96 protein-coding genes, 1 other RNA gene and 1 pseudogene (2 of these 98 only partly in view) are annotated in these 115,343 nt (G+C 45.4%); 88 read left to right on the top strand and 10 right to left on the bottom strand.

From position 1 onward, the window contains the following. From MHH52_RS22655 to dnaJ, 8 genes are all read left to right on the top strand, one after another. On the top strand, positions 1-25 hold the 3' end of the coding sequence (locus MHH52_RS22655; RefSeq protein ID WP_340004541.1) for a hypothetical protein. It extends 461 nt beyond the left edge of the window; 25 of the gene's 486 nt are visible here — the last part of the coding sequence; its start codon lies beyond the left edge, outside the window; the stop codon is at positions 23-25. A 134-nt stretch (positions 26-159) separates the two neighbouring features. Next, positions 160-1,974 carry a translation elongation factor 4 gene (gene lepA / locus MHH52_RS22650; RefSeq protein WP_060621949.1) on the top strand — a complete coding sequence of 605 codons (1,815 nt, stop codon included), beginning with the start codon at positions 160-162 and terminating at the stop codon, positions 1,972-1,974. Positions 1,975-2,103: 129 nt separating this feature from the next. Next, positions 2,104-3,276 (top strand): radical SAM family heme chaperone HemW, encoded by a 1,173-nt coding sequence (gene hemW / locus MHH52_RS22645; RefSeq protein WP_340004540.1) that lies wholly within the window; start codon positions 2,104-2,106, stop codon positions 3,274-3,276. Positions 3,277-3,369: 93 nt separating this feature from the next. Then, positions 3,370-3,861: an N-acetyltransferase gene (locus MHH52_RS22640; protein ID WP_340009777.1), complete on the top strand. Its 492-nt coding sequence runs from the start codon at positions 3,370-3,372 to the stop codon at positions 3,859-3,861. A gap of 104 nt (positions 3,862-3,965) precedes the next feature. Further along, complete coding sequence (gene hrcA, locus MHH52_RS22635) at positions 3,966-4,997, top strand: heat-inducible transcriptional repressor HrcA (protein ID WP_042130390.1); 1,032 nt, start codon at positions 3,966-3,968, stop codon at positions 4,995-4,997. 49 nt (positions 4,998-5,046) lie between these two features. Next, entirely contained in the window at positions 5,047-5,628 is a 582-nt protein-coding gene (gene grpE / locus MHH52_RS22630; RefSeq protein WP_313637959.1) for a nucleotide exchange factor GrpE, read from the top strand. Positions 5,629-5,843: 215 nt separating this feature from the next. Beyond that, complete coding sequence (dnaK, locus tag MHH52_RS22625; protein ID WP_340004539.1) at positions 5,844-7,691, top strand: molecular chaperone DnaK; 1,848 nt, start codon at positions 5,844-5,846, stop codon at positions 7,689-7,691. A gap of 357 nt (positions 7,692-8,048) precedes the next feature. Continuing rightward, entirely contained in the window at positions 8,049-9,173 is a 1,125-nt protein-coding gene (gene dnaJ, locus MHH52_RS22620; protein WP_313637957.1) for a molecular chaperone DnaJ, read from the top strand. A gap of 99 nt (positions 9,174-9,272) precedes the next feature. Here the strand turns inward: dnaJ and MHH52_RS22615 are convergent, their stop codons facing one another. After that, complete coding sequence (locus MHH52_RS22615; protein WP_340004538.1) at positions 9,273-13,760, bottom strand: S8 family serine peptidase; 4,488 nt, start codon at positions 13,758-13,760, stop codon at positions 9,273-9,275. A 285-nt stretch (positions 13,761-14,045) separates the two neighbouring features. Here MHH52_RS22615 and MHH52_RS22610 point away from each other — a divergent pair, with 285 nt between their 5' ends. From MHH52_RS22610 to mtaB, 12 genes are all read left to right on the top strand, one after another. Next, positions 14,046-14,405 (top strand): hypothetical protein, encoded by a 360-nt coding sequence (locus MHH52_RS22610; RefSeq protein ID WP_340004537.1) that lies wholly within the window; start codon positions 14,046-14,048, stop codon positions 14,403-14,405. A gap of 42 nt (positions 14,406-14,447) precedes the next feature. Beyond that, positions 14,448-14,627: a YfhD family protein gene (locus MHH52_RS22605; RefSeq protein ID WP_340004536.1), complete on the top strand. Its 180-nt coding sequence runs from the start codon at positions 14,448-14,450 to the stop codon at positions 14,625-14,627. Positions 14,628-14,720: 93 nt separating this feature from the next. Beyond that, complete coding sequence (locus tag MHH52_RS22600; protein WP_340004535.1) at positions 14,721-15,095, top strand: hypothetical protein; 375 nt, start codon at positions 14,721-14,723, stop codon at positions 15,093-15,095. A gap of 71 nt (positions 15,096-15,166) precedes the next feature. After that, entirely contained in the window at positions 15,167-16,156 is a 990-nt protein-coding gene (locus MHH52_RS22595; protein ID WP_340004534.1) for a sn-glycerol-1-phosphate dehydrogenase, read from the top strand. A gap of 213 nt (positions 16,157-16,369) precedes the next feature. Next, positions 16,370-17,281, top strand: a complete 912-nt coding sequence (locus MHH52_RS22590) for a methyl-accepting chemotaxis protein (RefSeq protein WP_340004533.1) — start codon at positions 16,370-16,372, stop codon at positions 17,279-17,281. A 216-nt stretch (positions 17,282-17,497) separates the two neighbouring features. Further along, positions 17,498-18,058, top strand: coding sequence for an RNA polymerase sigma factor (locus tag MHH52_RS22585; protein WP_340004532.1), 561 nt, complete (start codon positions 17,498-17,500; stop codon positions 18,056-18,058). Beyond that, complete coding sequence (locus MHH52_RS22580) at positions 18,018-19,697, top strand: DUF4179 domain-containing protein (RefSeq protein WP_340004531.1); 1,680 nt, start codon at positions 18,018-18,020, stop codon at positions 19,695-19,697. The genes MHH52_RS22585 and MHH52_RS22580 overlap by 41 nt, the downstream gene beginning before the upstream one ends. Before the next feature lie 136 nt (positions 19,698-19,833). After that, a complete protein-coding gene (locus tag MHH52_RS22575) occupies positions 19,834-20,412 on the top strand; it encodes a DNA-3-methyladenine glycosylase I (protein WP_060621966.1) in 579 nt (192 codons plus the stop codon). A 192-nt stretch (positions 20,413-20,604) separates the two neighbouring features. Beyond that, complete coding sequence (gene prmA / locus MHH52_RS22570) at positions 20,605-21,660, top strand: 50S ribosomal protein L11 methyltransferase (protein WP_340004530.1); 1,056 nt, start codon at positions 20,605-20,607, stop codon at positions 21,658-21,660. A 2-nt stretch (positions 21,661-21,662) separates the two neighbouring features. Continuing rightward, complete coding sequence (locus tag MHH52_RS22565; RefSeq protein WP_340004529.1) at positions 21,663-22,346, top strand: site-2 protease family protein; 684 nt, start codon at positions 21,663-21,665, stop codon at positions 22,344-22,346. A 278-nt stretch (positions 22,347-22,624) separates the two neighbouring features. After that, entirely contained in the window at positions 22,625-23,389 is a 765-nt protein-coding gene (locus tag MHH52_RS22560; protein ID WP_340004528.1) for an RsmE family RNA methyltransferase, read from the top strand. Positions 23,390-23,392: 3 nt separating this feature from the next. After that, positions 23,393-24,736: a tRNA (N(6)-L-threonylcarbamoyladenosine(37)-C(2))-methylthiotransferase MtaB gene (gene mtaB, locus MHH52_RS22555; RefSeq protein ID WP_340004527.1), complete on the top strand. Its 1,344-nt coding sequence runs from the start codon at positions 23,393-23,395 to the stop codon at positions 24,734-24,736. 54 nt (positions 24,737-24,790) lie between these two features. Here the strand turns inward: mtaB and MHH52_RS22550 are convergent, their stop codons facing one another. Together MHH52_RS22550 and MHH52_RS22545 are read right to left on the bottom strand one after the other, a co-directional pair. Next, complete coding sequence (locus MHH52_RS22550) at positions 24,791-25,141, bottom strand: AzlD domain-containing protein (RefSeq protein ID WP_340004526.1); 351 nt, start codon at positions 25,139-25,141, stop codon at positions 24,791-24,793. Beyond that, positions 25,138-25,501, bottom strand: a pseudogene (locus MHH52_RS22545) (AzlC family ABC transporter permease); the annotation flags it as partial. The pseudogene MHH52_RS22545 and the gene MHH52_RS22550, both read right to left, overlap by 4 nt. Before the next feature lie 210 nt (positions 25,502-25,711). On the opposite strand from MHH52_RS22545, the gene MHH52_RS22540 reads away from it, so the two are divergent. The 4 genes from MHH52_RS22540 to MHH52_RS22525 all read left to right on the top strand — a co-directional run bounded on the left by MHH52_RS22540 (position 25,712) and on the right by MHH52_RS22525 (position 31,296). After that, a complete protein-coding gene (locus MHH52_RS22540) occupies positions 25,712-27,940 on the top strand; it encodes an Ig-like domain-containing protein (RefSeq protein ID WP_340004525.1) in 2,229 nt (742 codons plus the stop codon). 152 nt (positions 27,941-28,092) lie between these two features. After that, the gene (locus MHH52_RS22535) at positions 28,093-28,653 is read left to right on the top strand and encodes an ECF-type riboflavin transporter substrate-binding protein (RefSeq protein WP_340004524.1); all 561 of its coding nucleotides are present in this window, start codon (positions 28,093-28,095) and stop codon (positions 28,651-28,653) included. Positions 28,654-28,762: 109 nt separating this feature from the next. Continuing rightward, positions 28,763-30,469 carry an ABC transporter ATP-binding protein gene (locus MHH52_RS22530; protein WP_340004523.1) on the top strand — a complete coding sequence of 569 codons (1,707 nt, stop codon included), beginning with the start codon at positions 28,763-28,765 and terminating at the stop codon, positions 30,467-30,469. Then, positions 30,466-31,296 (top strand): energy-coupling factor transporter transmembrane component T, encoded by an 831-nt coding sequence (locus tag MHH52_RS22525; protein ID WP_340004522.1) that lies wholly within the window; start codon positions 30,466-30,468, stop codon positions 31,294-31,296. The genes MHH52_RS22530 and MHH52_RS22525 overlap by 4 nt, the downstream gene beginning before the upstream one ends. Before the next feature lie 52 nt (positions 31,297-31,348). Here MHH52_RS22525 and MHH52_RS22520 read toward each other — a convergent pair whose 3' ends face one another. Then, entirely contained in the window at positions 31,349-32,335 is a 987-nt protein-coding gene (locus MHH52_RS22520; RefSeq protein ID WP_340004521.1) for a Na/Pi symporter, read from the bottom strand. Between the two features lie 99 nt (positions 32,336-32,434). Between MHH52_RS22520 and MHH52_RS22515 the strand changes: the two genes are divergently transcribed. The 30 genes from MHH52_RS22515 to rnpB all read left to right on the top strand — a co-directional run bounded on the left by MHH52_RS22515 (position 32,435) and on the right by rnpB (position 70,696). Continuing rightward, positions 32,435-33,859: a class I SAM-dependent rRNA methyltransferase gene (locus MHH52_RS22515; RefSeq protein WP_340004520.1), complete on the top strand. Its 1,425-nt coding sequence runs from the start codon at positions 32,435-32,437 to the stop codon at positions 33,857-33,859. A gap of 328 nt (positions 33,860-34,187) precedes the next feature. After that, positions 34,188-37,700, top strand: a complete 3,513-nt coding sequence (addB, locus tag MHH52_RS22510) for a helicase-exonuclease AddAB subunit AddB (protein ID WP_340004519.1) — start codon at positions 34,188-34,190, stop codon at positions 37,698-37,700. Continuing rightward, positions 37,697-41,779 (top strand): helicase-exonuclease AddAB subunit AddA, encoded by a 4,083-nt coding sequence (gene addA / locus MHH52_RS22505; protein WP_340004518.1) that lies wholly within the window; start codon positions 37,697-37,699, stop codon positions 41,777-41,779. The genes addB and addA overlap by 4 nt, the downstream gene beginning before the upstream one ends. Positions 41,780-41,820: 41 nt before the next feature. Beyond that, positions 41,821-43,002: an exonuclease SbcCD subunit D gene (locus MHH52_RS22500; RefSeq protein WP_340004517.1), complete on the top strand. Its 1,182-nt coding sequence runs from the start codon at positions 41,821-41,823 to the stop codon at positions 43,000-43,002. Between the two features lies 1 nt (position 43,003). Then, a complete protein-coding gene (locus MHH52_RS22495; protein WP_340004516.1) occupies positions 43,004-46,420 on the top strand; it encodes an SMC family ATPase in 3,417 nt (1,138 codons plus the stop codon). A gap of 369 nt (positions 46,421-46,789) precedes the next feature. Next, positions 46,790-47,149 (top strand): histidine triad nucleotide-binding protein, encoded by a 360-nt coding sequence (locus MHH52_RS22490; protein ID WP_042130338.1) that lies wholly within the window; start codon positions 46,790-46,792, stop codon positions 47,147-47,149. A 139-nt stretch (positions 47,150-47,288) separates the two neighbouring features. Further along, positions 47,289-47,462 carry a 30S ribosomal protein S21 gene (gene rpsU, locus MHH52_RS22485; protein WP_036657994.1) on the top strand — a complete coding sequence of 58 codons (174 nt, stop codon included), beginning with the start codon at positions 47,289-47,291 and terminating at the stop codon, positions 47,460-47,462. Between the two features lie 15 nt (positions 47,463-47,477). Continuing rightward, on the top strand, positions 47,478-47,921 hold the full coding sequence (locus MHH52_RS22480) for a GatB/YqeY domain-containing protein (RefSeq protein WP_036683862.1): 444 nt from the start codon (positions 47,478-47,480) through the stop codon (positions 47,919-47,921). A gap of 119 nt (positions 47,922-48,040) precedes the next feature. Further along, positions 48,041-49,426 carry an NfeD family protein gene (locus MHH52_RS22475; protein ID WP_340004515.1) on the top strand — a complete coding sequence of 462 codons (1,386 nt, stop codon included), beginning with the start codon at positions 48,041-48,043 and terminating at the stop codon, positions 49,424-49,426. A gap of 55 nt (positions 49,427-49,481) precedes the next feature. After that, complete coding sequence (gene floA / locus MHH52_RS22470) at positions 49,482-50,483, top strand: flotillin-like protein FloA (protein WP_340004514.1); 1,002 nt, start codon at positions 49,482-49,484, stop codon at positions 50,481-50,483. A 16-nt stretch (positions 50,484-50,499) separates the two neighbouring features. Next, positions 50,500-51,048 (top strand): hypothetical protein, encoded by a 549-nt coding sequence (locus MHH52_RS22465; protein WP_340004513.1) that lies wholly within the window; start codon positions 50,500-50,502, stop codon positions 51,046-51,048. Between the two features lie 176 nt (positions 51,049-51,224). Further along, positions 51,225-51,518, top strand: a complete 294-nt coding sequence (gene yqfC, locus MHH52_RS22460) for a sporulation protein YqfC (protein WP_060621997.1) — start codon at positions 51,225-51,227, stop codon at positions 51,516-51,518. Beyond that, the gene (gene yqfD, locus MHH52_RS22455) at positions 51,515-52,696 is read left to right on the top strand and encodes a sporulation protein YqfD (protein WP_313639525.1); all 1,182 of its coding nucleotides are present in this window, start codon (positions 51,515-51,517) and stop codon (positions 52,694-52,696) included. Before yqfC ends, yqfD begins: the two co-directional genes overlap by 4 nt. Positions 52,697-52,711: 15 nt before the next feature. Then, positions 52,712-53,683 carry a PhoH family protein gene (locus MHH52_RS22450; protein WP_340004512.1) on the top strand — a complete coding sequence of 324 codons (972 nt, stop codon included), beginning with the start codon at positions 52,712-52,714 and terminating at the stop codon, positions 53,681-53,683. Positions 53,684-53,697: 14 nt separating this feature from the next. Beyond that, positions 53,698-55,953 (top strand): HDIG domain-containing metalloprotein, encoded by a 2,256-nt coding sequence (locus tag MHH52_RS22445; RefSeq protein WP_340004511.1) that lies wholly within the window; start codon positions 53,698-53,700, stop codon positions 55,951-55,953. Beyond that, the gene (gene ybeY / locus MHH52_RS22440; protein ID WP_313639528.1) at positions 55,950-56,447 is read left to right on the top strand and encodes an rRNA maturation RNase YbeY; all 498 of its coding nucleotides are present in this window, start codon (positions 55,950-55,952) and stop codon (positions 56,445-56,447) included. The genes MHH52_RS22445 and ybeY overlap by 4 nt, the downstream gene beginning before the upstream one ends. Then, positions 56,447-56,842: a diacylglycerol kinase family protein gene (locus MHH52_RS22435; protein WP_042130323.1), complete on the top strand. Its 396-nt coding sequence runs from the start codon at positions 56,447-56,449 to the stop codon at positions 56,840-56,842. The genes ybeY and MHH52_RS22435 overlap by 1 nt, the downstream gene beginning before the upstream one ends. Positions 56,843-57,172: 330 nt before the next feature. Next, positions 57,173-57,592 carry a cytidine deaminase gene (locus MHH52_RS22430; protein ID WP_340004510.1) on the top strand — a complete coding sequence of 140 codons (420 nt, stop codon included), beginning with the start codon at positions 57,173-57,175 and terminating at the stop codon, positions 57,590-57,592. Between the two features lie 711 nt (positions 57,593-58,303). Continuing rightward, a complete protein-coding gene (gene era, locus MHH52_RS22425) occupies positions 58,304-59,197 on the top strand; it encodes a GTPase Era (protein ID WP_234533274.1) in 894 nt (297 codons plus the stop codon). Between the two features lie 112 nt (positions 59,198-59,309). Next, positions 59,310-59,453, top strand: a complete 144-nt coding sequence (locus tag MHH52_RS22420; RefSeq protein WP_340004509.1) for a YqzL family protein — start codon at positions 59,310-59,312, stop codon at positions 59,451-59,453. A 36-nt stretch (positions 59,454-59,489) separates the two neighbouring features. Next, entirely contained in the window at positions 59,490-60,245 is a 756-nt protein-coding gene (recO, locus tag MHH52_RS22415) for a DNA repair protein RecO (protein ID WP_313639532.1), read from the top strand. Positions 60,246-60,781: 536 nt separating this feature from the next. Beyond that, on the top strand, positions 60,782-61,669 hold the full coding sequence (gene glyQ / locus MHH52_RS22410; RefSeq protein WP_036683820.1) for a glycine--tRNA ligase subunit alpha: 888 nt from the start codon (positions 60,782-60,784) through the stop codon (positions 61,667-61,669). Then, positions 61,662-63,737 carry a glycine--tRNA ligase subunit beta gene (gene glyS / locus MHH52_RS22405; RefSeq protein ID WP_340004508.1) on the top strand — a complete coding sequence of 692 codons (2,076 nt, stop codon included), beginning with the start codon at positions 61,662-61,664 and terminating at the stop codon, positions 63,735-63,737. The genes glyQ and glyS overlap by 8 nt, the downstream gene beginning before the upstream one ends. 169 nt (positions 63,738-63,906) lie before the next feature. Continuing rightward, positions 63,907-64,383: a DUF188 domain-containing protein gene (locus MHH52_RS22400; protein WP_340004507.1), complete on the top strand. Its 477-nt coding sequence runs from the start codon at positions 63,907-63,909 to the stop codon at positions 64,381-64,383. A gap of 39 nt (positions 64,384-64,422) precedes the next feature. Then, positions 64,423-66,243, top strand: a complete 1,821-nt coding sequence (gene dnaG / locus MHH52_RS22395; RefSeq protein ID WP_313639536.1) for a DNA primase — start codon at positions 64,423-64,425, stop codon at positions 66,241-66,243. A 40-nt stretch (positions 66,244-66,283) separates the two neighbouring features. Then, positions 66,284-67,417, top strand: coding sequence for an RNA polymerase sigma factor RpoD (rpoD, locus tag MHH52_RS22390; RefSeq protein ID WP_340004506.1), 1,134 nt, complete (start codon positions 66,284-66,286; stop codon positions 67,415-67,417). 107 nt (positions 67,418-67,524) lie between these two features. Continuing rightward, a complete protein-coding gene (locus tag MHH52_RS22385; protein ID WP_340004505.1) occupies positions 67,525-68,349 on the top strand; it encodes a hypothetical protein in 825 nt (274 codons plus the stop codon). A 5-nt stretch (positions 68,350-68,354) separates the two neighbouring features. After that, positions 68,355-69,125 carry a class I SAM-dependent methyltransferase gene (locus MHH52_RS22380; protein WP_340009775.1) on the top strand — a complete coding sequence of 257 codons (771 nt, stop codon included), beginning with the start codon at positions 68,355-68,357 and terminating at the stop codon, positions 69,123-69,125. Further along, complete coding sequence (locus tag MHH52_RS22375) at positions 69,101-70,216, top strand: Nif3-like dinuclear metal center hexameric protein (RefSeq protein WP_340004504.1); 1,116 nt, start codon at positions 69,101-69,103, stop codon at positions 70,214-70,216. The genes MHH52_RS22380 and MHH52_RS22375 overlap by 25 nt, the downstream gene beginning before the upstream one ends. 64 nt (positions 70,217-70,280) lie before the next feature. Beyond that, positions 70,281-70,696: RNase P RNA component class A (gene rnpB, locus MHH52_RS22370), an RNA gene on the top strand. 248 nt (positions 70,697-70,944) lie between these two features. Here rnpB and MHH52_RS22365 read toward each other — a convergent pair. Next, positions 70,945-72,138: a PLP-dependent aminotransferase family protein gene (locus MHH52_RS22365; RefSeq protein WP_340004503.1), complete on the bottom strand. Its 1,194-nt coding sequence runs from the start codon at positions 72,136-72,138 to the stop codon at positions 70,945-70,947. A 93-nt stretch (positions 72,139-72,231) separates the two neighbouring features. Here MHH52_RS22365 and MHH52_RS22360 point away from each other — a divergent pair, with 93 nt between their 5' ends. Continuing rightward, positions 72,232-73,671 (top strand): PLP-dependent aminotransferase family protein, encoded by a 1,440-nt coding sequence (locus MHH52_RS22360; RefSeq protein ID WP_340004502.1) that lies wholly within the window; start codon positions 72,232-72,234, stop codon positions 73,669-73,671. On the opposite strand, the gene MHH52_RS22355 is transcribed toward MHH52_RS22360, so the two are convergent. Then, complete coding sequence (locus MHH52_RS22355) at positions 73,668-75,605, bottom strand: S8 family peptidase (protein WP_340004501.1); 1,938 nt, start codon at positions 75,603-75,605, stop codon at positions 73,668-73,670. The two genes, MHH52_RS22360 and MHH52_RS22355, sit on opposite strands and share 4 nt — an antisense overlap. A gap of 309 nt (positions 75,606-75,914) precedes the next feature. Between MHH52_RS22355 and MHH52_RS22350 the strand changes: the two genes are divergently transcribed. From MHH52_RS22350 to thiI, 6 genes are all read left to right on the top strand, one after another. After that, positions 75,915-76,412 carry a YpuI family protein gene (locus MHH52_RS22350; RefSeq protein ID WP_340004500.1) on the top strand — a complete coding sequence of 166 codons (498 nt, stop codon included), beginning with the start codon at positions 75,915-75,917 and terminating at the stop codon, positions 76,410-76,412. Positions 76,413-76,457: 45 nt separating this feature from the next. Further along, positions 76,458-76,802 (top strand): DUF1540 domain-containing protein, encoded by a 345-nt coding sequence (locus tag MHH52_RS22345; protein ID WP_340004499.1) that lies wholly within the window; start codon positions 76,458-76,460, stop codon positions 76,800-76,802. A gap of 12 nt (positions 76,803-76,814) precedes the next feature. After that, positions 76,815-77,228 (top strand): hypothetical protein, encoded by a 414-nt coding sequence (locus MHH52_RS22340; RefSeq protein WP_340004498.1) that lies wholly within the window; start codon positions 76,815-76,817, stop codon positions 77,226-77,228. Positions 77,229-77,410: 182 nt separating this feature from the next. Continuing rightward, positions 77,411-78,127, top strand: coding sequence for a lytic transglycosylase domain-containing protein (locus tag MHH52_RS22335; RefSeq protein ID WP_340004497.1), 717 nt, complete (start codon positions 77,411-77,413; stop codon positions 78,125-78,127). A gap of 130 nt (positions 78,128-78,257) precedes the next feature. Beyond that, a complete protein-coding gene (locus MHH52_RS22330; RefSeq protein WP_313639546.1) occupies positions 78,258-79,409 on the top strand; it encodes a cysteine desulfurase family protein in 1,152 nt (383 codons plus the stop codon). A gap of 3 nt (positions 79,410-79,412) precedes the next feature. Beyond that, positions 79,413-80,699: a tRNA uracil 4-sulfurtransferase ThiI gene (gene thiI, locus MHH52_RS22325; protein ID WP_340004496.1), complete on the top strand. Its 1,287-nt coding sequence runs from the start codon at positions 79,413-79,415 to the stop codon at positions 80,697-80,699. A 37-nt stretch (positions 80,700-80,736) separates the two neighbouring features. Here thiI and MHH52_RS22320 read toward each other — a convergent pair whose 3' ends face one another. Next, the gene (locus MHH52_RS22320) at positions 80,737-81,429 is read right to left on the bottom strand and encodes a TerC family protein (RefSeq protein ID WP_340004495.1); all 693 of its coding nucleotides are present in this window, start codon (positions 81,427-81,429) and stop codon (positions 80,737-80,739) included. A 174-nt stretch (positions 81,430-81,603) separates the two neighbouring features. Here MHH52_RS22320 and MHH52_RS22315 point away from each other — a divergent pair, with 174 nt between their 5' ends. From MHH52_RS22315 to MHH52_RS22290, 6 genes are all read left to right on the top strand, one after another. Beyond that, positions 81,604-82,263, top strand: coding sequence for a TerC family protein (locus MHH52_RS22315; protein ID WP_340004494.1), 660 nt, complete (start codon positions 81,604-81,606; stop codon positions 82,261-82,263). 185 nt (positions 82,264-82,448) lie between these two features. Next, positions 82,449-82,958, top strand: a complete 510-nt coding sequence (locus MHH52_RS22310) for a hypothetical protein (protein ID WP_340004493.1) — start codon at positions 82,449-82,451, stop codon at positions 82,956-82,958. Positions 82,959-83,160: 202 nt separating this feature from the next. After that, complete coding sequence (gene typA, locus MHH52_RS22305) at positions 83,161-85,002, top strand: translational GTPase TypA (RefSeq protein WP_340004492.1); 1,842 nt, start codon at positions 83,161-83,163, stop codon at positions 85,000-85,002. A gap of 129 nt (positions 85,003-85,131) precedes the next feature. Further along, positions 85,132-85,428 (top strand): YlaH-like family protein, encoded by a 297-nt coding sequence (locus tag MHH52_RS22300; RefSeq protein WP_042190898.1) that lies wholly within the window; start codon positions 85,132-85,134, stop codon positions 85,426-85,428. An 83-nt stretch (positions 85,429-85,511) separates the two neighbouring features. Next, entirely contained in the window at positions 85,512-86,609 is a 1,098-nt protein-coding gene (locus MHH52_RS22295) for an LCP family protein (RefSeq protein WP_340004491.1), read from the top strand. 101 nt (positions 86,610-86,710) lie between these two features. Continuing rightward, entirely contained in the window at positions 86,711-87,163 is a 453-nt protein-coding gene (locus MHH52_RS22290) for a pyridoxamine 5'-phosphate oxidase family protein (protein WP_340004490.1), read from the top strand. Between the two features lie 127 nt (positions 87,164-87,290). Here MHH52_RS22290 and MHH52_RS22285 read toward each other — a convergent pair whose 3' ends face one another. Continuing rightward, positions 87,291-87,866 (bottom strand): YhcN/YlaJ family sporulation lipoprotein, encoded by a 576-nt coding sequence (locus MHH52_RS22285; RefSeq protein ID WP_340004489.1) that lies wholly within the window; start codon positions 87,864-87,866, stop codon positions 87,291-87,293. A 108-nt stretch (positions 87,867-87,974) separates the two neighbouring features. Between MHH52_RS22285 and MHH52_RS22280 the strand changes: the two genes are divergently transcribed. Next, positions 87,975-89,306 carry a PhoH family protein gene (locus MHH52_RS22280; RefSeq protein ID WP_340004488.1) on the top strand — a complete coding sequence of 444 codons (1,332 nt, stop codon included), beginning with the start codon at positions 87,975-87,977 and terminating at the stop codon, positions 89,304-89,306. A 381-nt stretch (positions 89,307-89,687) separates the two neighbouring features. Then, positions 89,688-90,914 (top strand): extracellular solute-binding protein, encoded by a 1,227-nt coding sequence (locus MHH52_RS22275; protein ID WP_340004487.1) that lies wholly within the window; start codon positions 89,688-89,690, stop codon positions 90,912-90,914. Here the strand turns inward: MHH52_RS22275 and MHH52_RS22270 are convergent. Both MHH52_RS22270 and MHH52_RS22265 read right to left on the bottom strand, forming a co-directional pair. Beyond that, positions 90,906-92,069, bottom strand: coding sequence for a hypothetical protein (locus tag MHH52_RS22270; protein WP_340004486.1), 1,164 nt, complete (start codon positions 92,067-92,069; stop codon positions 90,906-90,908). The genes MHH52_RS22275 and MHH52_RS22270 overlap by 9 nt on opposite strands. A 287-nt stretch (positions 92,070-92,356) precedes the next feature. Then, a complete protein-coding gene (locus MHH52_RS22265; protein ID WP_042130273.1) occupies positions 92,357-92,593 on the bottom strand; it encodes a DUF2626 family protein in 237 nt (78 codons plus the stop codon). A gap of 346 nt (positions 92,594-92,939) precedes the next feature. On the opposite strand from MHH52_RS22265, the gene MHH52_RS22260 reads away from it, so the two are divergent. The 19 genes from MHH52_RS22260 to murD all read left to right on the top strand — a co-directional run. Then, entirely contained in the window at positions 92,940-93,590 is a 651-nt protein-coding gene (locus MHH52_RS22260) for an RsfA family transcriptional regulator (RefSeq protein WP_340004485.1), read from the top strand. A 164-nt stretch (positions 93,591-93,754) separates the two neighbouring features. Next, positions 93,755-94,717: a 2-dehydropantoate 2-reductase gene (locus MHH52_RS22255; RefSeq protein WP_340004484.1), complete on the top strand. Its 963-nt coding sequence runs from the start codon at positions 93,755-93,757 to the stop codon at positions 94,715-94,717. A gap of 21 nt (positions 94,718-94,738) precedes the next feature. After that, positions 94,739-95,125, top strand: coding sequence for a DUF3397 domain-containing protein (locus MHH52_RS22250; RefSeq protein WP_313641935.1), 387 nt, complete (start codon positions 94,739-94,741; stop codon positions 95,123-95,125). 150 nt (positions 95,126-95,275) lie between these two features. Beyond that, entirely contained in the window at positions 95,276-96,976 is a 1,701-nt protein-coding gene (locus MHH52_RS22245) for a peptide ABC transporter substrate-binding protein (RefSeq protein WP_340004483.1), read from the top strand. A gap of 222 nt (positions 96,977-97,198) precedes the next feature. Continuing rightward, positions 97,199-98,131, top strand: a complete 933-nt coding sequence (locus MHH52_RS22240) for an ABC transporter permease (protein ID WP_340004482.1) — start codon at positions 97,199-97,201, stop codon at positions 98,129-98,131. Positions 98,132-98,167: 36 nt separating this feature from the next. After that, positions 98,168-99,082 (top strand): ABC transporter permease, encoded by a 915-nt coding sequence (locus tag MHH52_RS22235; RefSeq protein ID WP_340009773.1) that lies wholly within the window; start codon positions 98,168-98,170, stop codon positions 99,080-99,082. Positions 99,083-99,094: 12 nt separating this feature from the next. Then, a complete protein-coding gene (locus MHH52_RS22230) occupies positions 99,095-100,090 on the top strand; it encodes an ABC transporter ATP-binding protein (RefSeq protein WP_340004481.1) in 996 nt (331 codons plus the stop codon). Further along, entirely contained in the window at positions 100,087-101,007 is a 921-nt protein-coding gene (locus tag MHH52_RS22225; protein ID WP_179281599.1) for an ATP-binding cassette domain-containing protein, read from the top strand. The genes MHH52_RS22230 and MHH52_RS22225 overlap by 4 nt, the downstream gene beginning before the upstream one ends. Positions 101,008-101,238: 231 nt before the next feature. Further along, a complete protein-coding gene (bshC, locus tag MHH52_RS22220; protein ID WP_340004480.1) occupies positions 101,239-102,870 on the top strand; it encodes a bacillithiol biosynthesis cysteine-adding enzyme BshC in 1,632 nt (543 codons plus the stop codon). Positions 102,871-102,942: 72 nt separating this feature from the next. Beyond that, positions 102,943-104,214, top strand: a complete 1,272-nt coding sequence (locus tag MHH52_RS22215; protein WP_313639323.1) for an adenosylhomocysteinase — start codon at positions 102,943-102,945, stop codon at positions 104,212-104,214. Between the two features lie 364 nt (positions 104,215-104,578). Continuing rightward, positions 104,579-105,016 carry a division/cell wall cluster transcriptional repressor MraZ gene (mraZ, locus tag MHH52_RS22210; protein ID WP_036683674.1) on the top strand — a complete coding sequence of 146 codons (438 nt, stop codon included), beginning with the start codon at positions 104,579-104,581 and terminating at the stop codon, positions 105,014-105,016. Positions 105,017-105,052: 36 nt separating this feature from the next. After that, positions 105,053-106,006 (top strand): 16S rRNA (cytosine(1402)-N(4))-methyltransferase RsmH, encoded by a 954-nt coding sequence (rsmH, locus tag MHH52_RS22205; RefSeq protein WP_042190866.1) that lies wholly within the window; start codon positions 105,053-105,055, stop codon positions 106,004-106,006. A 23-nt stretch (positions 106,007-106,029) separates the two neighbouring features. Continuing rightward, entirely contained in the window at positions 106,030-106,422 is a 393-nt protein-coding gene (locus MHH52_RS22200) for a septum formation initiator family protein (protein ID WP_313639316.1), read from the top strand. 111 nt (positions 106,423-106,533) lie between these two features. Then, positions 106,534-108,699, top strand: coding sequence for a penicillin-binding transpeptidase domain-containing protein (locus tag MHH52_RS22195; protein ID WP_340004479.1), 2,166 nt, complete (start codon positions 106,534-106,536; stop codon positions 108,697-108,699). Between the two features lie 80 nt (positions 108,700-108,779). Further along, positions 108,780-110,705: a stage V sporulation protein D gene (locus MHH52_RS22190; RefSeq protein ID WP_340004478.1), complete on the top strand. Its 1,926-nt coding sequence runs from the start codon at positions 108,780-108,782 to the stop codon at positions 110,703-110,705. Between the two features lie 55 nt (positions 110,706-110,760). After that, positions 110,761-112,248, top strand: coding sequence for a UDP-N-acetylmuramoyl-L-alanyl-D-glutamate--2,6-diaminopimelate ligase (locus MHH52_RS22185; RefSeq protein WP_340004477.1), 1,488 nt, complete (start codon positions 110,761-110,763; stop codon positions 112,246-112,248). Next, positions 112,245-113,651 carry a UDP-N-acetylmuramoyl-tripeptide--D-alanyl-D-alanine ligase gene (murF, locus tag MHH52_RS22180; protein WP_340004476.1) on the top strand — a complete coding sequence of 469 codons (1,407 nt, stop codon included), beginning with the start codon at positions 112,245-112,247 and terminating at the stop codon, positions 113,649-113,651. The genes MHH52_RS22185 and murF overlap by 4 nt, the downstream gene beginning before the upstream one ends. 21 nt (positions 113,652-113,672) lie before the next feature. Next, a complete protein-coding gene (gene mraY, locus MHH52_RS22175; RefSeq protein ID WP_340004475.1) occupies positions 113,673-114,638 on the top strand; it encodes a phospho-N-acetylmuramoyl-pentapeptide-transferase in 966 nt (321 codons plus the stop codon). A 3-nt stretch (positions 114,639-114,641) separates the two neighbouring features. Next, on the top strand, positions 114,642-115,343 hold the beginning of the coding sequence (gene murD, locus MHH52_RS22170) for a UDP-N-acetylmuramoyl-L-alanine--D-glutamate ligase (protein ID WP_340004474.1). The gene runs 720 nt beyond the window's last position; the window shows 702 of its 1,422 coding nt (coding positions 1-702); its start codon is at positions 114,642-114,644; its stop codon lies off the right edge, out of view.

Raw genomic sequence — 115,343 nt, 5'->3', positions numbered from 1 at the left:
CGATTCGGCTGAAGAATCACAGTAATTTCAGAAGAAACAGTTATTTCACGGGAACGTGTATAGCTGTTTCTTCTGTTTTACATCAGGGCGGGATTGATGGAGCAAGCTTGTACTGTTATAATAAGTGGATTAATATCAGGCTGTCTGTGGGGGTAAGGAATGACTGACGTTCAGAAAAGACAACAACAAATTCGCAATTTCTCGATTATTGCACATATAGACCATGGAAAATCGACATTGGCTGACCGCATTTTGGAATACACGGGGGCACTAACCACGCGTGAAATGCAGGAGCAGGTACTCGATCAGATGGATCTGGAGCGCGAACGCGGTATCACAATCAAGCTGCAAGCCGTGCGTTTAACCTATCGTGCAGACGATGGAGTAGACTACTATCTCAACCTGATTGATACACCGGGGCACGTCGATTTCACTTATGAGGTCTCCCGCAGTCTTGCAGCATGCGAAGGCGCGCTGCTCGTAGTAGATGCGGCACAAGGGATTGAAGCGCAGACTCTTGCCAATGTGTATCTTGCGCTGGATAACAATCTGGAAATTCTGCCTGTTCTCAACAAAATTGATTTGCCAAACGCTGACCCTGACCGGGTAAAGCAGGAGATTGAGGATGTTATCGGGCTGGATACAAGTGAAGCGGTTATGGCATCTGCCAAAGCCGGTATCGGGATCAAGGAAATTCTGGAGCAAGTGGTGAAGCAGGTTCCTGCACCATCCGGTAATTCAGAAGAGCCGCTTAAAGCGTTGATCTTTGACTCTCACTACGATCCTTATAAAGGCGTTATCGTCTATGTGCGCGTAATGGACGGGAAGATCCGTGCGGGTTCGAAGATTAAGATGATGGCAACTGAGAAGACCTTCGAAGTAATTGAAGTTGGCGCATTTATGCCGCGTATGACGATTGTTGATGAATTGAACATCGGTGATGTTGGATTTATCGTAGCTGGGATCAAGCATGTTGGAGATACCCGTGTCGGTGATACTGTCACTGACGCAAAGAACCCTACTGCTGAGCCGCTTCCAGGTTATCGAAAGATCAACCCGATGGTATATTGCGGGTTGTATCCGATTGAAACCTCCGATTATAACGATCTTCGTGAGGCCCTTGAGAAGCTTCAGCTTAACGATGCTTCCCTAAGCTTTGAGCCGGAAAGCTCAAGCGCACTTGGTTTTGGCTTCCGTTGCGGATTCCTTGGTCTCCTGCATATGGAAATTATCCAGGAACGGATTGAACGTGAGTTCAATTTGCCACTGATTACAACTGCACCGAGTGTTATTTACCGAATTATGCTGACCAATGGCGAAATGATTCAAATCGACAACCCGTCACATTATCCGGAAATCGGAACGATTGACTACATTGAAGAGCCATATGTTAAAGCAGCAATCATCGTGCCTAACGACTTTGTAGGTACCGTAATGGAGCTGTGCCAGAACAAACGTGGCGAGTTCGTAAATATGGAGTATCTTGATACTAATCGTGTAACGATTACTTACGAGATTCCGCTGTCTGAAATCGTTTATGATTTCTTTGATCAGTTGAAATCAGGTACAAAAGGTTACGCATCCTACGACTATGAAATCTGCGGGTATCGTCGTTCGAATCTGGTCAAGATGGATATCTTGCTTAACAACGAGCAGGTTGATGCCTTGTCCTTTATCGTTCACCGTGATCGTGCGTACAACCGCGGACGTATCATTTGTGAGAAACTGCGTGGCATTATCCCTCGTCAAATGTTTGAAGTGCCGATTCAAGCCTCTGTGGGTACGAAGGTGGTTGCGCGTGAGACCGTTAAAGCAATGCGCAAGAACGTACTTGCCAAATGTTACGGCGGCGATATTTCGCGTAAGCGGAAGCTGCTTGAGAAACAAAAAGAAGGTAAGAAACGCATGAAGCAAGTCGGTAGTGTGGAGGTACCGCAAGAAGCATTTATGGCAGTACTTAAGATTGACGAGTAGGCCAGTTCACACTGAATTAGAGTTCATTTATAAATGATCGCCCTGTAAGGGAAGCCATCAGGCTTCCCTTTTCTGGCTTTTTATAGATTACACTAGTCAAACGATATTTTTATATAAAGGAGACAGCTAATGACCAAGAATACTAATGGCCGTCCCCCTGAGGCCGTATACATTCATATTCCTTTTTGTACCAATAAGTGCTTTTATTGTGATTTCAATTCCTACGTTCTCAAGGATCAGCCGGTTATGGATTATCTCCAAGCCCTGGATCGAGAAATGGAGCAGACCGTCAAGAACACCCCACCGGGTGTCATCAAAACGATCTTTGTCGGCGGTGGTACCCCAACAGTACTGAAACCTGATGAAATGGCTTATTTTCTAAAATCAGTTCGGACACATTTCCCAAACTGGGATAAAGATATCGAGTTCTCTATGGAAGCAAATCCGGGAACTACGGATATAGATAAGTTGACGGTTATGAAAGAAGGCGGCGTGAATCGGGTGAGCTTTGGTGTTCAGGCGTTTCAGAATGAACTCCTTACGGGCATTGGCCGGATTCATAATGTTGACGATGTATACCGCAGCTTGGAGAATGCTCGTGCAGTCGGCCTTAACAACCTGTCGGTTGACCTTATGTTTGGTTTGCCGAACCAAACTGTAGAGATGCTGGGCGAAAGTATTCGTAAGGCGTTGGAGCTTGATTTACCCCATTATTCTATTTATAGCTTGAAGGTGGAGGAGAACACTCTTTTTCACACCCTATTTAATAAGAACAAACTTCCTCTTCCTAATGAAGAAGATGAACTGCAAATGTACCTCTTGTTGATGTCATCTATGAAGGAAGCGGGCTATAACCAATACGAAATCAGTAACTTCGCAAAACCAGGCATGGAGAGTCGTCACAATATCACTTACTGGCGTAATGAAGATTATTATGGTCTCGGAGCAGGTGCACATGGATATGTGGGTCGTCAGCGGCATATTAATGTTAAGGGCGTAAATCCTTATGTTGAAGCTACACGTAAAGGCCTGCCTCGATTGGACGCATACCCAATCACTGAAGCAGAAGCGATGGAGGACTTTATGATGGTTGGCTTGCGTATGCATGAAGGCGTCTCTAATGAGGCTTTTCAGGCGCAATTTGGTCGTTCGATAGAGGATGTATTTGCGAAATCATTGCATAAGATGCTGCATGCGGGTCTGCTTGAGCACGAAGAAGGGACTTACCGACTCAGCAAGCAAGGGATCCTTTTTGGAAACGATGTTTTCGCAGAATTTGTAGGTGCACTGACAGAAGTTTAATTTTAAAATACCCCTTGAATTGTAATTCACTATGTTGTATATTTATTCATATTATCAACAGAGGGGTGAATTAAAGTGCTTGCCAAGATGGAAATGATCCGCCATTCGTCTCCAGCAGGAGACGCACAGGTGATTTGCAGAAATGCTGTGGTAGAAGATGTTGAGCCGTTGTATCTGATGATAGAAGAATATGCACAGCGCGGTATCATGTTGCCCCGTTCCAGGCAGGCGCTGACTCGCCAGATCGATCAATTCGTGATTGCGGAAATCGAGGGTAGATTCGTAGGCTGTGGTTCGCTCTTCAGGCTCGGGAATGATCTCGTAGAGATTCGCTCGATCGGTTTGAATGACGAGGGTAGGGGTAAAGGTGTAGGATCCATGATTTTAGAGAAGTTGGTTGAGGAAGCCAGAAACCAGAAAATCCCCAAGGTCATGGCACTAACCTACGCCGTAGATTTCTTTCTTAGAAACGGATTCGAAGTCGTAGAGAAAGATATTTTTCCCGAAAAAGTATGGACAGATTGCGTGAATTGTAAAAAGCAGCATGCCTGCGATGAAATAGCAGTGCTTAAGATACTGAACTGACTTGACAATGTCAATGTCAGTTTGGTATTTTTGTATTAGTGGTTAGCACTCATCTGAGTCGAGTGCTAACGAATCGGAGCCAACAGCCGATAGGAGGGGATAACATGTTAACTGATCGCCAGAGAATGATACTAAATGCAATTGTTGATGATTATATTTCATCCGCAGAACCAGTAGGATCTCGCAGCATTTCTAAACGGGGTGATGTAGGGTACAGCCCTGCGACCATCCGAAATGAAATGGCTGACCTAGAGGATTTGGGTTATCTCGAGCAGCCTCATACATCGGCAGGGAGAATACCTTCCCATAAAGGATACCGATATTATGTGGATCATCTGGTACCGTGGAATTCCGCCGAAACGGCAGAGATGGGCACGATCCGCGCTTTTTTTGCCGAGAAGTTGAATGCGATGGAGCAGGTAATCCAACATGCGGCGATGATTCTTTCCAATATGACGAATTACACTTCCATCCTTCTAGGACCGGAGGTTTTTCATACATCATTGCGTCATTTTCAGTTGTTACCACTAGATGATACAACCGCAGTGGCGATTATCGTCACAAGTACGGGTCAAGTTGAGAATCGTACGGTGAACATTCCACCGGAGATTTCCGTTTCCGAGATGGAGAAAGTGGTTAACCTACTGAATAGTAAGCTAGTCAATGTACCACTCTATAAGCTGAAGACTCGGCTCTATTCTGAGCTTGGCGAGGAAATGCAGCGTCACATCTCTCATTATGAAGAATTAATGCAAGTGCTAGACATTGCGCTGGAAAGTGATCAAGAGCAGCGTATCTATCTCAGCGGAGCGACGAATATGCTTACACAGCCTGAGTTCAAAGATGTTGACAAGGTGAAGAGTATTCTTGATCTGCTGGAAGAGACGCCTACATTGCTCAAAATGCTGGCCCCTACAACAGGCGGCACAGGTATTCAGGTGCGAATAGGAACGGAGAACAATCATGAAGCGTTCGCTAATTGCAGTCTGATCACAGCCACTTATTCTCTTGATGGGCAGGCATTAGGAAGCATTGGCATCCTTGGTCCGACCCGAATGGAATATGCAAGAGTGATGGGGATCTTGGGCATTTTATCCCGAGATTTGACAGCGATGCTGGCACACTGGTATAAGTGAACAGAGTCAACATTGATTACGTGAATGATTTTAAGGAGGTGAAGACAACTTGAAAAAGGAACAAGTTCAAGATGCTAATGAATTCAAAGATGATTTGATAAATGAGGAACCTGAGGCTGATGTAGTTTCGGAGGCTGACTCATTTAAGGCAGAAGAAGTTAGTGAAGGTGCTTCAGGCACAGGTGCGGAGGTAAAACGCCTGCAGGATCTCGCTGATGAATATCAAGGACGTGCGCTGCGTGCGCAGGCTGATTTCGATAACTTCCGTCGTCGTACTCAGAAGGAGAAAGAAGAGTTGGCTCAATATGCCACCTCCAAGCTCGTGACTGAATTGCTTTCAGTACTGGACAATTTCGAGCGTGCGTTAGTCACTACTCCAACCAATCCTGAATCCGAAGCTTTCGCTAAGGGCGTAAATATGATTTTCCGTCAGCTAGATGGGGTATTGAAGTCTGAGGGACTGACGGCTATGGAAACGGTAGGACAGCCTTTTAATCCTGAATACCATCAGGCTATTATGCAGGTGGAGAGCGAGGAGTACGAAGAAGGTATCGTAACGGAAGAGGTCCAAAAGGGATATCTCCTGAAAGATAAAGTCCTTCGTCCTGCTATGGTCAAAGTCAGCATGTAGTCTGTCAATATAGGACGGGCAGTTTCTGTCCATCATCGATACCAATCGGTTTTTTTTAAAATATAAGAAAGTATAAGTTTCACGCTATACATTATCCTTATATTTCTCGCTTATACGCTTATCGTCCTAATAAGGACGCCAAAGGCGTTTATGCTTGTATTTTTATAATTTAAATGAGCGTATGCTCCATATACCTTTAGAGGAGGCAAATTATTGTGAGTAAAGTTATCGGTATTGACTTAGGAACCACGAACTCTTGCGTTGCCGTAATGGAAGGCGGCGAAGCCGTTGTAATTCCAAACCCAGAGGGCGCGCGTACAACCCCTTCGGTTGTAGGTTTTAAGAAAGACGGCGAGCGTATCGTCGGTGAAACAGCTAAACGCCAAGCAATTACTAACCCTGATCGTACGATCAGCTCTGTTAAGCGTCATATGGGTACGAACCACAAAGAAAGCATTGATGGTAAAGACTACTCTCCACAAGAAATTTCAGCGATGATTCTTCAAAAGCTGAAATCCGATGCAGAAGCATATCTTGGCCAAACGGTTACTCAAGCAGTTATCACAGTTCCTGCTTATTTCAATGACAGCCAGCGTCAAGCTACTAAAGATGCAGGTAAAATTGCAGGTCTGGAAGTTCTACGTATTGTGAACGAGCCAACAGCTGCAGCTTTGGCATACGGTCTGGAGAAATCCGAAGATCAAACCATCCTTGTATATGACCTTGGTGGCGGTACGTTCGACGTATCCATCTTGGAATTGGGCGATGGCTTCTTTGAAGTAAAAGCTACAAGCGGCGACAACAAACTTGGTGGCGATGACTTTGACCAAGTTGTTATGGATCATCTGGTATCCGAATTTAAGAAAGAGCAAGGCATTGATCTGAGCAAAGATAAATCTGCTGTACAACGTTTGAAAGATGCAGCTGAAAAAGCGAAGAAAGAATTGTCGGGCGTACTGACAACTACTATTTCTCTTCCGTTCATCACTGTAGTTGATGGAGTACCTCAGCACTTGGAGATCAACTTGACTCGTGCGAAGTTTGATGAGCTCACTGCTGGTCTGGTAGAACGTACTTTGGGACCAACTCGTCAAGCTTTGTCTGATGCTGGCATGACGCCTGCTGACCTTACCAGAATCGTTCTGGTTGGTGGTTCTACACGTATCCCTGCTGTACAAGATGCAATTAAGAAGCTTACAGGTAAAGATCCACACAAAGGTGTGAATCCGGATGAAGTCGTAGCTCTTGGTGCTGCTGTTCAAGCTGGTGTATTGACTGGTGATGTTAAGGACGTTGTATTGCTCGACGTAACTCCGCTTTCCCTCGGTATCGAAACTGCAGGTGGCGTGTTTACGAAGATGATCGAGCGTAACACTACGATTCCTACAAGTAAATCTCAAGTATTCTCGACCTTTGCTGACAACCAACCTAGCGTAGAGATTCACGTACTACAAGGTGAGCGTCAAATGGCGAATGGCAACAAAACATTGGGACGCTTCATGCTGAACGAGATTCCACCAGCACCACGTGGCGTACCACAAATCGAAGTTTCTTTCGATATTGATGCCAACGGTATCGTGAATGTGTCTGCAACTGATAAAGGCACTAACAAGAGCCAAAAGATCACTATCACTTCTTCCAGCGGTCTGAGCGACGCAGAAGTAGAACAAATGATGAAGGATGCCGAGCTTCACGCTGAGGAAGACCGTAAGCGTAAAGAACTGGTAGAAGCGAAGAACAGCGCTGACCAACTCGTGTATTCTACTGAGAAAGTAATCAAAGACCTTGGTGATAAAGCTGATGCTTCTGATGTTGAAAAGGCAAACGAAGCTAAAGATAAAGTGAAAGCAGCACTGGAAACTGACAACCTGGAAGAAATCACTGCGGCTACAGAAGCATTGACTGAAATCGTACAACAGTTGTCCATGAAGCTGTATGAGCAAGCTGCTCAAGCTGAGCAAGGTGCTGAAGGTGGTGCTGGAGCTGCTGAAGGCGCTGCTAAGAAAGACAATGTAGTTGACGCAGACTATGAGGTTGTTGACGAAGAAAAGAATCAAGGGTAACCTTAGACGATAAGTGTAATAGGGCGAAACTGATAAATTCTTATATATTGTAAGAAGGGAAGGTCAAAACCGGGTCATCCCGTGTTTTGACTTTCCTTTTGTAAAAATATAAGAATTTATATGCTGCGCAGCTATAACATCCTTATATTTCTACGAGAAACGGTTGTCATCCGTAAAGGAGAACAACGTCGTTTCTTCTTGTATCAGTGTGCACACTCTTCGCGAATGCGCCTTCTGATATTGGTAAGAATAAACATCTGTTAAATTCGGATGGTCAGACCCTTAGATTTACGTGGTAGACAGTTTGGTTTATAAGGTATAAGGAAATTGAGTATGTAACGTACGGAGGTGAAAGCAGTGGCAGATAAACGCGATTATTATGAAGTGCTTGGCCTCAGTAGAGATGCTTCAGACGATGAGGTGAAGAAAGCGTACCGGAAATTGGCGCGCCAGTATCATCCAGACGTGAACAAAGCTAGTGACGCCGAGGCTAAATTTAAAGAAGTGAAAGAAGCTTATGATGTTCTGAGCGATGGGCAACAGCGGGCTAGATATGACCAGTATGGTCATATTGATCCTAATCAGGGTATGGGCGGCTTTGGAGGCGGCGGTGGCGGCGACTTCGGAGGACTGGGCGATATCTTTGATATGTTCTTTGGCGGCGGCGGACGTCGTGATCCTAACGCACCGCAGCGCGGTGGAGATTTGCAATATACGATGACCATTGAGTTCAAGGAAGCGGTATTCGGTAAAGAAACCGATATTACTATTCCTCGTACGGAAACTTGCGATACCTGCTACGGCTCCGGGGCTAAACCGGGTACTAAACCAGAGACTTGTTCCACTTGTCATGGTAGTGGACAACAGGAATTCGTACAGAACACACCGCTTGGACAGATGCGTAATCGCCGTCCTTGTTCGCATTGCAGTGGTACAGGTAAGATTATTAAGGAAAAATGTACGACTTGTAGCGGACAGGGTAAAGTTAAGAAACAGCGCAAGATCCATGTACGCATTCCTGCCGGCGTCGATGACGGTGCACAGCTGCGCATGACTGGCGAAGGAGAGGGCGGCTTACGCGGCGGTCCTGCTGGAGACTTGTATATTGTTATCCGTGTTAAATCGCATGATTTCTTCGTGCGTGAGAACGATGATATTATGTGCGAAGTTCCACTTACGTTTGCACAAGCAGCACTGGGCGATGAAATTGAGATTCCAACTTTAACAGAAAAAGTGAAGCTGAAGATTCCTGCGGGAACGCAGACCGGCACTTTCTTCCGTCTCAAAGGCAAAGGTGTTCCGCGCCTACGCGGATCTGGCCAAGGTGACCAGCATGTAAGAGTTATTGTTGTGACACCTAGCAAGCTGAATGATGAGCAAAAAGATTTGTTACGACAGTTCGCCTCTCTGAATGGAGAGAACACACATGAGCATGAGCAATCCTTCTTTGATCGTGTGAAGCGTGCGTTCCGCGGGGACTGATAATCTAACTTAATTAATACAGTAAATGAAAAAAAGCTGTTCCGATGCATGATGATATGCATTGGAACAGCTTTTTTAAAATATAAACAAGTAGTTCAACTAGATGTTGTTCGAAGAACGTAGGTCCTCAAGCACACGGCTCAAAATCGTTGCTGCCTGTGCACGAGTCAGAGTACCTTGTGGATTGAAGCTGTCCGCAGTAACACCTTTGAGATAACCTTTGCTTACAGCATAGGCTACAGCGTTGCGTGCTTCCGCAGCGATGCTGTCGGCATCCTTAAAGCTTAAAGGCATCTTGGCTACTGTAAGATCAGCACCAAGAGCCTTAACGATGATAAGGGCTGCTTCCTCGCGAGTCAGCACATCACGAGATCCACTTTCTTTGATGCGAGTACTCCAAGTGTCACCTTTTCCAAGTAGACGGTCGAAGAGCGTTAGAAGTTCTGCCTGATTTAAAGTGTCGGCAAGCTTAAAGCTGCCATCGGCTCCTTTGCCGGCAATGATACCATGGGCAGCAAGGACCTCGATATCGGTTTGAGCCCAGTGTGTGCCAATATCCTTAAAGCTTATATTTCGGGATGCTGCGCTGTAAGAGCCGTCACCAGTAACGTTAAACTGTAGAATACCTTCTTTAGAGATAGAACCAGGTTGCAGGTAGGACCATTTATGATCTTTTGATTCTACATAAGCGGCAGTCTTTCGAGTATCATGTAGACTGGCGGCTTTTAGATTAAGTTGAAGGATGATCGGCTTTCCGGTTGTCCAACCATTTTTGATGGTTAGAATGGAAGAACCGATATTTATTGCTGCTGAGCTACCTGCTAAAACAGCTGTGTTGCCCGCATCAGTCAGGCTAATCGTAAGGGTCAAACCATTGCTGTTGTTGAAATCCGGAAGTGTTGCCGCTGGAATAAGTACATTGAATCCACTGCCGTTTAGGCGGAGTGCATTCTCCGATTTCTTTAACTGTTCGGCTTGGGCCGGGGTAAGAGTAACAACAACTTGGCTATATTTATTGAAGCTTACATCGCTAAGATCAAGTACAGATGTTTTATCTTTTGCATTCTGGATCGAATTGGCTAATGCAGTGTCTAAGATGTTAAACACCGCTGAAGGCTTACCACCTGCTGGATCTGCTGTCTCTACTAGCTTCCCAGATTTCGAAGAAGGTCCTGGAGTGGGAGTGCTGGTTACTGTAGGTACATACGAATCAGATGTTGGAGTTGGTGTAGGTGTTGGCGTCGGTGTTTCAGGCGTCTTAACAGCTACGCTTACCGTTCTCAAACCAGATGGGATTGTTGATGTTGTAGCATCATTCCAGATCTGCACATCATACAGCTCGAGGGAATAGGCTCCTGCTGCTGTAGGTTTGAAGGTTATTTTGCCTAGTGAGCCTGAGCCGTGATAAGCACCACCTGACAGATTAACATTATACTGTGTCAGTTTGCGACCGTCTCCTAGATCATATGTTTGTGAGTATTCTGTAAGTGGAACACTAGAGAATTGCTCCTCTTGATAAGTAGCCAGTTGTACGCTTGGCTGGATTACCGGTGTTTCAAGGGAATCGTCGTAAATGACAGCGAATGAAGCCCCATAGACGCCATAAACCTCGTCTGTCACTGAATAACCTAAATCAACAGTCACAGATTGTCCTAATTCAATGGTGGCTGCAGAAATAGATGGAGTTAGAGTGAAAGTACCATCCCCTGTGCTATAAAGCAGTCTCTGAGCATAATCATCGTCGTCTGCGCCATTGCCTACTTTATCGACCACATAGATTTTGTACTCATTAAGCCCTTCATTAACAGGAACGTCAATGGCAAAAGCACCATTACTAGCAATTACTCCACCGAATTTATAAGTATTCCCATCATAATGTTTACCTTCGGCGTACACGGTAAACCAGTTTTCAATAGGGTTTGTGGTGGAAATATAATGGGCCATTAGGTCATCATCAATGAAACCACTAATTTGTGCCGCACCAGGATCGGTTGGCGCCTCACGTTCATACTCCTCAAGTGTGATGCCGGAAACTAATGGCTTCTCTGTATCAATTGTGAACTCGATCTTTTGTTTCTCGAGCAGTTGCCCATTGGGAAGCACAGGAGTAATGTAGTAGTGACCATCTGCTAAAGTAGACTTGGCGGAGGTCTTCAGGTCTGTTAACGTTCCATCCCAATTTGGAATCTCGTACATGCCACGATAGACCTTTTCATCGATAGAATAAACTTCACCTAAAACTGTCGCAGGAGCATCTATTGAAGAGGTTACAAAACTTATGCCATCCAGCTCTTCATTGACAGAAAAGGTAAAGGTAGTGTCGTCTGATCTTCCATCCCCATTAGGAGAAATCTGTGGACTTTCAAAAGAAAGTTGATTAACAGGCTCTAAATTGAATTTATCGCCGACAAGTGCATTAAAGGGAAGACGAAGAGTTTCTGTACCAGAGGTTAGTAACAGGATACCCTCATATGCACCCTCTTTTGCTGAGTCAGATACCTTCAGTGTAAATTGTGCATATTGATCTACACCTGAGGTAACGATGTTTGGTGCAATATCAATACTAATATCACTAGGTGCTTCCGTCAGCCATTTGGTGGACAGAGTGTATTTTGATCCAGACTGTTTAAAGTCTTCTACATAGACTGATTTCGTTACGCTAGCTCCTTTTGGGAGCAGGCCAAAGGACAAGGAACCTGTGTAATAAGGGATTTCTACAGTACCTGGAAGGCCACTAATTAAGCTCTCCCCGACTTTAGCAATGGATTTAGCTTTTGCTGATTTCTCCAAATTAATTAATCCAGCACCTTGTTGATATAAAGAATAAGAATTTCCATCACGCTTAAAAATAGGATCAGCATTGTTCATCAGCAGCGCTTTAATTTCATTTGGTTTAAGATCAGAGTTTTTACTCAGTAACAAAGCCACAGCTCCTACAACATGTGGGGTTGCCATACTAGTGCCACTTTTTAAGCCAAAAGGTTGGTCATATTTTCCATCCCAGCTAGGAATCGTCGAGTTGATATTGACCCCTGGCGCTACAACATCAGGTTTTATTAGATAATCCGGCATCCCCGGACCCATAGAGCTGAAGTTTGCTAACTGATTTACTTCAAGCCCTATATAGTAACTGATGATATCTTTAGCAGCATCCAATTGAGCTTTTATCTTTTTGCCATCTGCTTGAGTAATTCCGTAGGTAGGAACGTAATTCCCGGGCGCACCGAGGGTGGGAGTGATTTCACCAGCAGCATTATTAGCAATTAGGACAAGCTTGGCTCCAGCTGCTTTGGCATTTAGAGATTTTTCTCCGAAACTCAGCACACCTCGATCGACGAGGACTACCTTATCTTTGACATCCAAATTTGTGTAATCGGAAGGACTCCCAAGACCAGCGTAAACGATCTTACTACCAGCAGTATTATCAACTAAATCTGGGGAGTAAGTTGCTAATGTCCCTGGAATTTTTTTGACATCGCCAATATCAAAGAATGGGGTATTCACTGGGGTAGTAGAAGCGCCTACACTAAGGGCGAGTTGGGATCCAGCGGGTTCGCCCAATGTTCCTACAACCGGTCCAGCGTTACCGGCGGCAACAACAACATTCACGCCCGATTTTATGGCGTTGTCTATCGCGATTGAACTTGCGGAATAGCTTTGGTTGACATCAGAGCCCAATGAGAGGTTAATTATATCTGCTCCATCAGCGACCGCTTTCTCAATACCCGCGATTACAACCGCTGTGGGCCCGGAACCATAGGGGCCAAGTACGCGATACGCGTACAAATCTACCTCAGGCGCAACATCTAAAATTGTACCGGCTACGTGAGTGCCATGCGAGGTTTCGTAAGGGTTACCTGCTTTTGGAGGGTAATTAGCATCAGGAGGTGTTTCTGACGGATCATCATCCTGATCATAGACATCGTAACCGCCCTTATAATTACCCTTTAATAAAGGGTGCTTTTTATCGATGCCGGTATCGACAACCGCTACCTGTACCCCTTCTCCTGTGTAACCTAAATCATGTAGTTTATCCGCACCTATAAGTTTGTCACTGTCTGAATAGGAACGTGTAACAGGCAAAGTTGCTACCTCAACACTGTCTGCTAACGCATGTACTTCATCATTTGGATAAACAGCCGCAACACCCGGAAGCTCTAACAGCTTGTTAACTTGATTGGCTGGCAGTGTAATGGAATATCCGTTAAAAATCTCACTGTATTCAAAACCGATGTCGGCATCAATTTTCTGCGCTGAGGAAATAAAGCTTTTATGCTCTGAGATAATTTTACTACGTTGTATGGAGACTGAGGATCGTAAAGAAGAAGTTTTAGCCTCATTTTCATACACACTGACTGGTTTATTAGTTAATTCCACGATTACGGATACTGGTGCTGAACCTTTGAGCACACCCGCGTAGTTATACGGGGACACACTTTGAGACTGTACATTATTAACTAGGTTAGTTGATGATTCAAGGGATGAGTTCGCAAATGCAGCGGATGGAAAAAGGACAGAAACAGCCAGTCCGAAGCTCGCCGCCCCAATACCAAATCTTTGAATAGAGTGTTTAAAGGTACGTTTCAAATAAGTTCATCCTCCCAAATGAATTTTTATATTGTCAATGTGTATCTGTAGTTCTCCTCCTCAACGTAAAATGTAAAAAATTATGAAAATTAAATTTATTCTACAGCTATAACTTCAAATCGAATATACAACTTTAGCACTATATTGCAGGGAAGCGTTGAGGAAAATGTCGAATTCCCAGTAGATAAGTTGAATATGAGAAAAAAAGGGCATAAAAAAACCGAAATGAAGACAATATAAAGGAATGCAACAGATATCTGAATTTCAAGCGAGAGCGGGGATAAGATGTCGGAAAGATCTATTTTGGCTTATTTTAAAAGTCCTGAAGAAGCGGAGGGTGTTGCTCGTAAGCTCCATGCACTTCGGGCCATTGAAATCTCCATTGATCGCTTCAGTAGATATGGAGGCACGAGTTTTAGCTCAGGGGTAAACCCAGTGACAGGCAATGTTGCCAGAATGGACTCCATGACTGCAGAGCGTGCACACACAGGCATACTTGCTGCTGCTGATACCAGCGCGAGTGGGATGAGTCATGGCGGAGTTGGAGGACCGACGGGTAGAGATATTTTACTTACGGTGATCTTGAATTCGGAGTCCTATGATCAGGCATTACGATTAATTGAAGAAGCAGGCGGGATGATTTGAATAATTACTTAATTATTAAATAGAAGGGAGATGATCGATACTATGGATAGAGAGAACTCGCAAATATTCTCAAAGACCGAGAAGATGAAAATGCTGTACGAGGCGAAATCAGAGGATGTGGAGTTTTCGGCAGCAGAGGCAGATCTGGAGGATATCGAAGCACAGGCTCGAGCTCTAGAAGCAGACAAACGTCAACTGCATGAAATTATGAAAAAAGTATAGATACAAAAGATAGGGCAGATACCTCACATTGTGGGGTATTTTTGCGTTCTGGTGTGTATAATTAGGAGGGATAGCCCAAGTAGGGGGGAGAATATGGATAACGTTATTTTATGGATAGGTTTAGCGCTGCTTATCGCATTCTTAACTTTTATGAATCAGAAACAACTGTACTCTTCAAAAGTAAAACAGGCCTACCGTGAGCTGCGGGAGCTGACTGAAAAAGTTCGGTTGGAACGATCTGAGGCAAGCGATTTATACCGTTGGGAAGTAGAATTAGCCGAGATGGAGAAACACCCGAACGAACTTAATAAACTGGATGCTGAGATTGGGCTTCGCAAGGCCTTTGTGATGTATTTGGAACGGCATTGTCCTCAGGATGTAAGACTTCCAAGTTTAAAGGAGGCTGCTGCCCATCAGAAGGATTCGGTATGGGGAATCAAGATGGGAGATTACGGATCCAAGAAATAAGGAAATGTACATATAAGAGGCTATGATCGCTGGACCGTTTGGTATGAGCAGACAGACCGTTCGTCAGGCTCTTGGCCAATTGGAAACTTAAGACGGATGAACAAAAGGGATTGCTTCTAAGCCATGGATATGGTTTGGGACAGTCTCTTTTTATGTTGTTCTATGTACGTACAAGTATTCAACGTGTGAAAGCTGATGCTGTTATCGTTGTTGGATCAGGCACTTTGCATGATGTGGGCCGTTATGCGGCTTATACTGCGGGGATTCCGTTTTTGTCTGTGCCTACTGCACCTTCCGTGGATGGATTCACCTCGAACGGATCACCAATGATCATTCGCGGCAATAAGATCACGATTTCTGCTGTAGGTCCGGTTGCTATTTTTGCGGATACGGATATTCTGCGGAAAGCACCTACGGCTATGATCGCTGCAGGATTTGGGGACATGCTGGGCAAATACACTTCTTTGTTCGACTGGAAACATGGACGTTTGATGGGGGGTGAACCGTATTCATCTGTTGTCGCGGGCATTACAGAGAAGGCTCTGATGGCATGTGTGAATCATGTTAAGGAGATCGGCAATCATTCGGAGTTAGGAATTCGGGTGCTGACAGAAGCTTTGATCGAATCAGGCCTAGCTATTCTTTTGTTCGGTCAATCGCATTCAGCTTCCGGTGCAGAGCATCATTTGTCCCATTACTGGGAGATGGAATACATTCGCACTGGACGCAGACAATTGCTGCATGGCGCTAAAGTAGGTGTAGCTTGTGCACAAATATCAGCGCTTTATCACGAACTGGCGAATACGTTGGTTATTAAAGACAAACCAGTGTGGGGGCAGGTATGCAAAAAAATTGCACAACTATCTACACCTGAGCGGTTACGTGAACTGCTTCATACTGTACATGGGCCAACTTCAGTGGAAGAACTAGGTTTGAATGAGGACCTGCTGCAACGGGGCCTTGCTGAAGCGCATTTGATCCGAATGAATCGTTATACTCTGCTTCGTGTTCGTAATGAGGGGACGATAGGCAGGATAGCAGAACATGGAACGTTTCTGTAGAAACATTACTCGACCCCTCGTCAGAGATCCGCGCATAAACATCCGGGATGAAAGCTGGGCTCTGCCGAACGTTGGTGGGGTTATTTTTATTACGAATTAAAGTCATTTTAATAAAAATCATGTATTTCTCTATGCGTAATAAGAGCGTATAATTGTTCAAATATACTTCAAGATGAGACGAATAATTTATACATATCCAGGAGGAATTATATTATGGGAATGGTACACTCTCAAGGGGTTACCGATGAGCTTGTTGTTCGATCATTAGAAAGAAATTTAGCTATTATAAGGTTTGATCTTAATCGACGAGTGGCTTATGTGAATGAAGTTTTTGCTAGTTCGATGGGATATAACAAAGAAGATATGATTGGTATGCACCATAGAGAGTTTTGCTTTTCTCATTTTGTAAATAGCCCGGGGTATGAGCTGTTCTGGCAGGATCTTTTTTCAGGGAAAAGTTTTCAGGATAAAATCGAACGAATGGACGCAAAAGGAAATGTGGTTTGGCTGGAAGCTACCTATATGCCTGTATTTGATGAAAATAATGAACAAGTCATTGGCGTTTCCAAAATAGCGACCAATATTACGGATCGACAAAATAACATTAGTGTCGTGGTACAGCGGATGCAAGAGATGTCCGACAGCTTAAATCAAAGAGCCGAGAAAGGCATTGAACGTAGTCAAGAACTATTACTGAGCGTCGATAAAATTGCCGAAGTATCAATCGAAAATACACAGACTCTAGCTAATCTGGAGACACAAGCGGTATCGATTCAGGGGATTGTACAAACTATTCGTAATATTGCTTCGCAAACGCATCTATTAGCGCTTAATGCAGCTATTGAAGCAGCGCATGCGGGGGAGTTTGGACGAGGTTTTGACGTGGTTGCAAAAGAAGTAAGTAAGCTTTCTTCCATGGTGCAAGATTCGATCATTCAAGTGAAAGATAGTGTGGATGCCATCACGCTGGAAATCGAGAAGATCTCCAAAGGAACAAACCAAGTGCAAGAAAATATAGAAGATAGTCAACAGCAGATTCAAATAGCATTAGATGATTTTAAGAATATTTCTTCCTCAGCTCAGGACTTAGATACACAGGCACGAGAGGTTATGAATATTATTTAATTTTCGTATGCTGTTAGCGTGAATATAAAGGAAAGCCGGTTCTCAGATTTATTTATGGGGGCTGGCTTTTTGTGTAAATATAAGAATTTATAAGCTGCACAACTATAATATCCATCTGTTATTACTAGCATCTATAGTTTATGCTCAGAAAAACGAACCTTTTCCAAAGACTGGTTGTCATATAGATATCACAGAAAAGAAAGGAGGGTGCAAGATTTGGAGACTAACCGGGAGTTATTCGAAGCCTACAACAAGGATGTATACCGGACTTGCTACTATATGGTTCATGACGCGGCGGATGCGGAAGACTTGACGCAGGATGTGTTCATTACCGTATTTCGCACGAATCGTGAGAACGTAGAGCATATGAAGGCTTGGATTATGAAAATAACGGTCAACCATTGCCTGAATCATTTGAAACGGAAGCGTACTTTACAGCAGAAAGTTTCAGACAATCTTTATTTATTTAAGAAATCTCCTGAAACCCCTGTAGATCGATTGATTGAACAGCGGGAGACGACAATGGAATGGGCGAAATATTTGAGCCAGCTCCCTGTCAAACTTCGGATGGTGATTACGCTTAGGTACATGCATGATTTCAGCTTGGCTGAAGTATCGGACCTGCTATCCATCCCGCTCGGAACGACCAAATCAAGGCTGCATAAAGGGCTAAAGGTATTGCGGAGAATTTTGCTGGAGGCTGGGGTTCAAATTGAACGGAAAGAGGGCGAATCTTATGAAAAAGTTGGAGAATATGCTGGAGCATCAGTTAAATGAGGGTCAAAGTGTGACATATCCTGATTTTGAAAGCATGTGGGAGAGAATTGAACATAAAAATACAACATCTTTTCACGCTCGGATGAGCAGTGGCAGCCAGAACCGGGGGAGAAACTGGAGCAAAATAGCTGCTGTCGCTTCAGTATCAGTGCTTTTAGCGGCGGCGCCGGTTTATGCGGCAGTTCATTATAATTGGGATACAATGCTCCGTGGAAAAGGTGGCGTTCAAGCCGCACTGGTGCAAAACCTCGGACAAAAACTAGATCAATCGGTGACGAAGGATGGAGTAACGCTAAAGCTACATACAGCCATCGTGGATGAGAATCGAACGGTCATTTTATTCACATTGGATGTTGGAAAGCGCAAGGACACCGAATATTGGCGTTTAAATGAGATGACTCTGAAGGGTACTAAGGGGGAGAACAGTTCTGGAGAGTACAATTATCTGAACTGGGACGAGAAAAATCAAATTTATAACGGATATTTCGAAAGTGACTGGACACCAAAGCAAGACACAGTGGATGTTCAGCTAGTTACGAATGGTATCCAGGCTTATAGTGTACAATCGTTAGATTTGCCGCTGGATATCCACTCGACGAAGCCACAGAGCTTTCCTGTTGGACAGGAAGGAATGCGCAGCATAGAGGTGAAGCCGTTTACCCAAGGTCAGGAAAAGCTGTTGTTCTCTTCAGGAATTATTTTTGACCAGCCGGAAGCGAAAAAGTGGGCTTACCCGGAGATCGTTGCTTATAACAATGGAACGCTAATAAATTCACTAGCTGGCTCTACATTTGGTCAACCAGGCGCGAAGGGAGAGTATACCACACAGCAATATTTTAAGGCGGAGGATGTTTCCAGCGGAGAGCTGACCTACAAGCTGCAATATATGAAGAAAGAACAAGACGTAGAGGGACCACTGGCATTCGATCTTCAATTAAGCAAACAGCAGATGGAGAGCGGGACGATAAAAACCAGTCTGAATCTGCCGCTCGAAGTTGATGGAACTTATCACACGCTGGAAAATATGGTTGTGTCACCTACTCAAATTCGGGTCACAGTTAGAAGTAAGGATATAGACTATATCTTACCGTACAAAAAGTTTGCTCTTGAAGTAGCAGGCAAGACGCTTGAGGCTCAACCTTGGAACTTTTCTGGAAATAAACAGGGAGGAATGACAGAGCTTCGGTTCGAACGGCCAGTAGATCTTGAAATTACGAAAGAGACTCCAATTACCTTTGTAGCTAAATATAAGGTGACTCAGCATGGTAGCTATAAAATCACCAATAATAATGACGATAAAATACCGCTTCTTTTAACGAACATCTCTGAAAAGAAACAGACGATTATCCAGCAACTTAGCGGGTATCCGGTGAAGTGGACGTACTATATGCAGGGATCTGATCTTTACGTAGAAACTGGAAGTGAAGATGCTCGCTTCGGTGGAATTAATCAGACACATATCGGGCTGGGCAAAGAGAGCCTTCTAGGAAAACCAGTAACCGTCAATTTCGCGGGGGATGGAAACAACAAGGCGATTGATGTGTATAAGGATTTTAAAGGTACAGAAGCTACGATTTATAACTACTACTACACCACTGATGATCCGGATAAAGAAACGAGAGTGCAGATCCAGCCATAAGAGCTAGCAGAATCATAATCGAGGGAAATAGAATAACTTTTTAAGGGATGAACCTTGTGTTCTTCCCTTTTTTTCGTTTACAGTGAGTAGATGCTGAGTAAACTCAGCTAAGATTAGCTTAAAGGAGAGAAGAAGGATGGAAGTCACTCGCTGTGCTTGGGTCAATGATGATCCTCTATATATTGCCTATCATGATGAGGAGTGGGGCAAGCCTCTGTATGATGACCAAAAGCTGTTTGAATTGCTTATGCTCGAAGGGATGCAGGCAGGGCTGAGCTGGTACACGGTACTAAAAAAACGGGCGCGTTTCAGAGAGGTATTTGACGGATTTGATCCGAATAAGATTGTCCATTATGATGAAGCCAAAATTGCGAAGCTAATGAGTGATCCCGGGATTATTAGAAATCGATTGAAAATTGATGCTATCATCCGTAATGCGGGTGTATATTTGCAAATTTGCGAGGAACATGGCAGCTTTGCAGAGTATCTCTGGAGCTTTGCCTTTGGTGTGCCTACTATTAACCATTGGAAGACTCGTGCAGATGTACCTGCTTCGACGGCTCAGTCTGATGAGATGAGTAAGGCATTAAAGAAGAAAGGCATGAAGTTTGTGGGTACTACAATCTGTTATGCTTTTATGCAGGCATCGGGGATGGTGGATGATCATTCGCTCAACTGCTTTTGTAGGCGTAAAGAGGACGTCGCAGGTCGTTGAGCTGTAGTTTGGCGTTACACCAATAAGAAATGTTATACTATGAAGCGAATGCTTACGAAGCGAGTTTTGCACGAAGTAAATTCAAGTGTAGCAAATGCTCACAAAACTAAGCCTATGCTTTCGAAGCGAGTTTTGCATGAAGTAAATCAATGAAGCAAATGCTCACAAAACTTTTAGGAGGATTACATAAAGATGTTATGGCATGAAGTGACGATACATACAACAGAAGAAGCACAGGAAATGATTTCGAACTTTTTATATGAAGCTGGTGCGGGTGGGGTTTCTATCGAGGAATCCGGCACACTGAACAAAGAACGGGATACACGTTACGGTGAATTGTACGACCAACCTTTGAATGATATTCCTGAAGGGGAAGCGGTCATAAAGGGTTATTATGCCGATTCCACAGATATGGATGCTGTTATAGAAGAATTGATTCCACGGGTAGCCGAATTGCATGAGTACGGGATTGATCCAGGCAAAGCGTTGATTTCTTGGAAGACTGTGGATGAAGACGAATGGGCTCATGCTTGGAAGCAATATTTCAAACCGCTACGCGTATCCAAACGTCTCACCATTAAACCAACCTGGGAGGAATATACGCCTGAGAGTCCGGATGAAGCGATCATTGAGATCGACCCTGGCATGGCATTTGGTACGGGTACTCACCCAACAACAGCTCTGTGCCTCCGTGCGCTTGAAAAGAACATTAGCGGTGGTGAAGAAGTTATCGATGTTGGCACCGGTTCAGGAATTTTGGCTGTAGGTGCGATGCTGCTAGGTGCAAAATCCGTATTGGCCTTGGACTTAGATCCAGTGGCTGTGGAAAGTGCGCGGGAGAATGTAGCCCTTAACAAGCTTGAATCGTCCATAACGGTAAAAGAGAGTGATCTTCTATCGCTGCTGGGCGGGGAAGGCGTAGCGGATACAGCGGCTGGAGAGATGTGGCCATCCGCTAGACCTGGTCACTCACTAGAAGGAGCCGTTCCTGCTAAGCAAGAGCAAGAGGGCAGCCTTGGCGTGACATTGCCTGTACAAATTGTAGTTGCGAATATTTTGGCGGAAATCATCGTATTGTTTACGGATGATGTATACCGCGCGCTTCAACCTGGAGGCCTCTACATTACCTCAGGTATCTATAAAGATAAAGAAGGACTTGTGGCGAACGCGCTGAAAGCTTCTGGTTTTGAGATTATTGAAATATCCCGTGAGGAAGATTGGGTGGCGTTTACAGCCGGAAAGAGGTAAAGATGGATATATTACAAAATATAATTCGAGTGGATTTAGATCAGCTTCCATTCCTGCTCATTACAATTTTAATTGCTTTTACAGTACATGAATTCAGTCATGCTTATTTCGCGAATAAGTTCGGTGACCCAACCGCAAGATTACTTGGCCGCATGACGCTTAATCCTGCTGTTCATTTCGATTTCTTTGGTATTTTGCTGCTGCTTGTTGCTGGCTTCGGTTGGGCACGTCCAGTTCCGGTAAACCGTGATAACTTTAGTCGTCCTCGTCTCATGGGAGTCATCGTGTCAGCTGCGGGACCAATCAGTAACCTGCTCTTAGGAATTATTGGTGCTATAATATATGGTGCACTTGCGGCAACTGGAGTTCTAGATAATATCTCGAATGATCGCGTGCTTGAGGCTGTAAATCGGTTCTTTGGCGCTTTCATTCAATGGAATTTCTTCTTATTTCTATTCAACCTTATTCCGCTGCCGCCACTGGATGGTTATCGGATTGTGGAAGATATCGCCCCACGTTCGATCCGCGGCAAATTACAGCAATTTGAACAATGGGCTGTATTTCTCTTTTTATTGATATTGTTTATTCCAGGTCTGCGGACGTATACGATTGACCCACTTGCCACGTGGGCTAGTGAAATGTCGATAACCTTTGTACAGCTGTCTCTAAGAATTTTTGGCAGCTAAGGCAAGGGATGAAGTCTGTTCAACCTTTGTCAAACATTGTATTATGTAATTTGATCAAAATTTGATAGTTGCTTTTCGACTGATCGAACCTTATATTTCTTGAAGAAACGGGTGACGCCCTTATAAGGGAGACTAAGCCGTTTCTTCAAATATAAGAAAGTATAAGTTTCACTCTATACTTTATGACTTATATTTCTCGATTAAACGCTTACCGTCCTTATAAGGACGCCGAAGGCGTTTATACTTGTTACTGAATTTATGAACAGGATGATGATGAGATGCAGCGATATTTCGTTACACCGGAGCAGTTTGGTACGGATACCGTGAGAATTGATGGGGAAGATGCCCGTCATATTGCTAAAGTGATGCGTGGTAAGGCAGGGGACAAGCTTATTGTCAGCGATGGTGTTTCCCGTGAGGCATTAGTAGAGATTGCGCAAATTGAAATTGGTGAAGTAACGGTGAACATCCTGGAGTCCCTAGAGATGACGCATGAACCTCGAATTAAAATTACAGTGGCTCAGAGCTTACCTAAGGCCGATAAGATGGAAACTGTCATTCAGAAGTGCACAGAGATTGGTGCTGTAAGCTTTGTTCCTTTTCTGTCAGAACGCACAATAGTGCAATACGACGAGCGTAAGGAAAGCAAACGACTGGATCGCTGGCGTAAAATTTGTAAGGAAGCTGCCGAACAGGCTCATCGGAACATCGTTCCGTCTGTAGGATCACCGTTGTCCTGGAAGCAGCTTTTGCAGACTTTTAATGAGTATGATGCTGTTTATTTCTGTTATGAAAAAGAGGAAGGCTTACAGCTTCGAAGCAGCGTCGCTCCATGGTTAGCATCGCTTTCGCCGCAGTCTGGTGGAAAGGTTATGGTTGTGGTAGGCCCTGAAGGGGGCTTTACTCCCGAGGAATGCCTCAAGGCAGAAGAAGCAGGGGCTGTTTCTGTAGGACTAGGACGGCGTATTCTGCGCTGTGAGACAGCGGGCATGGTTGCCGCTGCTTGTATATTATATGAATCTGGAGAAATGGGAGGAGCTTAAGAGATGCCATCCGTAGCATTTTATACTTTAGGTTGTAAAGTGAATTTCTATGACACCGAAGCCATTTGGCAGCTATTTAAAAATGAAGGTTACGAGCAGGTTGATTTCGAGGGTCCCGCCGATGTATATCTGATTAATACTTGTACAGTAACTAACACAGGTGACAAAAAAAGCCGTCAAATGATCCGCCGTGCCGTGCGGCGTAATCCGGAGGCTATCGTAGCCGTAACGGGCTGTTACGCGCAAACCTCTCCTGGAGAGATTCTGGATATTCCCGGAGTTGATCTTGTCATTGGTAACCAGGACCGCGACCAGATTATGACCCATGTGAAGAATATAGAAGCCTCACGTCAGCCAGTCAACGCTGTGCGTAATATTATGAAGACACGTGAGTTCGAAGAAATGGATGTGCCGGGCTTTGCGGATCGGACACGTGCTTTTATGAAGATTCAGGATGGTTGTAACAACTTCTGCACCTTCTGCATCATTCCATGGTCTCGCGGGCTGTCCCGCAGTCGTGATCCTAAGAGCATCGTCGCTCAAGCGCATCAATTGGTAGAAGCAGGATATAAGGAGTTTGTACTTACGGGTATTCATACCGGAGGTTACGGCGATGATCTTGATAATTACCGTCTTTCCGATTTGCTGTGGGATCTAGATAAGGTGGATGGACTGGAACGGGTTCGTATCAGTTCTATAGAAGCTAGTCAAATTGATGAGAAGCTGCTTGAAGTGTTGAACCGTTCTTCGAAAATGTGCCGTCATCTGCATATCCCGCTACAAGCCGGACATAATGATGTGCTGAAAGCGATGCGCCGTAAATATACGACAGAAGAGTATTACGCCAAAATGCAATTGATCCGTCAGGCGATGCCAGATGTTGGAATCACCACTGACGTTATCGTAGGATTCCCGGGTGAGACCGATGAGATGTTCCGTGCCGGATACGATTTCATGAAGGCTGTAAATTATTCGGAGATGCATGTATTCCCGTATTCCAAGCGGACAGGTACCCCTGCAGCGCGGATGGAGAATCAGATCGACGAGGAGATCAAAAATGTACGTGTTCAGGAACTGATTGATCTATCTGAAGAGATGCAAATAGCTTATGCCCGTAAGTTTGTAGGACAGACGCTTAGCGTAATTCCAGAAAGGTCGGCCAAAGGTGCGCCGGGCCGCAGTACTCAACATGGTTTCAGTGATAACTACTTGCAGGTATTCTTTGAGGGTGAAGATTCACTTCAAGGTGAGTTATGTCAGGTGAAGATCACTGAAGCTGGTGTGAACGAATGCCGAGGCGAACTGGTCGGGGTAAGTCAGAGTGGTCTTAAGCAAGCTGTTCGTTAAGACAAGAATATATCTTTTATTTAAGGGGTTGTCCCAAAAAGCCAGTTCATGGCTTTAGGACAACCCCATTTTATTTTTTAAAATAAACATATGTAATATCATGATCGAAACAATCCCCGCCAGTACAGTGCCTAGCAACCCCCGGGTCTTTATCGCGATCCAAAAAGTAGGAATTGCCGCAAAAAGCTCAACGTTATTAGCTATAGGCGAGAATTTTCCATCATTTAAGAGGATCTCCTGACCTATTAGTGCCGCCATAACAGAGATAGGGACATAATTTAACCAGCGCATTCCCCATTCAGGCAATTCAAATCGGCTTAAAACCATTAGTGGAACCACCCTTGGAATGAAGGTTACCAAAGCTGCCCCTAGAATAATCAAAAATACATCCCATCTTACTTCCATTTTTCGCTGATTTGCTGCTTATTCACCGTTTGATTAATAGCAACCCCAAAGGTCTCATCGGTCAGTAAAGATCCAACCAGCATGTTTCTCAGAGGTGAAAGATGTCGGAAGTAAGGCGAAAGAGCTGCTAACGGCAATCATTCCAGCAGCTATAAACTGAGCTGAACCGGCATAAAGCATCAGACTGATCAGGGCAATCTCAGCAATGCTCAGCCCGGCTGTCTTTTGAACAACACCTGCTGCAAGTCCAATGCTTAAATAACCGAGTAGCGTGGGAATACAATCTTTTACCCCTTTAAGGAAGCTATCTTCCTGTTTTGGAGAAGGGATTGCCTCTAGTTGAACGTTCTCTGTACTCATCGTAGCCCCCTTGGTTCAAGAAAGAATGTAGTGGGTAGCATATTACTTCCTAAAATATTGATCAACCCTTTACCTGATTATCTAGTCTAAAAGTCCTGAATTTGGCTTTGTGGAGTTATAGGGTAAACACTTGGTGTACAATTGTCGATATAAGTAAAAGAGTGTGGGGATAAACCACCAAACGACATTATAGCCCAAGGGAGAGAACAAATGACTGTGTACAGGAAAATGACGAAAATGCTCCTCATTATGATATTGTTAGCTACTGCGGTTTTTCCGGTAAGTGTCTTTGCAGCTACCGGCGATATCAACTCGATCGAGTTCGAAAGCTCAGCCAAAGTGCAGCTTACAGTTGGACAAACGCCTAAGCAACTGAAGGTATATGCGAATGTGGAAGGATCCTCCTCCAAAAGAGATGTGACGGGTGCAGTGGTATGGAATTCTTCTAACACTAACGCTGTACAGGTAGTAAATGGACGTGTGACTCCGATAGATAGCGGAAAAGCTATTATAACAGCTACATATAATCAAGCGCTCACTACCATTGAAGTAGAGGTAACACATCCCATCAAAGAATTAAAGCTCGAATATAGCTCCGAAGGGAACTATAAATTGGGTGACGAAGAGGATAAACTGTTGGTCAAAGCCAATGCGATTGGTGGCGAAACAGCGACTTCTGCCAAGAATGTAACGGCGGATACCACTTGGAGCAGCTCCAATACAAGCGTATTAACGATTGCAGAAGGTAAGATTACCCTGGCCGGTGAAGGTACTTCAACCATTACTGCCAAATACAAAGACTTAACAGCAACCTTTAAAGCTGTAGTGAAATTGCCTTATTCTGAAATTGAGCTTAAAAATGATAAGGGTATCGTTATTAAGGAAATTGAAATGCTCGTTGGTGATAATCCGGTGAAATTAGCTGCTTTTACCAAAGAGACTACAAAAACGACCGCCAATGATATTTCAGCAAAAGCGGAATGGTCTTCTTCTAATACGAGTATTGCTACTGTAGACAAGGGAGAAATCAAAGTATTATCCGCAGGAAAAGCTGTAATTACAGTAACTTATCTGGGGATTACACAAACTGTGGATGTATATGTACGTGCTCCTTTTGAGGCGTTATTGCTTACCCCATCAGGCGATCAATTCTTGTTTATGGGTGAGAGTTTGAACGTTAAAGCAGAGGTTCGAGATGCTGCGAATTCCACTCCAAATGTATCGGATAAAGCAGTATGGAGTTCGGACAATCAGCTCGCGGTAACGGTTACTGCAAGTAAAGAGTCTGCAGCAATCACTGCAAAAGCAGTGGGAACTTCGGTTGTTAAAGCAGAACATATGGGCGTTAGTAAGAGCTTTAAGGTAACAGTATATCCTACGATTACAGAACTGGAAGCTGATAAAACGGAACTGGATATTTACACAGAGGATTCCGTAAGTTTGCCAAAGGTAAACGGAACCAAGCTAGATGGAACGAAGCTGGATCTCAGTCAAGAAATCGAGTGGACTTCTGCCAATGATGAGATCGCCACCATCAAAGATGGCAAGCTCGTTGCTGAAACGGCTGGTACTGTTAATATTGTGGGCAAAATAAAATCGGAGAACCCTACTTCCTCCAAGACTGCTGTACGAGGAAAAAGTGTTGTAGTGAAAGTTACAGTTAAGGATAAGGTTCATATCCTGCTTGGACCAGAGGACAACTTTGTGGTTGTTACTGGCGAAGAGAAGGCTGTTCCTGAAGTAAAAGCTGTGATGGAAAATGGGAATGAACTTGATGCTACTGGAACTATGGAATGGGAGATTACCGGTACGAATGCGATTATCAAAACAACATCTTCCGGCAAAGTAATCAAAGGATTGGTAAAAGGCACCGCGACTTTAAAGGGGACATACGCTAATAAGTCCATCAGTATTCCAGTTACCATTGAACAAAAGGTTAATAAGATCGTTGTAGAACCGAATGCTGTTGAATTGAACATTAAAGGTTCCAAATCGATAAAGGTTACGGCTTACTACTCTAATGGTAAGACTGGGAATATCTCCAGCAGCATGAATTGGGGGTCTTCTAATGAGGCAGTTGCCACCGTTAAAGGTACATCTGTTAAAGCAGTAACAGAAGGAACAGCAACGTTATCAGGCTCTTACCAAGGGATCGCTGCTAGTGTCAAAATTAATGTAGTTCCTAAACTAATGAAGTTGACTGTTAACGAGAATAGACTGAAGATGGCTCCGGGAGCTGTTCAGAATGCAATTGTGGTTGCGCAGTATGATACGGGGAAGACAGCTGTTGTTACTGGAAGTGCGGCGTGGACCAGCTCTAAGCCTTCTGTAGCTAGAGTATCTGCTAGTGGTCAGATTGTAGCAGTGAGCAAAGGAACGGCATCCATTAAAGGAAAGATCGGCACCAAGACAGTGACGGTAACAGTTACTGTGAAATAGGTAGATCAAATCTTTTGCATAATGAACTTATGGGTCTGCAAAGCCAACGTTTTGTTGCTTTGCAGATTTTTTATTTTTGTATATAGTAATTCCAACTATTCCGATGTATAATCACTTAAAATAAAGAAGATACGTTGGGGGAGATGAAAAACATGGCAAAACAAAAGGTGCTATCGATCAAGACGATTGTAGCCATTGGTATCGGTTCTGCTTTATTCGTTATACTGGGCAGGTTCGGTTCGATTCCATCCGGAATTCCAAACACTAACATTGAGACTACATATGCTTTACTGGCATTGTTCGCACTTTTGTACGGTCCGTTTGCTGGATTATTAATCGGTCTGATTGGACATATACTGAAGGATGCGATTTTTTATGGTTCCCCTTGGTTCAGTTGGGTGATCGCATCTGGAATTGTTGGGCTCGTTGTTGGTCTGCTAGTGGCTAGAATTGGGATTCATGATGGGGAGTTCGGACGAAAGGAACTGATTCGTTTTAATCTGGCCCAGATTGTAGCGAACGCAATCGCCTGGTTCTTAGTAGCACCTGTACTGGATATTCTAATCTATGCGGAACCAGCGAATAAAGTATTCACACAAGGACTTATCGCCGGAGCATCCAACATAGTCACTGTGGCAGTGATTGGGTCCCTTCTAGCCATTGCGTATGCTAAGACAAGAACGAAGCAAGGAAGCTTGACCAGAGAAGCTTGAATAGCATATAATCCAAACCAAAAGCCGGTGGAGATCACCGGCTTTTTCATGGCTATAAAACATATAGTTAATGTTAATATCTTCAAAGAAGCCAAGAGGAAGGTTAAGTATGAAAAAAGCAGTCATCGAATTTAAGGATTTTAGTTTTCAATACCGGGCGCAGCAGGAACCTACACTCACAGGCATTAACTTATCGATTGCCGAAGGGGAGAAGGTACTTATAGTAGGGCCATCAGGTTCTGGGAAAAGTACACTGGCTCATTGTATAAACGGACTCATACCTTTTGCATATAAAGGTGAGATGTCTGGGTCACTGCGAATTATGGGTCTAGAACAAAAAGAACTTAGTATTGCGGAGTTATCGGATCAGGTAGGGACTGTACTGCAAGACCCAGACGGACAGTTTGTCGGATTAACGGTTGGAGAGGACATCGCCTTCAGTCTGGAGAATCACGCGGTACAGCAGGCTGAGATGATTGAAAGGGTAGTGGCTGCGGCAACTGCAGTGGATATCCACGAATATTTAGGATCTTCACCTCAGGAATTATCAGGCGGACAGAAGCAGAAAACGACCTTAGCTGGTGTTCTGGTTGGTGATGTGGACATCCTGCTGTTTGATGAGCCTTTGGCAAACTTAGATCCATATACCGGCACAAAAGCGATTGAGCTCATTGACCGAGTGCAACAAGAGACCGGTAAAACGGTTGTTATTATCGAGCACCGACTAGAAGAAGTACTGCACCGTGCTGTGGACCGCATTATTGTGATCAATGATGGACGCATCGCGGCGGATATGCCAGCCGCTGAGCTGTTAAGCACTGGCTTGCTTTCAGAAGTAGGCATTCGGGAGCCTCTATATTTATCAGCTTTAAAATATGCAGGATGTACGATTACATCAGATATAAATCCACAGCATATGGATGAAATCCGGCTGGATTCTTGCTCTAGCAAGCTTATGTACTGGTATGATAACAATAATGCGCGGCAGGATAAGCTCGGGAGTCTACCAATCCTTGAGTTACGAGATGTTTCATTCGGTTACGAGAAGAACCGACCAGTGCTTCATAAACTTAACCTTCTTATTAATAAAGGAGAAATGGTCTGTGTAGCCGGGAGAAACGGGGCCGGCAAATCCACGGTATCTAAGCTCATCTGTGGATTTTATAAGCCCACTTCCGGATCGATACTATTGAATGGAAGGGATATTGCCAAGGATACGATTAAGGAGCGGGCAGAGCGGATCGGTTTCGTGATGCAGAATCCTAACCATATGATTTCTAAGACTCTCTTATATGATGAGGTTGCTTTAGGCCTTAAATTACGAGGGGTGTCAGAGGAGCTTATCCGAGAGCGAGTTCATCATGTTTTGAAGGTATGCGGTCTATATGCTTTTCGGAGCTGGCCCATCTCGGCGCTCAGCTACGGCCAGAAGAAGCGTGTGACTATAGCTTCAATTATAATCCTGGAGCCGGAAGTGATCATATTGGATGAGCCAACTGCAGCTCAGGATTACAGGCACTATAACGAAATGATGGAATTCCTTCTGACGCTGCGGGAGCAGGGGATGACGGTCATTATGATCACGCATGATATGCATCTAATGCTGGAGTATGCCGATAGAGCTGTAGTGTTATCTGATGGAGTGAAGCTTGCGGATGACAGCCCCGAGCGAGTATTAACCAATACAGAAGTAGTGAGAAATGCTAATTTGAAGGAAACCTCACTTTTTCCATTGGCCATGAAGGTTGGCTTAGATCAGCCTGAGGAGTTCGTAAGAAGATTTATCGCATACGATAGGAGGAGCCGGGGCGGATGAAAGCCACAATGTTAACTTTTACGAAGCAAGATTCACCTATTCACCGTCTTACTGGCGCCACTAAGCTGATTTTATTTATCGTGTGGTCTGTGACGGGGATGATTACATATGATACAAGATGTCTAACAGTGATGCTGCTATTTAGTTTGATTGCCTTTAGAATTTCTAAAGTCCAATTTCAGGATTATGCCTTCGTACTATATTTCATCTTAATCTTCTTCGTGCTTAATCATATAGCCATCTTTATCTTTTCTCCATTGGAAGGTGTGAAGGTCTACGGTTCACGTCACGATGTTGTTCATCTTGTAGGTCGGTATACAGTTACATGGGAGCAGCTATTCTATCAATTAAATATTGCACTTAAATATGCAGTGGTCATTCCTATGGCACTATTGTTCCTTCTAACGACAAATCCCAGTGAATTCGCAGCGTCCTTAAACCGGATTGGCGTGAATTATAAAATTGCATATTCTGTATCGCTTGCTCTGCGGTACATTCCGGATATTGGGCGAGATTATGAGAACATTTCGTTCTCTGCTCAGGCACGAGGAATAGACATCTCTCGAAAAGAAAGGCTGCCTAAGCGGCTTAAAAATATTATTTCAATTCTAATGCCCTTGATTCTGACTAGCATTGAGCGAATTGAGAATATTAGTACGGCTATGGAGTTACGCGGCTTTGGAACTAAGACCAAACGGACTTGGTACAGCAGTCGTCCGTTCGCAAGAAACGATTATATTGCGTTGGCCTTATTCGCCCTAATCGCGATATCTTCGACGGTCATAACGTTTTACGATGGATCGCGGTTTTATAATATTTTCGATTGAAGTATAATAATACAGTTGTGGAAAGTTTGGATACAGGCGTTAGCGTATATCGTTACGATTGAAGACGTTTCTCCAGTCTTGACCATACAGGCAGGTAACATAATGGCAGTGCGATTAGCGAGCAGATCACATTGAAAATAGTCTGGGCATGGGCGATTTGTGAGGCGGGTCCTCCGCCAATCCATGCAGCAGTTGCTTGTAGGGGACCGATAAGAGGTAGGAACAGTAGTGCACCGCCTACATTGAGCGCAACATGCGACCAAGCGACGAAGACGCCAGAAGACGAGCCGCCGATGGAAGCGATGACTGCCGTGACGCAGGTGCCGACGTTGGCACCGAGCACGATAGCTATACCGAGCTCTGGCGGCATGGCACCCGAGGCAGCAATGCTCATAGCCATGGCAATGACCGCAGCGCTGCTATGTAGCAGGGCTGTTAGGCAGGCGCCAGCGGCGAGCCCCCATAGGACACTTGTAGTGGCATGATTCAGGAACCAGAGGAATAGGCCGCTCTCCTGAAGTGTCCCGCCGATAGATTGCATGACTGCGATTCCCCATAAGACTAGGGCGAATCCTGCTACAGCCAGACTGATGAATTGCAGCGGCTCTGATATTTTCCGGCACAGTGCTGCCGCCCGTGACGTATGCGGTAACTCGCCTGCTATAACCGCTGCTGCCCACAGACTCAGCGAGGCAGCCAGCAGTGGGGAGGCCATGGAATTGATCTGAAGTCCGATCAGTTCTGTGGTCAATGTGGTACCGATGTTGCTACCTAAGATAATGCCTAGTGTACGAGCATAGGTGAGCAGGCCGGCATTCACCATACCGATCGTCAACACAGTTACTGCCGTGCTGCTCTGAAGCAGGGCTGACAGTAGGCTACTGGCAATCATTCCTTTGATTGGCGTAGAGGTAGCCTTATTCAGGCTCCTAGTCATCAGAGGGCCCGCGAGCTTGGACAAAGCTGTTTCCATTAGCTTCATGCCAGCCAGAAAGATAATAAGACCATATATGATAGGGAACAGCAAATCACGGAACATAGGGCATACTCCTTTGGACGAGGGTTGTACACCAATATATGAAAGTATCGTGTAGGACATGTATAAAATCATTTTTAGAAGAACAGGGAGTTGAAGTCATTGGCATCGGTTATTTTAGAACGCAATCGCAAAAAAAGACTGGAACAGGGCCATCCATGGGTCTACGCAGGTGAAGTTGCATCAGTAGAAGGTAACCCAGAAGCAGGGGGATTAGTTGATGTCCTTAATCATCAAGGTCGGTTTCTGGCCGTGGGATATTACAATCCAGCATCACAAATCCGGGTAAGAATTGTATCGCAGGGACCACTGGCGATCATGGATACAGCTTTTTTCGCAGAACGGTTTGCGAATTGTCTGCAACATAGAGATCGATTCCTTCCTGGTGCCGATGCTTATCGTTTGGTTTATGGTGAAGCTGACTTTTTGCCAGGCCTTATTGTGGATCGGTTCGGAGATATTCTGGTTGTGCAGCTACTTACACTCGGAATGGACAAGCGGCGTGCGGAGATCGTTGAAGCGCTTGTACAGGTTATGGCACCGCGTGGAATTTATGAGCGCAGTGATGTTAGCGTGCGCGAGCTTGAGGGTCTAGAACAGACGACTGGCGTGTTGTACGGGGAATGCCCACGGCATGTTACTGTAAGTGAGAATGGCCTGAAGCTGGTGGTAGATATCGAAGAGGGCCAGAAGACAGGATACTTCTTTGACCAACGTGAGAATAGAGCTTCTATTGCTCCACTCATGAAGGGCTGGGGTGGACGAAGCGGCATTACGCTACAAGAAATCGAAGCAGAAGATGGTTCGTTACAGACTTTGCCGGTAAATAAGAGTGGTAAACACGTAACTTTCCCTTATTGGGATGGTGCAACAGTGCTGGAATGCTTCTCGCACACAGGCAGCTTCACTCTGCATGCTTGCAAGTATGGCGCGAAAAAAGTAACCTGCCTTGACGTTTCCGCTCATGCTATAGAGAGTGCAAAAGTTAATGTGGAGCTAAACGGCTTTAGTGATCGCGTTGAATTCGTAGTGGATGATGCTTTTGCTTATCTGCGCAATCAGGTCAAAGGGGTAGAGGAACGTTCCGAGCGGGCGACGGTTGCTGGTGGCATAGATTCGGCAGCGGCGGCTACAAATCCTAAATCCGGAAGCAAAGCTGCCAAAACCGACACCTCCAAGCCGATGACAGCAGGTGGAGGTAGAACTTGGGATGTCGTTATCCTAGACCCTCCAGCGTTTGCAAAAACCAAAAGTGCAGTAGCAGGAGCTTGCCGTGGTTATAAAGACATCAATCTACACGGCATGAAGCTGGTGAACGAAGGCGGATATTTAGTTACCGCAAGTTGTTCGTACCACATGCAGCCTGACCTGTTCCTCGAAACTATTGCCGATGCAGCTAAAGATGCAGGCAAGGTGTTGAGACTTATCGAATGGCGGGCCGCAGGCAAAGATCATCCGCAGATTCTCGGCGTTAACGAAGGACACTACCTGAAGTTCGCGATTTTTGAAGTGCGGAGTAAGAAGTAAGATTGAAAGTTCAACAGTTATAACGAGCAAATGAACATATGAATCATGAGATCCGTAAGAAGGAGCCTGTGCTAGGGGCGCTTTTTTACGGATTTTTTGCATGTTCTTTACTAAGGTAAATTAGCTATCGGACTCAAGAGATGCTTTCGTTGTTTCTTCATTGTAAATCATTAGAAAATAATAGCAAACGCATGTTCTGATTTGAGCGGTTATGATATACTGAGGGGACGAGGAATAACTAAACTTTTTCGTTTGAAGTTAATCAATGGGTGGATGTTTCACCTTGTATCATATACATTTTCACCGCTACGGAAGGAGTCTATCATTTATGTCAGTAACCTTTTTACTAGGCCGCTCGGGCAGTGGCAAGACAACAAAAATATGGGAGTCTATCTCTTCTTCATTAGAGAAGGAACCTCTTGGCACGCCGATCATTATTCTTGTACCGGAGCAAGGTTCTTTTGGCGCGGAACGGGGGCTTCTGACCGTAGGGAATGTGAAGGGAAGTATACGAGCTCAGACCCTGAGCTTTTCGCGACTTGCCTATCGAGTGAAGCAGGAAACTGGGGGCAGCGCTAGTCTGCCTATCAGTGAAGAAGGTAAGAAGATGTTAATTTACAAAATCATCAGTCGTCGTAAAGAGGAACTGAAATTGTTCGGTGCCTCTGCAGACAGACCGGGTTTTGTGGATCGGCTGAATCAACTGCACACGGAGATGAAGCGCTGCTGCTTGGAATCCGCTGATTTAGAGGAGCAGTTGTCTGCGATGCGGGGGGCGATTGCGAGAAGTCCTATTCTTGAGTGCAAGCTGGATGATTTGCAGCTTGTATTCAGTGATTTGGAGCAGGAAATGTCACGCCTGTATATCGATGAAGAGGATCGTTTAGCGGAACTGGCTGAGCATATCCCTGAATCCTCCTACATTCGTGGAGCAGAGATATGGGTGGATGGTTTCCATGGATTCACTCCGCAGGAGTTCATAGTTATTCGAGAATTGATGCAACAAGCTTCGAAGCTGACCGTTTCACTTACGCTTGATCGACCCTACCCTTATGGAGATCAGTTGAATGAGCTGGAATTGTTTCACCCAACAGCGGTCACTTACATTAAGCTGCGAGGAATAGCTGAAGAACTGGGCATTGACGTGTGGGATGAGGTTCTGGAGCCTGCTGTTCTTCCGCGTTTTGAAGAAAGTCCTGTTCTTGCTCACCTCGAACGGGGATATGACCGCCGAATTCGCTGGAAAGGTGTAGACGAACAAGTAAAAGAGTCTATATCTATAGGCGCCGCAGTTTCGCACAGAGCAGAAGTGGAGGGAGCGCTGCGCGAAATGACCCGATTGGCACGAGAAGAAGGAGCGAAATATGGCGAAATGGCCGTATTTATGCGCAATATCGGGGATTATGAGCAGCTTGTAAAACCTTTGTTCCAAGATTATGGAGTGCCGTTTTTTCTGGACCAGAAGGTAAATGAGCTGCATCATCCTCTTGTGGAGTTTATTCGCTCTGCACTGGACGTGGTGCGTCGACGCTGGCGCTATGAGGATGTGTTTCGCTGCGTAAAAACGGAGCTTTTACTACCACTGGACCGCAGTATTACTCGCGAGGATATGGATGTCTTGGAGAATTATGTGCTCGCTTGTGGTATTCAAGGATATCGCTGGACGGATGGCCGCTCATGGAAAGGGATTCCTAGCCTTTCGATGGAAGGCGGCAGAACCATGGACGATGAATTGCTTGCTACAATGGAGCTATGCCGGGCGAATATAACGGGTCCGCTTTTTGCATTTGAAAAACGTATCCAGAAGAGTCGCAGTGGTCTGGAACTCTGTACCGCAGTGTATAAGCTGCTTGAAGAGACGGATGTTGCTCGAAAGCTGGAGAATCTCAGCGTTAAGGCTATGGAGAAGGGACAACCTGAGAAGGCCAGGGAACATAGCCAATTGTGGGGCGCGGTACTTGATCTATTGGATCAGATCGTTGAAATGATGGGTAACGAAAGACTTGAATTTGATGTGTTCACCGGAGTTCTAGAGACAGGACTTGCTGAGCTTAAGATGGGACTAGTTCCTCCCGCGTTAGATCAAGTGCTAGTCGGTAACATGGATCGGACTCGTCCAACGGGAGTTAAATACGCTTTTTTACTTGGATTCAATGAGGGTGTTGTTCCCGCGCAGTTTAAGGAAGATGGAATTCTCTCGGAAGGCGAACGCTCCGTGCTTGAGAACGCTGGTATGGAGCTTGCTCCTGGTGCTTCTCGTAAACTGCTGGACGAACGATTTCTGATCTATAATGCGCTAACGACTGGAAGCAGAAAGCTCTGGATTAGCTACGCTACAGCGGATGATGAGGGTAAGGCTCTCCTCCCCTCTGAGGTTATCCGTCATTTGCATAAAATGTTTCCGAAGGTTCATGAGCAAATCTTGTCAGCACTTCCTCCTGCGGGACTACCAGAAGAAGTAAGAGATTCCATTCACTTAGGTTTCATTGGTCATCCAGAACAGAGTCTTCGTGCTTTGATTATGCAGCTACGGCAGTGGCGTCAAGGGACAGAAATACCGGAGCTATGGTGGGATGTGTATAACTGGTTCGCTGCTGATGATATTCGTAGTCTCGAACTGAAACGTCTGCTCAGTTCGTTGTTCTATCGTAACGTGGGAACGAAGCTAAAACGTGGAACAAGCCTCAGATTGTACGGTGGATCGACACTACGCGGTAGTGTGTCCCGGATGGAGAAGTTTGTTGCTTGCTCCTTCTCCCATTTCGCTTCCTACGGACTAAGACTGAAAGAGCGCCAGCTGTATAAGCTGCAAGCACCTGATATTGGACAATTGTTCCATGCCGCATTAAGTGACATGGCTTTAAGATTGAAACAAGAGGGTCGAGGTTGGGGGAGTTTATCACCGGAGGAATGTCGGCGCGAGGCTAGTGAGACGGTAGAACGTCTATCACCGATGCTGCAGGGCGAAATTCTGATGAGCTCCAAACGTTACGGGTACATTTCCCGCAAGCTGAAGAACATCGTCGGACGCGCTTCTGTTATTTTAGGTGAGCATGCCCGCCGCGGCAGCTTTGAGCCAGTAGGGTTAGAACTGGATTTTGGACCAGATAAGGATTTGCCTCCTTTAAGAATCACGCTGCCAAATGGTTGTGTGATGGAGGTCGTTGGCCGGATTGACCGTGTAGACATGGCCCAAGGAGAGAACGGCATTCTTCTGCGAGTGATTGATTATAAATCGAGCCAAAAGGACCTCAAACTGCATGAGGTGTACTATGGATTATCGCTACAAATGCTGACCTATTTGGATGTGTTGCTTACGTACTCCGAGCAATGGCTCGGGCAGCCAGCACTTCCGGCAGGGACGCTTTATTTCCACGTGCATGATCCGTTGTTAACCTCATCCAATGGGATGAACAAGGAGCAGGCAGAGCAAGAATTGCTGAAACGCTTCAAAATGAAGGGATTGCTTACGGCAGATCGTGAGGTTGTCTCCCTGATGGATACCACTTTAGACAAAGGGTATTCTTCTATCGTGCCTGTAGCAGTAAAAGCTGATGGCAGCTTTTATAGTAGTGCTTCTGTAGCTACACCAGAGCAGTGGGGCCATCTACTGTCTTCCGTTCGGGGGACGATCTCGGATATCGGGACACGCATTACAGAAGGTGATGTGGCGATTGAGCCGTACCGGATTGGGCAAGAGACAGCATGCACGTTCTGTTCCTTTAGACCCGTCTGCCAGTTCGATGAAGCTGTGGAAGGCAACGGCTACAACAATCTGGGTAAGCCAGGGAAGGACGTCATTTGGGACCTGCTATCCCGTAAAGGAGGAACTACACCGTGAGTATAAAGGCTGAAATAGAAGCGAAACCGGAAGGAAGCATATGGAGTGATGATCAGTGGCGCGCCATTGCTGAGAGCGGTGATGACATCCTCGTAGCCGCGGCAGCAGGTTCCGGTAAGACGGCAGTGCTGGTAGAACGGATTATTCGAAAGATTAGTAAGGAAGAGAATGGCTTTAGCGTAGACAGATTACTGGTAGCTACGTTCACCAAAGCTGCTGCTGCGGAGATGCGCCAGCGGATCAGGGAAGCACTCGATCGGGAGCTGGAGGAGAATGGGGAGAATGATCATTTGCGCCGTCAGCTGTCGCTGCTTGGCAAAGCTTCGATTACAACACTACACTCCTTCTGTCTGGAAGTGATCCGGCGTTATTATCAGATTATCCCTATTGATCCCGGTTTCCGCATATTAAATGAGCATGAAGCAGAGATGATGCGGCAGGAGCTGCTAGAAGAACTGCTGGAGGAAAAATACGGTGAAGTGGGTGAAGATGACGCGGATAGCGTATTTGTACAGCTTGCTGATTGGTTCAGTGGTGAACGCAGTGATGATGCGGTACATGCGCTCATACAGCGACTGCATGATTATGCACGTAGCCATCCTTGGCCAGAGCAGTGGCTTCGTGATACCGCAGCTGATTTCTCATTACCAGACACTGACAGCTTGGGCCGAACACCATGGGTGCTAAGTATTCTTGAAGAAGCGAAGCTGACACTTGCGGGTGCAGCTAGCCAGCTTATTCAAGGTAGGGAGATAGCGCTACAGCCGGGTGGTCCGGCACCTTATGCCGAGAATTTGACGGCTGATCTTGAGATGGTAAATGCATTGCAGGATGCCGTAAACGAACCGCCTTGGGCAGAACTATATGATATTTTCATGGAAGTATACTTTGGAAAACTAAAGGCTTGTAAGAAGGATTCGACAGATCCTGGATTGCAGGAGATGGTTAAAGATCTGCGCGACAGTGTAAAGAAGAGTATTTTGGATCTTCAGAAGGCATTGTTTGGCCGTCCAGCTGAGGTCTTTTTGAAAGAGCTGAACGAAGCTGCACCACTGATGGTAGAGCTTGCTGAGACAGTAATAGCGTTCGGTGAACGTTATCGAATCGAAAAAGCAGGCCGGGGTTTAGTCGACTTCAGTGATTTGGAGCATTATTGTCTGAAGATTTTACGTCATCCGGATTCTGCACCGGGTCATTCCCTACCTTCTGATGCAGCCATGGAATACCGTGCTCAATTTGATGAGGTTCTGCTAGATGAGTATCAGGATACGAATAGTGTGCAGGAAGAGATTGTGCGGCTAATATCCCGTGAAACACCGGGCAACCGATTTATGGTCGGGGATATGAAGCAGAGTATTTATCGGTTCCGTTTGGCGGAGCCGGGGCTATTCCTAGATAAATATCGTAGCTTTGGCTCGAAGAATGTAGATGGTAGTGAGGCTTCTGAACAAGGCGATTTGGCTGATCCATCTGAGATTCCTAATGAGATCTCTGGTGGTTCGGTCATCGATTTGGCCCGTAATTTCCGCAGCCGCATGGAAGTTGTGAATGCAGTGAATATGATCTTCCGGCAGATCATGAATGAGACGGTAGCGGAGATTAATTATGACGAACGTGCTGAGCTTGTTTATGGTGCGAATTTCCCGGGTGCAGCAGAGAAGGGGCCAGATACTTTTTTTGCACCAGAGCTATTATTGATCGATCGTGGTACGGTAGCAGGCAAGTCAGAAGAAACTTCCGAAGACGGTGATACGCCCCTTCAGGAAATTGAAGCTATCGAGAGTGAGACAGCGCAGCTAGAAGCACGGGCCATTGCCCGGCGCATTTCGCAAATGACCGGCATGAATGGCGGATCGCCGCTGCTTATTTATGATAAAGGGCTCAAGATTATGCGTCCGGTTATTTACGGTGATATCGTGATTCTGCTTCGCTCGGCCAGAATATGGACACCATTAATCATCGAAGAGCTTCGGATGGAGGGAATCCCTGCTTACGGAGATCTGAATAAAGGATATTTTGAAGCTACAGAAGTAGAAATTGCACTCTCACTCTTAAAAATAGTCGATAATCCTCAGCAGGATATTCCGCTGGCTGGGGTACTTCGTTCACCTGTGGTCGGATTAACTGCAGAAGAATTGGCTACGGTTCGGATGTGCAGCCATGGTTCTTTCTATAGTGCCGTACAGATGGCAGCAGACATGCAAGATGTAAAAGAGGCTGAGGAAGAGTATGACCTCTTCTCCGAGCATGTGATTGAATCAGCAAGCACTGCTGAAAAGAATGATTCTTCTGATAAAGACACACCACAAATCAGCCCAGGGCTGAAGCATAAGCTTAAGCTTTTCCTAGAACAGCTGGAGAGCTGGAGAAATGCGGCTAGACAAGGTAGTCTCAGTGACCTTATCTGGCGTATTTATGGAGAAAGTGGTTATTTGGAATGGGTTGGAGGACTGCCTGGAGGCTCGCAGCGCCAGAACAATCTTAAAGCCTTGTACGACAGGGCTGTTCAGTTTGAGAATGATACTTCGGCACGCGGATTATTCCGTTTTCTAGTGTTCGTTTCAAGGCTTCGTGAGAATGGTGGGGATCTTGGCGTAGCTGGTGGTGGCGGTGAAGAAGGTAATGGGGTCAGAATCATGACCATCCATAAATCCAAAGGCTTGGAGTTCCCTGTTGTTTTTGTAGCTGGGATGGCAAAGCAGTTCAATAGACAAGATTTACATTCTCCTTTCCTTATGCATAAAGAGCTGGGCTTTGGGCCACGTTTTGTGGAACGGGAGACACGGGTTAGCTACCCAACTCTTCCTTATCTGGCTATTAATCGTCGTACACGACTTGAATTATTGGCTGAGGAAATGCGTGTATTATATGTAGCTTTAACTCGTCCGAGAGATAAGATGATTCTAGTAGGTACCGTAAGAGATTTGCCACGCAAAATCGCTAGCTGGAGCAGTGTGCAGAATCGGGACGAGCTGCTGCTTGCTGACCATCTGCTAGCCCGAGGACGTAGCTATCTGGACTGGGTTGGACCAGCATTGATCCGGCATCCCGCTGCGGCTATTCTTCGTAAGCTGGGAGGATCAGAAGGTACCGTCTCGACAGTTCTGCACAGCGATGTCTCGAACTGGAGCATTAGTGTGCAGAATGCCTCAGAACTTAATTCCGGGGCGTTCCTTCCATCGGATAACATAGAAGACAAGGCAGAAGAGCGGCAGGCTGTACTCGAAGCGCTGCAAAAAGGTGAAGCCGTAACTGTCTATGGAACAGAGACTAGCGAAGAAATCTCTAGAATACTGGAATGGAATTATCGGTATGCAGCTGCCTCTGGTATTCCGGCTAAAACATCGGTTACGGAGTTAAAAGCTTTGCTGTCGTTGCAGGAGCAGCCTTCTTTTGATCTGCTAGAGGAAGCCAATCCTATCACCTCAACAGAAAACAATAAACGTCCAAATGTGGCGGGAGCGGAAAGTCTTCATTTGCGGCGTCCGAAATTTATGGAGAAACGGAGTCTAACCCCAGCGGAGCGCGGGACAGCTTACCATACGGTCATGCAGCATATTCCGCTTGAGGGTTCAGTTGATCCTAAGGTTGTGGAAGAAACATTAGCTCGCTTGCAGAGAGTGGCTATTCTAACTGCTGAGCAGGTGGAGGCGGTGGTTCCCGATCAGATAGAGGCTTTTTATACGAATGAACTTGGACGTAGATTAATAAATTCTACTTGGAAGCTTAGAGAAATGCCGTTCAGTTATATGGTTCCCGCTGGTGAGGCTTATCGGGGGCTTGAGTATATGAATGAAGCCGTCTCGGAGCTAGCCCCTGAGAATAATAATGAAGGATTTAGTGAGGCTGTGCTGATCCAAGGGGTAATTGACTGTCTTTTTCGTGAAGAGGGTCGAATTATTCTGCTAGATTATAAGACGGACTCAGTATTAGAACATCAGGGCGGGTTAGAAGCACTTAAGGAAAAATATCGTTTTCAGCTAGAGCTATACAGCAAGGCATTACATGATATTTTGGGAGAACCGATCAGCGAGATTTGGCTGTACTTTTTTGACGGCGGACATGCTGTGAAATTATAAATTTATTCATTGCCGCATAGGAGCGGGGAAAGAGGACTAAGATGCGGATATTGCATACGGGGGATTGGCACTTGGGCCGTACGCTGGAAGGAAGAAGCCGGCAGAAGGAGCAAGAGCAGTTCATAGATGAATTGGTGGAGATCGCCGATTTTCATAAAGTGGATTTGATTATGATGGGGGGAGATGTGTACGATTCCGTTAATCCACCAGCGGCTTCGGAACAACTATTCTATGAGGCAGCTGCCAGGCTGACTTCAGGTGGTAGACCGCTTGTTGTGATCGCTGGAAATCATGACCAACCGGAGCGTGTATCTTCAGTTTCCCCGCTAGTATTAAGACAGGGGATTACATTGGTAGGACTTCCTACCTCAGAGCCAGTGACTGTTCATGCTGCTCGCACGGGTGAAATTGCTAAAATTGCAGCCCTCCCCTATCCCTCGGAGGCACGTCTCGGTGAACTACTTGCTGGGGATAGTGGGGAAGAGGAACTTCGATTGGCTTACAGTGCGCGCGTAGGCAAACTCATGCAGCTATTGGGTCGGGAATTCACACCGCAGACCGTTAATTTGGCGATGAGCCATATTTATGTGCTTGGTGGTGTAGAAAGTGATTCGGAACGCCCGATTCAAGTGGGAGGGGCTTATACTGTAGATCCTTCTGCTCTATCTTGTGGAGCGCAATATACTGCACTGGGTCATCTTCATCGTGCTCAGCGTGTTAAAGGAGAAGGAATGATTCGTTACAGCGGATCACCGCTGGCATACAGTTTTTCTGAAGCAGGACAAGCCAAGTCAGTGACACTGATTGATCTTGCTCCGGGTGGGGAGCCGACATTCGAAGAAATCTATCTTCGCTGTGGGCGTCCACTTGTTAGATGGAGCTCCACTGGCGGATTGCAGGAGGTATATAACTGGCTGGATGAAGGAAGAGACGCATCTGCTTTTATAGATTTGGAGATTCGCCTCAGTGAAGCCATGTCGATGAATGATATACAGCGCCTGCGCAAATCACGGGAAGGGATCATTCATATTCGTCCGATCTACCCGCAAATGGAGATGGAGCTTGAACAGATCTCTCGCTCGCGTATGCCTGTGCAAGAATTGTTCCGTAAATTCTATCAGCGTCAGACGGGTGGAGCAGAGCCAGAAGATAGCTTAATAGAGCTGTTCTTACAGCTTACGGAAGAAGAACGGCGTCAGCCAGAGGAAGGAGAGGAGAACTAAGGTGAAGCCTATTCTATTAAAAGTAGCAGGATTACAGAGTTATAGAGAAATGCAGGAAATAGATTTTGAAAGTTTGTGTGAGACCGGTCTGTTCGGGATCTTTGGACCTACGGGCAGTGGCAAATCTAGTTTGCTGGATGCTATTACTTTGGCGATGTATGGGAAAGTAGAGCGTGCCATTAACGGAACACAAGGGATTATGAATCATTCGGAGGATTCACTTAGCGTGGCGTTTACCTTTGAGCTCACTTCTTCCGCTGGGGCACGTCGTTATCGTGTGGAACGTAAGTTCAAACGGACAGGTGAGCAAACCGTCAGTAACACGATTAGTCGTTTCATCGAAATCACACCTGACGGTGACAACGTTATGGCAGACAAGCTTGCGGATGTTACGCGCTGCGTGGAGGAGCATATTGGTCTCAAAATGGATGACTTCACGCGAGCAGTTGTATTGCCGCAGGGGAAATTTGCCGAATTCTTATCGCTTCGTGGCGTAGATCGCCGGCAAATGCTGCAGCGTCTGTTCCATTTGGAACAGTATGGCGATCAACTTGCGATTAAACTTAGCCGCCGGGTCAAGGAGAATGAGGCTGCACTCCGTGCGCTGGAAGCGGAGCAGCAGGGTCTTGGCAGCGCAGGCAAAGGGGATGTAGAGGCAGCGGCGGAGCGCCTCGAACAGGCAGTTGCCTATGCTGCGGAGTGCCGCCGAAAGCTGGAGGCGGCGCTGCAGGTCTCGGAGCGTTTCGCGCGTATTCGCGAGTTCCAAGAGGAACGGACCCGCCGCGAGCTGCAGCGGCAGGGGCTGCTCTCCAAGGAGGAGGAGATTCTCCTCCTTGAACAGAAGCTCGGCCAAGCTGACGAGGCCGAGGCTAGGCTTCCCGCGCTGAAAGCATGGCGCAGCGCGGAAGAAGCCTTTAAGAGCCGATTGGCCCGCGCGGAGGGCCAAGAGGTGCTGGCCGCCGCCGCCGAGCAGGAGGCGGCGCGTGCCGCTGCGGCCGCGGCTGCTGCGCAGGCCGCGCTTGCGGCGGAAGAGCCGGCCCTCCGGGAGGGGGCCGGCACCTACCGCCGCGCGCTCGAGCTCGAGTCCGAGCTCGGCGCGCTACGGCGCGAACTCGCGGCTTTGCGCGAGCGCCGCGAAGAGGCCTCCCGCAAGCTAGCGGAGCTGCGGGAGGGCATGGCTCGGGAGCGTGAGCTTTTGGCCAAGGGCCAAAAGCGCCAGCAAGAGCTGCAGCAGAGCCTGCAGCCGCTCGGTGTCCGCTCCCAGGAGCGGCAGTCTCTGCAAGAAGCGATGCAGAGACTGCAAGGGCTGCACTCCGCCGAATCCCAGTGGGATAAGGCGGAGAAAGAGCGCCGCGAGCGTGCCGCTGCGCTCGCGGCAGCACAAATGCGCCTCGCGGAGGCCGAGGGCCGTCGCGAGGCGCAGGAAGCTTCTCGCGGGCAACTGATCCGCGAGGCGGCGTTGCATCAAGAGAAGCTGCTGGCAGCAGAAGAAGATGCACGTACCGCAGCGGAGAGACTTGAGCAACATATCAGTTCTTTGGAAGCGTCTTTGAAGGATCAAGAGCTTCATCGGCTATCACTTGCGCTTGCTAAGGAACTGGAAGAAGGACAACCCTGCCCTGTATGCGGCAGCGAGCATCATCCAGCACCTGCTTTATTGCATGAAAGCTTGGAACAACAGGAACTGGAGATAAAGCTTCAGCAAGTCCGGGCATTGTCCAGACGGGCCTTGGAAGCTCGTCATTTGTTTCGTGGTCTACGTGAACAGGAACAGGTATGGCTGGAGCAGGTATTTGGAGATGAAGCTATCGAAGCAGTGAATCACCCTGCAGCAGCAAGTACAGAAGTAAATAGCACTATCTCCCCTTCTAGCGATTTGATCATTCCGGATGAAGAAGCCTTGTCAGAACTTGAGGCTGCCCTTTTGGCATTAAAAGGCCAGTCAGGAGAACTGCGTCGTACGGCGGTACAGTGGCAGCAATCCATGCAGGAAGTTCAGCAGCTATGCCTCAAAGAAGCAGCTGGTGTTGAAGGTGAACGGAGCTGGGTAGAAGGAATTACTGCCAAAGCTGAGGAACTCAACAGCCAGCTAATAGCTCTGCGGCAAAACTGGGCACAGCAGTTCCCTGATCTGGCACCAGGAGAGGTAGAAAAAGCTTACCGCGAAATGCTAGACAAGGATGCTCAAGCCGAGGAAATTAGATCGCGTCTAGAAATCAGTGTCAAGTTTCTGGATGAGAAGAGTGCTTCTGTGCAGAACCTTCAGGAGACAATCACGGCTCTAGATAAAGAGCTCGCTCAGTGGAACACACAGATGGAAGGCAAAGAGGAATTGCAGCGTGAAAAAGATCAGCGTCTACTTGAGTGGACTAATGGTCGTGCTGCTGCCACTCTTCTAGCGGAGTGTGAAGGGCGTTTGCAGGAATTGTTAACTGCTGTGGAGACAAGCAAGCAATTACATCTTAAGGTGGCGGAAAAGGCTCAATATGAGATTAAAGAGGCAGCGATTGCTCGCCAATCCGCAGAATCTGCGCGTGAACATTACGTAACCGCAGCTAGCCAGTGGGAGCAAAGCCTAGAATCTTCACCGTTTCGTTCGGCTTCAGCGGTTGAGGGGGCGGCCCTCACACCCGAAGAACGGGAAATGGCTTCTTCCCGGGTACGCGCTCATCGTGCCGAAGAAGCTGAGGTCTCATTGCAGCTGCGTAACATTGAAGAGAAGCTTGACGGAGCCAGCTTAAGTGAAGAGGAATGGCAAGTAAGCCAGGGGACCTTAAGAGAAAGCAAGGCTGAGGACGAAATGGCCCTTCAGGCAAGAGCACGTGCAGAGCGTGATCTAGAGGATCTGCGGCATCGGCATATTCGCTGGATGGAGCTCGAAGCCCAGCGGCTTGAACATGCTTCTCTACAAGATCAACTATCCAAGCTGCAGACGGTCTTACGTGGGAATGCCTTTGTTGAGTACATTGCTGAGGAACAATTGATGCAGGTGTGTCAGTCCGCTTCCCAGAGGCTTCGTTTCCTGAGCAAGCAGCGTTATGCGCTGGAGGTTGATTCGGGTGGCGGATTTGTGATCCGTGATGATGGGAACGGCGGGGTGAGAAGACCTGTTTCAACACTGTCTGGTGGAGAGACCTTCCTCACATCCCTTTCACTGGCGCTTGCTCTTTCAGCTCAGATCCAACTTCGGGGACAATATCCGTTGCAATTTTTCTTCCTGGATGAAGGCTTTGGGACGCTCGACCCTGATCTGCTGGATACAGTAATCACTTCACTCGAAAGATTGCATAATGACCAGCTGTCTGTCGGCATTATCAGCCACGTCCCAGAGCTACGTGCTCGGTTGCCGCGCAAGCTGGTAGTTGTTCCTGCTGAACAAGGTGGAGGGGGATCTCGCATCATTTTGGAAAAAATGTGAAGAGGTTCGAAGTGTGTGATTGATATCACAGATACAGCATCAACACGCTGTTATAATACAGCTAAGCCGACATTACTTTTGAAACACCTCGGCGGACGTATGACCGGGAATGTACTCCTTTTCATACGTCCGCCGCCGAATCAGCTTTATGAGCTGTGAAGGGTGTTTCTTTTTTTTTTGCCTTTTAATCAGTCCCGACGGGTCTTCATTATAACGTAGCAATTTTCTTATAACGGGCTCATTCTGTAACAGATACAGTTTTAGGGTGAAATGTTGAGTTTCTAAGCGTCTTTCGTAATTGGTGATTATCCTGTATGATTATCCTATGATGAAGCGAAATTTCACCAATTTTTAGGAGGCAAGCACTCTATGGAGACCGTGTTTAGCAAAATTATTGAGGGTACTATTCCTTCCAAAAAAGTATTTGAGAACGAGCGTATTCTTGCATTCTACGACATCGAGCCGGCTGCACCGGTACATGTGTTAATCATTCCAAAGAAGTTCATTGCTTCCATGAATGATGTCACACCTGAGGACCTTCCGCTAATTGCTGAAATTCACAGTGTAGCGCAACAGATCGCTATCGACCTTGGGATTGCTGAGTCTGGTTATCGTTTGATCAATAATTGTGGTCCTGATAGTGGACAAGCTGTGCCTCATCTTCATTATCACTTGCTTGGTGGGGCCAAGCTGGGAGCCCTTACAGGAAACTCAGCTTCTCACGCATAGTACAATCATTAAATGTTGAAGAACTTGCCAGAAAAAAAGAATAACACGAAGGTTGACACCTTATTTCCGTTTGACCTATAATGGAATTTGATAAACCGTGTTATGCTCTTGGACGGTATGGTCGGAGGGAGGGGAAACTGTGTCTGAAACGAAAGTTCGCAAAAACGAGACAATTGATGCTGCACTTCGTCGCTTTAAACGTTCCATCGCAAAAGATGGTGTCTTGGCTGAGGTGAAGAAACGCAAACATTACGAAAAGCCAAGCGTTAAGAAAAAGCTGAAGTCTGAGGCTGCTCGTAAGAGAAAGTTTTAGGAGGATTACCCACGCATGAATCTTAGCGAGAGATTGAACGAAGATATGAAGCAAGCGATGAAGAGTAAGGACAAGTTCACGCTCTCCACGATTCGAATGGTTCGTTCTACAATAAAGTATCTTGAAATAGATTTGAAGAGAACATTGGACGACAACGAAGTGCTTGATATCCTTAGTCGTGAAATCAAACAGCGCAAAGATGCCCTCCAAGAATTTGAATCAGCGGGTCGCGACGAGCTTGCCGCGAGTACGAAGGCAGAAATCGAGATTATTATTAAGTATCTTCCCGAGCAACTTTCCGAAGAAGAAATTAAAGTAATTGTACAGCAGACCATCCAGGAAACCGGTGCTTCTTCGAAAAGTGAAATGGGTAAGGTCATGAGCGCACTGATGCCTAAGGTCAAAGGTCGCGCCGATGGTAAACTCGTGAACCAAGCGGTTCTGCAATTTCTGCAATAATATAGCGCTAGCACCCCTTGCAAAAGGGGTGCTTTTCTATGTTTTGAAACGTAATTCCAATTGCAGCGTAATAACGTTTATGTGTCCCCGGGTCAAGTTGAAGAAGGGAGGTAAAAACATTGAAAAAATTACGGAAAATAATGTTGGCCAGCATTCCCGTTGTTTTACTGCTCCTGCTCTTAACGCCGTTTATACCAAATGTAAGCGCTGATGTAACAGCACCAAAAGCACCGGGAGTTGCGAGTGGTGATTTGAAGAAAGGCCCTGTGTTTATTATTCCGGTAGATCAGAAAATTGAAAGAGGTTTGCAAAGCTTCTTGGAAAGAGGGTTTGCAGAAGCTGCTAATTATGGAGCGGTTCTAATTGTGCTAGAGGTGGATACACCAGGAGGACTGGTGAATTCAGCAGAACAGATTGGGACTATGGTAAGAGATAGTGACATACCTACAGCTGCATATATTAAAGGTGATGCCGCCTCCGCAGGCAGTTACATAGCACTTAACGCAGGTGCAATCATCATGAAGCCGGGCAGCATGATCGGTTCTGCATCCCTCGTGGATGGGAGCGGTCGAAAAGTAGATGACGCTAAGATGGTGTCCTACTGGAAATCAAAAATGATTGGAGCCGCTGCTCTGAATGAGCGTGATCCAGATATTGCTGCGGGAATGGTCGATAGTAATTTGGTTGTGGATAAGCCAGATCTAGGTGTATCTAAAGCGCAGGGCGAAATTATTGCCTTGTCTAGTGACGAAGCGTTAAAAGCTGGTTACGCTGATCAAATTACAGCTACTACTGAGGAAGCGATTACTTGGCTAGGGTATACTACAGATGACATATTTCGTGTGGAGCATACGGGCGCCGAGAAAATGTCGCAATTTCTGACGAGTCCGATTATTATGACGATTCTGTTGTTCGTTGGGATCACAGGCGTCGTGATTGAGTTGCTCGTTCCGGGTTTTGGTGCACCTGGGATCATTGGGACACTAGCCTTTGTTTTATATTTTTTCGGAAACTCTGTAGCAGGGTTTGCCGGATCAGAGACTTGGCTTTTGTTCATAATTGGACTTGTCATGCTTGTGCTGGAGCTGTTCGTGCCGAGCTTTGGTATATTGGGCTTACTCGGTTCAGTGAGTCTTGTAGCAGGTGTCGTACGAGCCGCATACAGCTTTACACATGCGTTGTTTAGTTTAGGTATCGCATTCGCTGCTGCGACTGTAGTCATTGTAATTGTGGCTGTCGCATTTAAAGAACGTGGAGTTTGGAATAGGTTTATCTTGAAGGATACTCTCACCAAAGATCAGGGATTTATACCGGTTGAAGAGAAGATAAGCTTAGTCGGAGCTAAAGGAAACAGTATTACTCCGCTTCGTCCATCCGGAACGGCTATGATTGGCGGCGAGCGCGTAGATGTCGTTACAGAAGGCAGCTTTATTAGCGTTAATGTACCGGTCTCTGTTATAAAAGTTGAGGGCGGACGGATTGTAGTGAAGGAAATCAAGGAATAGGTAAATGGTATGATTAATAGTAGCTCCACAATAATTTAACGGAGGTTATAAAGTTATGGAAGCATCTTTAATTACTTTTTTGTTGATTGCGGTAGTCGTGATCATCTTGTTGAGTGTCTTTTTAAGCTTCTTCCCGGTCATGCTCTGGATCTCTGCATGGGCATCGGGCGTTAGAATCAGTATCATTACGCTGGTGGCCATGAGATTGCGTCGTGTTACACCGAGTCGAATTGTTAATCCTATGATTAAAGCGACAAAGGCTGGTCTTGGACTTAACATTAATCAACTGGAGAGCCATTATCTCGCAGGGGGTAACGTTGACCGGGTGGTTAATGCTCTAATAGCAGCTCAGCGTGCAGATATTCCTTTGGAATTCACTCGTGCAGCAGCAATTGACCTTGCAGGTCGTGACGTGCTTCTGGCTGTTCAGATGAGTGTAAATCCACGTGTGATCGAAACACCTATTGTAGCGGCTGTAGCTAAGAATGGTATTGAGGTTAAAGTAAAAGCACGGGTTACTGTTCGTGCTAATATTGATCGCCTCGTTGGTGGTGCAGGTGAAGAAACGATTATTGCTCGTGTCGGCGAAGGGATTGTAACTACGGTAGGTTCGAGTGATTCGCATAAGGATGTTTTGGAGAATCCGGATTCGATCTCACGTACGGTTTTGGCTAAAGGTCTGGATTCTGGTACTGCTTTTGAGATTCTCTCTATTGATATTGCGGATATTGATGTCGGCAAGAATATTGGTGCTTATCTGCAAACAGAACAAGCTGAGGCAGACAAACGAATTGCCCAGGCTAAGGCTGAAGAACGTAGAGCGATGGCTGTAGCGCACGAACAGGAAATGAAGGCGCGCGTTGTCGAAATGAAGGCACTTGTTGTCGAAGCGGAATCTCAGGTTCCATTGGCAATGGCTGAAGCACTACGGGCCGGTCAAATTGGTGTTATGGATTATATGAATATCAAAAACATTGAAGCAGATACCCAAATGCGGGGATCTCTCGGCAAAATGAACGATCAAGACGACAATACCCGTCCTAACAATAATAAATAAGGGGATGTGAATCTCCATGAGCTGGATCTATATTATTGCAGTTATTATTTTCGCGATTGTATCCAATGTAAATAAGGCTGCGAAGAACAAACCCAAAGGCACTCCACGCGGAGGGATGCCGACTTTTGGTGGAGGAGAAGGTAATCCTCTCCGTCGTAACAAGGATGCAGATGGGAACGGAGAACAGTCTGGTAGTGGTTTTCCCACCCCTGTTACTACATCCTCTCGTGAGTATGACGCATCACCGGCCTTTCCAGAGCCTGCATATATTCCCACTCCGGATTATGTAACTGGAGAAGGTATGTCTTTGGAGCAAGCTGATGAAAGAGACGGCGTTGAATTGCGCACGAAAAAAATGCAGGAGGAACTGGAGCGTCTTCAATCCGTTTTTGACGGAATCGCTGGTGCGGATTCCAAAAAAACGAATAAGACTAAGCGTTCCTCTGCGGGATCGACTGTTCAGTCTAATGGAACTGGTAGTCGTGAAGAGCTGCGTAACGGTGTAGTATGGGCAGAAATTCTCGGTCCTCCCCGCTCCCGAAACCCACATTCCTCGCGCAGATAGTGCGTGCTATTTTAGAACTCAAGATTAAGCCTTTGCTTTCTTATCTTTACGATAGGAAGCCAAGGCATTTTTGGCATTTTTTCATACCTGAAAGGTTCTCCTTTGTTACTTCTTCTCATAAACAAAAGCGTTGCCGCATAAGGTGTACAGAAGGCAGGAAGGGGGAACGTCTACTTATGACCCGTATTGGCCGCAGGCTGCGGGGATGGACAAACGGGGTGCTGGATCTACCACAGGATTTACTACAGGAAATGCCCCGGATCACCCTGATCGGCAATAAGGAACTGTATATCGAGAACCATCGCGGCGTGCTGCATTTCTCCTCAGGCCAGCTTAAGCTCGCGTTAGCTAAAGGATCGCTTGAAATCACTGGCGAAGATCTTGTCATCCGCAATATTCTTGGCCAGGAACTGGCGGTAGAAGGCATTATCGGGGAGATCAGATATAAAGAAAGCGAGGGGAAATCATGAAGGAACCACCTCTGTCAACACTGCGGGGTTCCGTTACGCTGCATGTGACGGGACCTCAGGTGGAGAGATTCATTAATTTCATTTCAGAAGCAGGTATAGTGATTTGGGATGTGAGGCCCGCTGAGGGCGGCGCTTCCCTTAAGCTGCTTCTAGATGATTTTTATGTCCTCCGTCCGATTTTAAAGAAGACAGGCTGTCGTATGCACGTTACAGGTAGAAGTGGACTGCCATTTCTAATGGCGCGGCTGTGGAAACGTAAATTTTTTGGCATAGGAATACTGCTGTTTGGGATTACGCTCTTTATGTTATCTACGATGGTATGGAGCATCAGAGTCGAGGGAAATGAAAAGATTGCCTCCGAGGATATATTGGCTGCTGCTCGCCAGGAGGGGGTGTACCCTTTTCAATGGATATGGCGTCTAGATGAGCCGGACAAGCTCTCCAAGGGGCTCCTAGCCCAATTACCGGGTGCTTCATGGATAGGGCTGCAGCGGACGGGGACGAGCATTAAAATCCAAGTTGTGGAGTCTAAACAGCCAGATATCAAACCTTTACTTAGCCAGCGGCATTTGATTAGCAGAACAGATGCGGTGGTAACTGAAATATATGCGGAGCAGGGCAGACCGGTTGTAGCGCGTAACTCGCGGGTTAAAAAAGGAGATATCCTGATTTCGGGTGCTCTGGGTGACGATGATAATGTTCAGTATGTGGTAGCCAAAGGTGAGGTTAAGGGTCTAGTGTGGCATGAATACAATATTGAAGTGCCTCTAAAAACAACGAACAGCTCTTATACAGGGGAGCGAAAGGATCGGACCTATCTCGTTCTTGGTAAATGGGCCATTCAGCTGTGGGGTTATGGCGAATCTCCATTCGAGAATTCTCGGACGCTCACTGAGCATGATCCGCTGTCCTGGCGGTCCATTAAGTTGCCGCTGGGCCTAATGACTGAGAAAGAATTGGAGATTAGTGAAACGAGCGACACTTTGACTCCTGAAGCTGGATTTGAAAAGGGAATAGAGCGAGCGAAGAATGATATTTTGGCGCGTTATGGCGTTGATAGCGTCGTCAAAAGTCAAAAAGTTTTGCATGAGAAGAAAGAGAATGGTAAAGTTTATATGAAAGTGATCTTTGAAGTAGAAGAGAAAATTTCCGTAGAACTGCCAATAGTAAACAATTGAGGAGAATGAGGCTACTTGTCAGAACAGACTGCAAGCATTCGTATAATTTTGCAAAATGCGGGAGAAGCGCAATCGCTGTTCGGCCCGCAGGATGGATTCCTAAAAATCATCGAGAGTGAAATTCCCGCTATTATTGATTCCCGCGAAGCAGAGTTAACGATACGTGGTGCGGAGCGGGAAGTAGACATGCTGGGACAATTGTTTAATGTGCTGCTGTCCCTCATTCGGAGTGGTTACATACTTACTGAACGTGACGTGCAGTACGCTGTGGAGCTGGCGAAAGACTTTCGAGTCGATCAATTGCTCGATTTGTTCAAGGGAGAAATTACAACTACTTTTCGTGGAAAGCCTATTCGTGTCAAAACGATTGGCCAGAAGCATTATGTGACAACGATCAAGAAGCGTGATATTGTATTCGGAATCGGTCCTGCTGGAACGGGTAAGACCTACTTGGCAGTAGTGCTTGCAGTTACGGCACTAAAAGAAGGTTCTGTTAAGCGTATCGTTCTTACGCGCCCCGCAGTAGAAGCAGGAGAGAGTCTAGGGTTCCTTCCAGGGGATTTGCAAGAAAAGGTAGATCCGTACCTCCGTCCGTTATATGATGCCTTATACGACGTTATGGGGCCCGATCAGGTTGCTAAGGCACTTGAACGGGGATTAATTGAAATTGCTCCGCTCGCTTATATGCGGGGACGTACGCTGGATGATTCATTTATCATCCTTGATGAAGCACAGAATACTACACCTGAGCAAATGAAAATGTTCCTGACTCGACTCGGCTTCGGGTCCAAAATGGTGATTACGGGTGACGTTACCCAGATTGACCTGCCTCGCGGCAAGAAATCCGGTTTGATTGAGGCCAAAGCGATTTTATCCGGCATAGAAGAACTTGGCTTTGTCTATTTTGCGGAGCAGGATGTAGTACGGCATTCCCTGGTGCAGAAAATTATCGTTGCCTATGACCGCTCTGCCGAAAACCTCCAATAAAGGGGATTGTCTTCATGGCTTCAAAGCAACCATCTAAATTAAGTGAATTTGTATATACGAACAACGGATGGAAGTATAGCGCGGTGACACGCTATGCTCTTTTCCTGTTACTCGGACTTGTGTTCTACTTTAGCTTGTCGCCAGATTTGCTGCCTAAACGGTATGATATTAAAGAGAATACGCTCAGCGCGAAGGAGATTACTGCGCCTAAGCAAATTTTGGACAAGAAGGCAACGCTGAAGGCAGCGGAAGAAGCTGCTGAGAGAGTGGATCTAAAATACAAGATCATCCCGATGAGGGCTGATAATCTTGTGACTTCGCTGCTGGACCGGATTGATCGCCTCAATCAGGATGACCTGATTTCGCAAAGCGATAAGACTGGTATTTATCGTGATGAGATCCCTCAGAGAGCAAATGATTTTATTTTGAATTTCATAGCCTCAAATCGGGGCGGTGGCAGTTATTCCGATCATCTGTTGGATGAAATGCAATCTGTCATAAAAGAGCAGACCTATGTCATTCCGGATGAGACTTACATTAAAATTCCGCGACTGACCTCTCAGGACATTATCGAAATGAAGCCTGTTGCTCGTGATATTGTGACTAGGCTGATGAACGATCAGATCACGGACGCTCAGACTGCGCGCGCCAAAGTGGCGGAGCAGGTCAGTATCAGTTCTCTGAGTCAGCGCACGGCGCGTGAGGTTGTGCAGGAATTAGTGAGGTTGGTTATTACAAGTAACAAGTTCTATGACGAAGATGCAACGAAGGAAGCGAAGGTGCAGGCTCGTGAGAACACGCCTGATGTGTTCATTGAGCAAGGGGAAGTCCTCGTCGCTAAAGGGCAAAAAATCACTCCTGAGCTGTACGCCCTTTTGGATGAGAATGGCCTGCTCAGCAACGAGGTCAACTATTGGCCTCAGGTTGGTTTGCTGCTACTTGCTACCATGCTCTCCGCGGGTCTGATGGTGTTTATTCGTTACTCGGGAGGAACCTCGGGCTTTAAGTATAATAACTCCCAGTTATTGATGCTGGTGCTTGTATTTGTTATTACGATCATCACCATGCGGTTGACCGCAATTTTGCAGACCGATGTCCATTCCTATCTCGGGTATCTGGCTCCAGTAGCCATTGGTGCTATGCTGATTACCATGCTTCTGGATATGACATTAGCGTATTTCTGTTCTATTCTGATCAGTATACTCGCCAGTATCATTTTGAATGTTCAGCAGAATTCGGTGTTTGATTTCACCTTTGGTTTCTTTTCAATTGTTGTTTGTTATGTGGCTATTTTTGCCACTCATCGTGCTGGCCAGCGCTCCACATTATTAAAAGGTGGGATTATGGTATCCCTTTTTGGTTGTGTGACCGTCTTTATGCTGACCCTCTTAGCTGGTGGTGAATGGAAAGATGTAAGCACGCTGTATGCCGTTGGTTTTGCTTTTGCGAGTGGACTTTTGACTGCAGTGCTTGTGATTGGTCTGATGCCTTTCTTTGAAGCTACCTTTGGCATTCTATCTGCCCTGAAGCTGGTAGAGTTGTCTAATCCGAACCATCCATTATTGCGCAAGCTTCTTACGGAAACACCAGGAACCTATCACCATAGCGTAATGGTAGGTAACCTGTCAGAGGCTGCCGCAGAAGCGATTGGAGCAGACGGCCTATTGTGCCGGGTAGGATCGTATTATCATGATATTGGCAAAACAAAACGTCCGTTTTATTTTATTGAGAATCAGAATAATATGGAAAACCCACATGACTCTATTGAACCGAAGCTTAGTAAATCTATCATTGTGGCCCACGCCCGCGATGGGGTGGAGATGCAACGAGAATATAAGCTGCCTAAACCGATTCGTGATATCGCCGAGCAGCATCATGGAACTACGTTCCTGCATTATTTTTACCATAAGGCACTGAAGCTGGCGGAAGAAAAAGGTGTCGAGCCTGATTTTACAGAGGAAGATTTCCGTTACCCTGGCCCGAAAGCTCAGTCGAAGGAATCGGCCGTTGTCGGAATCGCCGACAGTGTTGAAGCTGCGGTGCGATCCTTGCGCAAACCAACTGTTCTGCAGGTTGAGACGATGATTGAGAAAATTATTAAAAGTCGACTGGATGATCATCAGTTTGACGAATGTGATTTAACGATTAAAGAATTGGACATTATTGCACGGACGCTGAAAGAAACGGTCATGGGAATTTTCCATTCACGGATCGAATACCCAGAAGATGTGCGTAAGCCGAAAAAAGAGGAAGGGGTAGCTAACCCATGAGTTTAGAGATCGTTTGGGATAACGAGCAAGAAGAATACGAGATAAAGGACGATCTCATAGCACTGCTGGAGAGCATTTTGCAAAAAGCAGGTGAAGCGGAAGGGATCGATCAGGGAGAGGTTGCGCTTACTTTTGTCGATAATGCTCGTATTCATGAGTTGAACTTGGAATACCGTGGAATTGACCGTCCGACGGACGTACTTTCTTTTGCGATGAATGAAAGCGGAGAGGACGAGCTGGACATTATATACGAAGTACAAGAAGGCGAAGCGCTTGAAGATGTTCCGGATGTACTGGGAGATATAATCATTTCCGTAACTCGTGCTCAGGAGCAAGCGCAAGAATATGGTCATTCGCTAGAGCGTGAGCTTGGTTTCCTCTTTGTGCACGGATTTCTGCACTTGTTAGGTTACGATCATCAGGATGAAGCCTCAGAGGCAGAGATGATGTCCAAGCAAGAGAAGGTACTAGCTCAGGTTGGGTTGACTCGCTAATGGTGAAGAACACGGCGGTAGGACACAAGAAGTTCTGGCACTCTTTTCGGTTTGCATCGCAAGGCATCGTGTCGGCATTCAAATCCGAGCTTAACATGAAGGTGCATTGCTGTTTGGCTGTGGTTGTACTTGTTGCCGCTGCTGTGTTCAGACTTCCACTGGCTAGTTGGATGTTGTTGCTCTTCTCAATTACGCTTGTTCTAACCGCCGAGCTGCTCAATACGGCAATTGAAGCGACGGTAGATTTGATCTCGCCGGAGATTCATCCACTGGCTAAGAGAGCAAAAGATACCGCCGCGGGAGCTGTGCTTCTAACGGCGGTGTTTGCTGTCTTAGTAGGGGTCTATGTTTTTTACCACCCTGTGATGGACTGGATTAGCGGACTTATGTCATAATCAGGGTACAATTCATTTCAGGGGAGAGGCGGACCCGCGTTTTGCGATTCCGCCTCTTTGATTACTGGATGTTTAGGAAGCAAGTTTTGTACGAAGTAATTCCATGATGACGCTAACAAAACTAAGTGGATGCTTCCGAAGTAGTTTTGTACGAAGAAAATTCTATGAAGTAATGCTAACAAAACTAAGTGGATGCTTCCGAAGCGAGTTTTGTACGAAGAAAATTCTATGAAGTAATGCTAACAAAACTAAGTGGATGCTTTCGAAGTGAGTTTTGTACGAAGTAATTCCACGATGTAACGCTATACAAAACTTTAGGAGGACCCAAATATGGATTCCGCTCTTCTTATGCAAGAAGCGATTAAAGCACGTGCTAAGGCATATATTCCTTACTCCCGATTCGGAGTTGGAGCCGCCCTCCTTGATCAGGATGGTCATATTCATCACGGTTGTAATGTAGAAAATGCTGCTTTTGGCCCAACCAATTGTGCGGAGCGGACCGCTTTATTCCGTGCTATCGCCGACGGTCATGCTATCGGTTCTTTCAAGGCAATCGCCGTTGTTGCCGATTCTGATGGTCCCGTATCACCTTGCGGTGTATGCCGCCAAGTTATGATTGAGTTGTGTTCACCCGACATGAAGGTTATCCTTGGGAACATGAAGGGTGATATCGTTGAGACTACGGTGGGAGATTTACTCCCAGGAGCTTTCGGTCCGGTAGATCTAAAGCAAGGACAAGCTCCTGAATAAATGAGCGTTTGGTTTAATGCCTGTTTAAAGACAAATCATGCGCTCACTAATGATTCGTCATTTGGAAACTTCGTTTGCAGATAGACGAAGGTGGCTGCTTTAATTGCACAATGTACAGTTAAATCGCCCCGATTTCACACTAATCTATGTTTAGTTGTAGAAAGTACAATTAATTTCTTGTTTTAATCCATATCTGGCTCTTAAGACAGAATTTAATTGCACAGAATACAACTAAAACACCAAAGACATAGCTCTAAGTCGAATTAACTGTACAAAATACAATTAAAAGTGTTCCAGCTCTTCCAAGGTAGGCTAAACTGGTGCAAACTGAGTGTTATTAGAGTAACACTACGACGTAAGCGCCGCGGCAAAGCCGCTAGCGATTCTAAGCACGTAAAGTTACTTGTAACACAGCCAATCGCCACTCATCTCAGCGTTCTTTATCCACGGCGAGCTCCAAGCGAGCCGTGTAAAACAAGCCACAGTGAAGCGTGTCCCCAATAGGGGATGAAAGCGCTCATGCACGATCGTCCCTCTAATCCCGCCGAACGTTGCAGGTACGCCCATTTCCGGGTGTCCAGAGGGCGGGGGCCCTTGGGGTCCCCCTTGGCTAAGGGGGATTTAGGGGGATCGAAAAAAGCTTTTAAATAAGTCTTTAAAATAAGTATCGAAAAAGATTGAACTAGAAGGAAAGTATGGAAGGAAGATAATATGAAATTCAAATCAGGCTTTGTCGCAATTATCGGCAGACCGAACGTAGGCAAATCGACACTCATGAACCAGGTTATTGGACAGAAGATAGCAATCATGTCGGATAAGCCACAGACAACCAGAAACAAAATCCATGGTGTCTATACAACAAATAATTCACAAATCGTGTTCCTGGACACACCAGGTATTCATAAAAGACAGTCCAAGCTAGGCGATTACATGAACCAAACAGCAATGAGTACGCTGGGTGAAGTTGAGGCCGTGTTGTTCCTTGTGGACGCTGCAGACGGTTTGGGCGGTGGAGACCGTTACATTGCAGAGCAATTGAATGGTCTGAAGACTCCAGTTATTCTTGTGCTTAACAAGATTGATAAAATAGAGCCGGAAGCATTGCTCCCACTTATGGCTGAGTATAACAAGCTGCATAATTTTGCTGAAATCATTCCGATTTCTGCTAAGATGGGTAGCAATGTTAACACGTTATTAGAGCAAGTCGCCAAGTACTTGCCGGAAGGTCCACAATACTACCCAGAAGATCAAATTACGGATCACCCAGAGCAATTTGTGTGCGCAGAACTAATCCGTGAGAAGATTCTGCATTTGACGCGCGAAGAAGTGCCGCATTCCATTGCCGTGGCTATCGAAGATATGAGGGTTGAGCCAAATGGAGTGGTGCATGTGTCTGCCGTTATTTTTGTTGAACGTGATTCTCAGAAGGGAATAATCATCGGCAAACAAGGTGCGCTGCTGAAAGAGGTTGGCAGACGGGCTCGGACAGACATTGAGAACCTTTTGGGTTCGAAGATTTTTCTAGAGCTATGGGTAAAAGTGAAAAAAGACTGGCGTAATCAGGACCGCGTTCTGCGGGATTTGGGCTTCCATAAAGACCTTTAAGATCTGTATCCCTCATTCCTCGTTTGGCAGGAATTGCAAGGATAGAACCTGGCCCATCGCACATCCTAATTCTTGAAGAGACATCGTCTTTCCCAAGAAAGGATGAATACGAATGCGAAACTTTTCGTGGAAGTATTTTGCAGTGACAGGAGACGTCGATGCTTACCTGCTATACAAGGAAGCTGGCCATCCACTTGAAGACAGTGGATTACAGCTAGTGGAGGAAGAGAAGGTCTGTGATGAAGAAGCGCAATAAGGACTGGTTGCTTGCCGAATGGTTGGGGGAAGAGGCATGCTACACAGGGTGGAAGGGATCGTCATCCGCAGCATGGACTACGGCGAGGGGAATGCAATCATTACGCTTTGCACCGAGAACGCCGGGAAAGTAGGAGTTCTGGTGCGAGGCGCTAAGAAGGTCAAAAGCCGCCATGCTGCCCTGATCCAGTTGTTCACCGTCGGGGAATTTGTTTTTTTTAGAAATAACGGAGGTCTTGGGACGCTGAATTCCGGCGAAATTACGAAGTCTCACCACCCTCTGCGTGAGGATTTGATCAAAGCTGCTTATGCGTCTTACGCTTGTGAACTGCTTGATAAAGTCCTGCATGATGAGGAAACGGGGAGCTTCTGGTTTCGCCAGCTTACGGCCTGCCTGAACGCACTTGAAGAAGATAAGGAACCTGGAGTTATCATAAATGTTTTTGAAATGAAGATTTTGCAAGCCGCCGGTTATGGCCCAGAGTTCGACAACTGTGTTATATGTGGAGCCGAGAAGCCTGATGAACAACTGCTGATAAGCCCGCGTCTTGGTGGGGCCCTGTGTCGCAGCTGTAAACATAATGATCCTCCAGCTATGGAAGTCTCTGCTCGTGCCTTGAAGCTGCTACGCTTATTCGCCAGACTTGATCTAACTAGATTAGGGAATGTAGATGTCAAGGAAAGTAGCCGAGATGAGCTTAAAAAAATTATGCGAGCTTTTATGGATGTGCAGCTTGGATTAAAGCTGAAATCACAGAATTTCTTAGATCAGCTCGACAAGTACAAGATTTGACGAAATCTGATTTTTCCGTTACTATAGGAACAGTTTAATTATTGTATTGTATATGATCGCCGTTTTGCTCCAATTCGGGAGAGCGTGCATTGATCGGGAAAGTAGTGAGCTATATTGTCGCGATTCAGCGAGCTGGGGGTAGTGAGAGCCTGGCGGGACAACGTTCATGAACATGGCACCCGGGAGTACGGATATGGCGAATGAAAGTGGATTTCGTTCTTGTCATTGGCAACGATATTAGCTAATTCAAGGAATGGAATCAAGTAGGGTGGAACCGCGGGAGAATAAGTTAAGCTCTCGTCCCTATGTCTGTTAATCAGGCATGGGGGCGGGGGTTTTTTGTTGCTGTCAGGAACTAAAAGTGCCGCCTCCATGGTAGGAAGTTTTAAGCAAGATGAGGCAAGCATAAACGCCTTCGACGTCCTTATAAGGACGGTAAGCGTTTATGCGAGAAATATAAGAAATAAAGTATTGTGTGAAACTTATACTTTATTTCTTATATTTAAAAAAACTTGTAAAGCGAAGGAGACGGTATTATGAACTTTCAGCAGATGATTTTGACGCTGCAGCAGTTCTGGGCTGAACAGAACTGTATTATCGTACAGCCTTATGACACTGAAAAAGGCGCCGGCACGATGAACCCTATGACTTTTTTACGCTCACTAGGTCCTGAACCATGGAGAGTTGCGTACGTAGAGCCTTCACGTCGCCCATCTGATGGACGTTATGGAGAGAACCCGAACCGTCTGTATCAGCATCATCAATTTCAAGTGATTATCAAACCATCACCTGATAATATTCAGGAGATCTATCTAGATAGTTTGAAAGCACTCGGCATTGATCCGCTCTTACATGATATCCGTTTTGTCGAGGATAACTGGGAGAACCCTTCGCTAGGCTGTGCAGGTCTAGGATGGGAAGTATGGCTGGATGGTATGGAAATCACTCAGTTTACTTACTTCCAACAGGTAGGTGGTATTGAGGCCAATCCGGTTGCCGTAGAGATTACTTACGGAATGGAACGCCTAGCATCCTACATTCAAGATAAAGAGAATGTATTCGATCTCGAATGGGTTAGCGGCATGACTTATGGTGACGTTTTTCATCAACCAGAGTTTGAGCATTCCACTTACACCTTTGAAGTATCTGATGTAAAAATGCTATTTTCACTGTTCAACATGTATGAAGAAGAAGCACGTAGAGCGATGGAGAAACACCTTGTGTTCCCAGCTTATGATTACGTGTTGAAATGCTCACATAGCTTTAATCTACTGGATGCACGTGGAGCAATCAGTGTTACTGAACGGACTGGATTTATTACCCGAGTGCGTAATCTTGCCCGCTCCGTAGCGGCAACATATCTTGAGGAACGCGAGAAGCTCGGCTTCCCGCTGCTGAAGAAAGAAGGTGCTGACCGTGTCTAAAGATATATTGTTTGAGATCGGTCTGGAGGAAATACCTGCACGTTTTATCCGTGCTGCGATGGAGCAGTTGCAGGATAAAACTTCCAAATGGTTGGAATCTGCACGTATTGCTCATGCTGGAGTTACCGCATATGCCACGCCACGTCGTCTGGTTGTGTTCGTTAAAGACGCAGCTGAGAAGCAAGAGGATATTAGCGAAGAGGTCAAGGGTCCATCACGCAAAATTGCACTGGATGCAAACGGTGACTGGAGCAAAGCTGCTTTAGGATTTGCCCGTAGTCAGGGTGTATCTCCGGAGCAATTTACGTTCAAAGAATTAGCTGGAGTAGAGTATATTTATGCCACTAGAAATAGTGCTGGTGTAGAGACCGCTTCTTTGCTTTCAGAAGGACTTCTGGGGATTGTAAATGCTATGACTTTCCCGAAGAACATGCGCTGGGGAGCTTACGAATTTAAATTCGTTCGTCCGATCCGTTGGTTAGTTGCTCTTTTTGGCAAAGATATTATTGATTTGGAAATTACGGATGTAAAAGCTGGGAATGTGAGCCGTGGACATCGTTTCCTCGGTACAGAGACTGTAATTTCGGAGCCTGCACAATATGTGGAGAGCTTGCGTGCGCAACATGTACTTGTAGATGTAAAAGAACGGGAAGAACTGATCCTGAATCAAATCAACCAATTGGCTGAAGAGAAAAATTGGACGATTGCGATCAAAGAGGATCTTTTGGAGGAAGTATTGTTCCTCGTTGAAACACCAACGGTGCTTTTTGGAACCTTCGACCCATCGTTCTTGAACATTCCGCAGGATGTTCTGATTACTTCGATGCGTGAGCATCAGCGTTATTTCCCAGTTTTTGATGCAGCCGGCAACCTTCTGCCCTTCTTCGTAACCGTGCGTAACGGGAATGCAGTATCTTTGGATGTTATTGCTAAGGGAAATGAGAAGGTACTCCGTGCTCGTCTATCAGATGCCAAATTCTTCTATCAAGAAGATCAAAAGTTGAAGATTGACGATGCGTTAGCCAAACTAGAAAATATCGTCTACCATGAAGAGCTTGGCAGTGTTGGAGATAAAGTGCGCCGTATTCGCCAAATCTCCGATCGTCTTGCTGTAAAGTTGGGATTGTCTGATACAACTCTCTCTGAAGTAAGTCGGACTGCTGATATTTGCAAATTCGACCTTGTGACTCAAATGGTTTATGAATTCCCAGAACTTCAAGGCACCATGGGCGAAGATTATGCACGCAAAGCAGGAGAGCCTGAATCTGTGGCAAAAGCAATCTTCGAGCATTATCAGCCGCGGTTCGCGGGAGATTCAGTACCTTCAACGGATGCCGGTTCGGTTGTCAGCATTGCGGATAAGATCGATACGATTGTGGGTTGCTTCTCCATCGGTATTATCCCAACAGGTTCTCAGGATCCTTACGCACTGCGTCGCCAGGCTGCAGGGATTGTTCAGATCGTGCTTGAGCATAAATTGCCGATTACGCTGCGCGAAATTTTTGAAGCAGCGATTGAAATTCATAAAGATTCAGGGAATTCGAAACATTCTGACGATGAACTACGTATAAACCTGTACGAGTTCTTCGGTCTTCGCGTAAAACGTCTTTTATCCGACAATGTACGCTATGATGTTGTGGACGCTGTTACAGCAGCTGGCTTTGACAACGTGGTAGATGTTGTGGGCAGAAGTCGTGCTCTTATGGGTGCTGTCTTAGACCAAGCAGACTTCAAAATTACCGTAGATTCACTCACTCGTGTCAGTAATCTGGCAGCTAAAGCAACTAGCGAAGTGATTGATCCTTCCTTACTTAAAGAAGATGCTGAGCTGCAGTTGTACAATACATGGCAGGAGTTACACACACCATATCTTGAAGCGATGTCGGCGAATTATGCCGAAGAAGCACTCCGTATTCTCTCGGGTCTAAAAGATGCTGTTACAGCATTTTTCGATTCCGTTATGGTTATGGCAGAAGATGAGCAGGTACGCGCTAACCGTTTAGCTCTGCTTGCTGGTATTGATGCCGACTCTAAGGCGTTTGCTGATTTTGGCAAGCTCGTTTGGTAAACATCTATAAGAAAAGTTTGTGTCTTATGGTATAGAATGTTGGTTTGGGGTATAAATATACGGAACGGTGCCAATGCGTCATTTGACATCCGTTCCGTATTTATGCATAGAAAGAAGGATTTCTTGCGGTGAGGGCGTATATATATTACACGGGAAATTGGTGATGATCATGGAGAAGAAGTCCCGGTCTAGAACCATAGTAGTGGATGGGGATGCTTGTCCGGTCAAAAAAGAGATTGCCGAGGTAGGTCGCGCCTTTGGTGTGCCGGTACTGATGGTATCTTCTTATGACCATGCACTGAAAGCTGAAGAGGGTGTAACGGTTGTGCAAGTGGACCGAGGAGACCAGAGTGCCGATCTATATATTGCCAATCATATTTCTGCAGGAGATGTGGTATTGACTCAAGACTATGGTCTCGCAGCACTTGCGCTTGGCAAACGTTGCAGTGTGCTTTCTTTTCGTGGCCAGGAATATGTCGATTCCAAGATGGATTTTATGTTGGAGGGTAGGCATGCCAGGGCCGTGGAGAGAAGACGGGGACACTACTCTAAGGGTCCAAAACCTATAACGGCAGAAGAAAAAATATATTTTCAACATAAAATGACAAAACTTTTAATACTTTTGCAGGAGAATGTGGAGCAATAGCGAATTATATTTATTTGTTAAGAATTGAAGGTGGTTGAAGTGGCTAGCGGACACGGGAATATTCCGGAAGAGGTTATCGAAAGCGTGCTTGCACGTCATGATATTGTCGATACAGTCGGTAAGGTTGTCCATTTGTCCAAGCAGGGGAAATATTTATGGGGCCTCTGCCCGTTCCATTCGGAGAAAACCCCTTCCTTTACAGTTACCCCCGACCGGGGAGTATTTCATTGCTTTGGCTGCGGCATGGGTGGAAATGCCATCAAATTTAGGATGGAAATCGAAGGATTAACCTTCCCCGAAGCCGTCAAAATAATGGCTGAAGAAAGTGATATTCCCGTTCCTGAAGGTAAGGGAGGCTTGATGTCTCCTCCAGATCCGGAACGCGACCGGTTGATTCAAGCTTATGAATGGTCGGCAAAGTTTTATCATTACTTGCTGAAGAATACGGAACACGGTAAAGCCGCAATGGATTATTTAAGAGGCCGGAACTTCAGTGATAAAATGATTGACCAGTTTCAGATCGGATACGCTCCGGACCGCTGGGATACTTTGCTACAGTTTTTGGAGAAGCGGAATTTTGATCTTGCTGAAATGGAGAAAGGCGGACTCCTGTCTGCCCGAGGTGAGGGCAAAGGGTATGTCGATCGTTTCCGTGGTCGGATTATTTTTCCGATTGCGAACCGCACCGGCAAGGTGATTGCTTTTGCTGGAAGAATTCTTGGAGAAGGTCAACCCAAGTATTTAAATTCTCCGGAGAGTAGATTGTTTAACAAAAGCCGGATTTTGTACAACTTGCACCAGTCCAAAGCATCCATCCGCAAAACGCGGCAAATCGTCCTCTTTGAAGGATACGGAGATGTCATTTCGGCTTGGGAAGCGGGTGTGCATAACGGTGTAGCGACGATGGGAACATCTTTGACTGAAAGTCATGTGGCACTAATGAAGAGTCTGTCTGATGAGATTGTACTGTCTTATGATGGTGATCGGGCGGGACAAGCAGCGGCCATGAAGGCCATTCCAATGCTTGAAGGCAGCGGTCTGCGTGTAAAGATCGCCTTACTGCCAAGCGGACTGGACCCGGATGAATTCATCTCCAAGCATGGTGGAGAAAGGTTTAAGGATCAGGTTATTGATTCTGCTGTTTCTTCCATAAAATTTAAGCTTATATATCTGAAAAAAAACCATATACTCCTAGAGGAAGATGGCAAAATTGCCTACGTCAAAGAAGCTTTGGAGGTCATTGCTTCGCTGCATTCCTCAACCGAGAGAGAGGTTTACCTAAGGGAAATCGCTTCTGAGCTGGAACTTTCATATGATAGTTTGAAGCAGGATTGTAATTTACTTAGGGCATCGATGCAAAAAAACATCCCTGAAGGGGATAATAACGACAAAAGGTGGAATAATGGTAGGCATAAAAAAGGGCAAGTGCAGACACCAACTTTGCTGCCCGCTTATCATGTTGCGGAACGGCGTCTACTGTCCTTTATGATTCAGGACCCGGAAGCCGCCACGTATGTGGGCGAACGCCTCGGAGAAGAGTTCAACATCGATGATCATGCGGCAATTGCCGCTTATCTATATGCCTATTACGCGCAAGGCAAACCACCCGGCATTAGTCGGTTTCTATCATCGCTTCAGGATGATCGTCTGGAGAAAACTGCAACATCAATTTCCATGATGGATACACCTCCAGACTGGAATATGCAGGTGCTGGATGATTGTATTCGTGAAGTACGGAAATACCCACTGCAGCGCAAGATGGATCAGAAGCGTGAAGAGATGATTCAGGCGGAAAAGTCAGGTGACTTTTTGCGTGCGGCACAAATAGCAAGTGAGATTATAGCCCTAGAGAGACAATGAAATGTTGACAGGATGTACCTAGGGAGGAGGGAGTCGAATTATGGCGAACGATCAGCATACTGAATTGGAAGCAGAATTTACTTTGGATCAGGTTAAGGATCAGCTTATTGAGCAAGGCAAGAAAAGATCATCATTGCTATACAAAGATATTATGGAGAAATTATCGCCGTTTGATCAAGACCCCGAGCAAATGGAGGAGTTCTATGAACAACTCAGTGATTTGGGAATTGAAGTTGTAAACGAAAACGATGAAGAGGTAACGACTCTCCGTCCAAGCGAGGATAACGAAAACAGCGAAGGTGACGATTTCAGCTTTGATGATGATTTGTCACTGCCGCCAGGGATCAAGATTAATGACCCTGTCCGTATGTATCTGAAAGAAATTGGACGCGTTCCGCTGTTGTCGGCTGACGATGAAGTAGAGCTTGCTATGCGGATTAAGAATGGTGATGAGGAAGCAAAACGTCGTCTCGCAGAAGCAAACTTGCGTCTCGTAGTAAGTATTGCTAAACGTTATGTCGGACGTGGCATGCTGTTCCTAGATCTGATTCAGGAAGGTAATATGGGTCTGATCAAAGCGGTAGAGAAATTTGACCATAATAAAGGGTTCAAATTTAGTACGTATGCAACTTGGTGGATTCGTCAGGCCATTACCCGCGCGATTGCGGATCAGGCACGTACGATTCGTATTCCTGTACACATGGTTGAGACGATCAACAAGCTGATTCGTGTCTCTCGGCAATTGCTGCAAGAACTGGGACGTGAACCTTCGCCAGAGGAAATTGCGGCTGAGATGGAGCTGACGGTTGAGAAAGTTAGAGAAATCATGAAGATTGCCCAAGAGCCAGTATCACTCGAAACACCGATCGGTGAAGAAGATGATTCTCATCTGGGAGATTTCATTGAGGATCAGGAAGCATTAGCTCCTGCGGATGCAGCGGCTTATGAACTGCTGAAGGAACAGCTGGAGGATGTACTTGACACGCTCACGGAGCGTGAAGAGAATGTACTTCGTCTGCGTTTTGGCCTAGATGATGGCCGGACGAGAACGCTTGAAGAAGTCGGCAAAGTGTTCGGTGTTACCCGTGAACGGATTCGCCAGATTGAAGCTAAAGCGTTACGTAAGCTTCGTCACCCTAGCCGCAGCAAACGGCTTAAGGATTTCCTTGAATAGTATTTCATGAACTGGACCTTCTGCTGCTCAGTAGCAGGAGGTTCTTTTATTTGAATTTACGACCATAAAAGTGCTGACCTTGTGTATCTGGAAAGAAGGATGAGCCAGTGAATTTGGAAAAACGCGAAATTATTATAAAAGAGATTCAGTATTGGAGAAATAACAGATTGCTGCCAGAGCAGTATTGCGATTTCTTAACCAACCTGTATGATGATGAAGCTGCGGACAAGGATAACAATCCAATTTCGCTGAAGAATCTACAGCAGGGAAACATCAAAATTTGGCTGTTTGGTTTTGGAATTATTTCCTTGATTTTCTTGATTAGTCTTTATTTTAGCGTTTTTCCCTGGCCTTTGCAACTTGCAACAGCACTATCCGTATTAATTGTCTGTTATGGATACTCAGCGGTTTACAGGGACCGAAATCATGTTATTAATCTTATCCTAGCGGGGCTGGGAAGTGTCTTAACGCTTGGTTTCGGACTATGGATGATTGCTTTGCATGATCTTGATCCTCAGCTCTGGAGACCGATTCTGATTGGAGCCTGCGGCTTGTTATGGTGCTTTCTGGGATTTGTACTCCGGATCGGCTTGCTGCAGTACTGCGGATATGCCTTTTGGGCATTACTATATGCGGGGTTCTTCGGTGGAAGGCGCCCTGAGGCTTCGATTCTAGAGCTTGAGCTCTTATGGCTTCCACTCTGTGTAATGATGGTGTGGTTAAGCTGGCTTTTACATCACAAAGTTAAAGGCGTTGCTAGTGTTTTTTTGGCAGTAGGAGTATCTCTATGGATTATGCCAGAGCTCGATGCTCTTTTATTGAGACAGGATTATCCACAGTGGATTTCGTTTATGCTAATTTTAAAAATTGCGGTAGGCTTGGCCCTGCTGTTCTTGTTTCGAAAAAAATGGATAACGTGGGTGGCAACATGAACAATGTGAAATTATCAGATCGCCTTCAGCAATTGCTGAAGCAAATTCCGCAAGGAAGCAGGTTGGCAGACATCGGCTCTGATCATGCGCTGCTTCCTGTGGCTGCTGTAGAAAGCGGTAAGGCTGTATTTGCAGTAGCAGGTGAGGTAAACCCGGGTCCTTTTGATGCTGCTTGTAAAGGCGTTGCAGAGGCTGGACTAGGGAAGGTGATCTCGGTGCGTCGAGGGGATGGCCTTGAGGTACTGGAACCTGGTGAAGTTAATTGTATCACGATCGCTGGCATGGGAGGGGCTTTAATTGCCTCGATTTTAGACCGTGGTCAGAGTCAAGGGAAGCTAAAGGATGTTACAACACTGGTACTTCAGCCGAATGTGGGCGAGGATATTTTGCGCCGCTGGCTACTAAATAATGACTGGGTTCTTGTAGCTGAAAGTATTCTTGAAGAAGACGGCAAGCTGTATGAAGTATTGACAGCTGTACCAGAGGATGCAAATGCTGGAATTACGAATGCGAATGTATATCGAGAGGTAACGTTAGGGGATTCCGCTATGGTTCGTGGTCAGGATACTTTGCTCCAGATGGGACCTTATCTGCTCCAAACGCCGAATGATGTGTTTTTTGCCAAGTGGCAGGGAGAGATTCAGAAATTGGAAGGCATTCTGAGATCGTTGTCACGTTCAGAACTTGAATCTGCGGAGAATAAACGGAAATTAATTCAAGCACAGATCAAGGAGATTACGGAGGTGCTAGAATGTTTGCCAAAGGACAAACAGTAATTCAATATATGGAGCAACTGGCTCCGAAGCATTTAGCCGAAGATTGGGACAAAATCGGACTGCAACTAGGTACGCTGCAGAAAGAAATAACCAATGTATTGGTTGCACTGGATGTTAATGATGAAGTAGTAGAAGAGGCGATTAGTCTCGGCTGTAACCTAATCATTGCCCACCATGCGATTATTTTCCGTCCACTGCAAGGGATTCAGACCGACACACCGATGGGTAGAATGTATGAAAAGCTGATCAAAAATGACATAGCGGTTTACATCAGCCATACCAATCTGGACGTGACAGAAGGTGGAATGAACGATTGGATGGCGGAAGCTCTTGGCATAGAGAATGGAGTACCCATCAAAGACATTCATTCCGAGCAATTGTCGAAGCTGGTGGTATTTGTGCCGAAGGACCATCATCAGAAGGTGCTGGATGCCATCCTGAATGCTGGAGCAGGGGCAATCGGCAACTATAGTCATTGCAGCTTCAATATCGAGGGATATGGCACATTTATTCCGGGAGAAGGTACCGATCCTTATATCGGAGAAAAAGGTAAGATGGAACGTGCCGAGGAGATTCGTATTGAGACCATCGTCCCGCACACCATCCGCAATAAAGTGGTGCAGGCTATGCTCAAGGCTCATCCTTATGAAGAGGTTGCCTATGATTTGTACTCGATGGATCTTAAAGGTCGAAGCTTAGGACTTGGACGAGTAGGAAAGCTCAAAGAGCCTACAACACTCGGACAATTCATTGAGACGGTAAAAAAAGGTCTGAAGGTAGACCATGTACGTGTGGTTGGTGATTTGGATCGTCCGATTCGTAAAGCCGCTGTTCTGGGCGGCTCTGGTGGAAAGTATTATAACAGTGCTATTTTCCGCGGAGCGGATGTGCTGGTTACGGGGGATCTTGATTACCATACAGCACAGGATGCCGTGTTGGCTGGTATCACTCTGATTGATCCCGGACACAATGCGGAGAAGATCATGAAGGAGAAAGTAGCAGAGTGGATGACTAGTAAACTGGTTGAACATAAGTATGCTACAGCTGTACATGTTTCGAAGGTGAATACGGAGCCATTTAAGTTCCTTTAAAATTCCCAGTTAATAATGCTTGTGCCAGACATGTGATGTCTGTATAATATGTAATGTTGTTCGGAAAGTTTGACAGACAATCGCCGGTGACGTGAAGACGTCACGGGAGGAAAGTCCGGGCTCCATAAGGCAGGATGCTGGATAACGTCCAGTCGGCGCGAGCCGAAGGATAGTGCCACAGAAATGGACCGCCGATGGCCGCCTTAGGGCGGCACAGGCAAGGATGGAACCGAGGTGTAAGAGACCCCGAGGAACGCTGGTGACTTCGTTCCTGGTAAACCCCATCTGGAGCAAGACCTAATGAGACGCAGCAGATTCCTTTATTGGAATAGGCAGCCTTAGCCTGAGGCGCGTCTAGGTTGGTCGCTGGAGCTGTGCAGTAATGTATGGCCTAGATAGATGATTGTCGCTTATGGTGGGAGGGTAGTTCCCGATTGAACCACGACGAGCACAGAACCCGGCTTACGGCAAACTTTCCTAACTGCAACGTTATTTTTTAACAACACCATACAAACGGCGACGTATCCAGGTAATCTGGCTACGCCGCCTTTTTTATTGCCAGAAGATATGTGAATATGGGAAATACATAACACGGTAAAGACGAGTTAGTCTGAGTGGAAGGTGTATTGAGTACCTAGAGAATTAAACAAACCGGCTTCCCCGTCCTATAGAGGATGGAGAAGCCGGTTTGTTTATCATGATTACGAGCGAACGATGTTTTGGTTTTGCTACCACTGAACCAACGCTTTCGCCAGACGCTGAACAGCAGCAGGAACAAGCTCGGGTGGTGTATGTGTGAAATTCAAACGCATTTTGTTCTTGAGAGGCTGCGCTGAATAGAACACCTCTCCTGGAACGAAAGCAACACCATTCTCTACTGCTATTGGAAGTAACTCTTTTGTGTTGATCTCTTGGGAAAGGGTAAGCCATAGGAACATGCCGCCTCGTGGCTCCTGAAAATGAGCCTCTTCCCAGTTCTGTGATCTGAGCTCTGCGGATAGGAGTTTCATTCGAGAATAATATTCTCGTGAGATGACACGGATATGCTGCTCAATATCGAAATGCAGCAGCAGTTCATCTAGAGCGCGCTGGTCAATGGTGCTAGAATGCAGATCAGCTGCTTGTTTTGCTTTGGCGATGGTCTTGATTAGATTAGAATCTCCGATAATCCAGCCGGTACGCAGGGCAGGGGCTACGATTTTGGAGAAGGTTCCGGTGTAGGCGACACAGTAATCTCCTCCATAGCTTCTGTCGATGGACGCTAGTGAGGGTGGATAAAGATCTTTATTTTCCTCAAAGGTTATTTCTCCGTAGGGATTGTCTTCTAAGATAAGAACATTGTAACGACGGCAAATTCCAACTACTTTCTCACGGCGTTCCTTACTCCAAGTTGCTCCTGAAGGATTGTTGAAGGTTGGAACTGCATATAGGAGTTTGGGCCGGAGTTTCCGAATTTGATCTTCCAGGTGATCTGGCAGAATGCCGTGCTCGTCGTTTTGTATTGTATGAATATCAGCTCGGTAAGAGCCGAGTACCTGTAAGGCAGCTAGATAAGTAGGGGCTTCAACAAGGACAGCATCACCGGGATCAAGTAGTATTTTACATAACAGATCAATAGATTGCTGGGAGCCTGTGGTTAGAATCATCTCAGAAGCTGTAACAGGGATGCCTTGTCGAGTAAGTCTTTCAGCGATTTTGTCACGAAGTGGAGTGAAGCCCTCGGTTAGTCCGTATTGTAGCGCTGAGGTATCGCTGGAGAGCACGCGGTTATAAGCGTCCCGCATTGCCTCTAAGGGAAACAAATCCTCCCCAGGCAGCCCGCCCGCAAGTGAAATGATGTCATTGCCCTGTGTAACTTTTAGAATCTCGCGAACTGCTGATGATCCTAGATGATTGGCTGCTGTTGAGTATTTGATATCCATAAATGAGTTCTCCACCTTTCAATTTGGTGCTATCATAATAGGAGTACTGTATAACAGTAAAGCGTTGAATATAACAGTGGAGGTGAAGGGTTCATGCATATCGATTTGATTCGCAGCAGCCGTAAATCTCTGCCACATCAAATTAGTGAAACCCTGAGTCAGCGGATCTCATCAGGATTGCTCCAGCAAGGTGTTCGGCTGCCCTCCGTAAGAAGTTTGGCTACAACATTGAGAGTAAGTCAGGTTACAGTAAGCAAGGCGTACGATGTGCTTGAGAAGCGAGGGCTTATTTACTGCAGACAAGGTAAAGGCTGCTTTGTAGCCGATCCTGAGCAAACTAGACGTCAGGAGGATGACCGTTGGCAAGATTTATATGATGATTATTTGCCGCGAGCTCAGCTTTGGCGCAATTTTGATTACTCTGAAGTGAAGTATCCCTTTCATATAGCTGCAATTCACAGTGAGTTACTGCCTCTAAAAAATATCGGTGACTCCTACGCATCATTAGTCACTCAGCAGCCGGAGATTATGGCAACCTATGGCAACTTTCAGGGTGATCTGGAGCTGCGAGGAATCATGAGAGATCATTTGAAGACACGTGGAATTACACTCAATTCCTCCGAATTGATGATCACAAGCGGAACTCAGCAAGGCATTGATCTGGTGGCCCGTACATTTGTCGGTCCCGGAGACACGGTGTATCTTGAGGCTCCTAGTTATACTGGGGCTATTGATGTTTTTGCAGGACGAGGTGCAGAGATGATCTTTGTGCCTACGGACAGTGAAGGGATGCGGGTGGACATTCTTACAAGAATGTGTGATCAAAGACCGCCTAAACTAATTTATACAATCCCTACTTTTCAGAACCCGAGCGGAGTAACCATGAGCATGGCAAGAAGACAACGGCTGCTGGAATTAGCTCGCAGTTACCGGTGTCTTATCGTAGAGGATGATCCATTCAGTGATTTATATTTCCATGCGCCTCCGCCTGGGGCGATTAAATCGTTGGATTCAGAAGGGCATGTAGTTTATATGAAGAGCTTCAGTAAAGTTATAGCACCCGGATGCAGAATTGCCTGTGTAGCCGCTGGGGGGAATATTCTGTCTCGACTTATTGCCGCCAAGTCCGCTAGTGATCTAGGGAGTCCGCTACTCACGCAGCGGGCGGTACTACCGTTCATAGCGGGCAAGTATGAATCCTATGCTGCTCAGTTACGAATTACACTGCGTGGACGTATGGAAAAGGCGGCGAGGCTTCTTAAGCTCTACGCACCGCCTGGGGTGAACTATGTTCTTCCTGAGGGAGGACTTAATCTCTGGCTGGAGTTGCCAGCTTCTCCTGATATCGCAAGACTACATGAGCTGGCCGAACAGGAGAGCATTTCTTTTTTGCCCGGTGATGTCTGTTACTCCGCGGAAACCCCTTCCCGGCATATCCGTTTATGTTATTCGCAAATGAATGAAACAGATATGGAGGAAGGTTTACGATTATTTCTCCGCTTGCTTGGCCGATTTTTGCAAGTGAGTGGTTAAGGGGTGTTACTTAATCTTTGTTTTAATTGATTTAGCTGCTGTTGCACATGCTGTGGCCATAGCTGTAGCGGAACTTGATTGCCGCTTGCCGCTTGCAATGTTTTATAGATATCGACCTGACCCCAGCCAAAATATTTGTCATGACCCGGAGTGCCTAAATCAACTGCATTTTTGGTCATAATCTCCATAACTTCCGTATTCGTTAGATTCGGATTCAGTGAACGCACCAGACCAGCCAGCGCAGCGACATGAGGACTGGCCATCGATGTACCGGATAAAGCGGCATACTGGCTATCAGGGTACGTACTTGCTATGCTTTCTCCCGGTGCAGCGACATCAATATAATCGCCGTAGTTGGAGAAGGAAGCTTTTTCCCCTGAAGCATTCGTTGCAGCTACTGCAATCACTTCGGGATAAGCAGCAGGGAATCCTGGTCGTTCTGTATTATCATTGCCCGCAGCAGATACGAGTACGATATCTCGGTCATAGGCATATTTGATCGCGTCATGAAGAAACTGGGAATCTGCATAGTTACCTAGACTTAAGTTTATGACTTTCGCACCGTTATCAGCTGCCCAAATAATTCCTTCTGCTACGGAATACGTGGTTCCTGCTCCTGAATTATCGAGCGCTTTTACCGGAAGTATCTTGTTGTACCAGCTTATTCCTGCTACTCCCTCTCCGTTATTGACCAGTGCGCCAATAATTCCAGATACATGTGTGCCATGTCCTACATCATCTTCTGGTGTGGAGCCATTGGTAATCGCGTTATATCCGGTCAACAGCTTCCCCTTTAGATCCGGATGATTGATCTGGACTCCGGTATCGACCACGGCCACGATCACTTCTTTACTTCCCTTGGAGAGATTCCAGCCCAGCTCAGTTTCTATCGCCGGCAGATTCCATTGATAAGTGGAGAATAACATGTCATTTGGAGTAACGGTTCCCTCTGCGTTTTTAGTTATGGCATCATTGGTTAAATACATATAGTGAGGCTCAGTATAAGCGGGATGCCATTTGTTCGTGAAATAGGATTTTAGCTGATAATAATTCATCTTCTCAGATCGGAAGATATAAGAATATCCAAGCTTACGTGGCTTCTTGCCGTTGATGTCGGCGGTTATTGTTTGAAGCTGCCCCGGAGTAGGGGCGTTACCTTGGAAGCGAACTACAATTTCATTCTCATAAAAATGGCTGGCGTTTTCGTTATCATGACCTGTCTTGACGGTGATATCCTTTAAGTTGTCGGTATGGACGGATTCTACACGGTAATTGCCTTCCTTTGGATAAGGAATGAGACGCAGGTTCTTCAGCTGATGGTCTGCCACACGCCCAAGCACCTTTTGGTTAATAAGAGCGATGATGCCTATATTTTTTTCTTTGTTCCGCTGAGCGATAAAGTAATATTTCTCTTTACCGATTGTAAACGTCGGAGATTCATAGGATTGATGACCATGGAGCGCTGATTTCGCCGTCTTAAGATATTTCAGCAGCTGTTTATTCTCCTGTTCGGTCCCTTGAGGAAATGAAGAGGACTTTAAGGTGTCCGTTTTATGCTTGCGAAAATCGATCCACATGAGCATGGTGATAAACCCGTGGTCCTGCTGCAAACGTTTTGCATACACTGATTTATCATGAAGCGAATCGATGCCATCCGTTTCAGCGAGTAGTTTAGCTAAATGTCTGTTAACATCAACTTTATTCAGGTGATCCGTCGCATCGACATCTTGAGTTAAGGAGCTTTTCTTCAATGATTTTTCCTGTGAGGGATTTGGAGCTGAATGTAGAGCTGAAGTTGGAACAGGATTTGGTACAGCGACATTAGCGACTTCTCTGGTCGTCTCATTAGCGGTAGGACGCAGCGCAAAGGTAAGTAATACAACCGTGAATGCAGCTGTTACCAGACCTGCTACCGTTAGATTTTTTCGTGACATGATTTCCGCTCCTCTACGCAGTTTAATGTCTATAGGTTTAGAAGAGAGCGTATGTTTTATGCACCTTAGAAAAGAATACCTTCCAAACGTTTTTTATGATAATATCAGAGAGAATAAGCATCTCGAGTTCGGATCCTGATATTGCAGGAGATACGTTAGTAGATGTTCTTTTAATGTTCAGAAGGTTAGACTTCTCTGTGTTCGCATCCTGATATTGCAAGAATAAAGAGATACGTCTATAGACTATTTCTTCATAGGATTAACTTTATTGACTACAAGAGCAGGGAATAATAAGGGGGAGCAACCACCATGTCAGCAGCCAATGTACAGAAATTATGTGAATCGACGAGAGACAAACTTAAAGTTGTAATCGACAAGATGGAAATTTTTCTTAACAAGCACGCATTGCCTCAGCTTGTAACTGAAGAGGATGAAGAAACTGTACAATTTTATCAAGGTTTCCTGTCCGATGTTCGTCATCTGTTAGTGTTCTCGGAAATGTCTTATGAGAAGCTGGGAGTTGCGCTGCGTCGTGCAACATTCGATGAATCTTTTGCGCAGAAAGCGCTTTATAACGTATATCACTATGGCGTGAATAACTTCTTCTATCCAAAGAATGAAAGCTATTCTGAAGATGGACGTTATGCTTATACTGGACAGGATGCTATCCGTTTCCGTAAAAAGCCAGTTCGTCCGGCGCGTGACATCATTCTAGAAATTACCAAGACCTATGAAGAGCTACGCGATGATCTTACTTATTATGAGAACGATTATTTGACTGAGAAACGTATGCAAAATCAGGTCTAACAATTAAATTGTTCGTGTAAAGGATCAGTACTTTGTCAATCTACAATGACGAAGACTGATCCTTTTTTGCTTGGGCATTATGAGGCCCTGCTCCGTTACATCAACTGGAAATCGCCCTGTCGAATAGGGGGGGAATCGAGCGGACATAATGAAGCCGAGGTGATAATTATGTCGAGTGTAAAGCCATTAGTTAAATGTAGTGTGAGCAATTGTCATTATTGGGGCGAGCATAATTTATGCCGAGCTGAAGAAATTATTATTGAGATCGACAAGCATGCGGGTAGCGGATTTAAAGAAGAATATGCTGAAGAAATGACGAATCAGGATCACCACGATCATGTCGCAACATCGTCTGCAACATGCTGTTTAACATTTAAGCCGAACTCCTAGGAGGCCGCCCTAATGGACAGAGAAAAGGATAATGAATCAAGTTCATCAAATGGACAATCCGGTCCGCGAAAAATCATTCTGCGTCCGCGTAGAGTGGACTATCCTCGCCGGGACAGAGAACATCAAGAGGAGTATGCTGCCGAGGTGAATCCGGTTCCGATGCAGGTTCGGGATACAACACCACGTGTGGCGAGTGAAACTAAGGAGAACGAAGAGGAATATAGTGGAAGCCAAGTGATGGGTTATACTGGGCTTGCTACGGGTATTGCCTCCTTGTTTCTCTGGTCCATCATTCTTGGACCAATATCAGTTATAATTGGTTACTATGCATATGCCAAAGAGCAAAAAACACTCGGGGCATGGGCAATGGGGTTAGGCATTGTATCCACACTTAGTTACTTTGTGATGATTCCCTTTGCTCGCTAAAAACGAACTGGAAAGTTTGAATTATAACAGGCTTTTAGACCTAAATATCAGGGTCTGAAGTCTGTTTTTTCATTCCAGCATATAGCAAAAATCTCAGATAAAATGTAATATTAAGCCGTAATTCATCGAAATCTAATGCAAGACAAAATATATGATTCAACAGATAAAAGGAGTGCGCCGGTATGGAGATCAATCCCGCTGTAACCAACGGGTTAGGGCAGCTTAAATGGATAAGCTTAAAGAGTGCAACCGACAAGAGCAGTTCAGCGAATGAAACTGAAAGATCGGGAGCGTCAGCCTCTCAATTTGCAACAATGCTCCAATCCCTGTCTTCTAACTCCTCTAATAGCGGGGATACAAGCTTCTTGACTTCTCTTCCGGATGCTTCATCTGTTAGTAGCCTGTTATGGCAACAGATAGGCGGGACTGCTGAAAGCAATGATAGTGTAATTTCCGGGGAAATAACGGGTACTAAATCAACATCAACAAGCTATGATGATTTGATTCAAATGGCGAGTGTTAAATACGGAGTGCCGGTCGATTTGATAAAAGCTGTAATTGATACAGAATCTTCGTTTAATCCGAATGTTGTCTCATCGGCAGGCGCTAAAGGATTAATGCAGCTAATGGATGGAACAGCACGCGGTTTAGGGGTTTCAAACTCGTTCGACCCGGCCCAAAATATTGATGGTGGCGTACGTTACTTGTCTTATCAATTGAAGCGCTTTGATGGACAGGAAAAAATGGCATTAGCGGCTTACAACGCAGGACCAGGACGGGTAAATAAACTTGGGGTAAGTAATGACCAAGAATTATTGGAAAAACTTACTCTGCTACCAAAAGAGACGCAGTCCTATCTCTCTAAAATAGAACGCGCTCGCGCTCAATACGCTGTATAATATAAAGGATCAAATGGGTAACATCCCTTAAACCACATGGCTGGTATTTGGGATCACCGTTTGATCCTTTTTCGAAATATAAGAAAGTGTAAATTTTTCACCTTAACGAAGTAAAGGAGACAATCGATATATGCTTTACTGGGATTATGCCGCCGCTACACCACCCTATGAAGATGTGGTGAAGACGATGGAACAAATTATGAAGCTGCACTATGCTAATCCGTCCTCCTTGCACCGTGCCGGTAGTGAAGCGGCTAAGCTGATCAAGCGCTCACGAGAAGTATGTGCAGCCGCGTTATCTGTACAACCACAGGAGATACTATTTACCTCTGGGGCTACGGAGAGCAACAATTTAGCAATTAAAGGCGCTGCTCTGCAGTATCAGTCCAGAGGACGTCATCTGATAACTACGGAATTAGAGCATCCCTCTGTATATGAAAGTTGTCTGCAATTGCAGCGAATGGGCTGGGAGATTACTTTTGTAGCACCGGACAGTACTGGTATCATTGATCCTGAGCGAGTAGCTGCTGCAGTACGGCGTGATACAGTTCTCGTAAGCGTGATGCATGTAAATAATGAGATCGGAACAGTGCAGCAGTTGATGGAGATTGGCAGTCTGATTAAATCTGTAAATCCGCGAACCTTATTTCATGTAGATGGTGTTCAAGGATATGGTAAGCTCGCTGTTGATCTAAAAGGATGGAAAGTCGATCTCTACAGCTTGTCTCCTCACAAAATTCGAGGCCCACGCGGTGCGGGGCTTCTCTATATTAAAGAAGGAATCCGACTGTTCCCACTGCTTACAGGTGGTTCTCATGAAGAGGGCCAACGTGCTGGAACCGAGAATGTACCTGCGATTGTCGCATCTTCCAAAGCTGTGCGGATGAGTGGTGAGCAGCGAGAAACCTTCTATACCCGAGTGCTTCCACTTCGAGATCGATTGTTACGCTTCTTGCACAGTGTTCCTGAATTTGTTATAAACAGCAGAGAGAATGGAGCCCCTCATATTGTGCATTTCTCATACCCTGGCATGAAAGGGGAAGTGTTCGCCCGTAAGCTGGAGGAACTAGGGATGGCTGTTTCTACTCGATCGGCTTGCTCCTCCCGGCTGGCCGAACCTAGTCGTGTTCTATTGTCTATGGGTAAAGATGTTTCTGTAGCTTCAGGAGGCATCCGCATCAGTTTCGGTGATAGTCACACTGAAGAAGATGTCGCGGCGCTTGAGAAAGCACTAATTACTGCGGTACGAGCTTTAAAGATTGCTGAAGGAGGTATGAAGTAACTAATGAGTGTGATGAATCAGGAATCTGCTAAAGGCAGTGCCAATAGTATTGATTATGCCGATATGCTGCTTTTGCGTTTTGGGGAGTTTACATTAAAGGGCAAGAACCGTGCCAGATTTGAGAAAACGGTACTACGTCATGTGAAAGAAATGATTAAGCCTTATCCAAATGTGGTTCTAACCAAAGAATTTGGAAGAATTTACGTGGACCTGAACGGAGAACCTGCTGTTAAATTGGTAGAAGCACTGAAGAATGTATTCGGAATCGCTTCTGTCAGTCCGGTAAAGGTGGCCAAGTCAGAACTTGAGGATATTGTGGCTGTCAGCCGTCATTTTTTGGAGATCATCGCTCCTGCACCGGGAACTACATTTAAAGTTAATGCACGCCGAGTATGGAAAGAGTTCCCACATGGCTCCATGGAGATGAATAAGCTAGTTTCGACACCACTGCTGCAAGGCTATTCCGGACTTACTGTGGATGTAAAGTCACCTCAATTGGAGCTGAAAGTCGAAATTCGTCAAGGTCATACTTTTATATTTTGCGAAAATATTGCTGGTGTTGGCGGATTTCCGCTAGGCACTAATGGAAAGGCAATGTTATTGCTGTCCGGAGGTATTGATAGTCCTGTAGCCGGTTGGTCATCCATGCGTCGTGGACTCGAAGTGGAGTGCGTACACTTCTATAGTTATCCTTATACGAGTGAGCTTGCTCGGCAAAAAGTGGTTGATCTTACGCGTGTATTGTCGCGATATGCGGGAGTCATCAAGCTGCATTTAGTACCTTTTACAGAGGTGCAGACGTCTTTTACAGGGATTGGTCAGGATAATCTGATTATTACGCTGATGAGACGAGCCATGCTGAGGATTACTACACAGCTTGCTGAACGTGAGGGTGCACTCGCGATCGTAACCGGTGAAAGCCTTGGACAGGTGGCTAGCCAGACGCTGCCAAGCATGAACGTGATCGGCCGTGCTACACCACTTCCTCTTCTGCGTCCGCTGGTAATGATGGATAAAAGTGATATCGTGGAGCTGTCTAAGAGTATCGGCACCTATGATTTATCTATCCTTCCTTATGAGGATTGCTGTACTTTATTTGTACCAAAATCACCTACAACGAATCCGAATTTGCGGATTGTAGACAAGATTGAAGCTACGCTCCCTGGATATTCTGCATTACTGGACGCAGCGATTGAAGCCACTGAGACCGTGCTGATCACTCCGTATGGTGATGAGAAGCCTAGTGATGTAGTGAGTGCCCAAGCTGGGCTTCAGGAAGAATGGTTCTAAAATCATTAACAAATGACTGTCTCATTCGTAGTAACATCTACGGTTGAGGCAGTTTTTTTGGCTTTTTATGCCTTGATTGGCGTCTCCAATGTCCTCCAATTAAGATGGCAACGATGATCACGAGTATAAACAGAACTTTCAATAACGGGTGTTGGTCAAAGAATGGGGATAGCTGATGTTCATCTGTAATCATGCTAGAGGCTGTAAAACCCAAGACTGCTGAACCAATATAAATAATCCATGGATATTTGTTGATTAATTTAATAAAAAGAGTACTTCCCCAGACAACGATTGGAACGCTGATCAGCAGTCCTATGACAACCAGAGAGATATTGTGTTTGGCAACTCCAGCAATGGCGATGACATTATCTAGTCCCATCGCAGCATCGGCGAGAATGATCGTACCCACAGCGGACCATAGGCTTTGTCCTGCCTTGATATTCGCAGAACTGTTCTCGTCTGTTAACAGCTTATAGGCAATCAGAATAAGTAGGATCCCGCCTGCCAGCAGTAACCAGGGGATTTTTAATAGCCATACGACCAGAATCGTTGCGAAAATTCGTAATACGACGGCACCTGCTGTCCCGAACATGATAGCCTTTTTTTGAGTACTGGCAGGCAAATTTCGCGCTGCAAGTCCGATGACTATTGCGTTGTCTCCCGCAAGAATGAGATCTAGAAAGATAATATTGAGCAGCAATAATACAAACTCCCATATGGATGTATTCAAGGCGTAGTCACTCCTAAAGTTTGTTAAGATGAGTTCCCAAATATGCTTAGTTTTGTATACGCAAAAAAAGGAGTTTACATGCTTTCATCCTCAAAAAAAAAGTTGGACAGGAAGCATAGCTTGTCACTTCCGAACATACATGTAGTTACATGTGATTCGGGGAGGTAAGTGAGAATGGATTCAATATTGCTCCTTGGTGAAATATTGATGATCAATCTTGTGCTAAGTGGAGATAATGCAATGGTCATCGCGATGGCCAGCAAGGACCTTCCGGAGAAGCACCAGAAGACTGCGGTATGGTGGGGAGCTGCGGGGGCTGTTATTCTGCGCTGCGTGCTTACTTTTGTCGCGGTATTACTGTTGAAAATCCCTTATATCCAGGCTGGAGGAGGAATTCTGCTGCTGTGGATTGCGTTCAAATTGCTGCTTGAAGAAGAGGAGGATCTCAGGGTTACTGAATCTTTTTCTGTATGGAAAGCTATCCGAACGATTCTGGTGGCTGATTTTATTATGAGTCTGGATAATGTTCTGGCGATTGCCGGTCTAGCCAAGGGGGATTTGGCTTTAATTGTCATCGGGATCGCACTCAGCATTCCGATTGTAGTATGGGGAAGTGGCCTCATTGTAGGCTGGCTGCATAGATTTCCGGTGCTCGTATTTATCGGCGCTTATATTTTAGCCTTTACAGCAGGCGATATGATGCTTCAGGATGCAAAATTAGGGACAATGCTGTCCTTCTTGCTTCCATCCACGCATTCCATTCTGCCGATCGCTTTAGGAATATTAGTAGTTGCTACTGGAGTTTTTAAACGCAGAACAACATCAGTAGGTTAATAAATTGCAATAAAAGGCAATACTAAAAGGACATCTCCATAAATTGGAATAGTCCTTTTTTTGCATGGTCAGTGATGGCATTTTGTGTATATTTCAGATAATATATGAATAAGAATCCTGTCGTTTTCTGGGTATGAGATGACAAGGTAGTGAGGTAGACGTGAATTTGAAGGGATGGGTGAAGGATGTCTTCCAAGAATGACATAAGACTAGGTATATTCATTGTAGCTGCGGGCGTCTTGATTTTATTCGGTAAGCTGGGGGTCTTCGGATTTTTGGGACGTGCCCTTTGGCCGCTAGTGATTTTACTTCCAGGATTAGTTCTACATATGTTATTTTTTAGCCGCCGCGCTTCAGCAACGGTATTGATTCCCGCGGGGATATTAACGGTGTATGGTTTATTGTTTGGTCTTTGCAATATATGGGGATGGGGGCTTATGAAATATTTATGGCCTGTGCTGCTGCTCGGCATTGCCGTGGGCTTGTATGAATATTCCATCAATTCTCCAAGACGGACAGGTGGACTATCTGCAATTGCTGTTATATTAGGCGTTCTAAGCATAGCGCTTTGTGTTTTCAGTCTTATGGGTACGGGTGTGATCTATCTAATTGGTATTGTATTCATCGCTGCAGGGATTTGGCTGATTACTGGACGGGGCAGAACACGTGGCTGGAATAGATGGAATCGAAGCTAGTTCATGTTTCATCCTAAAAAAACGAAAATTGGAAACTGTTTTTTTCATAAAAAGACTTGCTTTTCATAGTGCTTTCACTATAATATTAATGTTATGTTGAAGCGTCGGCTTTCTGCCTGGCGCTTCTTTTGTGAGACTGCCGTGACATGCTATGAATTTTAACAGTTTTAATTTGATAAATGAGAGGATTTGGATACAAATCATGCATTCAAGAAAAGATATTCGCAACATTGCGATCATTGCCCACGTTGACCATGGCAAAACAACACTCGTCGATCAGCTTCTTCAGCAATCGGGGATCTTCAGCGCACACGAGCACCTACAAGAACGCGCCATGGACTCTAACGATATCGAGCGGGAACGCGGAATTACAATCCTAGCTAAAAATACAGCAATAACTTATAAAGAGTTTTTGATCAACATTGTGGATACACCTGGACACGCTGACTTCGGTGGCGAAGTAGAACGGATCATGAAGATGGTTGATGGTGTATTGCTGGTTGTTGATGCTTATGAAGGCTGCATGCCGCAAACGAAATTCGTTCTGCGTAAAGCATTGGAACAAAAACTTACACCGATCGTTGTCGTGAACAAGATTGACCGTCCAGCTGCTCGTCCTAAGGAAGTTATTGATGAAGTGCTCGATTTGTTCATCGAACTTGAAGCAAATGACGAACAATTGGAATTCCCGGTTGTTTATGCATCTGCACTTAATGGTACTTCAAGCATGGTTCCTGAGAAACAAGATGATACAATGCTTTCGCTCTACGAAACCATTGTTGAACATATTCCAGCTCCAACCGAAAGTGTTGAAGAGCCGCTTCAATTCCTCGTAACGTTGATGGATTATAACGAATACTTGGGTCGTATTGCTATTGGCCGTGTAAACCGCGGTGTGATCAAACAAGGTCAATCTGTAACAGTCATTATGCGTGACGGTAAGAGTAAAACCGCACGTATTGAGAAATTGTTCGGCTTCCAAGGTTTAAAACGTATTGAAACAGAAGAAGCGGGCGCAGGGGATATCGTTGCTATCGCAGGGATCAAGGACATCAACATTGGTGAGACCATTGCTGATCCAGCGAATCCAGAAGCGCTGCCTGTTCTTAAGATCGACGAGCCAACTATGCAAATGACTTTCCTTGTAAATAACAGTCCTTTTGCTGGTAAAGAAGGTAAATGGGTAACTTCCCGTAAGCTTCGTGAGCGTCTCTTTAAAGAACTTGAGACAGATGTGAGTTTGCGTGTGGAAGAAACGGATAGTCCTGATGCATTTATCGTTTCTGGACGCGGTGAGCTTCACCTTGGTATTCTGATCGAGAATATGCGTCGTGAAGGTTATGAAATGCAAGTTTCTAAACCACAAGTAATCATTAAAGAAATCGATGGTGTTAAATCGGAGCCGCTTGAGCGTCTCATGATTGACATTCCAGAAGAAAGCATGGGCTCTGTTATGGAAAGTCTGGGCACTCGCAAAGCCGAAATGGTCAACATGATTAACAACGGTACGGGTCAAGTACGTCTGGAGTTCCTGATTCCTGCACGTGGTTTGATTGGTTACAACACGTACTTCTTGACTTTGACACGCGGTTACGGCGTTATGAACCATGCTTTTGACAGCTACGCTCCACTGGTTGCTGGTCAAGTTGGCGGACGTCATCAAGGTGTGCTTGTAGCAAGTGAGACTGGATCAACAACACAATATGGAATAGTGGGCGTTGAGGATCGTGGTATTCTCTTCTTGGATGCAGGTACAGAAATTTATGAAGGTATGATCGTAGGCGAGCATACCCGTGATAACGATATTATCGTTAACATCTGTAGAGAAAAAGCACTTACCAACATGCGTACCTCAGGTAAGGATGATACTGTAAAAATGAAGACACCACGTACCTTCTCTTTGGAAGGCGCACTTGAATATTTGAATGAAGATGAATATTGTGAAATTACACCTAAATCCATTCGTTTGCGCAAAAAGATTCTGAATAAAGGCGAACGCGAACGTGTAGAGAAGCAGCGTAAAATGGCGCAAGCAAACGCGTAAATATATGCTTGTTAATATAGCCGCCGGATTAATTCATCCGGTGGCTTTTTTTAATTTAAGAAACAAAAACTTCCCTTACTGATGATATAATGTAAACGTATCTTAAATTTGGGAGGAGTGTTATTAGCTATGCAGGTCTGGTTTGCTGAGCATCCAATCGTCGCTTATATTGTTATTTTTATATTGCTTACATTTGTGTATAATCAGGTATTTCGTGTGAATCAAAAGTTATCGATTGGCAAAGAGATTATGCTGTACATAATGATGGCAATCGGCTCCGGCATGCTCCTCATTTTTCAACATGATAAGCTACCGATCATCCAGTGTCTGCTGGTCGCCGTCGGATTAATGCTGATGGTACGGATACGTTATATCGTAGAAGCTCGACAGAAGAGAAAGGCTGCAGCTGCAGCAAAAAGACAGTAATCGAAACTTTTACTGCTTATGGAACGTCTATTTAAGTGTAGCAATTTTAATTCCAAATGAAATGAAGAGGACTTTATTCTACTATGAGTACACGAAACAGCAGTTTACCTCCAAGAGCAAGTGGTCAACAACCGAATAATAGAAAACAGCCTGTGAAGGGTGCTCCTAAGAAAAAAAAGAAGAAACCGCAAAAGAGAGGCTTTTTTGGCAGATTAGTTAGAATCCTGTTAACCTTACTCATTATTGCGATTCTTGGCGTATTGGGCTACGGGGGCTATCTGTATTGGAAGCTTGAAAATGGGGTCTTTAATGCAGGGAGTAAAGGAACGGTTGCTCCAGGACATTCGGCTACAGAAAAACCACTGACGATGCTTATCCTGGGTACGGATAATAGACCAAAACATCAATCTAGATTGACAGATGTTATTATGGTTGCAGCGCTTAATCCTAAGACAAAATCAGCAACCATTGTCTCTCTTCCACGCGATACCTTAGTTGAGCTCAATGGATACAAGCAAACGAAGATTAACGAATTCTATGCTCGCTTTAAGGGGAAAGAAGATTCTTCTGGCATTTTGGCAGAAGATGAGATGAAGACAATGATGGGGAAATATCTAGATATTGACGTAGATTATACAACGATTCTGGATTTTCAAGGCTTCCGTGATGTGGTGGACGAGCTTGGTGGAGTCAACGTCAACATTAGCGATAATATGTGTTATACAGACAGCGTAGACGGTACGAATATCAATCTGAAAAAAGGTCCGGCAGAGCTTGACGGAGATAAAGCGCTAGATTATGTGCGATACCGTAAATCTAATTGCAAACCTAAGACTAAGGGTTCAGATGATTTCGATCGGAACAAACGTCAGAATGAGGTCCTTCATTCTCTGGTGGATCAGATGCAATCGCTTGGTGGCGTATTAAAAATAGGTAAGGTGCTTGACGCAGTGGACAGTAACATGAAGACTGATATCGAAAATTCGCAGATCAAAGACATGATTGCGACGTATTGGAAGATTTCCAAAGAGAATATCGAATTCAAGCCCGTGACTGGAACGTGGCGAAGTCCGTATGTATATATTAATGATGAAGAGCTTGAGGCTGCCAAGAAAAGCCTACAGGATCGGTTAGCAGGAGTTTCCGCTGGTTCCGCTTCGGAATCCACTGAGGCCCCTTAAAGACCTTAATAACACTTCGCCCTAAAATTGAATGCAAGTTTCAGCCTGTGCTATAATATAATAAATCGAATGAATTTATGCCGCATAGGGGGCCAGTACTTATGTCCGAAGCCGTTGCTCAGCTGAACGAAACCTTGCTATCGATGCTGCAATCGGAAACTTTTGTTCTTCTCAACACAGTTGATGCGGAATCAGGAGGTCCTACGTCCACGGCCATTTCGTGGATTTATGCAGTAAGTCCTAGTACTGTGCGTCTGGCTGTGGATCATCGTTCCAGACTCGTGAACAACATGAAAGTTAACCCGTTAGTTACCGTTACTATATTTGGTGAGGGAACTGTCTATGCCATTAACGGCAGTGCTGTTGTAAGGCAGGATCCCCTTCAAGATGTACCTTTCAAGATGTGCTGTTTTGATGTTGAAATTATGGCGGTGCGTAACGCGCTTTTTTATGGAGCGCAGCTTGAATCCGCCCCAAGATATGCAAAGGTTTATGATGGACGTGCCGCTGAGAAGCTGGACGGACAAGTATTTGCTGCCATGAAAAAAGCCTAGTGAGAATATCACTGGGCTTTTTTTGAATTATAAGAATGTATAGGTTGCACGTTATACATTATCCTTATAATTTTACGAGAAAAAGTTGCCATCCATAAAGGACGACAACATCTTTTCTTCTTAACCTCTACTGTGCATTTTTAATCGGCTTAGTATCCTCTGGCAGCTGCGGTATGATTCGTCCGATGATATCAGCTAATTCGGATGAAAATCCGGATATCGGATGTCCCTGGGAGATATGGCGGCTCATTTCCGCTAATCTGCTGGAGAGATCCATATCGGCTGTGACAAGCGCCCGTACACTTCTTGGGTCTTTGCGGATCGCTTCTGCTACTGAATATTTAATGCTTCCTACACGTGACCGGCCTAGGGAACCTTCTACGTCAAGACCTACAATGGCAACCTTGTTCATGACTACACAGTGTGCGCCATTCACACCAGGAACCCTTTTGGCCAACTGTTCAAAATGGTCCTTAAGTGCAATTTCACTTTCACCCTTAACACTGACGGCTTGACCAGCTTTTGAGGTGGCTTTAGGATTAGTCGCACCATCATTGGACAATTGCCGAACCTCATGGTTCCCCGTACCCTTTACAGCATTCGCAGATTGTTTATTCTGAGGAGAGGGTGATGTCTTTTTATTAGCGATACCGCAGCTTGTCAGTAGCAGCAGTACCAGCAACAGACACATTGATTTTCTCATATGTGATTACTCCTTTCAGCCAAAGATCGTTTCTGTATCTTATCTTTTCCCTTGGCGGAAAGAGTTATGTATGATCAATCAAACCAGGCGCTGTGGAGGGGATAATATATGAACAAGATATTTGTGTTAGACACCAACGTGCTTTTGCACGACCCCAATTCGATTTTTTCTTTCAAGGAGCATGAAGTGGTTATTCCGGCGGTAGTGCTGGAAGAAATCGACTCCAAGAAGCGCAATGCTGACGAAATCGGCCGAAATGCCCGCACGGTGTCCCGATTGCTTGACGGACTCCGGGAATTAGGTCATCTGCATAGCGGTGTGGAACTGGAACATGGAGGTAAGCTGAAGGTAGAGCTTAACCACCGCAGTTTTGTGAAGGTACAGGAAATGTTTGGTGAGGTATCTAACGACAATCGGATTTTGGCTGTAGCTCTCAATTATTTGAATGAAGAGAATGAGAAGCCCGATCCGCGTCCCGTGGTGCTTGTGAGTAAGGATGTTCTTGTTCGAATTAAAGCAGACGTGCTGGGGATTACGCCAGAGGATTATTTGTCAGATCGTACAGGTGACTTGAATGAACTATATACGGGATATCAGTCGCTGTTGGTTCATCCTTCACTTATTGATGAATATTACAGTCACCGTTCTCTGACGGTTAAACAGCTCGCGTTGTCCTATCCGCTCTATCCTCATGAGTTTGTTATTCTAAAGGATGAGATCGGCAGCGGCAAATCGGCTCTTCTCAAAGTGAATAGTGATGCTACCCGTCTGGAGCCGCTCTACCTTGGCAATGATGCAGTTTGGGGAATTAGCGCCCGGAATGCTCAACAAAGAATGGCATTAGAGCTGCTTCTAAATGATGAAATTCCACTGGTAACCATTACAGGTAAGGCTGGAACAGGGAAGACATTATTGGCGCTTGCTGCCGGACTATTCAAAGTTGAGGATGAACATAAATACAAAAAACTGCTCATTGCCCGTCCGGTGGTACCTATGGGTAAGGATATCGGTTATTTGCCCGGAGAAAAGGATGAGAAGCTCAGACCCTGGATGCAGCCCATTTATGATAATCTGGAGTTTCTGTTCGATACCAAAAAAGCTGGCGATATCGATAAAATATTAATGGGCTTAGGCAGCATACAAGTAGAAGCATTAACTTATATTCGTGGACGTTCAATCCCTTCACAGTTCATCATTATTGATGAAGCCCAGAACCTTTCTCGTCATGAGGTGAAGACTATCGTCTCCAGAGCGGGTGAAGGAAGTAAAGTTATTCTTATGGGCGATCCAGAGCAAATCGATCATCCTTATCTGGATGCTGCGAGCAACGGACTCAGCTATATCGTTGAGAAGTTCAAGCAGCAAGGGATTAGCGGACATATTACTTTGGAAAAAGGTGAGCGTTCCCGCCTGGCCCAACTGGCAGCGGACTTACTCTAATCTTTCTTCAATCTCAGCCGGGAGAATCATAACTCCCGGCTTTTTCCTGCCCGTCCACAAACGGCGGAGGAATTTAGTAGGTTATGGTTCTTAAATGGAGAGCGGTTAGCGGAGGGGGAGGAATTGTTCTGTAGAAGCGTTAGCGTTCGCCTTTGTCACCGGATTTATACCGTTAAGGAATATAATCCATAAATCTGGGGACAACAGCGATCGGAAGAATAATCCGCACACGGAGCGTCCTTCGCACTCAAAGAATCATGCACGAATAAACTCCTCCGCCGTTCCTCCATATAATAGAAAGAGAACGTTTTCACATTCTAAAGACAAGCAACGGCGGGTTTGGTAAAATAGGGGAGACGAATCATTGGAAGGTGGGAAATCGTGCTGAAACGCAAAAATTATTGGCTGCTTTTTGCAATTTTACTACTATCGCTGACAAGCTTGTCGCCCAGTATGGAATTGAGTACCAATAACGACCCACATCCTATGAAAAAGCCTCAAAGTCAGTCGACAAATCCTTCTTCAGGGAAAGAGGGAACTATAGATAGTCTGCGTATAACAGTATCACTAAACAGCGAAGAATTTCGTGAGCTGGAACTTCTTAGCAACCGTTACACATTGGACAGTGGGGTAAAGGTAGTGCTAACCAATGTTGATAGTGAGGATGCAGATGAAGTTTTGAAGCATGATCTAACCATCGGGGACAGCCCAGATATCGTTATGGCGGATGGACGAAGCATTCTGGACTGGGCCACACGTGGATATTTATTGCCGGTGGATGTGTATCAGAGTATTCCAGGGAGTGCACCGTTAACTCAGTTGATCCCATGGATGCAATGGAACGGATATAATTGGGGAGTTCCGCTGGATATCGACCCTTATGTGCTTGTTTATTCACCACAGCGACTTGCGGAACTGGGGTTCTCCACGTTACCAAGAAATCTGGAAGAGTGGAACACACTGCTTCAGAATGTGCTTAAAGAGCAAGGAAAATATTTGCTCGCGATGGATACCCGTAATCCATATGGATTGTCGGCGGTTATGGAGAGTATGAACAGCAGCTTGCTATCTAATAACCAAGAAGTGTTGGATTGGACTCAGAATGCTCGCAGTTACTTTTACCTTACCAGTCGTTATAACAAAGATGTTTGGGATATGATTCAGAGCGGAAGCATTGCTGTTGCTGCTTTACCGCTATCTGAGTGGCAAAAATATGGGAATTCATCTTTAGTTGCAGAAGCGCCACTGACCGCAAGTAACGGGAGAGGACTTGAATCCTATTACAGCCGTTCCTTTGCACTTCCAGCTCAATCCCAAAGTCCAAAGGAAGCTGTGAATTGGCTGACGTTTATCACCTCTGAGGATTCTCAGATGGATTGGCTGGAGAACACGGGGAGCTTGCCTGCGCTGGATGTCCTTTATCGTTCGGAGCATGATTTCAAATATAAGCTTCCTTTCGGAGTCGAACTATTACTGACAGAAGAAACCGCCCCGGAGGTCGAATCCCAAGGCGGCTGGAGTAAGATTGTTGAAGCAGTATCCTTACTACTTACAGGGAAAATTGATGCGGCAGGGTACAAAGACTTTATCAAGGAAGGCTTAGAATGAGATAGAAAGTTTAACTTGCAGGACGCCCTCTTTACTATCTACTTCTGTGGCACGTAGGAAAGAAACGATTTTTCCAGGGTAAAATCCTAAATCGAATTCCTCCTCAAGTGTCTTTCTAGTGGTGTCAGGTAATTCGAGACCATTAAATACAACATGATCGACTTGGAATATAAGTCCGTTGATTGGTTCTTGCTGAATGATGTAGTGACCGGTTAATGAAAGGGCTAAAGCTCCACTTTTTCCAGTGGCAGTGATCGTTCCGTCATTGAAATGAAATGCGAAATCGTTAAATAGCTTATTCTGGGACTGAAGAAATTCGTTTAGATCCTCTTCCTTCAGATTCAGAACATAAGTCATCCCCTTACGAGTAAGGACTCCCTCTCGATTCTGGACAAACTGCGGTAATTTATCCATTGCGGAAGATAACGCTTTGAAGTAGGTCTTTACCTCGCGCAAACCAATATTCTCCCAATATAAAGTGAATTCTTGAAGTAGAGCGCTCATATTATCAGGATCACTACTGTCTTTAATCCCACCTTCAATTTCTTTATTGAGCGCGGCTACCCGGATTTTCTGTTCCTCTAGAGCCGTTCGCAGCTGCGCAAGATCCTTCGAGCTACGCTGTGCATTCTGGAGGGTCTTTTTCAGATCCTTATACTGTTCCTCGTATTGTGTGAGAATGTTACGATCATTTCCGATAATAATTTCATAATAATCGAATAGAGCTAGGAATCTGCTAATGCTTTTCGCGGAGAGAAACGCGGCCAAGAGACCGTCTCTATCTCCCATATAATAAGAACGCAGGACTGCGCCTGCACGTTCTTGTTGGTTTGCGATGGCAGATTTTTTCTGGGTGGCCTGTTCTTCGAGGTATTCTACCTTTTCTTCAAGCGCTTTTTGTTCGGCTGTAATCTTGATGATCTCCCGTTCGATTTCTGCGGAAGACAAAGTCTGCTCCAGAAGTTTACGGGTTTCTTCATTATCTGGTATAGAGGAATTGAAAAAAGAACCGCTAGGATCGGCAGACAGGTACATCGTAGATTGTATAGGAAACAATGTACAGCAGAAGAGAATTAGTATGGTTGCCATCATGCGGCTTTGTGAATTGCGGGAGCGCACCACACCACCACCTTTTTTTGAAATATGAGAATTCATCTGTTTCACTCCATAAATTATCCTTCTATTTCTCGTAGAAGCGGAAACCGTTCCTAAAAGGACGGCAAAGCCGTTTCTTCTTGAATTGATATATGTATGTACTAATAATATGTTTAACCCTTCTAAAATAGCATACATACAAAAATATCCCCACAAAGTGAGGGTATCCTACGATGCGTACACAGGTACTTTGTGGGGGCCCCATATATATACTAACTGATAAACAAAAAAACGGAAGTGATCCTTATTTGATAAGGACCTCATCCGCTTCAAGAGAGCACTGCAATTTATAGTGGAAGACCCATTTGAAAGATCGTCCAATAGCTGAAACCGGTGAAAGTCAAAATCATGTATGCCCAGAAAAGTAGGACATAAGTTTTTTCAGTAAACTTCAAATAACCGAGAATTACGAAAAAAGCGGTTTGCAAAAAGAAAAGCAAGGCCATTTCTGTTAGACCTCCGGCAAAAGCCATCAATCCAATAGCCAGTGTAAAAAAACCTAATACCCGAAACATGCGGTCCAAGAGAGAGTCCCCCTTCCAGTATGTATCTCACGAATATTCCTTCGACTTATTATACCCGTTCAGTAAAAATGTGTAAACGAATTCATTGAAAAAAATGTACTAATCTTCAAAAAAAGTGATTTTTATAATTGACATGAGTGATTAGCGCCTGAAAAAAAGAGAATTTATTACTTGAGGCGTATGATGTGGGCAGATAATGGAAATACAATTTAGTATCAAATAGATTCTATGAACTCTATGAGAAGCATAGAAATGGAGTAAGCAGCTTTTATCCCTATTCACTACCCGGCAGAGCTGCCGGTTATGGAGATGGTTATTTCAAGATGTTGTTAGGAGGTTTGGTTGGATGACAGCCGTTAGACAGGATGCTTGGAGTGCAGAAGATGATCTAATACTGGCAGAAGTAACCTTGCGCCACATTCGGGAGGGCAGTACACAACTTGCTGCTTTTGAAGAAGTGGGTGAGAAAATCGGCAGAACGTCGGCTGCTTGCGGATTCCGCTGGAACAGCTGTGTTCGAAAAAGCTATGAAGGCGCAATCGGAATCGCTAAAGGCCAACGTCAGAAGCGAAGTTACCTGAAAAAGCAACCGTCAGTAAGAGGAGCGCAGGTAGCGGGTCTGATTCTCGGGGATACCGACGAGGAATTCGGACGAGGCGAAGGATTGAGTGAGAACACATTATCCATTGATGCGGTTATACGTTTCCTGAGACAATGGAAAGGCACGATTCAGGAGGCAGGACGTCAGCTGAAAATGCTGGAGAGAGATTTGCGCGAGAAGGAAGATGAATTAACAGAATTAAGATCTGAGAATGAACGGTTGTCAAAAGAGGTTAATCTTGCTCAAAGTGACTACCGGGTAGTCAACGATGATTACAAAGCTTTAATTCAGATCATGGATCGTGCTCGTAGGCTCGCTTTCTTAAATGAAGAAGAAGATGAAATGAAGACTCGTTTCAAAATGGATGGCAACGGAAATTTGGAACGCATTGAATAAAAGATAGGTAAACTAAAACACCCGTAAGTGGTCCGCTTTTTTAGCGCCATTTGCGGGCGTTTTGATTTTTCTTTGTCATTCATATAGGACGACAAGGGCGTTTCTTCTTGGTATATTTAAGGCTATACTTAGAAAAATATGCTTGAGATCAGCAGGAGGATCATATGAAAATCGATATAATCGGTGTGGGTTCACTTGGGCTGCTTTTGGCGGGGAAACTGACCCAGTCTGGGAATGAAGTGAGGTTGTGGTGTCGAGGGATAGAGCAGTGCCGACAATTAGAGGAAGGTGGCTTAAATGTTAGCTATGAAGATGACCGCGATCCAATTTCAATTTCGGGAGATCGATTTGCATCCGCGCCAATAGAGGAGTTTACAGATACCTACCTTCGTGAGCCAAGTGATTGGATCATATTGACGGTTAAACAGAATACACTACATAATGCTTTACCTGAAATTCTATCCCCCCTTAAAGCAGAACGGGTTCACATCATTTGTTTTCAGAATGGGATAGGACATATGGAAATGCTCAGAGACTTGCTGCCGAAAGCTAATTTATATGCTGCCGTAACAACGGAAGCCGCGAAGCGCAAATCGTTAACTGAGGTCATTCATGCAGGAGCGGGGGAGGTTTGGATAGGGAAATGGAGCGTAGAGAATGGACAAGCTCATATCATACATACTGATTTACAAGCGAATTATTTAATAGAAGTCCTCACCATGGCAGGATTCTCCGCCTTTTTGTCGAATGAAGTGGATACCATGATTTACCGGAAGCTCCTAATCAATGCCGTTATTAATCCACTTACGGCGATTTGGCGCATTCCAAATGGTGAACTGCTTGCATCAGAAGGGCGCCTGCAATTAATGAGAGAACTATTTAGAGAAGCTACTATGGTATATGATGCCTGCGGAGTTACTTATGATGAGGATGGTTGGGACAACATCCTTGAAGTGTGCAGGATAACGGCTGGGAATATTTCATCTATGCTGGCAGATGTTCTCGCTTCGAGAACAACAGAGATTCGCTGGATCAATGGAAGTCTTATAGAAATGGCAGAACGAACTGGAACATCGGTTCCATTACATCGCTGGATCTGCCAACTAGTAGAGGGAATAAAGGTATGATCTCAGAGGAGAGGTGAAGCTATGGGATTGCTGATGGATTCGGTCATTACTTTAAGCTTGATTCCAATAATACCGTTCTTAATTATTTATTTCATTGGAAAAGGCTTAAAAAAAGATAAAAGGAAAACTTTTATGCTCGCTATGGACGTGACCACATTTTTTTTATTATTATCGGTCTCCGCATTATTTAATAATCTATTTAAGTCCGGTTTTGGGTTTTATCTTATACTACTTATTGTATTAATATCCGCTGGATTGATTGGCGGGGCTCAGAATCGCCTGAAAGGAAAAGTAGATGGGAAGCGGCTATTTCGAGCAGTTTGGAGACTTTCCTTCTTTTTTATGAGTGTCGGATATTTATTATTTATGTTTGTAGGGCTAATTAAGTACATATCACAAGCGATGTAATGTTACACTGCATCGGTGAAGCGGCAACGTCACAAAAGTTTAAAATTTTTAAAAAAAAGTATTTTCTGAAAACATTCCACTAGATTTTTTTGACCACTGGTTGTATAATCATAAACCATATACCACATTCTATTTAGGGGGAACTGCTAGATGAAGAAGAGTAAAAGTCTATTGCTAATGATTGCATTAGTACTTGTTATCGGGACAGTGCTTGCTGGCTGCGGCGGAAACAACGCAAACAGCGGCAATAAAGGTAACACTGGTAACACGGCAACTGGTAATGCAGCTACAGATGAGAAATTGGCTGCAGACCAAACATTGAGAATCAATCTAAGTGCTGAGCCTCCAACATTTGACCCAGGATTGGCACAGGATAGCCAAGCTAACACTGTCCTGAAAACAATGTACGAAGGTCTAACTCGCATGAATGCTGAAACAGGTCAAGCTGAACCAGGTGTTGCTGAAAGCTGGGACATTTCCGCTGACGGTCTGGTATATACTTTCAAACTCCGTGACTCACAATGGAGCAATGGCGATCCTGTAACAACAGAAGATTTCGTTCGCGCTTGGAAACGTGTGCTCGATCCTGCTGCTGCATCCGTTGCACCTTACGCTGGTCAATTGTATTACATCAAAAATGCTAAGAATTTCTTCAAAAAGGAAATTACTGATTTCAGTCAAGTAGGTATCAAAGCGATTGATGAGAAAACTCTAGAAGTTACTCTTGAAGCCCCAACTCCATACTTCCTTGGATTGCTTTCCTTCTATACTTATTACCCTACTCACAAATCTACTGAGGGTAATGCTAAATGGGCAACAAGCAAAGATAGTATGATCGTTAACGGTGCTTTCACTCTTACTGAGTGGACTACTGGACAAACTCTTGTTGTAACTAAAAACGATAAATATTGGGATAAAGACGCCATTAAACTTAGCGCTATCGACTTCTCCCTTGTAAACAGCGGTGCAACTGAGCTGCTTAGCTACAAGAACGGTGAATACGATCGTGCAGGTGGACCAACTGGTGAAATTCCATCAGAACAAATTCCAATCGTACAAAAAGAACTTCAAAAAGAATTTAGCCGTAAAGGTATTGCTTCCGTATACTACTACGAATTTAATATCACTGAAAAACCTTTCTCTAACGTTAAAATCCGGAAAGCTCTTGCAATGGCCATTAACCGTCAAGCTTTGATTGACAATGTAGTTCAAGGTGGACAATTCCCAGCATTCGGTTATGTACCTCCGGGTATCGCAGGTGCTGATGGTGAATTCCGTACAGCAGTTAAAGATAACTACTTCACTGAAGATCTAGAACAAGCTAAAACATTACTTGCTGAAGGTCTGAAAGAAGAAGGTCTTGATAAACTGCCTACATTCTCTTTGAATTACAACACAAGTGAAGGCCACAAGAAAATCGCTTTGGCGATTGCTGATATGTGGAAAAACAATCTTGGTGTCGATGTACAAACCGTTAACCAAGAGTGGGGTGTGTTTATTGAAAATCGTCAAAATCTGAACTACCAAGTTGCACGTGCTGGTTGGACTGCGGATTACAATGATCCAATGACTTTCCTTGATATGTGGGTAACAGGTGGCGGTAACAATGATACTGGTTACGCTAACCCTGAGTATGACAAACTGATCGACGAAGCTAAAGCAACTTCTGACTTGAAAGTACGTCAAGACAAGTTTGCAGCAGCTGAGAAATTGCTTATTGAACAAGACATGATCTTGATTCCATTGTACTACTACACTAACAACTCCCTGACTAAAGAGTACCTCAAAGGTGTTACTCTTGACTTCAGTGGTGCAATTGACTTGACTCGTGGATATTTGCTTGAGCACTAAGATTTTGCTTTAGTAATTTAAACCGAATAGTTAGTTGACTGAAGTTAAACAATACTTCGGGATATATATGTGGAACTCCATATATATCCCTTTTTTTGTATTTCCATATATTTGTTAATTATTGTTATTTATAACATATTTAGAAAATGGACAAAAATCCGTTTTTTTCATAAAATCAATATAATGCTCTCAAAAAAAATTATCGAAGGAGGTGTGATGGGGATGGTTCGTTATGTCGCAAATAAATTCTTTTATATGTTGGTTTCTTTATTTGTACTGATTTCAGCTACTTTTTTCTTGATGAAAGCTATTCCAGGGGACCCGTTTACTTCTGAGAAAAAAGTTCCGCCAGAAATTAAAGCGCGTCTGATGGAGCAATATGGTCTGGACAAACCGCTCTCTCATCAGTATTTTAAGTATTTAGGTGATATTCTCCAAGGGGACTTGGGTGTATCAATGAAACGCCTGAATCAGGATGTATCACATTTGATTGGTCAAACCTTTTCAGCGTCGCTGAAGCTGGGACTCGTCGCAATCGTTGTGGCGGTTATTGTTGGGGTTCTTCTCGGCATGTTAGCGGCACTCTATCACAGAAAGTTTCTTGACAGCGCCGCGATGGTGGTGGCAGTTCTGGGGATTGCGGTTCCGAGCTTTGTAGTCGCTTCTTTATTACAGTATGTGTTTGCTTTCAAACTGGGTTGGGTACCGGTTTCAGGTTTTAAAGGGCCAATCTATTATTTCCTACCTGTAGCAGCGCTCTCGGCACAGCCTATAGCATTTATAGCTCGCTTGACCCGTTCAAGTATGCTTGAAGTTCTGAATGCAGACTATATCAAAACGGCTAAGGCTAAGGGATTAAGCTGGATGGCTATTCTGAGCCGACATGTACTTCGTAATGGCATTTTGCCTGTTGTTACTTATATGGGACCTATGACAGCTAACATCGTAACTGGTTCGGTTGTTATCGAGCAGATCTTTGGTGTTGGGGGTATTGGTAAACAGTTCGTGGAAGCGATTGGTGTCCGTGACTATACCGTTATTATGGGGATAACCATTTTCTATGGTGTACTACTCATGGTGGCCCGTTTTATTACTGATATCGCTTATGTACTGATAGACCCACGTATGAAATTAAGTGGAGGAAAGGAGGGCTAAAGAGTGGCAACTGATAATAATTTGGTTCCGAACAACATGAATTTAAAACCAGAAGATTTTCAAAAAATCGGTGTGGATGAAAAAGAAGCCGAGGTTATCCAGCGGGAGAGTCTCTCTGCCTGGAAAGATTCTTGGCAACGGTTGCGTCAAAATAAAATGGCAATGACCGCGCTTGGTATTCTGGGATTAATTGTGCTTGCAGCGATTATCGCTCCTTTATTCTCGAAATACAACTATTACTCCAATGACTTGATGAATACCAATAAGCCCCCTTCCTCCGATCACTGGTTTGGAACGGATGATCTTGGACGTGACATTTTCGTTCGTACTTGGTACGGTGCACAGATCTCCTTGATCGTTGGTTTAGCTGCGGCAGCCATCGACTTATTCATTGGTGTTATATACGGTGGAATTATGGGTTTCTTCGGCGGCCGTGTAGATAATATCATGAACAAATTCTCTGAGGTTTTGTACTCCATTCCTTATCTGCTTGTTGTAATTTTGCTTTTGGTTGTGCTTGAACCAAGTCTTGGGACAATCATACTAGCCTTAACCATTACGGGCTGGATTACGATGTCGTGGATTGTACGCGGTGAAATTATGCAGCTCAAGAATCGCGAGTTCGTATTGGCTTCCCGTTCCATGGGCGCAGGTTCTGCGAGACTGTTGTTCAAGCACCTTCTGCCGAACGCAGTGGGCCCGATTATCGTAACCATTACACTTTCTGTACCAAATGCAATTTTTGCTGAGGCCTTCCTAAGCTTCTTGGGTCTTGGTGTACAAGCTCCTGTCGCTTCACTTGGATCTATGATTAACGACTCACTCACCGGTTGGTTGTACTATCCATGGCGCTTCCTGTTCCCTGCCATTCTGATCAGTTTAACCATGCTTTCTTTCAACATTTTCGGTGATGGTCTTCGTGACGCGCTTGATCCTAAGCTGAAAAAATAGGAGGGTATATGGATGGAACCTATTTTACAAGTCAAAGATTTGCATGTTTCCTTTTTTGTTAAAGGCGGAGAAGTGCAAGCTGTCCGTGGTATGAATTTTGAAATTGGCAAAGGCGAAACGGTTGCCATCGTCGGCGAGTCCGGCAGCGGTAAGAGTGTAACTGCACAATCGATTATGCGGCTGATCCCTACACCACCTTCCAAAGTGAAAAAGGGCGAAATTATTTTTCAAGGACAGAATCTGCTAGACAAAAGTATGAAAGAAATGGAATCCATTCGCGGCAAAGATATTGGCATGATTTTTCAAGACCCGATGACTTCTTTGAACCCAACCATCAAAGTGGGCAAACAGATAACTGAAGTTTTGATTAAACATCAGAAAATGTCAGCGGCCGAAGCGAAAAAGCAAGGTATTGAGATGCTTAAATTAGTTGGTATCAAAAATGCTGAGGCCCGCTTTAACCAATATCCCCACGAATTCTCAGGCGGTATGCGCCAGCGTGTAATGATTGCAATCGCGCTAGCCTGCCGTCCGGCTTTGCTCATAGCGGATGAGCCTACAACGGCTCTTGACGTAACCATTCAGGCGCAGATCATGGAAGTTATGAAAGAGATGCAGCAAAAACTAGGTACCTCCATCATTCTGATTACCCATGATCTTGGTGTAGTTGCCGGCATGTGTGATCGGGTTATCGTAATGTATGCAGGTGAAGTTGTGGAGACCGGAACAAGATGGGAAATCTTTAAGAATCCGCAGCATCCATACACCAAAGGTCTACTGCGCTCGATGCCCCGTCTGGACCAAAAGAAAAGCGAACCGCTAATTCCGATCATCGGCACACCGCCAGATCTGATCAAGCCGCCGATCGGATGTCCGTTCACCGCGCGTTGCAACGAAGCAATGCATGTTTGCGAACAAATCGATCCCGGCGCCACAGAATTCAGTGAAACGCATATGGCGCGTTGCTGGAATCTGCATTCGATGGCCAAGGAGGTGCAGTACTCTTGAGTAAGAACCTAATAGAGGTAGAAGGTCTTAAGAAATATTTCAATGTAGGTCAAGGCAAAGTTCTTAAGGCTGTTGATAATATTAACTTCACGATCCGTGAGGGCGAGACGCTTGGGATGGTAGGAGAATCCGGTTGTGGTAAGACTACTGCTGGACGTACAATTCTTCGCTTGTATGAACCAACTGCTGGAAGTGTGAAATATAATGGTACAGACATTTATAAATTGCCTTCTAACAAAATGAAAGCTATGCGCCGTGACATGCAGATGATTTTCCAAGATCCGTACGCATCGCTTAACCCGCGTTTTACGGTTTCTGATATTATCGGTGAGGCACTGGACATTCACGGAATGGCTGGTAGCCGTGCAGAACGTAAAAAACGGATCGAAGAGCTGCTGGATATGGTTGGTCTTAACCATGATCACGCTACTCGTTATCCGCATGAATTCTCTGGTGGACAACGCCAACGTATTGGGATTGCCCGTTCGTTAGCGGTAAATCCTAAGTTCATCGTTTGTGATGAGCCGATTTCCGCGCTTGACGTATCCATTCAGGCTCAGGTCGTTAACTTGCTTAAAGAATTGCAAGATCGTTTGGGATTGACTTATCTTTTCATCGCGCATGATCTGTCCATGGTTAAACATATCAGTGATCGCGTAGCTGTTATGTACTTGGGTAAAATGGTAGAATTGGCGGAAAGTGAAGAGCTTTATGCAAATCCTATTCACCCTTATACCAAATCTCTCTTGTCAGCGATTCCAATTCCGGATCCGGAAATTGAAGTTAACAAGAAACGTATTCACTTGCATGATGAGCTTGGTAGTCCTATTTATTCTGCTAACGAAAAGAGCAATGATAGTGACTTTGAATTAGTAGAAGTATCAAAAGGCCACTGGGTAAGCAAAAAATTTGCTTAAATCCATAGCGAGTATTAGACAGGCGGGAGCGTTATGCTCTCGCCTCTTGTATGTAGTGGGGATATTTAATAATCATTTTATAGTATAAGAAAATAATACGGCTGCTCTTGCGTTGCTTTTTTTACAGATATTCAATTCTTTGACGCGGCCTCTGACTTTGGATACAATCATAAAGAGTTTACGAACTTGGATTTACATATAACTGCTCAGTAGAACTGGAGGCACTAGCAAATGAATATTGTAACGGAACCGCTCCCGGGTGGATCAGCACTCGCGCGCGACTATATAGAACATTTTGATAAGGTTAGTCATTTGTACGGTGGGGATTTCCGAAGTAAAGAGAGTAGAAGCATTCGGGCAGAATGGCTGGATAGCAGCGAGAGTCTCCGTGCCGACCGGACACAGATTGCTGAATGTCTACGACAATATAATGAAAAGCATAATTCACATGATGCGGTGATGGCTTCGCTGGCGCTTTTGGAACAGCCGGGAACGTTAGTGGTTACTGGTGGGCAGCAAAGCGGACTATTTACAGGACCACTGCTTGTGGTATATAAAGCAATAACAACTATTATGGCGGCAAAGGAAGCAGCTGAACAACTCGGCCGACCTGTAGTTCCGTTATTCTGGATCGCAGGCGAGGATCACGATTGGGATGAAGTGAACCATACGTATGTATTAAATCGTACGCAGGAGATTAGCAAGATTAAGATAGAGAAATCAGAGGAGAAACGCTCCTCGGTAAGTGATATTCGTGTACAAGAGGAAAGCTGGCAGCAAGTGGTGGAACAGTTGGATGGGCTGCTTCAGGAGAGTGACTTCAAATCGCAGATTATGGAATTTATTCGATCTTCTTCGTTTAGAGCAGACAGTATGACAGATGCTTTTGCCAAGTTGATGGGTTCTTTGTTTGGTAAATTTGGTCTGATCCTGCTTGATTCTGCTGATCCTAACCTACGTAAGTTAGAACAACCATTTTTTACTTCGCTAATTATGCAGAATGATGCACTGGAAACAGCGTATATGAATTCTGCTTCTGATATCGTGAATGCTGGCTATGAGCTTCAAGCCGACGTTACAGCAGGCAATGCCAACCTCTTTTATATTCATGAAGGTGTACGGTTATTGCTTCACAAGAAGGATGGAATCTTTACCGATCGCAAGGGCCAGGTATCGTTCACCCGTGATGAATTACTAGAGGAAGTGAAGGCACATCCGGAACGCTTCAGCAACAACGTGTTGACACGCCCGCTTATACAGGATTATGTGTTGCCGGTTCTAGCCACTGTGCTAGGTCAAGGTGAGATTGCTTATTGGGCAATTCCTCGTCGTGCGTTTGAGGTGGTTGGGGGACAAATGCCTTTGATCATCCCAAGAATGTCTTTTACAGTCGTAGAAGGTACGCTTCACAAACATATGGACAAATATCAGCTAAGTTTTGAGGATGTAAGACAAGGACTAGATCATAAAAGACATGAATGGTTGGCTGCACAGGATGAAATGGGGATCGAACGTCGGTTTGAGGAAACCAAAGCATCTTTCTCAGCCATGTATGAACCGCTCATCGAGCAGCTTGGATCCATACAGGCAGGTCTGCTGAAACTAGGTAATAACAATAAAGAGAAGATTTTAGATCAGATTACTTTTTTACAAGCGAAAGCCCAAGCCGCTATGGCGAAACAGAATGAAGCTGCAATCCGTCAATGGGAGCGAATCGAGCTGTCGTTAATGCCACTGGGTAAACTGCAGGAAAGAGTGTACAATATCATGTATTACTTGAACCGGTATGGACTTGCATGGCTGGATGAGCTAATGGCTGTTGAACCGGATTACAGCGGAACACATCGCATCATTTATATGTAGAGAAGTAACAAAGTAAGTTTTGTACGAAGTAGATTCAACGTAGTAACGCTCACAAAACTTTTAGGAGGTTTCATAATGAGTTCATCTAAACAAAATAGTATCGTGGCTGATATGTCACTCGCACCCGAAGGACATTTGAAAATCGACTGGGTTCGTCAACATATGCCTGTCTTGAACCGCATTCGTGAGCAGTTCGAAGCAGAGCAACCATTCAAAGGGCTAAAGGTCTCGATCACGCTTCACTTGGAAGCTAAAACCGCTTATCTGGCGAAGGTTGTCAAAGCAGGCGGTGCAGAAGTAACCATTACCGGATCAAATCCACTTTCTACACAGGATGATGTATGTGCAGCGCTTGTGGAGGATGGAATCACAGTATTTGCTAAATACAACCCATCTCCTGAAGAGTTCAAAGCACTTAACATTAAGGCGCTGGAAAGCAAACCAGATTTGATCATTGATGACGGTGGGGATTTTGCAACATTGCTGCATTCGGAGTGTCCTGATCTGATGGAGAATATCCGTGGGGGTGCTGAAGAAACAACTACCGGCATCATTCGTCTAAAAGCACTTCAAAAGCAGGGTGTGCTGAAGTTCCCAATGGTTGCAGTAAATGATGCTTATTGCAAATATTTGTTTGATAACCGTTATGGCACAGGCCAATCCGCATGGGATGGCATTATTCGGACAACAAACCTGATCGTAGCAGGCAAAACAGTTGTTGTTGTCGGTTACGGCTGGTGCGGTAAAGGTGTTGCTATGCGTGCCAAAGGTCTGGGTGCAAAGGTTGTTGTTACAGAAGTGGACGCTATTAAAGCCGTTGAAGCACATATGGACGGTTTCGAAGTAATGCCAATGCTAGAAGCAGCTAAGGTCGGTGATTTCTTCGTTACAGTAACTGGTAACCGTTATGTGATTCGCGGGGAACATTATGATGTGATGAAGGATGGAGCAATCATGTGCAACGCGGGCCATTTTGACGTTGAAGTGAATAAGCCTGAGTTGTCTGAAAGATCCGTATCCCAGCGTACTGTCCGCAAAAATATCGAAGAGTACCAGCTACGCGACGGACGTAAACTATATCTGCTTGCAGAAGGTAGACTTGTAAATCTGGGTGCTGCTGATGGACACCCTGCCGAAATTATGGATACGACTTTTGCGCTGCAGGCGCTGTCGCTGAAATATGTAAATGATAATTATAAGAGCATTGGCGTAAAAGTTGAGAATGTTCCTTATGAGCTGGATGAGCAGGTAGCACGCTACAAGCTGGAAAGTCTGGGCATTAACATCGATAGTCTTACTCCAGCCCAAGTGGATTATTTGGACAGCTGGAATTTGAACGATTAATAACTGAACGCACAATAATAAAGTATATTAACCAAGTGTACCTTGAACTGAAGCAACTTTTTTAAAATATAAGAGAGTATAAGTTTCACGCTATACATTATCCTTATATTTCTCGCTTAAACGCTTAGCGTCCTTATAAGGACGCCGAAGGCGTTTATGCTTGAAAAGCCATGCAGCGGACAAGATTCCGATTGTATGGCTTTTTTCTGTGGAGAAATGTTTTTTTGGGAAACGATCTATCTGATTTATGGAAAATTTCCTTACGCCAGAAAAAGGTTTTTGATTTTTAACGGCGAATCTATTATGCTTAAGTGGTGAAAAGTGGGGCAAAGTGGGGATTCGGGGATTAGGGGTGGGAAAAAGGATGTTCATGGGAGAGTATCAACACAGCATTGACGACAAAGGCCGAATCATTATTCCGGCTAAACTCCGTGAATTGCTTGGAACCTCCTTCGTGACGACCCGCGGCCTAGACTCCTGCCTATTTGTTTATCCCATGGAAGAATGGGCAATCATGGAACAAAAGCTTAAAAGCCTTTCACTGATGAAATCAGACGCCCGCGCATTCAGTCGCTTTTTTTTCTCAGGCGCAACAGAATGTGTATGGGATAAGCAGGGAAGGGTAAATCTGCCGGCCAATTTAAGGCAGTATGCCAAACTGGACAAAGACTGTGTTATTCTGGGCGTTTCGAACCGGGTGGAAATCTGGAACAAAGAGCTATGGGAGCAGTACTTCGAACAGTCCGAGGAATCGTTCAACGAAATTGCCGAAAAATTGGTGGATTTCAATTTTGATCTATAAAACATAATATCGAATACTGTCCTGGAGGGATGCAGCTTGTTTCACCACATCACGGTGCTTAAAGAAGAAGCGACAGAAGGGCTGCACATCAAAAAAGACGGAATCTATGTAGATTGCACTCTCGGTGGAGCGGGCCACAGCGCACTAATTGCTTCCAAGCTTAGCGGCGAAGGCCGATTAATCTGTTTGGATCAAGATGATTGGGCTCTGGAGAACGCAAAAGAAAGACTAGCCGAATACGGAGACAAGGTTGTACTCATTAAGACCAATTTCCGTGATCTGGAGAGTGTACTTAAGGATGTGCCCTTTGTACCACAAAAAGATGGCATTCCCCAAGTGGATGGAGTCCTCTTTGATCTTGGCGTATCCTCTCCCCAGTTTGATGAGGGAGAGCGCGGATTTAGTTACAATCATGATGCTCCGCTGGACATGCGGATGGATCAAACAGCGCTTTTAACGGCTGCTGATATTGTGAATACGTGGTCCGAGCAGGAGATTGCCCGTGTGCTTTTCCAATATGGAGAAGAGAAGTTCTCGCGGAGAATCGCTAAGAAAATTGTAGACAGAAGAGAAGAAAGTCCTGTGGAGACCACAGGAGAATTAGCTGAGCTTATCAAGGAAGGTATTCCGGCGGCTGCACGAAGAACGGGAGGACATCCCGCTAAACGTAGCTTTCAAGGTTTACGGATTGCTGTAAATGACGAGTTGGGTGCTTTTGAAGAAGGATTACATAGCGCAGTACGTTGCCTTGCACCAGAAGGTAGAGTATCCGTTATCACTTTTCATTCGCTCGAGGACCGAATTTGCAAGCAAATCCTTAGCAGCTATTTAAGCAGATGTACATGCCCGCCTGACTTTCCGTTTTGTGTATGCGGCGCGAAAGGCACGCTTAAGTTAATCAACCGCAAACCGCTTGTGCCTTCTGAAGAAGAGCTTGAGCTTAATACTCGAGCCCGTTCAGCTAAGCTGCGCATTGCAGAAAAATTGTAATTGACGATAAAGGAGAGTCAGAGATGGCCTATACCCGCGGCAATTTAGCAGTTCAGCCCAAAAGAAAAGAAGAGGTAAACCCCCTTTACCGCGAGAAGACAAAAGTAGTTACCAAACGAAGAGTACTTCCGCTGCAAGAGAAACTTTTGTATATGCTGACGCTAGGAGTATGCGTTTTGGTGGCTATCACACTGATTTCACGTTACGTTCACATTTATGATTTGAACTTGCAGGCCCAGAAATTAGATAAAGACATAGCGACTGCTAAGAAGCAGATTTCCACGTATGAGATGGAGAAGCAGAATTTGGAGCAGAAGGTTGCCCAAAAGGCTAAAGACCTTGGCTACGTATCACCGGATGAAGATGCAACCATCTTTATACCGGCGAATCCGCTATCGGCTGAAGGCGATAATTAGTGAGCGATTGGCAAGATCGCAATAAAAAAATTGTGAGGTTCGCTTATGGTAAAGAGAATAAAACTTCGCACGCTGTTTATAGGAGGGTGTATTACCCTCTTTTTTCTTGTTTTGATAGCTAGAGTGTTCTGGATTCAAGTTATACAGGGTTCGGAATGGCAAGAAAAGGCCGCTACACTTTGGGCGCACACTTCAACTATCAAAGCAGAGCGAGGAACGATTTCTGACCGTAATGGGAGTGTGCTCGCAAGTGATGTCCCTGCTTATACTGTGGTTGTAAACCCGGCAGTCATTGCTGAAAAGGGAATTGGTGATGAGGTCGTCAAGGGATTGCATGAGCTACTCGGCAAGCCAGAAGATGAGCTACGGAAGCTGATTGAAGCTAAAGACGAGAATGGCAAATACCTCAAGAATCGTGAAATTCGTAACGAAGGCTGGAAGATCGATCAGGACCTTGCCGATAAGGTGAAGGAATTCTATGTGGCGTTAGGAAAGAAACATAAAATTCAAGAGACTGGCATTGGTCTTGTTAGAGAACAGAAACGATATTACCCTAAGGGTTCGCTTGCTGCGCATATTTTAGGCTATACAGATCGAGATGGCAAGGCGATTATGGGTCTGGAAAAATCCCTAGATAAACAGCTTAAGGGAGCCGATGGCAAGCTGCTTTATCAAAGTGACGGACAAGGGGTCAAGCTGCCGGATTCACAAGATACTTATCAACCTGTAGTCAATGGTAGTAACTTTAAGCTTACAATCGACAGTACGATTCAGCATTATATCGAAGAGGCTATGGAAAAGGCATATGCGCAATATAAGCCGAAAAGTATGAGTGTCATTGCCGCTGATCCGAATACGATGGAAATTTTGGGGATGGCGAATATGCCTACCTTTGATCCTAATAAATATATGGATACGGGTGCTGATGCAGCGGGTTTCTACAATCATGCTATCAAATCAATTTATGAGCCTGGTTCCACCTTTAAGATTTACACACTTGCTGCAGCAGTGAATGAGAAGCTATTTAATCCAAATGCTACGTTTCTGTCGGGACAAATTAGGATAAAAGGTGACCGGACTCCGCTACACGATATTAACCGTGCTGGCTGGGGAGAAATTAGCTTTTTGGAGGGGGTAAAGCGTTCCAGTAACGTTCTGTTTGTAAAACTTTACGAATTGCTAGGACAGGAAAAGCTTTTGCAATATATTAATGATTTTGGCTTTAATGAGAAAACGGGAATCGATCTGCCGGGAGAAATAAGTGGGGTTGTTAACCCTAATGAAAATCGTCCTATTGAAAGTGCGACACTTGCTTACGGACATGGTAAGGTTACTGTTACTCCGCTTCAACAGCTGGTTGCTTTATCAGCAGTTGCTAATGGGGGTAAACTGATGACTCCGCATGTGGTTAAAGAGGTTACAGACCCGAATACCGGGGAGACAAAGGTTACTCAGCCTAATGTAGTACGACAGGTGATTGATGAGGCAAGTGCCAAGGAGACAGGTAAATACCTGGAACAGGTCGTTGCCGACCAAGTCATAGGAACAGGACGCTACGCTTATATTGATGGTTACCGTGTCGCAGGGAAAACGGGAACGGCTATCAAGCCTGAAAATGGGATCTATGTGAAATCCAAGGTGCTTGTTTCATTTGCAGGATATGCTCCTGTTGATGATCCAAAGATCGCTGTTATTATCATTATTGATGAACCAAACGTTGAGATTGGCGGTGGTAGGGCTGCTGCTCCTGTATTTAAAGAGATTGTGTCCCAATCGCTGCAATACATGGGAGTTCCAAAGTTAGCAACTGAAACTAGCGATAAGGATAGTAAAAAAACAGTTAAATCTGATGCGCCTGCGCTCCGGACCACACCTGATCTGACGGGAAAAACGATGAAGGAAGCAAGAGAGACGCTTCTGGATCAAGGCTTTGATTTTGAAGTAGTTGGTGAAGGAGCTTCAGTGGAGAGTCAATATCCAGAGGCGGGAACGAAGCTCACAACAGGCCAGCGGATCTATTTATTAAGTCCGCAGGGAGCTAAGCGTACTATTCCTAACTTACAAGGAGAGTCGCTGCGTGATGCACTTGAGGTTCTAACACTACTAAAAGTGGAGATTGCGGTAGAAGGCGAAGGATATGTCTCGGAACAGATTGAAGGAACAAAGAATGGCAAGCCACTACTTACATTGAAGCTGAAACCATTAAACGATAATAGTGAAGATGTTCCTGCATCCTCGCCTGCTGATGAGGGTACAGAATCGGAGAGTGGGCCATAGGCTTGTTCTAACCCCTGTTTGTCCCGAATAGTCATGAAGATAAGAGCTCATGTCTATAGGTGAAAGCGGGGGAGAACGGAATGAAGGTTTCGAAGGTCGTAACACGGCGGAGAATGCTGTGGACGCTGCTGGGACTGGCAGTGTTATTCGGTTCGCTGGTCGTGCGTCTTGCTTATGTGCAATTATCCCAAGGCGAGAAATTAAGTGACAAGGTAGAAGACTCCTTGCGTCGCAATATTCCTTTTACAGCCAAGCGTGGTGAAATTTTGGATCGTGAAGGAATACCACTGGCCTACAATATCAGTACGCCTACGGTTTATGCGGTGCCCGTGCAGGTGAAAGAGAAGCAAAAGACAGCACAGCAATTGGCGCCTCTGCTTGGGATGACCGAGGAGAAGCTGATGAGCTTGCTGACTAAAAAATCAATGTCGGTGAAACTACAGCCCGGCGGCCGCAAAATTACGATGGAACTTGCCGCGAGCATCCGTGATTTGCAGTTGCCGGGCATCGTTGTCGCTGAGGATAGCAAAAGATATTATCCTTACGGCGATCTTGCCGCACACATACTAGGCTTTACAGGGATTGATAACCAAGGGATTACAGGAGTCGAGAACATATACGACAATCTGCTCAAAGGCATAGCAGGCAATATTTCGTATTTGTCTGATGCAGGTGGAAGACTCATGCCTGGATCATCGGAGAAGTATTCAGCCCCTCAGGATGGACTTAATCTGCAATTGACGATTGATAAACAGATTCAATCCATTATGGAGCGCGAGCTTGATCAGGCTATGGTAAAATATCAGGCGCAGGGCGCTTGGGCTATAGCGATGAATCCGAAGAATGGCGAGATTCTGGCAATGGCTAGCAGACCGGGCTATGAACCGGGGCTATATAAGGAATATGATCCACAGATCTATAATCGGAATTTGCCCATTTGGATGACCTACGAACCTGGCTCGACGTTCAAAATTATCACACTCGCTGCAGCACTGCAAGAAGGCAAGGTAGACCTGCAAAATGATCATTTCTACGATCCTGGATTTATCGAAGTCGCGGGTGCGAAGCTGCGCTGTTGGAAAAAAGGCGGCCACGGTAGCCAGACCTTTCTACAGGTAGTTGAGAACTCCTGTAACCCTGGGTTTGTCGCTCTAGGGCAACGGCTGGGTAAAGAAACACTATTCAAATATATTCGTGATTTTGGTTTCGGCAGCAAAACCGGAATTGATTTAAACGGAGAATCTAATGGGATTCTGTTCAAGCTCAATCAAGTAGGTCCGGTAGAGCTTTCGACTACAGCCTTCGGTCAAGGAGTCTCGGTTACACCAATTCAGCAGATTGCTGCGGTATCCGCCGCTATCAATGGTGGTAATCTCTATAAACCGCATGTTTCAAAAGCATGGGTTAATCCGGAGACTGGAGAAACCGTATCAGAGGTAAAGCCAGAGCTTGTGCGGCAAGTCATTTCGGAAGAAACGTCAAAGAAGGTGCGGGCAGCACTTGAGAGCGTAGTTGCCAAAGGCACGGGACGGCCGGCTTTCATAGACGGCTATCGTGTAGGTGGTAAGACAGGTACTGCACAGAAGGTCATTAACGGACGTTATTCTCCAACGGAGCACATTGTTTCTTTTATAGGCTTTGCGCCTGCAGATGATCCTCAAATTGTTGTGTATACTGCGGTTGATAATCCGAAAGGGATTCAATTTGGTGGTGTTGTTGCCGCTCCAATTGTACAGAATATTTTGGAGGACTCGCTGCACTATATGAAGGTGCCAGAACGCAGTGACCAGCTCCCCAAAACTTATAAGTATGGGGAAACTCCGATTGTGACCGTGCCTGACCTTACAGGAGCAACGGTGCAGGATATCTATGAGGATTTAAATATGAATTTTAATCTTGCGCGTTCAGGCTCCGGTAATACAGTCATCAATCAAGCTCCGAAAGCTGGGGCTAGAGTAGAACAGGGCTCGACCATCAGGATTTATATGGGAGCTTCTAGTGAATAATGTTTAAGGTATAAGGTTTCAGTTCGTATCCGAAAATGTAGAGTGAGGGATTACTATGAAAGTTAATGAATTATCTGCTTGTCTTGCTACTTCGCGTCTATATGGGGATGGGGAGGTGGAGATTACTGATCTTCAGACGGATTCCCGCTGTGTAAGTCCGGGAGATCTGTTCATCTGTTTGCCGGGTCACACCGTAGACGGACACAAGTATGCGCCGCAAGCTGTTGCCTCGGGGGCGTCCGCTATCGTATGTGAGCGCAAGCTGGAGATTGATATCCCACAGATCGTTGTGGATGACTGCCGGTTTGCGATGTCTGTGATGTCGAATGCATTCTTTGGTTCACCTAGCAGTCGAATGAGAATGATTGGGGTTACGGGTACCAACGGCAAGACAACAACAACCTATCTTATTGAGAGAATTATGCAGGACCAAAATATGAAGACGGGTCTGATCGGAACGATTCAGATGCGCTATGACGGCAACAGCTATCCGATGTCAGGCACCACTCCAGAATCGCTAGATCTGCAGCGCTCGCTTCATGATATGGCATCTAAGGGTGTGGAGTGTTGCGTAATGGAAGTTTCCTCCCACGCGCTTCAGCAAGGACGTGTGAAGGGTGCGGACTTCCGTACGGCAATATTTACGAACTTAACCCAGGATCATCTGGATTATCATCATACAATGGAGGAGTATCGGGCGGTTAAAGGTCTTTTCTTCTCTAGACTAGGAAATGTGATCTCTCCTTGGAAAGAAGAACGCAAGTATGCGGTGCTTAACGCTGATGATGAAGCTAGCGCATATTTTGCAGCCCAAACTGCGGCGGAAGTGATTACATATGGCATTGATAACAACGCTAATGTCCGAGCTTCGCAAATATCGATCACTGCAAAAGGAACTTTTTTCCATGTAGATACGTTTAAGGGTGAGACTGACATTTCGCTTCGTATGGTTGGCAAATTCAATGTCTACAATGCACTTGCGGCGATTACGGCTGCGCTGTTGGAAGATGTGTCACTGTCAGATATCAAGACTAGTCTTGAGGCAATAGATGGTGTAGCTGGACGGGTGGAGTCAGTGGATGAGGGGCAAGAATATGCCGTTATCGTTGACTATGCACATACACCAGACGGGCTGGAAAATGTATTAAGAACGGTCTGCGAATTTGCTACTGGCAAAGTGCTTATTGTGTTTGGCTGCGGAGGAGACAGAGACCGCACGAAACGTCCTTTAATGGGTAAGATAGCCGCAAAATATAGCGACATGGTATTCGTAACCTCTGACAACCCTCGGACGGAAGACCCTCAACTCATCTTGAAGGATATAGAAGCAGGACTAGTAGAGGATGGAGTCACCTCTGACCGGTATCATATGATTGTTGATCGCCGAGAAGCGATTGGGAAGGCTATTGAAATGGCAAGCTCTGGCGATGTAGTATTGATTGCGGGGAAAGGTCATGAGACCTATCAACTGATTGGCGGAGTGGTTCACGATTTCGATGACCGCATCGTCGCTAAAGAAGTTATAAGGGGTCGAAACTATTGATTACAAGAACACTGGGACAAATTGCTGTTATGTGTGCAGGTGAGCTTCCTGCTGCCGAAGCTGTGAATACAACCCTTACGGGCGTCGTTACCGACTCCCGTAAGATAACAACTGGCTGCCTGTTTGTCCCTCTAACGGGAGACAAATTCGATGGTCATCATTATGCTGCCGCAGCTCTTGCTGCTGGTGCTGCAGGGACCTTGTGGCAGCGTGATAAAGGTCCTGCACCTGAGAGTGGCGGAGTCATAATTGTTGAAGATACGCTAGAGGCTCTTCAGAAGCTGTCCGCTGCGTATTTGAATGAGGTCGCTCCGAAGGTTGTCGCTGTTACGGGCAGCAACGGAAAAACGACGACTAAAGATATCATTATGGCCTTGCTCGAAATGCAGTACAAGGTGCATAAGACAGAGGGAAACTTCAATAATCATATTGGTCTTCCGCTTACGATTCTATCCATGGCTGAGGATACAGAGATTGCTGTTCTTGAAATGGGTATGAGCTCGCGGGGAGAAATTTCTCTGCTGGCTTCTTTGGCTACACCAGATGTTGCAGTAATTACTAATGTAGGCGAGTCGCATCTGCTACAACTGGGGTCCCGTAAGGAAATCGCCCGCGCCAAGCTGGAAATAGTCGAAGGGCTAAAGCCAGGTGGACTGCTAATCTATAACGGTGATGAGCCGCTGCTGACTGAGGTAATGCAAGAGTCCACTTTTGAGGCTCCGGAGAGAATGATATCCTTCCGATTCGGCCTAAACGGGGATAATGATGATTATCCGACGGGGATGATGTCCCATAGTGGTGGTATGACGTTTACGTCAAGCCTTCATAAGGAACATGCTTTTACATTACCGCTGCCAGGCCAGCATAACGTTGTTAACGCATTGGCTGCACTAGCGGTTGCTCGCCATTTTGGGGTTAAGGAACAAAACGTAGAGAATGGGCTAAGTAAGCTCAAGTTGACGGGCATGCGGATTGAAGTGATTCGGACTTCTTCCGGGCTTACACTTTTGAACGATGCTTACAATGCCAGTCCGACTTCTATGAAGGCGGCCATTGATGTGCTTCAAACTATGAAATGCGGTGGCAAAAAAATCGCAGTGCTGGGGGACATGCTGGAACTTGGGCCGGATGAAATACAGTTTCATAAAGAAATTGGCTACTACCTTGATCCCGCAGTGACTGATTTTGTATATACTTATGGTCCGTTGTCAGTCCACATTGCAGAAGCTGCAAAGGAAAGATTCGGAAATGAGCGCGTGATGGCTTTTGCTGATAAGTCAGAATTAACAGCCGTCCTCATTGAGAAATGCAGTTCCAAGGATATTGTACTGTTCAAAGGATCTAGAGGGATGAGGCTCGAGGAAGTACTTCAGAGCCTGAGTAAAAATTTTCAACAGACCTAAATAAATGGAGGGAGTGTACCCATGGATTATCAACTATTGTTATTGACTATTGCTGTTTCCTTTATCCTTGCGGTCATTGCCGCTCCGCTCTTCATTCCGCTACTGCGCAGGATGAAATTCGGACAGCAGGTGCGAGATGACGGACCGCAAACCCATTTAAAGAAAGCGGGAACGCCGACGATGGGTGGTATCGTGATCATCGTGGCCTTTACATTGGCTTATCTGAAATTTTCCGTGGTGAATACCGATTTTTACGTACTACTTGTGGCTACGCTTGGTTTTGGACTGATCGGATTTTTGGATGATTATATCAAAATCGTATTCAAGCGTTCCTTGGGCCTTACTGCGCGTCAAAAGTTGTTCGGGCAGCTGTTGGTAGGTGCTGTGATGTGCGGTCTACTGATTTCTGCTGGACATAGCACAAGTATCAGCGTACCGGGTACTGATTTCAGCTTTGACTGGGGCGGCTTTTTCTACTATCCGTTCATTATTATTATGATGATGGCAGTAACGAATGCCGTTAACTTTACCGATGGAGTAGATGGATTGCTGTCTGGTGTAAGTGCCATTGCTTTGGCGGCTTATGCTGTTGTAGCAATGCAGGCTACCTCAATTGCAGCTGGAGTGTGTGCAGCAGCAATGATCGGTGCTGTCCTAGGGTTTCTGGTCTTCAACGCGCATCCTGCTAAGGTGTTCATGGGAGATACCGGTTCGTTTGGTATTGGCGGCGCGATAGGTGCAATTGCTATTGTCACTAAGAGCGAATTGCTGTTTCTTATCATTGGCGGTGTGTTTGTGGTGGAAATGTTATCTGTCGTGATACAGGTGGTCTCTTTCAAAACCCGTGGCAAACGTGTATTCAGAATGAGCCCGATTCACCATCATTTTGAACTTGGTGGTTGGTCGGAATGGCGAGTGGTAATTTCGTTCTGGGCGGTAAGTTTGGTATTAGCCGCTCTTGGACTATTTATTAGCAAGGGGTTGTAGCGAATGAAACATCCAGATATGTACCGTGGTGAAGAAGTTGTGGTTCTTGGGCTCGCTAAAAGCGGTGTCCAGGTGGCTAAAGTGCTGCATGAACGTGGCGCTGTAGTTACGGTCAACGATAAAAAGGAAAGAGATCAAAGTCCCGAAGCTTCCGAATTGGAATCTTTGGGAATTTGTGTTATATGCGGTGGGCATCCGGATGGACTGGTCCATGAAGGTGTAAGTCTGGTAATTAAGAATCCAGGTATTCCTTATTCTGCGACTCCAGTGCAAAAGGCTCTTGAGCTTGGCATTGAAGTAGTTACAGAGGTAGAGGTTGCCTACCGTCTTTGTGCAGCGCCGATGATCGGCATCACGGGTTCCAATGGCAAGACGACAACGACGACCTGGGTAGGCCGAATGCTGGATGCTGCGGGCATGAACCCGATTGTTGCAGGTAACATTGGTACACCTCTCTGTGAGGCTGCGCAAGAGGCTACAGAGGATAATTGGATGGTGGTTGAACTCAGCAGCTTCCAGCTCAAAGGTACGGAGTCTTTCCGCCCCAAAGTAGGTTGTTTGTTGAATATTGCTGAGACCCATCTGGATTATCATGGGAGCATGAAGGATTATGTCGATTCCAAAGCAAAGCTGTTCGCCAATCAAGTAGCCACGGATACGGCTGTGCTGAACTGGGACGATCCTTACTGTCGAGAACTTGTGCCG

It is taken from the genome of Paenibacillus sp. FSL K6-0276 (genome assembly GCF_037977235.1).
In the GTDB taxonomy this organism is placed as follows: domain Bacteria; phylum Bacillota; class Bacilli; order Paenibacillales; family Paenibacillaceae; genus Paenibacillus_AQ.
The sequence above is the reverse complement of the archived record's forward strand: the minus strand, read 5'-3'. Positions and strand labels throughout refer to the sequence as shown.

Bases quoted from the DNA above. Each gene is read 5' to 3' on its own strand.
- lepA (WP_060621949.1), top strand. From the start codon at position 160: ATGACTGACGTTCAGAAAAGACAACAACAAATTCGCAATTTCTCGATT.
- hemW (WP_340004540.1), top strand. From the start codon at position 2,104: ATGACCAAGAATACTAATGGCCGTCCCCCTGAGGCCGTATACATTCAT.
- MHH52_RS22640 (WP_340009777.1), top strand. From the start codon at position 3,370: ATGATCCGCCATTCGTCTCCAGCAGGAGACGCACAGGTGATTTGCAGA.
- hrcA (WP_042130390.1), top strand. From the start codon at position 3,966: ATGTTAACTGATCGCCAGAGAATGATACTAAATGCAATTGTTGATGAT.
- MHH52_RS22610 (WP_340004537.1), top strand. From the start codon at position 14,046: ATGTCGGAAAGATCTATTTTGGCTTATTTTAAAAGTCCTGAAGAAGCG.
- MHH52_RS22605 (WP_340004536.1), top strand. From the start codon at position 14,448: ATGGATAGAGAGAACTCGCAAATATTCTCAAAGACCGAGAAGATGAAA.
- MHH52_RS22600 (WP_340004535.1), top strand. From the start codon at position 14,721: ATGGATAACGTTATTTTATGGATAGGTTTAGCGCTGCTTATCGCATTC.
- MHH52_RS22590 (WP_340004533.1), top strand. From the start codon at position 16,370: ATGGGAATGGTACACTCTCAAGGGGTTACCGATGAGCTTGTTGTTCGA.
- MHH52_RS22580 (WP_340004531.1), top strand. From the start codon at position 18,018: ATGAAAAAGTTGGAGAATATGCTGGAGCATCAGTTAAATGAGGGTCAA.
- MHH52_RS22575 (WP_060621966.1), top strand. From the start codon at position 19,834: ATGGAAGTCACTCGCTGTGCTTGGGTCAATGATGATCCTCTATATATT.
- prmA (WP_340004530.1), top strand. From the start codon at position 20,605: ATGTTATGGCATGAAGTGACGATACATACAACAGAAGAAGCACAGGAA.
- MHH52_RS22565 (WP_340004529.1), top strand. From the start codon at position 21,663: ATGGATATATTACAAAATATAATTCGAGTGGATTTAGATCAGCTTCCA.
- MHH52_RS22560 (WP_340004528.1), top strand. From the start codon at position 22,625: ATGCAGCGATATTTCGTTACACCGGAGCAGTTTGGTACGGATACCGTG.
- mtaB (WP_340004527.1), top strand. From the start codon at position 23,393: ATGCCATCCGTAGCATTTTATACTTTAGGTTGTAAAGTGAATTTCTAT.
- MHH52_RS22550 (WP_340004526.1), bottom strand. From the start codon at position 25,141: ATGGAAGTAAGATGGGATGTATTTTTGATTATTCTAGGGGCAGCTTTG.
- MHH52_RS22540 (WP_340004525.1), top strand. From the start codon at position 25,712: ATGACTGTGTACAGGAAAATGACGAAAATGCTCCTCATTATGATATTG.
- MHH52_RS22535 (WP_340004524.1), top strand. From the start codon at position 28,093: ATGGCAAAACAAAAGGTGCTATCGATCAAGACGATTGTAGCCATTGGT.
- MHH52_RS22530 (WP_340004523.1), top strand. From the start codon at position 28,763: ATGAAAAAAGCAGTCATCGAATTTAAGGATTTTAGTTTTCAATACCGG.
- MHH52_RS22525 (WP_340004522.1), top strand. From the start codon at position 30,466: ATGAAAGCCACAATGTTAACTTTTACGAAGCAAGATTCACCTATTCAC.
- MHH52_RS22520 (WP_340004521.1), bottom strand. From the start codon at position 32,335: ATGTTCCGTGATTTGCTGTTCCCTATCATATATGGTCTTATTATCTTT.
- addB (WP_340004519.1), top strand. From the start codon at position 34,188: ATGTCAGTAACCTTTTTACTAGGCCGCTCGGGCAGTGGCAAGACAACA.
- MHH52_RS22500 (WP_340004517.1), top strand. From the start codon at position 41,821: ATGCGGATATTGCATACGGGGGATTGGCACTTGGGCCGTACGCTGGAA.
- MHH52_RS22490 (WP_042130338.1), top strand. From the start codon at position 46,790: ATGGAGACCGTGTTTAGCAAAATTATTGAGGGTACTATTCCTTCCAAA.
- MHH52_RS22480 (WP_036683862.1), top strand. From the start codon at position 47,478: ATGAATCTTAGCGAGAGATTGAACGAAGATATGAAGCAAGCGATGAAG.
- floA (WP_340004514.1), top strand. From the start codon at position 49,482: ATGGAAGCATCTTTAATTACTTTTTTGTTGATTGCGGTAGTCGTGATC.
- MHH52_RS22465 (WP_340004513.1), top strand. From the start codon at position 50,500: ATGAGCTGGATCTATATTATTGCAGTTATTATTTTCGCGATTGTATCC.
- yqfC (WP_060621997.1), top strand. From the start codon at position 51,225: ATGACCCGTATTGGCCGCAGGCTGCGGGGATGGACAAACGGGGTGCTG.
- yqfD (WP_313639525.1), top strand. From the start codon at position 51,515: ATGAAGGAACCACCTCTGTCAACACTGCGGGGTTCCGTTACGCTGCAT.
- MHH52_RS22445 (WP_340004511.1), top strand. From the start codon at position 53,698: ATGGCTTCAAAGCAACCATCTAAATTAAGTGAATTTGTATATACGAAC.
- ybeY (WP_313639528.1), top strand. From the start codon at position 55,950: ATGAGTTTAGAGATCGTTTGGGATAACGAGCAAGAAGAATACGAGATA.
- MHH52_RS22435 (WP_042130323.1), top strand. From the start codon at position 56,447: ATGGTGAAGAACACGGCGGTAGGACACAAGAAGTTCTGGCACTCTTTT.
- MHH52_RS22430 (WP_340004510.1), top strand. From the start codon at position 57,173: ATGGATTCCGCTCTTCTTATGCAAGAAGCGATTAAAGCACGTGCTAAG.
- era (WP_234533274.1), top strand. From the start codon at position 58,304: ATGAAATTCAAATCAGGCTTTGTCGCAATTATCGGCAGACCGAACGTA.
- MHH52_RS22420 (WP_340004509.1), top strand. From the start codon at position 59,310: ATGCGAAACTTTTCGTGGAAGTATTTTGCAGTGACAGGAGACGTCGAT.
- recO (WP_313639532.1), top strand. From the start codon at position 59,490: ATGCTACACAGGGTGGAAGGGATCGTCATCCGCAGCATGGACTACGGC.
- glyQ (WP_036683820.1), top strand. From the start codon at position 60,782: ATGAACTTTCAGCAGATGATTTTGACGCTGCAGCAGTTCTGGGCTGAA.
- MHH52_RS22400 (WP_340004507.1), top strand. From the start codon at position 63,907: ATGGAGAAGAAGTCCCGGTCTAGAACCATAGTAGTGGATGGGGATGCT.
- rpoD (WP_340004506.1), top strand. From the start codon at position 66,284: ATGGCGAACGATCAGCATACTGAATTGGAAGCAGAATTTACTTTGGAT.
- MHH52_RS22375 (WP_340004504.1), top strand. From the start codon at position 69,101: ATGTTTGCCAAAGGACAAACAGTAATTCAATATATGGAGCAACTGGCT.
- MHH52_RS22365 (WP_340004503.1), bottom strand. From the start codon at position 72,138: ATGGATATCAAATACTCAACAGCAGCCAATCATCTAGGATCATCAGCA.
- MHH52_RS22360 (WP_340004502.1), top strand. From the start codon at position 72,232: ATGCATATCGATTTGATTCGCAGCAGCCGTAAATCTCTGCCACATCAA.
- MHH52_RS22355 (WP_340004501.1), bottom strand. From the start codon at position 75,605: ATGTCACGAAAAAATCTAACGGTAGCAGGTCTGGTAACAGCTGCATTC.
- MHH52_RS22350 (WP_340004500.1), top strand. From the start codon at position 75,915: ATGTCAGCAGCCAATGTACAGAAATTATGTGAATCGACGAGAGACAAA.
- MHH52_RS22345 (WP_340004499.1), top strand. From the start codon at position 76,458: ATGACGAAGACTGATCCTTTTTTGCTTGGGCATTATGAGGCCCTGCTC.
- MHH52_RS22340 (WP_340004498.1), top strand. From the start codon at position 76,815: ATGGACAGAGAAAAGGATAATGAATCAAGTTCATCAAATGGACAATCC.
- MHH52_RS22335 (WP_340004497.1), top strand. From the start codon at position 77,411: ATGGAGATCAATCCCGCTGTAACCAACGGGTTAGGGCAGCTTAAATGG.
- MHH52_RS22330 (WP_313639546.1), top strand. From the start codon at position 78,258: ATGCTTTACTGGGATTATGCCGCCGCTACACCACCCTATGAAGATGTG.
- thiI (WP_340004496.1), top strand. From the start codon at position 79,413: ATGAGTGTGATGAATCAGGAATCTGCTAAAGGCAGTGCCAATAGTATT.
- MHH52_RS22315 (WP_340004494.1), top strand. From the start codon at position 81,604: ATGGATTCAATATTGCTCCTTGGTGAAATATTGATGATCAATCTTGTG.
- MHH52_RS22310 (WP_340004493.1), top strand. From the start codon at position 82,449: ATGTCTTCCAAGAATGACATAAGACTAGGTATATTCATTGTAGCTGCG.
- typA (WP_340004492.1), top strand. From the start codon at position 83,161: ATGCATTCAAGAAAAGATATTCGCAACATTGCGATCATTGCCCACGTT.
- MHH52_RS22300 (WP_042190898.1), top strand. From the start codon at position 85,132: ATGCAGGTCTGGTTTGCTGAGCATCCAATCGTCGCTTATATTGTTATT.
- MHH52_RS22295 (WP_340004491.1), top strand. From the start codon at position 85,512: ATGAGTACACGAAACAGCAGTTTACCTCCAAGAGCAAGTGGTCAACAA.
- MHH52_RS22290 (WP_340004490.1), top strand. From the start codon at position 86,711: ATGTCCGAAGCCGTTGCTCAGCTGAACGAAACCTTGCTATCGATGCTG.
- MHH52_RS22285 (WP_340004489.1), bottom strand. From the start codon at position 87,866: ATGAGAAAATCAATGTGTCTGTTGCTGGTACTGCTGCTACTGACAAGC.
- MHH52_RS22280 (WP_340004488.1), top strand. From the start codon at position 87,975: ATGAACAAGATATTTGTGTTAGACACCAACGTGCTTTTGCACGACCCC.
- MHH52_RS22270 (WP_340004486.1), bottom strand. From the start codon at position 92,069: ATGAATTCTCATATTTCAAAAAAAGGTGGTGGTGTGGTGCGCTCCCGC.
- MHH52_RS22260 (WP_340004485.1), top strand. From the start codon at position 92,940: ATGACAGCCGTTAGACAGGATGCTTGGAGTGCAGAAGATGATCTAATA.
- MHH52_RS22255 (WP_340004484.1), top strand. From the start codon at position 93,755: ATGAAAATCGATATAATCGGTGTGGGTTCACTTGGGCTGCTTTTGGCG.
- MHH52_RS22250 (WP_313641935.1), top strand. From the start codon at position 94,739: ATGGGATTGCTGATGGATTCGGTCATTACTTTAAGCTTGATTCCAATA.
- MHH52_RS22245 (WP_340004483.1), top strand. From the start codon at position 95,276: ATGAAGAAGAGTAAAAGTCTATTGCTAATGATTGCATTAGTACTTGTT.
- MHH52_RS22240 (WP_340004482.1), top strand. From the start codon at position 97,199: ATGGTTCGTTATGTCGCAAATAAATTCTTTTATATGTTGGTTTCTTTA.
- MHH52_RS22235 (WP_340009773.1), top strand. From the start codon at position 98,168: ATGAATTTAAAACCAGAAGATTTTCAAAAAATCGGTGTGGATGAAAAA.
- MHH52_RS22230 (WP_340004481.1), top strand. From the start codon at position 99,095: ATGGAACCTATTTTACAAGTCAAAGATTTGCATGTTTCCTTTTTTGTT.
- bshC (WP_340004480.1), top strand. From the start codon at position 101,239: ATGAATATTGTAACGGAACCGCTCCCGGGTGGATCAGCACTCGCGCGC.
- mraZ (WP_036683674.1), top strand. From the start codon at position 104,579: ATGTTCATGGGAGAGTATCAACACAGCATTGACGACAAAGGCCGAATC.
- MHH52_RS22200 (WP_313639316.1), top strand. From the start codon at position 106,030: ATGGCCTATACCCGCGGCAATTTAGCAGTTCAGCCCAAAAGAAAAGAA.
- MHH52_RS22190 (WP_340004478.1), top strand. From the start codon at position 108,780: ATGAAGGTTTCGAAGGTCGTAACACGGCGGAGAATGCTGTGGACGCTG.
- MHH52_RS22185 (WP_340004477.1), top strand. From the start codon at position 110,761: ATGAAAGTTAATGAATTATCTGCTTGTCTTGCTACTTCGCGTCTATAT.
- mraY (WP_340004475.1), top strand. From the start codon at position 113,673: ATGGATTATCAACTATTGTTATTGACTATTGCTGTTTCCTTTATCCTT.